This window comes from Methylobacterium sp. CM6246 (assembly GCF_054818005.1).
Genome location: NZ_JBTXKY010000003.1, coordinates 56,541 through 167,595, shown reverse-complemented (window position 1 = coordinate 167,595; position 111,055 = coordinate 56,541). Strand labels below are relative to the sequence as shown.

At 64.6% G+C, this 111,055-nt stretch carries 111 protein-coding genes and 10 pseudogenes (2 of these 121 only partly in view); 52 read left to right on the top strand and 69 right to left on the bottom strand.

Annotation, left to right across the window (positions count from 1 at the left end):
• The 4 genes from ACYQPG_RS30985 to ACYQPG_RS30970 form a co-directional block, all read left to right on the top strand.
• On the top strand, window positions 1–236 hold the 3' portion of the coding sequence (locus ACYQPG_RS30985; RefSeq protein ID WP_461232755.1) for a hypothetical protein. The gene continues 76 nt to the left of window position 1, outside the view; only the last 236 of its 312 coding nucleotides appear in the window; the start codon falls outside the window, past its left edge; the stop codon is at window positions 234–236.
• Between the two features lie 9 nt (window positions 237–245).
• Window positions 246–506, top strand: coding sequence for a hypothetical protein (locus ACYQPG_RS30980; RefSeq protein ID WP_461232754.1), 261 nt, complete (start codon window positions 246–248; stop codon window positions 504–506).
• A 312-nt stretch (window positions 507–818) separates the two neighbouring features.
• The gene (locus tag ACYQPG_RS30975) at window positions 819–1,025 is read left to right on the top strand and encodes a hypothetical protein (RefSeq protein ID WP_461232753.1); all 207 of its coding nucleotides are present in this window, start codon (window positions 819–821) and stop codon (window positions 1,023–1,025) included.
• A gap of 96 nt (window positions 1,026–1,121) precedes the next feature.
• Window positions 1,122–1,373: a 3',5'-cyclic-nucleotide phosphodiesterase gene (locus ACYQPG_RS30970; RefSeq protein WP_461232752.1), complete on the top strand. Its 252-nt coding sequence runs from the start codon at window positions 1,122–1,124 to the stop codon at window positions 1,371–1,373.
• Between the two features lie 431 nt (window positions 1,374–1,804).
• On the opposite strand, the gene ACYQPG_RS30965 is transcribed toward ACYQPG_RS30970, so the two are convergent.
• Window positions 1,805–1,987 (bottom strand): ribosome modulation factor, encoded by a 183-nt coding sequence (locus ACYQPG_RS30965; RefSeq protein ID WP_461232751.1) that lies wholly within the window; start codon window positions 1,985–1,987, stop codon window positions 1,805–1,807.
• A 341-nt stretch (window positions 1,988–2,328) separates the two neighbouring features.
• On the opposite strand from ACYQPG_RS30965, the gene ACYQPG_RS30960 reads away from it, so the two are divergent.
• Window positions 2,329–2,571, top strand: coding sequence for a DUF6894 family protein (locus tag ACYQPG_RS30960; RefSeq protein WP_461232750.1), 243 nt, complete (start codon window positions 2,329–2,331; stop codon window positions 2,569–2,571).
• 97 nt (window positions 2,572–2,668) lie between these two features.
• On the opposite strand, the gene ACYQPG_RS30955 is transcribed toward ACYQPG_RS30960, so the two are convergent.
• Window positions 2,669–2,929, bottom strand: a complete 261-nt coding sequence (locus tag ACYQPG_RS30955; protein WP_461232749.1) for a hypothetical protein — start codon at window positions 2,927–2,929, stop codon at window positions 2,669–2,671.
• Window positions 2,930–3,012: 83 nt separating this feature from the next.
• Here ACYQPG_RS30955 and ACYQPG_RS30950 point away from each other — a divergent pair, with 83 nt between their 5' ends.
• Entirely contained in the window at window positions 3,013–3,414 is a 402-nt protein-coding gene (locus ACYQPG_RS30950; RefSeq protein WP_461232748.1) for a hypothetical protein, read from the top strand.
• 52 nt (window positions 3,415–3,466) lie between these two features.
• Here ACYQPG_RS30950 and ACYQPG_RS30945 read toward each other — a convergent pair whose 3' ends face one another.
• Window positions 3,467–3,655, bottom strand: a complete 189-nt coding sequence (locus tag ACYQPG_RS30945) for a hypothetical protein (protein WP_461232747.1) — start codon at window positions 3,653–3,655, stop codon at window positions 3,467–3,469.
• Window positions 3,656–3,956: 301 nt separating this feature from the next.
• Here ACYQPG_RS30945 and ACYQPG_RS30940 point away from each other — a divergent pair, with 301 nt between their 5' ends.
• From ACYQPG_RS30940 to ACYQPG_RS30925, 4 genes are read left to right on the top strand one after another with little or no spacing between them, the layout of a single operon-like run.
• Entirely contained in the window at window positions 3,957–4,145 is a 189-nt protein-coding gene (locus ACYQPG_RS30940) for a hypothetical protein (protein ID WP_461232746.1), read from the top strand.
• Between the two features lie 42 nt (window positions 4,146–4,187).
• Entirely contained in the window at window positions 4,188–4,427 is a 240-nt protein-coding gene (locus ACYQPG_RS30935; protein WP_461232745.1) for a hypothetical protein, read from the top strand.
• A gap of 4 nt (window positions 4,428–4,431) precedes the next feature.
• On the top strand, window positions 4,432–5,307 hold the full coding sequence (locus tag ACYQPG_RS30930) for a tyrosine-type recombinase/integrase (protein ID WP_461232744.1): 876 nt from the start codon (window positions 4,432–4,434) through the stop codon (window positions 5,305–5,307).
• A 46-nt stretch (window positions 5,308–5,353) separates the two neighbouring features.
• The gene (locus tag ACYQPG_RS30925; protein ID WP_461232743.1) at window positions 5,354–5,650 is read left to right on the top strand and encodes a hypothetical protein; all 297 of its coding nucleotides are present in this window, start codon (window positions 5,354–5,356) and stop codon (window positions 5,648–5,650) included.
• A 350-nt stretch (window positions 5,651–6,000) separates the two neighbouring features.
• Here ACYQPG_RS30925 and ACYQPG_RS30920 read toward each other — a convergent pair whose 3' ends face one another.
• A complete protein-coding gene (locus tag ACYQPG_RS30920; protein WP_461232742.1) occupies window positions 6,001–6,834 on the bottom strand; it encodes an outer membrane protein in 834 nt (277 codons plus the stop codon).
• Between the two features lie 122 nt (window positions 6,835–6,956).
• Window positions 6,957–7,460 (bottom strand): Ros/MucR family transcriptional regulator, encoded by a 504-nt coding sequence (locus ACYQPG_RS30915; RefSeq protein WP_461232915.1) that lies wholly within the window; start codon window positions 7,458–7,460, stop codon window positions 6,957–6,959.
• 190 nt (window positions 7,461–7,650) lie between these two features.
• On the opposite strand from ACYQPG_RS30915, the gene ACYQPG_RS30910 reads away from it, so the two are divergent.
• Both ACYQPG_RS30910 and ACYQPG_RS30905 read left to right on the top strand, forming a co-directional pair.
• Window positions 7,651–7,965 carry a hypothetical protein gene (locus ACYQPG_RS30910; RefSeq protein ID WP_461232741.1) on the top strand — a complete coding sequence of 105 codons (315 nt, stop codon included), beginning with the start codon at window positions 7,651–7,653 and terminating at the stop codon, window positions 7,963–7,965.
• A 13-nt stretch (window positions 7,966–7,978) separates the two neighbouring features.
• Complete coding sequence (locus tag ACYQPG_RS30905; RefSeq protein WP_461232740.1) at window positions 7,979–8,185, top strand: hypothetical protein; 207 nt, start codon at window positions 7,979–7,981, stop codon at window positions 8,183–8,185.
• 54 nt (window positions 8,186–8,239) lie between these two features.
• Here the strand turns inward: ACYQPG_RS30905 and ACYQPG_RS30900 are convergent, their stop codons facing one another.
• The 4 genes from ACYQPG_RS30900 to ACYQPG_RS30885 form a co-directional block, all read right to left on the bottom strand.
• Window positions 8,240–8,974: a DUF4198 domain-containing protein gene (locus tag ACYQPG_RS30900; protein WP_461232739.1), complete on the bottom strand. Its 735-nt coding sequence runs from the start codon at window positions 8,972–8,974 to the stop codon at window positions 8,240–8,242.
• Between the two features lie 106 nt (window positions 8,975–9,080).
• Window positions 9,081–9,500: a hypothetical protein gene (locus tag ACYQPG_RS30895; protein ID WP_461232738.1), complete on the bottom strand. Its 420-nt coding sequence runs from the start codon at window positions 9,498–9,500 to the stop codon at window positions 9,081–9,083.
• Between the two features lie 238 nt (window positions 9,501–9,738).
• On the bottom strand, window positions 9,739–10,218 hold the full coding sequence (locus tag ACYQPG_RS30890) for a DUF5681 domain-containing protein (RefSeq protein ID WP_461232914.1): 480 nt from the start codon (window positions 10,216–10,218) through the stop codon (window positions 9,739–9,741).
• 9 nt (window positions 10,219–10,227) lie between these two features.
• Window positions 10,228–10,479, bottom strand: a complete 252-nt coding sequence (locus tag ACYQPG_RS30885; protein WP_461232737.1) for a hypothetical protein — start codon at window positions 10,477–10,479, stop codon at window positions 10,228–10,230.
• A gap of 199 nt (window positions 10,480–10,678) precedes the next feature.
• Between ACYQPG_RS30885 and ACYQPG_RS30880 the strand changes: the two genes are divergently transcribed.
• Entirely contained in the window at window positions 10,679–10,888 is a 210-nt protein-coding gene (locus ACYQPG_RS30880; RefSeq protein WP_461232736.1) for a hypothetical protein, read from the top strand.
• A 17-nt stretch (window positions 10,889–10,905) separates the two neighbouring features.
• Window positions 10,906–11,283, top strand: coding sequence for a PilZ domain-containing protein (locus ACYQPG_RS30875; RefSeq protein ID WP_461232735.1), 378 nt, complete (start codon window positions 10,906–10,908; stop codon window positions 11,281–11,283).
• 3 nt (window positions 11,284–11,286) lie between these two features.
• Here the strand turns inward: ACYQPG_RS30875 and ACYQPG_RS30870 are convergent, their stop codons facing one another.
• The 3 genes from ACYQPG_RS30870 to ACYQPG_RS30860 all read right to left on the bottom strand — a co-directional run bounded on the left by ACYQPG_RS30870 (window position 11,287) and on the right by ACYQPG_RS30860 (window position 13,152).
• Window positions 11,287–11,775 (bottom strand): hypothetical protein, encoded by a 489-nt coding sequence (locus ACYQPG_RS30870; RefSeq protein ID WP_461232734.1) that lies wholly within the window; start codon window positions 11,773–11,775, stop codon window positions 11,287–11,289.
• 136 nt (window positions 11,776–11,911) lie between these two features.
• A complete protein-coding gene (locus ACYQPG_RS30865) occupies window positions 11,912–12,490 on the bottom strand; it encodes a hypothetical protein (protein ID WP_461232733.1) in 579 nt (192 codons plus the stop codon).
• A gap of 194 nt (window positions 12,491–12,684) precedes the next feature.
• Window positions 12,685–13,152 carry a DUF3597 domain-containing protein gene (locus ACYQPG_RS30860; protein ID WP_461232913.1) on the bottom strand — a complete coding sequence of 156 codons (468 nt, stop codon included), beginning with the start codon at window positions 13,150–13,152 and terminating at the stop codon, window positions 12,685–12,687.
• A gap of 135 nt (window positions 13,153–13,287) precedes the next feature.
• On the opposite strand from ACYQPG_RS30860, the gene ACYQPG_RS30855 reads away from it, so the two are divergent.
• Together ACYQPG_RS30855 and ACYQPG_RS30850 are read left to right on the top strand one after the other, a co-directional pair.
• Complete coding sequence (locus ACYQPG_RS30855; protein WP_461232921.1) at window positions 13,288–13,554, top strand: hypothetical protein; 267 nt, start codon at window positions 13,288–13,290, stop codon at window positions 13,552–13,554.
• A gap of 218 nt (window positions 13,555–13,772) precedes the next feature.
• A complete protein-coding gene (locus ACYQPG_RS30850) occupies window positions 13,773–13,916 on the top strand; it encodes a hypothetical protein (protein ID WP_461232732.1) in 144 nt (47 codons plus the stop codon).
• Window positions 13,917–14,909: 993 nt separating this feature from the next.
• On the opposite strand, the gene ACYQPG_RS30845 is transcribed toward ACYQPG_RS30850, so the two are convergent.
• Window positions 14,910–15,743, bottom strand: coding sequence for an outer membrane protein (locus tag ACYQPG_RS30845; protein ID WP_147957816.1), 834 nt, complete (start codon window positions 15,741–15,743; stop codon window positions 14,910–14,912).
• Window positions 15,744–16,422: 679 nt separating this feature from the next.
• Between ACYQPG_RS30845 and ACYQPG_RS30840 the strand changes: the two genes are divergently transcribed.
• Both ACYQPG_RS30840 and ACYQPG_RS30835 read left to right on the top strand, forming a co-directional pair.
• Entirely contained in the window at window positions 16,423–17,082 is a 660-nt protein-coding gene (locus ACYQPG_RS30840; RefSeq protein ID WP_461232731.1) for a LuxR C-terminal-related transcriptional regulator, read from the top strand.
• Window positions 17,083–17,385: 303 nt separating this feature from the next.
• Window positions 17,386–17,811 carry a hypothetical protein gene (locus ACYQPG_RS30835; RefSeq protein ID WP_461232912.1) on the top strand — a complete coding sequence of 142 codons (426 nt, stop codon included), beginning with the start codon at window positions 17,386–17,388 and terminating at the stop codon, window positions 17,809–17,811.
• A gap of 1,785 nt (window positions 17,812–19,596) precedes the next feature.
• On the opposite strand, the gene ACYQPG_RS30830 is transcribed toward ACYQPG_RS30835, so the two are convergent.
• Complete coding sequence (locus ACYQPG_RS30830; RefSeq protein WP_461232730.1) at window positions 19,597–19,839, bottom strand: hypothetical protein; 243 nt, start codon at window positions 19,837–19,839, stop codon at window positions 19,597–19,599.
• A gap of 1,125 nt (window positions 19,840–20,964) precedes the next feature.
• On the opposite strand from ACYQPG_RS30830, the gene ACYQPG_RS30825 reads away from it, so the two are divergent.
• Entirely contained in the window at window positions 20,965–21,312 is a 348-nt protein-coding gene (locus ACYQPG_RS30825; protein WP_461232729.1) for a metallophosphoesterase family protein, read from the top strand.
• A 280-nt stretch (window positions 21,313–21,592) separates the two neighbouring features.
• Here the strand turns inward: ACYQPG_RS30825 and ACYQPG_RS30820 are convergent, their stop codons facing one another.
• Window positions 21,593–21,895 (bottom strand): thermonuclease family protein, encoded by a 303-nt coding sequence (locus ACYQPG_RS30820; protein WP_461232911.1) that lies wholly within the window; start codon window positions 21,893–21,895, stop codon window positions 21,593–21,595.
• A 499-nt stretch (window positions 21,896–22,394) separates the two neighbouring features.
• Here ACYQPG_RS30820 and repA point away from each other — a divergent pair, with 499 nt between their 5' ends.
• The 3 genes from repA to repC all read left to right on the top strand — a co-directional run bounded on the left by repA (window position 22,395) and on the right by repC (window position 25,939).
• Window positions 22,395–23,597 (top strand): plasmid partitioning protein RepA, encoded by a 1,203-nt coding sequence (repA, locus tag ACYQPG_RS30815; RefSeq protein WP_461232728.1) that lies wholly within the window; start codon window positions 22,395–22,397, stop codon window positions 23,595–23,597.
• Complete coding sequence (repB, locus tag ACYQPG_RS30810) at window positions 23,594–24,598, top strand: plasmid partitioning protein RepB (RefSeq protein WP_461232727.1); 1,005 nt, start codon at window positions 23,594–23,596, stop codon at window positions 24,596–24,598. The genes repA and repB overlap by 4 nt, the downstream gene beginning before the upstream one ends.
• Window positions 24,599–24,778: 180 nt before the next feature.
• Window positions 24,779–25,939, top strand: a complete 1,161-nt coding sequence (repC, locus tag ACYQPG_RS30805; protein ID WP_461232726.1) for a plasmid replication protein RepC — start codon at window positions 24,779–24,781, stop codon at window positions 25,937–25,939.
• 235 nt (window positions 25,940–26,174) lie between these two features.
• Here repC and ACYQPG_RS30800 read toward each other — a convergent pair whose 3' ends face one another.
• A complete protein-coding gene (locus tag ACYQPG_RS30800) occupies window positions 26,175–26,405 on the bottom strand; it encodes a hypothetical protein (RefSeq protein ID WP_461232725.1) in 231 nt (76 codons plus the stop codon).
• A 310-nt stretch (window positions 26,406–26,715) separates the two neighbouring features.
• On the opposite strand from ACYQPG_RS30800, the gene ACYQPG_RS30795 reads away from it, so the two are divergent.
• The 3 genes from ACYQPG_RS30795 (at window position 26,716) to ACYQPG_RS30785 (ending at window position 29,497) form a co-directional block, all read left to right on the top strand.
• On the top strand, window positions 26,716–27,606 hold the full coding sequence (locus ACYQPG_RS30795; protein WP_461232724.1) for a hypothetical protein: 891 nt from the start codon (window positions 26,716–26,718) through the stop codon (window positions 27,604–27,606).
• A 263-nt stretch (window positions 27,607–27,869) separates the two neighbouring features.
• Window positions 27,870–28,823, top strand: a complete 954-nt coding sequence (locus ACYQPG_RS30790; protein ID WP_461232723.1) for a tyrosine-type recombinase/integrase — start codon at window positions 27,870–27,872, stop codon at window positions 28,821–28,823.
• A 332-nt stretch (window positions 28,824–29,155) separates the two neighbouring features.
• Window positions 29,156–29,497 carry a VOC family protein gene (locus ACYQPG_RS30785; RefSeq protein ID WP_461232722.1) on the top strand — a complete coding sequence of 114 codons (342 nt, stop codon included), beginning with the start codon at window positions 29,156–29,158 and terminating at the stop codon, window positions 29,495–29,497.
• A 347-nt stretch (window positions 29,498–29,844) separates the two neighbouring features.
• On the opposite strand, the gene ACYQPG_RS30780 is transcribed toward ACYQPG_RS30785, so the two are convergent.
• From ACYQPG_RS30780 to ACYQPG_RS30755, 6 genes are all read right to left on the bottom strand, one after another.
• Entirely contained in the window at window positions 29,845–31,467 is a 1,623-nt protein-coding gene (locus ACYQPG_RS30780; protein WP_461232721.1) for a Na+/H+ antiporter, read from the bottom strand.
• Between the two features lie 358 nt (window positions 31,468–31,825).
• A complete protein-coding gene (locus ACYQPG_RS30775; protein ID WP_461232720.1) occupies window positions 31,826–31,978 on the bottom strand; it encodes an FAD-dependent oxidoreductase in 153 nt (50 codons plus the stop codon).
• Between the two features lie 650 nt (window positions 31,979–32,628).
• The gene (locus ACYQPG_RS30770) at window positions 32,629–35,229 is read right to left on the bottom strand and encodes a CheR family methyltransferase (RefSeq protein ID WP_461232719.1); all 2,601 of its coding nucleotides are present in this window, start codon (window positions 35,227–35,229) and stop codon (window positions 32,629–32,631) included.
• 5 nt (window positions 35,230–35,234) lie between these two features.
• A complete protein-coding gene (locus tag ACYQPG_RS30765; protein WP_461232718.1) occupies window positions 35,235–35,486 on the bottom strand; it encodes a hypothetical protein in 252 nt (83 codons plus the stop codon).
• A 51-nt stretch (window positions 35,487–35,537) separates the two neighbouring features.
• Window positions 35,538–35,858, bottom strand: coding sequence for a hypothetical protein (locus ACYQPG_RS30760; RefSeq protein ID WP_447673601.1), 321 nt, complete (start codon window positions 35,856–35,858; stop codon window positions 35,538–35,540).
• Window positions 35,859–36,301: 443 nt separating this feature from the next.
• On the bottom strand, window positions 36,302–37,060 hold the full coding sequence (locus tag ACYQPG_RS30755) for a Crp/Fnr family transcriptional regulator (protein ID WP_461232717.1): 759 nt from the start codon (window positions 37,058–37,060) through the stop codon (window positions 36,302–36,304).
• 197 nt (window positions 37,061–37,257) lie between these two features.
• Here ACYQPG_RS30755 and ACYQPG_RS30750 point away from each other — a divergent pair, with 197 nt between their 5' ends.
• Window positions 37,258–37,539 (top strand): DUF6894 family protein, encoded by a 282-nt coding sequence (locus tag ACYQPG_RS30750; RefSeq protein WP_461232716.1) that lies wholly within the window; start codon window positions 37,258–37,260, stop codon window positions 37,537–37,539.
• Window positions 37,540–38,248: 709 nt separating this feature from the next.
• Here ACYQPG_RS30750 and ACYQPG_RS30745 read toward each other — a convergent pair.
• Both ACYQPG_RS30745 and ACYQPG_RS30740 read right to left on the bottom strand, forming a co-directional pair.
• Entirely contained in the window at window positions 38,249–41,692 is a 3,444-nt protein-coding gene (locus ACYQPG_RS30745; RefSeq protein WP_461232715.1) for a GAF domain-containing protein, read from the bottom strand.
• A gap of 6 nt (window positions 41,693–41,698) precedes the next feature.
• A complete protein-coding gene (locus tag ACYQPG_RS30740) occupies window positions 41,699–41,899 on the bottom strand; it encodes a type II toxin-antitoxin system ParD family antitoxin (protein WP_461232714.1) in 201 nt (66 codons plus the stop codon).
• 306 nt (window positions 41,900–42,205) lie between these two features.
• Between ACYQPG_RS30740 and ACYQPG_RS30735 the strand changes: the two genes are divergently transcribed.
• Window positions 42,206–42,373, top strand: coding sequence for a hypothetical protein (locus ACYQPG_RS30735; protein ID WP_461232713.1), 168 nt, complete (start codon window positions 42,206–42,208; stop codon window positions 42,371–42,373).
• Between the two features lie 81 nt (window positions 42,374–42,454).
• On the opposite strand, the gene ACYQPG_RS30730 is transcribed toward ACYQPG_RS30735, so the two are convergent.
• Both ACYQPG_RS30730 and ACYQPG_RS30725 read right to left on the bottom strand, forming a co-directional pair.
• Window positions 42,455–42,808, bottom strand: a complete 354-nt coding sequence (locus ACYQPG_RS30730; RefSeq protein ID WP_461232712.1) for a hypothetical protein — start codon at window positions 42,806–42,808, stop codon at window positions 42,455–42,457.
• A gap of 642 nt (window positions 42,809–43,450) precedes the next feature.
• Window positions 43,451–44,399: pseudogene (locus ACYQPG_RS30725) on the bottom strand (IS110 family RNA-guided transposase).
• A 139-nt stretch (window positions 44,400–44,538) separates the two neighbouring features.
• Here ACYQPG_RS30725 and ACYQPG_RS30720 point away from each other — a divergent pair.
• Both ACYQPG_RS30720 and ACYQPG_RS30715 read left to right on the top strand, forming a co-directional pair.
• Window positions 44,539–45,486 carry an IS481 family transposase gene (locus tag ACYQPG_RS30720; protein WP_147899421.1) on the top strand — a complete coding sequence of 316 codons (948 nt, stop codon included), beginning with the start codon at window positions 44,539–44,541 and terminating at the stop codon, window positions 45,484–45,486.
• A gap of 89 nt (window positions 45,487–45,575) precedes the next feature.
• Window positions 45,576–46,166, top strand: a complete 591-nt coding sequence (locus ACYQPG_RS30715; protein WP_461232711.1) for a chemotaxis protein CheB — start codon at window positions 45,576–45,578, stop codon at window positions 46,164–46,166.
• Window positions 46,167–46,398: 232 nt separating this feature from the next.
• Here the strand turns inward: ACYQPG_RS30715 and ACYQPG_RS30710 are convergent, their stop codons facing one another.
• From ACYQPG_RS30710 to ACYQPG_RS30700, 3 genes and pseudogenes are all read right to left on the bottom strand, one after another.
• Entirely contained in the window at window positions 46,399–46,641 is a 243-nt protein-coding gene (locus ACYQPG_RS30710; RefSeq protein WP_461232710.1) for a hypothetical protein, read from the bottom strand.
• The gene (locus tag ACYQPG_RS30705; RefSeq protein ID WP_461232709.1) at window positions 46,641–47,252 is read right to left on the bottom strand and encodes a recombinase family protein; all 612 of its coding nucleotides are present in this window, start codon (window positions 47,250–47,252) and stop codon (window positions 46,641–46,643) included. The genes ACYQPG_RS30710 and ACYQPG_RS30705 overlap by 1 nt, the downstream gene beginning before the upstream one ends.
• Before the next feature lie 264 nt (window positions 47,253–47,516).
• Window positions 47,517–48,422: pseudogene (locus tag ACYQPG_RS30700) on the bottom strand (hemolysin family protein); the annotation flags it as partial.
• A gap of 86 nt (window positions 48,423–48,508) precedes the next feature.
• Here ACYQPG_RS30700 and ACYQPG_RS30695 point away from each other — a divergent pair.
• Entirely contained in the window at window positions 48,509–50,062 is a 1,554-nt protein-coding gene (locus tag ACYQPG_RS30695) for an ISL3 family transposase (protein ID WP_461232708.1), read from the top strand.
• 136 nt (window positions 50,063–50,198) lie between these two features.
• Here ACYQPG_RS30695 and ACYQPG_RS30690 read toward each other — a convergent pair whose 3' ends face one another.
• From ACYQPG_RS30690 to ACYQPG_RS30680, 3 genes and pseudogenes are all read right to left on the bottom strand, one after another.
• Window positions 50,199–52,649 (bottom strand): PAS domain-containing protein, encoded by a 2,451-nt coding sequence (locus ACYQPG_RS30690; RefSeq protein ID WP_461232707.1) that lies wholly within the window; start codon window positions 52,647–52,649, stop codon window positions 50,199–50,201.
• Window positions 52,650–52,988: 339 nt separating this feature from the next.
• Window positions 52,989–55,985, bottom strand: a pseudogene (locus ACYQPG_RS30685) (PAS domain S-box protein).
• Between the two features lie 222 nt (window positions 55,986–56,207).
• Entirely contained in the window at window positions 56,208–57,212 is a 1,005-nt protein-coding gene (locus tag ACYQPG_RS30680; RefSeq protein WP_461232706.1) for an HWE histidine kinase domain-containing protein, read from the bottom strand.
• 365 nt (window positions 57,213–57,577) lie between these two features.
• Here ACYQPG_RS30680 and ACYQPG_RS30675 point away from each other — a divergent pair, with 365 nt between their 5' ends.
• A complete protein-coding gene (locus ACYQPG_RS30675; RefSeq protein ID WP_461232705.1) occupies window positions 57,578–58,072 on the top strand; it encodes a hypothetical protein in 495 nt (164 codons plus the stop codon).
• 132 nt (window positions 58,073–58,204) lie between these two features.
• Here ACYQPG_RS30675 and ACYQPG_RS30670 read toward each other — a convergent pair.
• From ACYQPG_RS30670 to ACYQPG_RS30585, 18 genes and pseudogenes are all read right to left on the bottom strand, one after another.
• Window positions 58,205–60,862: pseudogene (locus ACYQPG_RS30670) on the bottom strand (hybrid sensor histidine kinase/response regulator).
• 216 nt (window positions 60,863–61,078) lie between these two features.
• Entirely contained in the window at window positions 61,079–61,315 is a 237-nt protein-coding gene (locus ACYQPG_RS30665) for a hypothetical protein (RefSeq protein ID WP_461232704.1), read from the bottom strand.
• Window positions 61,316–61,343: 28 nt separating this feature from the next.
• The gene (locus tag ACYQPG_RS30660) at window positions 61,344–61,724 is read right to left on the bottom strand and encodes a response regulator (RefSeq protein ID WP_461232703.1); all 381 of its coding nucleotides are present in this window, start codon (window positions 61,722–61,724) and stop codon (window positions 61,344–61,346) included.
• Between the two features lie 311 nt (window positions 61,725–62,035).
• Window positions 62,036–62,620: a sensor histidine kinase gene (locus ACYQPG_RS30655; protein ID WP_461232702.1), complete on the bottom strand. Its 585-nt coding sequence runs from the start codon at window positions 62,618–62,620 to the stop codon at window positions 62,036–62,038.
• A 17-nt stretch (window positions 62,621–62,637) separates the two neighbouring features.
• A protein-coding gene (locus ACYQPG_RS30650) for an IS5 family transposase (RefSeq protein WP_147942043.1) occupies window positions 62,638–63,443 on the bottom strand; the annotation gives its coding sequence in 2 pieces (ribosomal slippage) (window positions 62,638–63,107 and window positions 63,107–63,443; 807 coding nt in all).
• 113 nt (window positions 63,444–63,556) lie between these two features.
• Window positions 63,557–65,593 (bottom strand): annotated as a pseudogene (locus tag ACYQPG_RS30645) (PAS domain-containing protein); the annotation flags it as partial.
• A 214-nt stretch (window positions 65,594–65,807) separates the two neighbouring features.
• Entirely contained in the window at window positions 65,808–67,550 is a 1,743-nt protein-coding gene (locus ACYQPG_RS30640; protein ID WP_461232701.1) for an HWE histidine kinase domain-containing protein, read from the bottom strand.
• 1,097 nt (window positions 67,551–68,647) lie between these two features.
• Window positions 68,648–69,040, bottom strand: coding sequence for a CopM family metallochaperone (copM, locus tag ACYQPG_RS30635; protein WP_461232700.1), 393 nt, complete (start codon window positions 69,038–69,040; stop codon window positions 68,648–68,650).
• A gap of 329 nt (window positions 69,041–69,369) precedes the next feature.
• Entirely contained in the window at window positions 69,370–69,897 is a 528-nt protein-coding gene (locus tag ACYQPG_RS30630) for a cytochrome P460 family protein (protein WP_461232699.1), read from the bottom strand.
• 105 nt (window positions 69,898–70,002) lie between these two features.
• Entirely contained in the window at window positions 70,003–70,431 is a 429-nt protein-coding gene (locus ACYQPG_RS30625) for a DUF302 domain-containing protein (protein WP_461232698.1), read from the bottom strand.
• The gene (locus ACYQPG_RS30620) at window positions 70,428–70,766 is read right to left on the bottom strand and encodes an SH3-like domain-containing protein (RefSeq protein WP_147898821.1); all 339 of its coding nucleotides are present in this window, start codon (window positions 70,764–70,766) and stop codon (window positions 70,428–70,430) included. The genes ACYQPG_RS30625 and ACYQPG_RS30620 overlap by 4 nt, the downstream gene beginning before the upstream one ends.
• A complete protein-coding gene (locus tag ACYQPG_RS30615) occupies window positions 70,763–71,428 on the bottom strand; it encodes a nitrile hydratase subunit alpha (protein WP_461232697.1) in 666 nt (221 codons plus the stop codon). The genes ACYQPG_RS30620 and ACYQPG_RS30615 overlap by 4 nt, the downstream gene beginning before the upstream one ends.
• A complete protein-coding gene (locus ACYQPG_RS30610; RefSeq protein ID WP_147852767.1) occupies window positions 71,425–71,763 on the bottom strand; it encodes an SH3-like domain-containing protein in 339 nt (112 codons plus the stop codon). The genes ACYQPG_RS30615 and ACYQPG_RS30610 overlap by 4 nt, the downstream gene beginning before the upstream one ends.
• On the bottom strand, window positions 71,750–72,499 hold the full coding sequence (locus tag ACYQPG_RS30605; RefSeq protein ID WP_461232696.1) for an MBL fold metallo-hydrolase: 750 nt from the start codon (window positions 72,497–72,499) through the stop codon (window positions 71,750–71,752). Before ACYQPG_RS30605 ends, ACYQPG_RS30610 begins: the two co-directional genes overlap by 14 nt.
• 203 nt (window positions 72,500–72,702) lie before the next feature.
• Window positions 72,703–73,362: a pyridoxamine 5'-phosphate oxidase family protein gene (locus tag ACYQPG_RS30600; RefSeq protein ID WP_461232695.1), complete on the bottom strand. Its 660-nt coding sequence runs from the start codon at window positions 73,360–73,362 to the stop codon at window positions 72,703–72,705.
• Window positions 73,363–73,444: 82 nt separating this feature from the next.
• A complete protein-coding gene (locus ACYQPG_RS30595; RefSeq protein ID WP_461232694.1) occupies window positions 73,445–74,413 on the bottom strand; it encodes an MBL fold metallo-hydrolase in 969 nt (322 codons plus the stop codon).
• Between the two features lie 30 nt (window positions 74,414–74,443).
• Window positions 74,444–75,265 carry an alpha/beta fold hydrolase gene (locus tag ACYQPG_RS30590; protein ID WP_461232693.1) on the bottom strand — a complete coding sequence of 274 codons (822 nt, stop codon included), beginning with the start codon at window positions 75,263–75,265 and terminating at the stop codon, window positions 74,444–74,446.
• Between the two features lie 29 nt (window positions 75,266–75,294).
• Window positions 75,295–76,182 carry an alpha/beta fold hydrolase gene (locus ACYQPG_RS30585; protein ID WP_461232692.1) on the bottom strand — a complete coding sequence of 296 codons (888 nt, stop codon included), beginning with the start codon at window positions 76,180–76,182 and terminating at the stop codon, window positions 75,295–75,297.
• A gap of 100 nt (window positions 76,183–76,282) precedes the next feature.
• On the opposite strand from ACYQPG_RS30585, the gene ACYQPG_RS30580 reads away from it, so the two are divergent.
• A complete protein-coding gene (locus tag ACYQPG_RS30580) occupies window positions 76,283–77,305 on the top strand; it encodes a LysR family transcriptional regulator (RefSeq protein ID WP_461232910.1) in 1,023 nt (340 codons plus the stop codon).
• 36 nt (window positions 77,306–77,341) lie between these two features.
• On the opposite strand, the gene ACYQPG_RS30575 is transcribed toward ACYQPG_RS30580, so the two are convergent.
• Complete coding sequence (locus tag ACYQPG_RS30575) at window positions 77,342–78,928, bottom strand: aldehyde dehydrogenase family protein (protein ID WP_461232691.1); 1,587 nt, start codon at window positions 78,926–78,928, stop codon at window positions 77,342–77,344.
• Between the two features lie 130 nt (window positions 78,929–79,058).
• Complete coding sequence (locus ACYQPG_RS30570) at window positions 79,059–79,718, bottom strand: TetR/AcrR family transcriptional regulator (protein ID WP_461232690.1); 660 nt, start codon at window positions 79,716–79,718, stop codon at window positions 79,059–79,061.
• 135 nt (window positions 79,719–79,853) lie between these two features.
• Here ACYQPG_RS30570 and ACYQPG_RS30565 point away from each other — a divergent pair, with 135 nt between their 5' ends.
• On the top strand, window positions 79,854–80,822 hold the full coding sequence (locus tag ACYQPG_RS30565; RefSeq protein ID WP_461232689.1) for an SDR family NAD(P)-dependent oxidoreductase: 969 nt from the start codon (window positions 79,854–79,856) through the stop codon (window positions 80,820–80,822).
• Window positions 80,823–81,213: 391 nt separating this feature from the next.
• On the opposite strand, the gene ACYQPG_RS30560 is transcribed toward ACYQPG_RS30565, so the two are convergent.
• The 4 genes and pseudogenes from ACYQPG_RS30560 to ACYQPG_RS30545 all read right to left on the bottom strand — a co-directional run bounded on the left by ACYQPG_RS30560 (window position 81,214) and on the right by ACYQPG_RS30545 (window position 85,673).
• Entirely contained in the window at window positions 81,214–82,422 is a 1,209-nt protein-coding gene (locus ACYQPG_RS30560; protein ID WP_461232688.1) for an IS91 family transposase, read from the bottom strand.
• A 4-nt stretch (window positions 82,423–82,426) separates the two neighbouring features.
• Window positions 82,427–83,330 (bottom strand): annotated as a pseudogene (locus tag ACYQPG_RS30555) (tyrosine-type recombinase/integrase).
• A gap of 379 nt (window positions 83,331–83,709) precedes the next feature.
• The gene (locus ACYQPG_RS30550) at window positions 83,710–84,624 is read right to left on the bottom strand and encodes an alpha/beta fold hydrolase (RefSeq protein WP_461232687.1); all 915 of its coding nucleotides are present in this window, start codon (window positions 84,622–84,624) and stop codon (window positions 83,710–83,712) included.
• Window positions 84,625–84,752: 128 nt separating this feature from the next.
• Window positions 84,753–85,673: a LysR substrate-binding domain-containing protein gene (locus ACYQPG_RS30545; RefSeq protein ID WP_461232686.1), complete on the bottom strand. Its 921-nt coding sequence runs from the start codon at window positions 85,671–85,673 to the stop codon at window positions 84,753–84,755.
• A gap of 102 nt (window positions 85,674–85,775) precedes the next feature.
• Here ACYQPG_RS30545 and ACYQPG_RS30540 point away from each other — a divergent pair, with 102 nt between their 5' ends.
• Complete coding sequence (locus ACYQPG_RS30540; protein ID WP_461232685.1) at window positions 85,776–86,222, top strand: cupin domain-containing protein; 447 nt, start codon at window positions 85,776–85,778, stop codon at window positions 86,220–86,222.
• A gap of 430 nt (window positions 86,223–86,652) precedes the next feature.
• Here the strand turns inward: ACYQPG_RS30540 and ACYQPG_RS30535 are convergent, their stop codons facing one another.
• Together ACYQPG_RS30535 and ACYQPG_RS30530 are read right to left on the bottom strand one after the other, a co-directional pair.
• Complete coding sequence (locus ACYQPG_RS30535) at window positions 86,653–87,762, bottom strand: AI-2E family transporter (RefSeq protein WP_461232684.1); 1,110 nt, start codon at window positions 87,760–87,762, stop codon at window positions 86,653–86,655.
• A 272-nt stretch (window positions 87,763–88,034) separates the two neighbouring features.
• Entirely contained in the window at window positions 88,035–89,663 is a 1,629-nt protein-coding gene (locus ACYQPG_RS30530) for an alpha-amylase family protein (protein ID WP_461232683.1), read from the bottom strand.
• An 875-nt stretch (window positions 89,664–90,538) separates the two neighbouring features.
• Here ACYQPG_RS30530 and ACYQPG_RS30525 point away from each other — a divergent pair.
• Window positions 90,539–90,991, top strand: a complete 453-nt coding sequence (locus ACYQPG_RS30525) for a hypothetical protein (protein WP_461232682.1) — start codon at window positions 90,539–90,541, stop codon at window positions 90,989–90,991.
• 16 nt (window positions 90,992–91,007) lie between these two features.
• On the opposite strand, the gene ACYQPG_RS30520 is transcribed toward ACYQPG_RS30525, so the two are convergent.
• The 5 genes from ACYQPG_RS30520 to ACYQPG_RS30500 all read right to left on the bottom strand — a co-directional run bounded on the left by ACYQPG_RS30520 (window position 91,008) and on the right by ACYQPG_RS30500 (window position 96,353).
• On the bottom strand, window positions 91,008–92,105 hold the full coding sequence (locus ACYQPG_RS30520) for an NADH:flavin oxidoreductase (RefSeq protein ID WP_461232681.1): 1,098 nt from the start codon (window positions 92,103–92,105) through the stop codon (window positions 91,008–91,010).
• Between the two features lie 82 nt (window positions 92,106–92,187).
• Complete coding sequence (locus ACYQPG_RS30515) at window positions 92,188–95,076, bottom strand: ATP-dependent Clp protease ATP-binding subunit (RefSeq protein ID WP_461232680.1); 2,889 nt, start codon at window positions 95,074–95,076, stop codon at window positions 92,188–92,190.
• A gap of 170 nt (window positions 95,077–95,246) precedes the next feature.
• Window positions 95,247–95,546, bottom strand: coding sequence for a DUF2171 domain-containing protein (locus tag ACYQPG_RS30510; protein ID WP_461232679.1), 300 nt, complete (start codon window positions 95,544–95,546; stop codon window positions 95,247–95,249).
• A gap of 41 nt (window positions 95,547–95,587) precedes the next feature.
• Window positions 95,588–95,878 carry a hypothetical protein gene (locus ACYQPG_RS30505; protein ID WP_461232678.1) on the bottom strand — a complete coding sequence of 97 codons (291 nt, stop codon included), beginning with the start codon at window positions 95,876–95,878 and terminating at the stop codon, window positions 95,588–95,590.
• A 250-nt stretch (window positions 95,879–96,128) separates the two neighbouring features.
• Window positions 96,129–96,353 carry a hypothetical protein gene (locus tag ACYQPG_RS30500; protein WP_461232677.1) on the bottom strand — a complete coding sequence of 75 codons (225 nt, stop codon included), beginning with the start codon at window positions 96,351–96,353 and terminating at the stop codon, window positions 96,129–96,131.
• Between the two features lie 185 nt (window positions 96,354–96,538).
• On the opposite strand from ACYQPG_RS30500, the gene ACYQPG_RS30495 reads away from it, so the two are divergent.
• The gene (locus tag ACYQPG_RS30495; RefSeq protein ID WP_461232676.1) at window positions 96,539–96,844 is read left to right on the top strand and encodes a hypothetical protein; all 306 of its coding nucleotides are present in this window, start codon (window positions 96,539–96,541) and stop codon (window positions 96,842–96,844) included.
• A 20-nt stretch (window positions 96,845–96,864) separates the two neighbouring features.
• Here ACYQPG_RS30495 and ACYQPG_RS30490 read toward each other — a convergent pair whose 3' ends face one another.
• Together ACYQPG_RS30490 and ACYQPG_RS30485 are read right to left on the bottom strand one after the other, a co-directional pair.
• Entirely contained in the window at window positions 96,865–99,048 is a 2,184-nt protein-coding gene (locus ACYQPG_RS30490) for a PAS domain S-box protein (RefSeq protein ID WP_461232675.1), read from the bottom strand.
• 762 nt (window positions 99,049–99,810) lie between these two features.
• Window positions 99,811–100,365, bottom strand: a complete 555-nt coding sequence (locus tag ACYQPG_RS30485) for a PAS domain-containing protein (RefSeq protein ID WP_461232674.1) — start codon at window positions 100,363–100,365, stop codon at window positions 99,811–99,813.
• Window positions 100,366–100,485: 120 nt separating this feature from the next.
• On the opposite strand from ACYQPG_RS30485, the gene ACYQPG_RS30480 reads away from it, so the two are divergent.
• The 6 genes from ACYQPG_RS30480 (at window position 100,486) to ACYQPG_RS30455 (ending at window position 103,226) form a co-directional block, all read left to right on the top strand.
• On the top strand, window positions 100,486–100,701 hold the full coding sequence (locus tag ACYQPG_RS30480) for a hypothetical protein (protein WP_461232673.1): 216 nt from the start codon (window positions 100,486–100,488) through the stop codon (window positions 100,699–100,701).
• A 60-nt stretch (window positions 100,702–100,761) separates the two neighbouring features.
• Window positions 100,762–101,025 (top strand): hypothetical protein, encoded by a 264-nt coding sequence (locus ACYQPG_RS30475; RefSeq protein ID WP_461232672.1) that lies wholly within the window; start codon window positions 100,762–100,764, stop codon window positions 101,023–101,025.
• A 3-nt stretch (window positions 101,026–101,028) separates the two neighbouring features.
• Window positions 101,029–101,229, top strand: a complete 201-nt coding sequence (locus ACYQPG_RS30470) for a hypothetical protein (RefSeq protein WP_461232671.1) — start codon at window positions 101,029–101,031, stop codon at window positions 101,227–101,229.
• A gap of 478 nt (window positions 101,230–101,707) precedes the next feature.
• Entirely contained in the window at window positions 101,708–102,265 is a 558-nt protein-coding gene (locus ACYQPG_RS30465; protein ID WP_419828505.1) for a PAS domain-containing protein, read from the top strand.
• Between the two features lie 57 nt (window positions 102,266–102,322).
• A complete protein-coding gene (locus ACYQPG_RS30460; protein WP_419828504.1) occupies window positions 102,323–102,565 on the top strand; it encodes a hypothetical protein in 243 nt (80 codons plus the stop codon).
• A 100-nt stretch (window positions 102,566–102,665) separates the two neighbouring features.
• On the top strand, window positions 102,666–103,226 hold the full coding sequence (locus tag ACYQPG_RS30455; RefSeq protein WP_461232670.1) for a chemotaxis protein CheB: 561 nt from the start codon (window positions 102,666–102,668) through the stop codon (window positions 103,224–103,226).
• Window positions 103,227–103,241: 15 nt separating this feature from the next.
• On the opposite strand, the gene ACYQPG_RS30450 is transcribed toward ACYQPG_RS30455, so the two are convergent.
• Together ACYQPG_RS30450 and ACYQPG_RS30445 are read right to left on the bottom strand one after the other, a co-directional pair.
• Entirely contained in the window at window positions 103,242–103,379 is a 138-nt protein-coding gene (locus ACYQPG_RS30450) for a hypothetical protein (RefSeq protein ID WP_461232669.1), read from the bottom strand.
• Window positions 103,379–103,633, bottom strand: coding sequence for a hypothetical protein (locus tag ACYQPG_RS30445; RefSeq protein ID WP_461232668.1), 255 nt, complete (start codon window positions 103,631–103,633; stop codon window positions 103,379–103,381). Before ACYQPG_RS30445 ends, ACYQPG_RS30450 begins: the two co-directional genes overlap by 1 nt.
• A 741-nt stretch (window positions 103,634–104,374) precedes the next feature.
• On the opposite strand from ACYQPG_RS30445, the gene ACYQPG_RS30440 reads away from it, so the two are divergent.
• From ACYQPG_RS30440 to ACYQPG_RS30395, 10 genes and pseudogenes are all read left to right on the top strand, one after another.
• Complete coding sequence (locus ACYQPG_RS30440) at window positions 104,375–104,875, top strand: PAS domain-containing protein (RefSeq protein WP_461232667.1); 501 nt, start codon at window positions 104,375–104,377, stop codon at window positions 104,873–104,875.
• A 161-nt stretch (window positions 104,876–105,036) separates the two neighbouring features.
• Window positions 105,037–105,507, top strand: coding sequence for a Ros/MucR family transcriptional regulator (locus ACYQPG_RS30435; RefSeq protein WP_461232666.1), 471 nt, complete (start codon window positions 105,037–105,039; stop codon window positions 105,505–105,507).
• A 189-nt stretch (window positions 105,508–105,696) separates the two neighbouring features.
• On the top strand, window positions 105,697–106,017 hold the full coding sequence (locus tag ACYQPG_RS30430) for a hypothetical protein (RefSeq protein WP_461232665.1): 321 nt from the start codon (window positions 105,697–105,699) through the stop codon (window positions 106,015–106,017).
• Between the two features lie 64 nt (window positions 106,018–106,081).
• Window positions 106,082–106,435, top strand: a complete 354-nt coding sequence (locus tag ACYQPG_RS30425; RefSeq protein WP_461232909.1) for an SDR family NAD(P)-dependent oxidoreductase — start codon at window positions 106,082–106,084, stop codon at window positions 106,433–106,435.
• An 11-nt stretch (window positions 106,436–106,446) separates the two neighbouring features.
• Window positions 106,447–107,235 (top strand): SDR family oxidoreductase, encoded by a 789-nt coding sequence (locus ACYQPG_RS30420; protein WP_461232664.1) that lies wholly within the window; start codon window positions 106,447–106,449, stop codon window positions 107,233–107,235.
• 21 nt (window positions 107,236–107,256) lie between these two features.
• Entirely contained in the window at window positions 107,257–108,132 is an 876-nt protein-coding gene (locus tag ACYQPG_RS30415) for an IS256 family transposase (RefSeq protein WP_461232663.1), read from the top strand.
• Window positions 108,095–109,132, top strand: a complete 1,038-nt coding sequence (locus tag ACYQPG_RS30410) for an IS110 family RNA-guided transposase (RefSeq protein ID WP_461232662.1) — start codon at window positions 108,095–108,097, stop codon at window positions 109,130–109,132. The genes ACYQPG_RS30415 and ACYQPG_RS30410 overlap by 38 nt, the downstream gene beginning before the upstream one ends.
• A gap of 265 nt (window positions 109,133–109,397) precedes the next feature.
• Window positions 109,398–109,868, top strand: a pseudogene (locus tag ACYQPG_RS30405) (transposase); the annotation flags it as partial.
• Window positions 109,868–110,209 (top strand): annotated as a pseudogene (locus ACYQPG_RS30400) (alpha/beta fold hydrolase); the annotation flags it as partial. The pseudogenes ACYQPG_RS30405 and ACYQPG_RS30400, both read left to right, overlap by 1 nt.
• Before the next feature lie 122 nt (window positions 110,210–110,331).
• A pseudogene (locus tag ACYQPG_RS30395) lies at window positions 110,332–110,451 on the top strand (IS630 family transposase); the annotation flags it as partial.
• Between the two features lie 13 nt (window positions 110,452–110,464).
• Here ACYQPG_RS30395 and ACYQPG_RS30390 read toward each other — a convergent pair.
• Window positions 110,465–110,785: pseudogene (locus ACYQPG_RS30390) on the bottom strand (IS701 family transposase); the annotation flags it as partial.
• 266 nt (window positions 110,786–111,051) lie between these two features.
• Window positions 111,052–111,055, bottom strand: the final stretch of a protein-coding gene (locus tag ACYQPG_RS30385) for an acyltransferase family protein (RefSeq protein WP_461232661.1). Its footprint extends 1,067 nt past the window's final position; the window shows 4 of its 1,071 coding nt (coding positions 1,068–1,071); its start codon lies off the right edge, out of view; it ends in the stop codon at window positions 111,052–111,054.

Sequence of the window (111,055 nt, the reverse complement as noted above, 5' to 3'; positions counted from 1 at the left end):
TCGACGCGCAGATGATGGGTCGGACGGTTCCTGCGGACCACGCCGTCGCCTTGGCGAAGGCCGCGCGCTTCCTGCAGGATCAGGGTGTAGAGTGGCCGCCGATGCTGACGCACGTCATGCACGAACTGGCAGACAAGACTGATCGGCCGGCGTCGGAGGCGAGTGATCCAGGCGCTCTCCCGGATGTTGATCTACACGACTTAACCCGTTTCTTCGCCGGCTTCCGAAAAAAGTAAGGAACAGCAGTGACCTACACCGTCGAGCGACTAGCGCCTGGCAGCTACGACGTACTGCTCGACGACGTCGTGGTGGCGGCATTGGTGCGCAGCGTTGATCGCGGCAGCTCAAACGACATGTGGCAGATAGAGTTGCTCGATGAGATGCCTGCAGATCAAAGGCCGGCGCCGTTCACATCCCAGTGGCGCACCTTCGAGTCGCAATCAGCCGCACTGGAATGGCTCGGCGTTTCGCAGCCTGCTGAGGGGGGTGCAGAGGCGCAGCCATGAATGATGGGGGTGTGTTGGAGGCCGGGGTCCGGAGTTGAACCGGACGTGCGAAGCTTTGCGGGCTCCTGGCTGGACGCTCGCCCACCTGGCCATCGCCTTTTGACCATGCCCCCCGTGCAGCCTCAAGATCGCCGCGACGAGGGATCCTCAGATGGCTGCAAAGAAGCTTAGCGAACTCCTATAGACTTTGCCTATTGACCCAGAATTCATCCCGGAGAACGGAGGCGGGGCCAGCATCCGGTTCCGGGATCGAAAGACGCCGTGACACGCATTAGCGATAGCAATCTGCCAGCGCCTCGCCGCCCCAGGGCAATGCCGCACTGGCTGGTGTTCGTGATCAGCGTCCTAGCCCTCAGCGTGCCGGTCGCCGGCCTGTTGTTCATGGTGTGGCTCGCCCTCGCGCGGCCCACGGACTTCATCATCAGCATCGTCGAGATAGCCTACATCGGGGTCGGGACCGTCCTGATCGCCACCGGCGTGGCGTCCTACGTTCATCGAGAGCGACAGGCGCGATCATGAGTAGCAAGGCTCAGATCTCGGTTCGGGGCCGGGAGGGATAGAAGACCGAGCCAGGCCGTTAGCGCATGGACGAATTTCTTGAGCCAGGTATCCAATATGCGCAGCCTGATCCTCGCCTTCAGCCTCATCGTCGTAGCGACCCCCGTTCTTGCAGCTCCTGACGCATCTGCCTCGAAGCGTGGCAACAAGGATCTGAAGACCTATTGCTCGGGTGATGCTGTCACTTTCTGCAGCGGCAATGATCCGGACAGCCCGGAAATGGACGCCTGCTTCAAGACGAACATGGACAAGATCTCGGAGAACTGCCGGCGGGCGATCACGGCCTACAAGAGCGGCGAGGGTAAGTAGCCGACCAGACAGCCTCGTGGCCATAGGAGCAGATGAGGGTTGATCACGGGTCCGCAGCTTCTCGCAGCACGGCTCTCCGTTCGCTGGCCGCCCAGAAATCTGGCTCAGCACGCCAAGGTGCCTATGAGCGTCGTGGCGCGAGCCGAGAGCAGCCCCGGAGAGCCCACAGTCACGATCGCCAAGCTCAACGCCATGATGCAGGCTCTGCGGGCCGCAGGCGTTAGCTTCCCGCCCTCACGGCCTAAAGAGGCCTTTGGGGAGGATCAACCGTGAGCTTGTTTGGGCCAGGCGCAGCGAGCGTCAGCGGTGACGGTGCTGATCCTTACGCCCCACCGGACGCTGCCCGTCGCTCCTCGGCATCGTCCTGAGTTTCGGTGGGCTCGACGCGTGCCCCGGCGACTATCCTGCCGGGACGCGCTACGTCTCGTAGGTTAAGCGATGGCCATCGAGCAGTCCGGCCCATCCTTCCAGGGCGTGGCATCGTAGCCTTCCATCCATGCTCTGCGCTCCAGCGACTTGGCCGGGTACGGGCATGCATCTTTCGGGCGCCTGATCCCGCGGGCGTGCGCCCCTTCCGTGATGATTTTCATGATTGGTGGCTGGCGCGTATCCATGACACCCTCCTTCAAGACGGAGCCCGTCTTGAAGGTAGAACCTGTTGGCAGACTGCGGAGATCCCCTCACGCCTGCCAGTCGTTCGCCGTCACTGCAGAGAAGAGCTGTCTTGGGGTCCATCCGCCTTCGATAGCTGTCGCCCCATGGTTCTTCATGATGTCGCGGAAGAGGCTGCTGGCGTCCGAGGGCGTGACATTCGCCTAGTATGGCCTCATCGAGGTACGTAAGGCGCGCCCCGCAATACGTAGATTAACAATTTATTAACCAGATCTGTTAACAAATCATTATGCGCCAAGAATGGACGCAGGGCAAATCTTTTAGGCAGAGGGGTCGAATTCTCATGCGCTTCTACTTCGATTTCGAGAATGGCGAAGAAGCCGTCCGGGACAATAGCGGCTTTGAAGCGGCTAATCTGAAGCAGGCGCTGGCCAATGCTCTGGATGTAATCCTCGAAGTGGCTGATGAAGTCGCTGCTCGGCGGCCAGATGATCTCTGGACATTGGTCGTGCGGGACCAGACCAGAGCGCCGGTCGCGTTTCTACCAATCCGGCAGGATCCGGTTCAGGACGCATTAGCGGCCTGAAGACGCGCGAACCAGATCCCGGCATCCTACTAGGACGCCGGTAAGATCGACGACCTCCCCCGCCAGCCCGTGATTGGATCCGGCGGTGCTGTTCAACCTACGCAACGTCGATGGGCCGGTGCTTGAGTTCATCCTCGTCAACGAGGGTGCCGATCAGCCGCCAGAGTTCTTGATGCTCAGGCCCGTTGCGTCCGGACGCGAGGAAGGTCGCGAGACTGAAGTCCGTCACATGGCCACCTGAGGCGATGTTGCCGGTATGCCGTACGAAGCTGCGCCCGGTCGTGGGATCAAACAGCAGGTGCCAGCTGTCGCTATTCGGACTGGCGTAGATCAGGCGATTGGGTTCGGAAGGGCCCATGGTCGTCCTCCGTCATGACGACAGGGGCTGGGGTAGCACCGAAGCCACCTCGTCAGCGGTCCCATCACGGCTACATAGCAGAAATGCGCACAGCCTTCGCCGCCCTCGCATTCGTCGTCGCTGCCGGCGGGGCGCAGGCTCAGACGATCGTCTCCGCCCGCCATCTGCTCAAAGACCCGCAGGGATACCAGGGCCGACAAATCGTGGTCCGCGGGATCCGGTGCGTTGATTCAGGCGGCGACGGGTTCGTGTGTGAGGCAGAGCCCGATGGCCAGCGCTTACAGCTGAATGCATCTGGGCTCGGCGCCGGGACGACACATGCGATCGCTGAGAACCTGATCGGCTTGTGCAATGGCGTCGCGGCACTCGCCAAGCCAACCTGCACCTTCGACGTGGCGTTCACGCCGGCCGGCTCGGGCTTCGAGGATGGCGTGACCATCATCAACACGCCCGAGATCGACATGAGCGTGCCGCGGCGCCGCTGATCCGCTCGGCCCCGCCCCGATCTGCTCACGGGGCGAGGCGGAACTCGGCCAATCAAGAGCGGCGCATGTGCTCTCCGAGTTCGAGGCGCATCCCCGCTTTGAAGCCGATGTGCCACCCCCGGACTTCAGCAGGTCGCATGCCGGCTTCCTGATGCCCCTGGGCCACGATGATCCCGACCTGCTCAAGCCGGCGCACGACGCCCTCAACGCTGCCTGTCTCCGGGCTCAGCGTCTTGATCATCTCGCTCGCTGCAAGCCGGCCAGCTTTTTCGCCTCGAGCGGTGGGAGCTAGTGGCTTGCTATGCGGCGGCATGGATCTCGATTGCCTCACCTGTATGAGCCGATACGCAAATTGGCTCAGCGACAGGATGGCGGGCGGCGGTTCCTGACAAGCCGTGAACACAGCGAGCCGCGTTGCTGCCTGACCGCAATTCCAGTTTGCTAGCAAACCGGCTGATCGGCTTGCCGCGGATGGCCAAATCCTTCACAGCTCGAACGCAATACAAGTCCTGTTATCTTGCGTTCGAGCGAAAGAGCCCGCCATGATGGTCTTTGGTCCCAGGCAGACCGCTCCCGGTGAGCCGTGGCAGGCGAGCGTCAAAGGCATCGCCCGCAGTTTCCCGACCTTCGAGGAGGCTGAGGCCTGGATCGCGGCCTGCCGGGAGGCTGGGCATGTCGTCGAAGGCCTCGGCACCCCGATCGCGCGAACGGTGGCTACTGCCTCGTGCTGATCACTGGGCCTTCGGCCCCACAGCTCGCTTTGGAGGATCACCATGGACATCGTCGTGACGCCAACTGGGACCAACGGCACCTCGTGGGGCCTGAAAGACCGTCTTGGCCGGTCGCTCGGCGCGATCGAGCAGGATGTCGGCGGTCTCTTTCAGATCGTGCCCGACCCCAACAGCAACCTGAAAAGCGTAACGCGCACGCACCCTACGCTCAGCGACGCGATGACGGCGATCGCCAGTCGCATGCAGGGCGAGTGCGCACTCGATAGCCAGGACTGGGGCTGAACAAATGTCTGGGCTCCCAGCGATCATCGAGCCGGTCGAAGCCCTGCCACCCGCGCAGGCGGACGACGACGCGCAGATGGTGCGGCTGTGGCTGTCTCGGTCGTCCAGCCCGAACACCCGCCGGAACTACGAGCGTGAGGCGCGGCGCTTCCTGGCGCATGTCGGCAAACCGCTCGGCTCGGTGCGGATGGGTGAGCTGCAGGACTACCTCGCCGGGCTGCCTGGCTCGTCCGCCACGGTAGCGCTCGCGGCCTCGGCGCTGAAGTCGCTGTTCACCTTCGCCCAGGAGGTCGGCTTCCTGCGGTTCAACATCGGTGCGGCCGTGAAGGTACCGCCGATCAAGAACACCCTGGCCGAACGGATCATGTCTGAGTCCGATGCCCTACTGATGATCCGGCAGGAGCCAATCCTGCGAAACCGGGTGCTGCTGACCGTGCTCTACGGCGGCGGCCTGCGCATCTCGGAGGTGTGCGGACTGCGTTGGCGAGATCTCATGACCCGGGATGAGGCCGGACAGGCGACGGTGTTCGGCAAGGGCGGCAAAACCCGGGTGGTGCTGCTGTCGGCCGCAACATGGAAGGTGCTCGCGGCGCTGCGCGGTGAGGCGACGGCCGACGCGCCTGTGTTTCTCTCGCGAAAGGGCGGGGCGCTCGATCCAAGCGCAGTCCATCGGGTGGTGAAGGCAGCCGCAGCGCGTGCTTGCCTGCAAGGAGAGGTCTCGGCGCACTGGCTCCGGCACGCCCACGCCTCGCACAGCCTGGACCGCGGGGCGCCGATCCACCTCGTGCAGGCCACGCTGGGGCACGCCTCGGTGGCGACGACCGGGCGCTACCTGCATGCGCGGCCGAGCGAGAGCAGCGCACGCTTTCTCGGCGTGTAAGCGTTGAAAGCGAAGTACCGCCCGTGAGGTCCCAACGATGCTGAGCATGCGCCTGCCGATCTACACGAGCTCCAACGGCGATCGGTGGTTGCTGTGCCGCGGTGAAAGACTAGCGGAAGTGTTCATCATGCATGAAGCGAACGATCCGTCCGGCGGTGCGGTGTCTCGCATCGAGATCGGACCGTTTCTACTCGAAGCGCCCCAAGGTCCTCAGCATGAGGAGCTTCTAAGCCTTCTTGGCCAGCTAATTGATCGAGATCAGGCTGTTCCACCAAGGGGCGGGGCGTCACCGGAAGTGGGAGCAGCCGCTGCTGAACCGACACCCGGCGAGGAAGGGGTATGATGTGATAGCCGAGCGCGGGGCAGACCTCGTCCGGGTCATGGACCAGTCCGGGCACCGGGATCCGCGGACGGTCGTCGGATACATACGCCGGGCGAACGCCTTCAAGGGGCACTCGGGAAGCGGGTTTCTGTAGAACGCCCTAAACACCGCTACATCGGCACTAGAATAGCAAACGCCCCAGGAGCGGGTGGCTCCTGAGGCGCTGCCGGCCTAAGCGGCCAGTCTGATCGGGCTGGGGATGCTGAGGCCAACCGAATTATAGCATCTTCTGCGGCAGGGGGCGATGAAGAGGACCAGTCCCTCGCCCGCCTGCCGCAGGTCCCGGCTCTGAAACCGGGATCAGCTCGATCTTAGTACGAGCCGAACTTGTAGTTCAGGCCGGCGCGGACGACGGCGAACTCGTCGGAGCGGCGGCCGATGCCGGTGGTGACGACCGGCGTGAGGCTGGCGGCGTCGACGAGCAGAACGCCCTGGTTGCGGGTGCCGCGGTCCAGGTTCACGTACAGGCCTTCCACCTTCAGCGTCACGGCCGAGGACCGGAAGAAGTTCAGGAACGAGTCGGTGGGCAGCGCGTACTCGATGCCGCCGCCGACGGCGTAGCCGGTGCGGAAGCTGTCGTTGCCGCGGAACCCGCCGAAGGAGCGTTCAGCGCTGCCCGAGCCGTAGGCAAAGCCGCCGGTGCCGTACACGAGGGTGCGGTCGAAGGCGTAGCCGAGGCGGCCGCGCACGGTGCCGAAGTAGTCGAGGCTCGACAGGCCGCGCGGGTCGTTGACGATCAGGCCGGGGGCGACAGCGCCGGAGATGAAGGCGTTGTTCCGGTCGCGGCCGAAGTCGAGGTACTGGGCGTCGGCCTCGATGCCGACGACCACGCCCGAGCCCGGGGTGAACTGGACGTTGTAGCCGATCTGCGCGCCGCCGGAGAAGCCGTCCTGGCTGCGGTTGCGGAAGGTGGCGGTGGTGCCCGGGGCGGCATACGGGAAGGGTACGCCGAAGGCCGAGTTGTTCGAGCGGCTGCTGGCGTCGAACGCGTAGCCGGCGTTGATACCGAAGTAGGCGCCGGTCCAGGTGAACACGGGCACCGGGGTGAAGATCGGCGGCGGGGCGGCGCGACGCGGAAGGTCGGCAGCGGCAGCGGCGCCGGTCAGGGCGGTGAAGGCGGCCAACGAGGCCAGAAGCTTTTTCATGACCGTAATTTCCCCAGCTAGATGCCCGATCGGCGGCTAAGGTAGCGGGTTCTCCACAGCTAAGCTGTATCGCGCATGCCACACTTGTGGCGGGAGTAGGGCGCGCGCGAGAAAATCTCGATTTACGCCTCAGCAGCGTCCTTAGCCTTCCGCGGCCGCCCGGCACGCTTCGGCCCGTCAGAGGCAGTCTCCGCCTGCTCAGCCGTCTTCGGAGCACCCTTCTTTCGCTGCTGGCCGAGGCCGAGCGAGCGGGCGAGAGCCGAGCGCTGCTCGGAGTAGTTGGAAGCCGTGGAGGGGTAGTCGCGCGGCAGGCCGTAGCGCTCCCGGTACTGCTCGATCGTCATACCGGCACCGCTAAGGTGCCGCTTCAGAGTCTTGTACCGCTTGCCATCGACGAAGCTGATCAGCGCATCAGGGGTGATCGACTTCCGGATCTGCGCAGGCGTGGGCTTGTCGGCCGCTGGTGCTTGAGCGCTGGTATTGCCAAGCCCAGTCAGTGCAGCGTGCGTGTTGGCGATCAGGGTAGCGATTTCGGCTGGCTGCAGGTGGTTGTTCGAGACGTAGGCTGAGACGAGATCTGCTGTCAGCTCGATATAGACTGCCGCCCCGCGCTTAGTCGTATCCATGGTTTCGTCCACGTATTCAGCTCCGATTTTTGGATCCATATCCGCGCATACCACGGTACGAATGGCAAGCTCGCGTACTGATAAATTTTGTTATCATACAGCAACGAGCCATCCGGCGATGGTGAGCTTTCTCTTGGCCGGCGATATATCTGATTGACCGCTTCGGCCAGCATCTTCGATGGGGATAATCATGACGGGGCTACGATCCGGAAATGTCCTCCTCGGAGCATCGCGCTGCCGCGTCGAGGAGCGCGGAGGGCTGTCGCGCTATGCCGATCAGCAGGGGGCGACCGTGCGGGCGCCTGTGGAGGCTCCGAAGCGTACTGTGGGCGGCGAGCTCGTGCCGGGCGAGGACTTCGCCACCAGGACCCTGCCGGCCATCCTCGACACGCTGGTGAGCCTGGATGCGGTTGCGGCGGACGCCAGCCGCGACCGGCTCGACCTAGCCAAGAACGCGGGCTCGCTCGAACTCGCCCTCGGCACCGCCGACGATCCAGGCCGGTGATGCTCTAGAGCGGATGCTCGCTCATCAGCTCGCGACCACGCACGTCCTCGCGATGAAGGCGGCAGCCGTCATGGGCCAGCAGCTCGATCTCGCAGACCGGACGATGGGCACGACCAAGCAGGCAGCGTGCGTCGAGGCGGCTCGGATGGCGGGCGCGGTGGCCCGGATGAACGGGTCCTTCCAGCCGGAATGCAGACGCTGCAGCGGGTGCGGGCGGTAGGCCGCCCCTCCAAGCCTGGCTGCACGCTACTGCAACTCAGAGGGGCTCCTAAGCTCAGTTCGTCTTCGGGTCAGCGACTGTGAACGCGAAGGTGGCCGAGTAGGTGTCAGCATCGGTCAGCGTGGGCGTCTGCGAAGGGGCGATGCGGTGGCTGACACCAAGCACCTGCGGACCCGCTACTCGAAGCGGCACCGTCGCCTCACCGCCAGGGTCCGTCGCAGCACGAGCCTGATCTGCTTCACTTTTGAAGTTCGCGCCGTCCGTGGCAACGACATCCGCGCCAGAGAGCGGGCGCCCTTCGAACAGGACACGGACCCGGATCGAGCCCTTAGCCAACGCCGGTGCCTCCAGCGGTACGATCTCCAACGGCTGACCAACTACGCGATCCCATGGTGCGGTCGGGCCGACCGCCGCCTTGGCGTATTTGACCGACCACTGGCTCTTCTCGCCCTCCGGCACCATCCGCTTGCTCGCGTTGCGATAGCTACCGTCCGTCAGCCGCACCCAATAGCCGTTGTCATAGGCCGCTGCGACCAAGGCGTCTCCATTGAGGGCAGCGCGTAGAACTGGAACCGGCCCCGTCTCTGCAGCCGCGGTGAGCGCAACCGTCCGGGAGGGCCCATAGGCGATGAGGCTGGTCAGCTTCCGGGCTACTGGCATCTCAGGCTCATGCGGATGTCCGTACTGGACCATCACGCTGCCTGGCGCGGGAGACAGCCACAGGTCATGGGCGGCCACCGGTACCACAAAGGCCAAGGACGCGGTGGCGAGAATGGCGCTGCGCTTCATCGTACAGGTCCTCCGGCGACGTAGGGGCAACCTAACCCGGTATCTGCTCGGCCTTCAAAGGCAAGTGTCAGCAGGTCACCTTCGTCGAATAGCCCGTAGGGTCAGATCAAGCAGCCCGAGATGTGAAGCCGAACTCAGCTACCATCGGGTGACGCTGAAGCCGCTCCGGCATATCAAAAAACAACGCCTCCACCGCAGCGGCGAAGACCGGTCCATCGCAGTCCGGCGTAGCCCCCGTTAGAGCGAGGAGGCGGCGCGTGGCGTCCCGCCACCGAGTGCTGAGATCTTCCGCGGTCGGCGTCCCCGGATCGGCTCGTAGCGCGATCATCGGAGCATGCCCCCTGTCGTAGCCCAGCCCGCGGGCCATCGCCTCCGCGATGCTATCGGTCGGGCCAGCGCTCCCGAGATGGTGCGCGATCAGGACCTGCAACATCGTTAGGAGCGGATCGGACCTCGACGGCGCCAGCATCGAGATTTTCTCGGCCTCCAGCCGTTCGAGGCGCTGGCGCAGGCTGGTGATATTCATCGCGTGGCGTGCTCCCAAGGCGCCGGAGCACCGTTCAGCATCGCCGTGTAGTCCGCAGAGAGTTGATGCAGGCTTGTGGTCGCCCAGTACGCCACGGCGCGCGGGTCTGACGCCTCCGGCTTGTACAGCGACGCCTCGTACCACTGGGCGGCCTCCTAGACCTCCTCGGGCAAAAGCCGAAGGGGTTCTGCAATACGGGCAGCCTCCAGCCGGGCGAGCCGGTCCGCGGGCTTCGAGATCATCGCTTACCTCCTGCGGCCTGCTCCAGCGCGCTCAGGCGCGTCGCGAGATCCACGGCCTCGATCGCCTTCGTGTGGGCGTCCACGAGCTTCGACAGTTCGGCGGCCTCGCTCGGGGTGATCTCGCCGTCCGCCACGCCCTGGAGGAGGGCCTTGGTCGCCTTCGTTAGGTCGGATGCCGTCTCGATCTCTGGCAAGGTGAAGGTGATCGGCCGGTCCTTCCGGACGGGCATCAGCCGATCCATGCACATGCGCAGCGCGACGGTGTCACCCTCCTTGGCCAACTCGATCACCTTGCGGGTCAGAGCCTCGCTCTCGCCGTCGAAGATGGCCTCAAGGGCCTTGGTCGAGCGATTGCGTGACCCCTTTGGGCGACCGTTAGGGTTCCCGCTCCGGCCGGCTCGAACTGAGTGGTTCCACTCGCCATCAGAAGCTCCCCGTGAGGTGGCAACCGTCTGTAGACAACAGCGAAAATACAGGACCGCGGGTTATTGGTAGCACTCCCGCGAGATGTACTTCAGCGGCAGGTCGACCGGCCGTTCTCCCTCGGCGCCGACGACGATCCGGATGATGTTGAGATCTTCGTCCCGCACCTCGTGACCGCACTTCCGAAGGTGCGCGACGGCGGCACCTTCCGGCATGTTGTGCGGCCCCTGAATGGCCCAGAGCACCCGCCTGCGATGCTCAGGGCTGAACGCTGCATCCTCAAGCTTTGCGAGACGGGAATGAAGGCTTTGCATATTTTCTATCCAAAATCATTTCCTGATAGATAGAACCTAACAACGGGATTGGCCTACTCTATCTGCCGTGAGTCGCCGTCCTTCTTGCGCTGCCCTGCTCGAACACCCGCTGAGCAGAGGCGAGCCTCAAAGGTTTTGGCCAGCTATTGGACCCGCGCTGCGCACCACGGCGTTGCTCTGGAAAGACAGAGAGTACTCGATGTCCGACAAGCCGCTGACCGCCAATACGCAGGATCTCGCCAACACCGAGTACGACGCAGAGCGCTGGGCCCGCGTCGGTGCCGAGCAGCAGTCCCTTCCGCCGATCGCCCCTAAGGCGCCTTCGGACCCTGTTGAAAGCCCAGAGGTCGGCTTGACGCAAAAGGGTACCGATGAGGATGCCATCGTAAAGCGCGAGACGGACGTTTAAGAGCAAAAAGCTAAGCGATGGGCTCGCCAGGAGTCGTTTTTATAAAGCTTACCAATAACTATACTCGGCCACACCCTCCGCAACGGCTATTAGGCAACCTTTCAGGCCTATTCTCAGCCTACGCCGCCGCTGCGATTCAACCGATGTCCACAGTTCCTGCACGTCCCCATCGCCAATCCGTGTCCAGATCTGCGGTCATCTCGCACAACGGTTGGATGACCGGGTGCTCCGTCGCCGATATCTCCGTTGGTGGAGCGAGGCTGCTGGTATCTGCCGCTGTGACGGTGCCAGACCAATTTGAGCTTCAGACAACCCTATCCGGGAGCCTGCGCCGGTGCCGAACCGTATGGCGCGAGGAGGGGCAGGTCGGCGTCGAATTTGTCGACTGGGTTTAAGCCTCAATGCTGACGGCGGTGGTCAGCGCCATCTGCCGGACCGCCTCGATCCCGGCGTTGTAGGCAGCGCGCTCCTGGGGCGTCATGCTGCTGCCTTTCGATCTCGGTTGCGCCACGCAGCCCGTGCGGCATGGCACCGAGTGACGACGCTCTCGATCCAGTCGGCGTCGGCGTTGGTGTCGGGCCGAGCCTCTGAACGGCGCGCAGCCGATCCTTGTCGGCCTTCGTGAGCGACTTCCCGCCGAAGGGTTTCGGCAAGGCCCAGTCCATCTGGAGGCAGTACCCGGCGATGACCCACCAGGGCTCGATCTTCTTCACGCCCCAGATCGGCAGGCCACCACGACGAGACGGCGCGTCAGGAGCATCAGAGTCGGGCTTCGGCTCCCGGTGGCGGGCCGGAGCAGCATGATCCGGATCAAAGTCTGCGACCTCGGACCAGTCGAACGGCGCGATTTGAGGGCTGCCCGCCTCCTCGATCACCTTGGCGAGCACGTGCCAGTCGAGACCGGCGCCGGCGAGGATCGGCGCTGGCCGATGAAGCCATGAGGAGCAGAGCGGCCGCGAGGGCGTAGCGCATACTGCACAGGTAGGCATTCGCCCCTGAGGTTGTCGAGAGTCACTGGGTCGCTCAGACGACGTCGGTCGCTTCGAAGGCGACCACGACGGCGGCCGTGATCCGGATCAGCTTGTTGCCGTACCTACTCTCGTTCAGTTCGCCACGCCGGATCAGGTTGCGGATGTGGTTCGAACTGCACTTCCACCGCTCGGCCAGCGTCTCCGGCGTGTAGGCGTTGTGGTAGCCGGGGTACTCTTCCGACATCATCGGCGAGGGTCCCTTGCGGCGGGCGTCCTTCCGGGCCTGGATCACCAGGGCATGTGCGGTGTGGTCGGCTTGCTTCACCGCCTGACGGCCCTGGGGCGGCTCAGGCTGCGCTCGGTCCCAGTCCTCCCATCCGACGACGCTATCTTCTTCCTCGACGCCGCTGAGCACATCGAAGGCGGCATCCAGCTTCCTTAGATCGTAGATGGTTCGCGAGCCGATCCGGAACGGCTGGGGCATATTCCCTTCACGGACGAGCTTGTCGAACGTTGGGGCGCTGATCCCGACGTATCGGGCAGCTTCAACTCGGTTGAGACCACGACGGGGGACTACTTCGACCCGGACGGGGGCGAGGGCGTCGGGATCGTCGGGGCGGCGCCTCGGCATGGGGTCACCTCTTCTTGCCCGGTATGGGCCGTGGCTCCGCCATTATGGTTCGCTTGGGTTCGTCTACTGCGGCCTGTGGGATGCGCAGCGGCCTCCTGCCCAGCTGGAGATGAGATGACCAAGCTGTCCACAGTTGACCAGGTTACGAACGCGCCGGGCGCCTTCTTCAGCGAAAGCGCCCGGCGCTTACCGCCTCAAGTGTGCTGCATATCGGCGGGGACCTTGCCGCCGTTTTCGGCGAGCTTCTGTATCACCTGTTTATGCAACCAAACGTTCATCGTAGCCGAGTCTTCTTTGTCGCCGGTGTAATGCAGCTCGTCGGCTAGCTGCTTACGAGCCGTAAGGCTGCTGTCGAGATCGAGCAGCTTTAGGAGGTCAACTATCGACTGCTTGTAGTTCAGGTTCTCACCCTTCTTGGCCGCCATGTCGCTTAGGACCTGACCGACGTCGACACTGGCCGCCGAGCCTGTAGGCGCGCTGTTGGGCGAGGGAGCACCAGCCATTGAGGGCGCACTCGCGCTGCTGGAACCGCTACCAGCCCCGCCCGCCCCGGTAGCGGTCGACGATAAGCTTGGGGTCTCAGATGCGTGCGGCGCGGAGGCCTGTGCGCTTGCTGCGCCTCCTCCGAAAATCTTCGAGATGATTGATCCGAAAAGGCTCATCGCATCGTCCTCGTTGTTCGCGGGTTCGACCCAGGAAGTCGTCACTAACCCAAAGGAACAATGCAGCGTTCCGTGCTGAAGTGGGCTTAAGGGCTCGTCCCCGCGTACGGAGGTCGCCTCTTTCGGCATGACAACATGGCGCGGATTACGAAAAGCCCCACGCAGGGCTTGGCGAAATCTGTTCCTCGCGGCTACAGCATTCCCATGTCCAATAAGCTCAACGCTCTCCTCGAACGCCTGAAGGCGCACCAGCGCACGCTCATCCTGTCTATGGCCGAACATGATGGCCTGCCGGCTGGAAGCGCTCTCCGTCAGGTCGCCGAGTTGGAGAACGTCATCGCCGCGGTCGAGGCAGTTGCAGCCGAGGAAGCGGATCGAGCTCGGCGGGGCGGCCAGCCCTGAAACGACAACGGCGCAGCGACTTGGAAGGTCACTGCGCCGCTTGATCGGGCCGCCTGAGGGGGCGGAGGGCGGCCTTGAAAAGACGAGTACGCCCGATCCGATCACCGGGGCGTGCGCACCAGCACATCCAACTGCCTGTGGCTCGGATGCGACGGTGCTCGACGACCGGCTGTGGACGGCGCGGAATGCCTCCGATCGGTCAAGGTTCGAAGGCGAGCATGGCGCTCCCATCTGATCTGGCCCGCCTCATGTTCGCCCGACCTCACGCCTTCGCCCTCTATCATCGCGAGCGCTTCGCCGTGCTCCTGTCCTCGGCCCTGTTCCTGGCCGGTGCGATCCCGTTGCTCTGGGCAGTAGGCTGACCCTCCAGGCGCACGAGAAAACACCTCGGCCCCCGTTAGTAGGCGTCAGCCGGCGCCAGGGACGCCGCGGCCCCGGCGGACGAGGCTCGGTGTTCGTCCAGGGCATCGTGCCGTTCGGTCGGCGCGGGATCCTCGCGGCCTTAGTAGGACGTTCCGGACGAGGACCTTTGCAGCCTGCGTCACGCCAAGCGCGGAAGACGCGGCCATAGACACACTCATTCAGGTCATGATCGGCCCGCACGATCATGTCGGCCAGAACGCGACGTGCTTCCGCGGGATCGAACAGCGCATGGTCGAGGGCATTGAGGGTCAACTCACAAAAGGTTTGGAGTGCAGGAGAGTCGGGGGCCTTCGCGAGGGCGGTGAGGAGGGAATGTAGGGCCGCGCGGGCTACGTCGTCCCGGCTAGGCGTCCGCGTCTCACGGCGCTCGGCTTTGCGTCGTGCCTCTACCTGCGCATGAGCCTTTAGATCCTCGCCGCGGGCGCGGGGCATGCCCTTGCGCGACAGGCGGCGCCCCGGGGTCCATTCGGGCTTCTTCGGTCCTTCCTCGGGAGTGTTGTTCGGGTCGGGGTCGTGGTTCGACATGGGCGGCCTCCGTTCGAGAGGACTCCCCGTGATACGACATCGACGAAAAACCCAAACATCAGCGGGTTGGACGATCACCACGTGAGACGCCAGAACAGCCGGTGACGTTCGGTTGGTCAGAACGTGACGCTCGAGGCGTTAGGGATCCAACTCGCCATGACCGTCCGGCGAGTTGCGACGAGGTCATGGTGACCCGCGACCGGACTGGGTCCCGACACGAAAAAACACCCCAGGAGCGGGTGCTCCCAGGGTGTTGCCGACCTCGCGGCCAGATTGATCGGGCTGGGGATCCGGAGGCCGACAAGTTGTCGGCGCCTTCCGCGGCGGGGAGCGAGGAGGAGGACCAACACCTCTCGCCCGCCGGCCGCATCTCCCGGCGTTGAGGCCGGGAGCAGCGCGATCCGATACTAGTACGAGCCGAACTTGTAGTTCAGGCCGGCGCGGACGACGGCGAACTCGTCGTCGCGGCGACCGATGGCGCTGTAGGCCACCGGGACGAGGTTGGCGGCGTTGACGACCAGGGCGCCCTGGTTGCGGTTGCCGCGCTCCAGGTTGACGTACAGACCTTCGATCTTGAACGTCACGGCCGACGAGCGGAAGAAGTTCAGGAACGACTCGGTGGGGAGGGCGAACTCGACACCGCCGCCGACGGCGTAGCCGGTGCGGAAGCTGTCGTTGCCGGCGTAACCGCCGAACGAGCGGTCGGCGCTGCCCGAGCCGTAGGCGAAGCCGCCGGTGCCGTACACGAGGGTGCGGTCGAAGGCGTAGCCGAGTCGGCCGCGCACGGTGCCGAAGTAGTCGAGGCTCGACAGGCCGCGCGGGTCGGTGACGTAGTAGCCCGGGGCGACGGCGCCGTTCACGAAGGCGTTGTTCCGGCTACGGCCGAAGTCGAGGTACTGGGCGTCGGCCTCGATGCCGACGACCACGCCCGAACCCGGGGTGAACTGGACGTTGTAGCCGATCTGCGCGCCGCCGGAGAAGCCGTCCTGGCTGCGGTTGCGGAAGGTGGCGGTGGTGCCGGGAACGGCGAACGGGGCCGGGACGCCGAAGGTGGAGTTGTTCGAGCGGCTGCTGGCGTCGAAGGCGTAGCCGGCGTTGAAACCCGCGTAGAAGCCGGTCCAGGTGAACACCGGCACCGGGGTGAACACGGGCGGCGGGGCGGCGCGACGCGGCAGGTCGGCGGCGGCAGCGGCGCCGGTCAGGGCGGTGAAGGCGGCCAGGGAGGCGAGAAGCTTGGTCATCGTGTTGGGTCCGGGATTTCTATCTGACGGTAAGGCTACCGGCCCATGAGCCAAATAGCTGTAGTTTTACGGATACACCCGTCGCCGACGAGGCAAGACGGTATAGTAAATCATTTATGAAGCTGGCTTGTGGTAGAAAATTACTTCGCAATGCACAGCGCAGCGCGCCGTAACTACAACCCTACAATTTGGTTGCATCATGCAGCGGCGCTGCCCGCAAACTGTGACCCGCAAGCCACAGCCGGGATGGTGAAGCTCCTTGCCAGACGGCATTTCCCTCTAGGCTCCACGCCACATCATGCCGATCCGGCCTGAGCATACGTTCTGCCAAGCTACCGAGTTTTTCGCTTTCATCTCAGCCAACCAGTGCCGGTAGAGCAGCTCGGCTCAAACGCCGGACAACGATACTGAGCTTTGTCCTATACTTGACTATATATTCATTCAGGCAATAATTATTAATATAGAATAACAATATATACATCGATATTTAGATGCATATTCATCTTATATTTCTATTTTAAGAATAAAACGGAAATGCGAGATAGCTTGGTGATTTACATCGAAGCTATTCCAAAATTCGTTGACGAACGCCTGCCGCGACCTCTTGAAACATATCGTCTGAAACTTTCCCCAATTTTGCTGCGTCTGTAGCGAACCGAAAGTCGAGAGGTTCTGAGCTATGAGTGCAGCCATTGGGCTCCTTATCCTAGATGAATTGCAGGGTCTGAACACGAATATCCGCGCCACTTTGGAGCACATGCCGCAGTTCCACACGATTGATGAGGTGGAACTCGATGAGGCTGACATCGAACATGCAATCGTTCTGGCTTTTCTAAACGTCATCCAACTCACAGCCGGGATCGGGCGCATCTCCAAGTTGAAGGAGCGATGGCCGAAGTTTCGCATCCTCGTTGCTTTCGACGCGCTTACGGCTGGCGATCTCCAGGCGCTCCTAGTTGCTGGCGCCAGCGCCTTTGTAGGGCGTTCACAATCGTCGCGCGAAATCTGCACCGCGCTGCTCGCTCTCGCCACGGGAGCGAATTGCCTTGCTCAACCGGAGCAGAAAAACGACTTCGGGCTGACGCCGCGCGAGGCGGAGGTGCTGCGTTTTCTAATTTCTGGGTTCAGCAACAAGGACGTCGCCCGACACTTAGACCTGAGCGTGCGGACCGTAGAGACCCACCGGGTCAACTTGCGCCGCAAAACGCGAACGGGGCGGCTGAGTGATTTGGTATCACTCGCTCGCCAACTCGGGCTGCCGCCAATCACTAATGACGAAATGGGCCGGCACGGCGCCAAACGGTTCGTACCAAGAAGCGGCGACTTTTCTGGGCAGTGATCAAGGCAGCAGACAATTTGGCTCACGCTGGCGGTTCAGGGTTCGGCCAACATGGGATCTTGAGGAAGCATTAACGGTACGTGGCGGTCGCTACTGATGGCGGTAACAGGCGGCATGCGGGTATCCTGCGGCGTCGCTGCGGCTTTTACAGGCGAAGCCGAACGGCAAGCGGGCCGGCCCCTTGAGGGCTCGGCCCGCGCCATTTTGGGGTTGGCACAGACTGGCGTTTGCTTGGTCATGCAGGCTGCATAGCGATCCCTTGCCGCTACGCTTCCTTCACAACTGGTGGCACAGTCCGCCAACATGCCGATCCGGCCCGAGCACCGCTTCTTCTACCCGATCGACTGGCGCGAGCTGTCGATGGCGATCCGCTTCGGCCGGGCGCAGGGCCGCTGCGAGAGCTGTGGGCGACCGCACGGGCAGATGGTCTACCACCTCGGCGATGGGCGTTGGTGGGACGCTGAGGCCAGCCGTTGGCGCGATGGATGGGGGCGCAGGATCCGGATCAGGTCTGGCGTCGATATCCTCGGCCGCGCTCGCCAGACCCATGTCGTCCTGGCAGCCGCCCATCGCGATCACGACACGGCCAACAACGCAGACGCCAACCTCGCAGCCTTCTGCCAGCGCTGCCACATGATCCACGACCGGCCTGAGCATCAGAGGCGGCGTCGAAGAACGTTGTTTAGGCGGAAGGCCATGGGCGACCTGTTCGGCGGTCCCTACACCTAAGTCAGTGGAGCAGGCAGGCCATCCTATTGCGACTTGGTCCTGCCGCGGCTGACAGCGTCGCACAAGCCAGCCGGGGCGATCCTCCAGACGTAAAGCCCCGGATCGGCTCGCCGCGCTGAACGAGTCCCTCCGTGCGAGGTTGAGCATAGGCCAAGCCAATAAACTGGAGGAAACCTTCATGCGACAGCTCAATCTGTTGTGCGGGGCTGCGGCCTTGTCAGCCCTTACGTTCATTCCGGCCGTTGCGTTCGCTCAAGAGGGCGGCCCGTGCTCGGACGACATCGCCAAGCTGCGGCGGGATATGGACACACAGGTCGGAATGGGCGCGCCCACGTCCGAGCCGGATTACGGACAGCGTAAGGGCCCCCAGGATACGGCTGGTCAGCAGCCGGCCAGTACGACTGGCGGCACCACTAAGCCGGTGGGCACGCCAGATACGGATCGGGCGCAGCAGGGCGGAGCCTCGCGCGAGAGCGGTGGCACACCAGGCACCGTCGGCGGTGTATCGGGTCCCGTCGGCGCAGCTACGGGAACTGGGCAGGCGGACAGCATAGCGAGCGGCCGTGTAGCGACCTCACCAGATGATGTCCGCAGACAGTCGGAGAGTCGACCCACCGCCGCCGCGGCAGCTGCGAAGGGTGGGGACGCCGAGGCCTCGCCCGGCCTGTCGTCGGAGGACAAGGTTTCCCAGGCCAAGGCGGCTGTTCAGCGAGCAGTCGATCTCAACGCAAAGGGTGACCAGAGCTGCCGCGATGCTGTGAAGGAAGCGCGCAACCTGCTTCCGCACCAGCAGGGACGATAAAAACGTGAGGCGTTTACACAGGTGAGTTCGTGCGCAGTTCGCACCTGACATGATCAGCGTGCTGACGGTGCAAATCGTCGGCGTGGCCCTGCCTTCGCGTTCCTCCAAGATTGCCTGGGCAGGGCCACTTACATGTTAAGCGCGGTCGCGTATCTCAGGATCAGACGATGCAGCCAGGAGACATAAAGCCCGCTCCGGTGCGGACAAACCGCTACGGCATCATCGCGGCGGCACTTCTGCTTGCAGCGCTCGTAGTATTTGGGATCTATTTCGTCCTCATTCCTTCACCGCTGCCACCACATTGAAAGCATTGTCGGCCCTCTCTCCAGCGGGTGGTGTGCGATCGTAGGAGCAGGTTGTTACGCCGCCAGAAGCTTAACTCAAGCACCGCGGATGCTTGGCTGAGTTGGGTCCTGGGCATCCTGCTCAGTGCCTTAAACGGCAGCAGAGCGTCCCTAGTGGCCCTGACCCGGCGTCTGCAGTGTCCAGTTCCCCGCCGCACCGACTCTCACGCGACTGACCGCCCGAGGCTTCACGGGCGAACTGCAGGGAACTGGCCCGGAGAGCGCCTGCCGTCACGTGCTTGCCCGCCGCACGCCTTGCGGTGTCGCGACCACCTCGGGAGCGTTGACGGGAAGAAGGAAGGTTGTAGCAGAGGCGGTGGGGGTCATTGTCGCCGGTGTACGGGCTCGTTGAAGCCGAAAAGACCAAGCCCCCGCCATCTGCGATACAAAAAAGGCCACTCCCGTAGGAGCGGCCCGAAGTCTTGGGAGGAAACGCCCTTGGGAGGGCTGCAGAACCGCGACGCCATCGCGACCCCACATCATCGACCTACGCACCTGCATCGTAGCGAACAACCGCCTGCAGGTTGTGTCTAGCGCATAAGTAGCGATGCCCGTCGCTCTAGGTGCGCTTCCACACCATGCCTCGCACGGTCGCTGAACGCAGGGGCAACCTCGCCCAGGCCTAGATCTGTCTTCCCCTTAGCGCGCCAAGGCGTCAGCCGGGCCACCGGCGTGCTGACCGGAGTACCGGTAGGCGGGAGCCGCGCGGTAGTGGGTCACCGAGATCTCCGGCAGGAGCTCAGAAACGTTGCCAGCGTAGCCTGAGTAGGCCGAGGCCGGATACGGGCTGTGCTTGCTGTCGATGCCCTGCGCGAGGGCGGGCGTTGCGGCGGCAAGTAGGGCGGCAGCGGCGAGCAGATGCAGCTTCATGACGATCTCCATGCGTGTTCGTTTGACTTCACGGGGAAGCCATCCGGTCAGTCGGGTCGCGTGAGGAAGATCGTCGGCCTGGCGGTCTTGATCGCGGCGGCTGTGCTTGGCCGGCAGTGACCTCTCAACGGCATACTCTGCCAATCGTTCGCCGAGTTTTGTGCGCCGCCGCACAAGGCGAGAAGCTCAAAATTGGACTGTCTGCTCTGACCCGAAACGTCTGCGATAGCGGACGATCTTCGACCTCACTCGATCGAGCTTCATCGTTCGTCATACCGTCCGGCCGCAGACCCTCACCTCATGGCTCGGCCAGCTCCACCACCCGCGCGAATTCTCGTTCGACCTGATCGGCCGAGGTCGCCAGCCGCTTGTCGGCAGCCCTTCTTCGGTTCCATGTCCACAACTTGCCTTTGTGGATCGCCCTTATCCGTGGGGTGCCGGCTTTTGCCCCCTATGCTGCCGAGCAGCGCCCGGGCCGCGGACCGCCCTCCCCTTCGCAGCCACTGCAGCCACTCGCGGCTGATGATGCGGACCATGTACGGGTCGTTCTTCCGACCCTGATGGCGGCGCTCCTGGATGGTCGGCAGCCCGTCGCCCTCCGCCAGCCGGATCGCGACCTGCGCCAACTGCGGACTCACCTCAGCCCGGACGAAGGTGACATAGCCCGAGATCTTGCATAGGACGCGGACCACAAACAAGGTTTATTCTACTCCGGCTTAAAAGCCCTACTTCAGGGCGGACTACTCCCAACGGGGCCGATCAAACTCCGACATTCATTCCGAGTTCTGGCCGGAGAGCCAGGACAAGTCGCGAAGTCTAGCCGCCGTCCGCCTGCCACCGCTCCCGCGCGACGCCGAAACGACCCTGCTGCATTCAAGCGATGTCGGCTCGCATCGACTCCGGAACGTCTGTCGTTGGGTCATCGAGCGTTACGCCGAGCGGTTCGCCGCCATCTTCGACATCCTCGGCAACCATTACGCTTATAGCGGCCCACCGTGGGAGACGTGCGAGTCCCCTGCCCTTCTGCCGAACTATCAGTTCGGCGCGACGATGCAGGATGGGCGGTTAGCCGCGGCAACGCTTTGAGCCGACTTCCAGCGCGGGAATCCGGTAGTCGAGTAGGCATGCGGGACTGGGATGAACGACTTTCGCCAGATCAACGGCGCCACCGTTGAGAAGGTGAAGGAGCAACATCGCGAGCATATCGCGTTTCTGGAGGAGGCGATGCAGCCCGGCGGGATCGTGATGACGCATTTCCCGCCGTTCTGTCAGCCGATCTCTCCGGCCTACGCCACAAGCGAGGTCAACGGCTACTACGCGACCGATCTCGAGGAGATGATCCTGCGGAAGCGGGCCGCCCTATGGGTTCACGGGCATATCCACGCCGCTAGCGATTGCCGGATCAGCGAGACGAGAGTGGTCTGCAATCCCTGCGGATACGGGGGCAGGGACCACGGTCCGCTGCCGCTGCTCGACCTAGGCTAAGCACGGCATTACGTCCAAGAACCCATCTTCATTCTGCATGATCCGCACCACGCGCCCAGCAAGCCCCCTGCCCTTCTGAGTGACGCGAGCCGCTCCATTTTGCTGTTCAGCTAAACGTGTCTGGCACAGCGCGCTAAGGGCAAAGCTGGCGCAGGTGCTGGTCTGGCGATAGGCCGAACCGCACCAGTCGGTGCCGAGCAGCTCCAATCAACGAGTCGCCTCGTCATTCGTCCGACCCGTCTCGATATAGGTGATACCGAACGGCTGCATGTTTGCGCCTTCAGTCCCACGGCGGGATAGCCTGACGGCCATACCATAAGCCCTTACCCTGCCGGCGGGCGACGCTTTCGAGCGCGGAAATGACCGGATCGTTGTTGTAGCAAGCATAGTCCCAGGCGGCGCCTGCCGTCACTATCGCTTCGCTGATGTTTAGACCGCCGACCCTGGTCAGGCCGACTAGAAGTTCATAGCTGCGGCCGCGCGACTCGACGTCGACCTCCCTACCCCATACCATCGCGCGAGTGACGTCTAGCGCTTCGGTGCCGTAAGGCTGATCGATTTCCGGCGCGTCGATCTCGGTTATGCGGAGGCGTCGGCCGTCGCTGATGGTGCAGGTGTTGCCGTCGTAACAAGATTAGACGAACGCCTGGAATGCAGCTGCGGGGAACGGCGGTAGAAACAGGAGGGCGGCGAGTGTGGTTTTTACGGCCAAGGCTACCAGTTCGCCCGCGCATTTATGTCTCGTTCTCGTCCGGCCGTCCGCCCTCGAACGCCTACGCAACGATCCAATCCAATGTTAAGGCAGTCGCGGCCGTGATCAGCGGCTTCTTGGTTTCGATCGTAGTCGCCTCGCCCATGCACACACCTTGGGCCTCGTGGGAGGCGATATCTAAGCCTATCAATTAGCCGCGGCTAACAGCTCGGCGTCCGGTTAGCCGGGGCTAACGCTCAAATTCCTAGGCTGGTCCTACGTTTGCGTCCCCCGGACTCTCTGGCCAACCCCTTGTCAAGCGCCTGAGAATCGCTTCTACAGGGGTAGAAGCGCAAATCACCCGATTCTGCGCCGAAAACCGAGGCTGGCGGTGGCAGACGATACGGCGCGAAAGAGCGATTCCCAGCCGGAACTTAAGACCCTCGTCCAGCAGCATGGAGCGGACCTGTCCGCACAGCTGCTCGCCCATCACCGTAACACCTTCCCACCGGAAGCTGAAAAAACCATTCGCCCGTTCTCGCCTGCCGAGACCGCGAAGCTGCTCGGCATTCACGAATCCTACCTCCGACAGGTCGCAACCGACGCGCAGGCGGCGACAATCAAGAACGGCCGCCGGACATACTCCGTCCAGGACATCGCGGATCTCCGCCGCGCCCTTGACCACGGCCCGCGCAGCGCCCGCCGATACCTGCCGCACCGCTCCAAGAAAGAGCACATGCAGGTCATCACTGTCATGAACTTCAAGGGCGGGTCCGGGAAGACCACGACATCCGCTCATCTTGCTCAGTATCTTGCCCTACACGGTTACCGCGTCCTTGCCGTGGACCTTGACCCGCAGGCGAGCCTTTCTGCGCTGTTCGGCCATCAGCCGGAGACGCATGTCGGGCCGGGCGACACGCTATACGGGGCCATCCGGTACGAGGATCCGAAGCCGATCGCTGAGATCGTGCGCGGGACATACATCCCGGATCTCCATCTCGTGCCGGGCAATCTGGAGCTGATGGAGTTCGAACACGACACGCCGCGCGCGCTGCAAAACCGGAAGGCGGGCGACACCCTGTTCTTCGCCCGCATCGGGCAGGCGCTGGGGCAGGTCCAAAATCTGTACGATGTCGTCGTCATCGATTGCCCGCCGCAGCTGGGATACCTGACGCTGTCCGCGCTGACGGCGGCAACGGCGGTCCTGATCACCGTCCATCCGCAGATGCTCGACGTCATGTCGATGTCCCAGTTTCTCCAGATGACCGGCGACCTCCTCGACGAAGTCTCCCGGCATGGCGCGTCCACCAACTACGACTGGATGCGCTACCTCGTGACCCGGTTCGAGCCCGGCGACGGTCCGCAGAACCAGATGGTCGCGTTCCTGCGGTCCATATTCGGCGAGCACGTCCTGATCCACCCCATGCTGAAAAGCACGGCGATCTCGGATGCTGGTCTCACCAACCAGACCATCTTCGAGGTCGAGCGCAACCAGTTTACGCGTGCGACCTACGACCGAGCATTGGAGTCCGTGAACAACGTGAACGCCGAGATCGAAGCTCAGATCAGGAAGGCATGGGGGAGGGCGGCTTGAGCCGGAAAGCCCTGTTCACATCGCCACCGCCCGCGACGCCGGACGCAGCGAAACCTTCGGTCCCGGCCCAGCCGCCGAGCCGAACGCGCCCGCTCATGGGATCGGCCGGGCTGATCCCTGACGCCCAGCCGGTCGGGGCCGTCGGGAAATCACTCAGTGAGATGTCTGACCGGGCCAAGCGCGCCGAGGAGATCGAGCGCAAGCTGACGACGGGGCAGGTCATCGTCGACCTCGACCCTGACCTGATCGATCCGTCGTTCGTGTCTGACCGCATGGAAATCGCGCCGGAGGCTTTGCAGAGCCTGCGGGAGAAGATCGAGGCCCACGGCCAGCTCAACCCGATCATGGTCCGGCCGCACCCCGACGCGCCGGGCCGGTACCAGGTAGCGTTCGGGCATCGCCGTCTCCGTGCCGTGAAGGAAATCGGTCGGCAGGTCCGCGCCGTCGTCCGTGAGATGACGGACGAGGAACTGGTCATCGCGCAGGGCCAGGAGAACCACGAGCGCGAGGACTTGTCGTACATCGAGAAGTGCGTGTTCGCGTCCCGTTTGGAACAGCGCGGGTTCAGCCGGGCGACGATCATGTCTGCGCTCTCGGTCTACAAGAGCGACCTCTCGAACATGCTTTCCGTCGCGAAGATCCCCGAGGGGATCGTCGAGGCGATAGGTCCGGCTCCCGGCACAGGCCGGCGCGGGTGGATCGAATTGGCCAGTCTTGTCGACGACCACACCGTCGCGATCAACCGTGCCATCCAGAATGCCGACTTCGCTACCATGGACAGTGACAGCCGCTTCAAGGCCGTCCTGACCGCGACCAAGGCCGCGCCCGACAAGGCGAGCACCGAGGTCTGGATGTCGAAGGGCAAACCGCTCGCCAAGGTCACCTTTGGCGGGAACAAGGTCGCGCTGTCGATCGACCGGAAGAAGTCCCCTGAGTTCGCTGACTTCGTCCTGACGCGGCTGCGCGATCTTTACCAGGAGTTCGAGGCCACCCGGTCTTGATCGCCACCAACACCTAACGCGGAGCAACCGGCAAAAGAAAAAGGCCCCCAGAACGTCACCGTCCCGGAAGCCCTTCTCTGTCTTTGGCGAGCTGAGAAATCGCACTTCCGCACATCGCTGTCAATGCTCGGACGCCGTTTTGGCGAGCGGATTTCCTTTGCCCTGACGAAGGCAGGGAACATGGATCACATAACGACGCCCTTTGGGCGGCGAACACTGTCGCTTGACATAGTGGCAGCGCAGGTCGGCGCGCGCGCCGCCGAGGGCAAGGTCGCGCATAAATGGAAGACCTTCCGCGCGATTGCGGAGGCGAAGGAGGCGCTGGGCCTATCGGACCGGTCGCTGGTGGTGTTGAACGCGCTGCTGACGTGCCTGCCGGAGACGGCCATGACGGCGGGCGAGCTTGTCGTCTTCCCTTCGAACCGGGCGCTGTCGCTGCGCGCGCACGGCATGGCGGAGACAACGCTGCGGCGGCATCTCGGTGCGCTGGTTCACGCCGGGATCATCCTTCGGCGGGACAGCCCGAACGGGAAGCGGTACGCGATCAGGGGAGGGGAGGGGTTCGAGGACGCCTACGGCTTCGATCTGTCTCCCGTCCTTGCCCGCGCCAAGGAGTTCGAACGGCTGGCCGCCGAGGCCGCCGCAGACCGGCGTTCGTCCGCGCTCGCCCGGGGCCGCGTAACGATATACCGTCGCGATATCGCGGCCATGATCGCGGCCATTACTGCGGCTGGTGGCGATTGTCGGGATTATCGGGACCGCTTCGCCGACCTCTGCTACCGGCTCCCGCGCCGCGTGACGCTCGGCAGTGTCGCCCCGCTGGCGGATGCCCTTCGGCATCTAGCCGAGGATGTTGGCAAGGTGTTGGAAAGCCTCATCGAAACACAAAATCAGGACGGCAATGCCAGCCATTTCGGCGCGCATATCGAGAATTCAAAATCAGATGCTACTGTTCAACTTGAACCCGCTCCCGAGGATCAGGGTCGGGGGAGGGCGGTTAAAGACCTGCCACTGGCGCTGGTGCGACAGGCCTGTCCCGATATCCTGCTCTATGATCGGGGCGGCGTGGCGACCTGGCGCGACATGATCACGACGGCGGGGCTGGTGCGCGGGATGCTGGGGGTCAGCCCGTCGGCATGGGAGGACGCCAAGAACGCCATGGGCCCGGAGAACGCGGCGGCCGTCGTCGCCGGAATCCTGCAGCGCGCTGAGGCGATCAAAAGCCCCGGCGGCTACCTGCGCGGCCTGACGGAGAAGAGCAGGGCAGGGCAGTTCTCGCCCTGGCCCATGATGCTGGCGCTACTGCGTCAGTCGTCGCCGTCCAGTTCCCCAGGTGCATGATGCCGTAATTCGACGACATGTAGTCGCGCACCGTGCCTGCGCCCTTGCTGTAGAATTTTAAAGGCAGGGGGGCAGGCCGTCGATGAGGCAGGTACGGATACGATCAATCGCCTTGGCAAAATTGTCGCCGTCAGCCAGTTTAGCGGGATCTCGAAAGGTCGGCGAGGCGAAGACTCGCTTCGGCTTCTGCTCAATGCGGCAGCTTCAGCGGAACGGGCATCGGGACAGCCGACGATCAGCGGCCGTGCAGGAAAGCGATGAAGTCCGTCGAGGACATATCGGTGACGTTGGTCCAGCCGCGCCCCGTATCAGCTTCCCTGGCACCGGCGATCAGGTGCTTCGCCAGTTGCACGCTTTTGCGCGCGACGGCGCACTGCTTTGGCGTCGGCAGAGCGAGCTTCGCCTTCCGCTCCTGATGGACAGGGCGGGGCGTCGTGTGATCCTGTCTCGCGGTCGTGTGCTGCATGGCCATCACCCGAACATGGGACGCAGGCGCCCACAACTCTAGGATGGAGAGCTTCAGCAGCTGGGCGAGGCATGGCACGCCATATTGAGCGAGCGGAGCAGCTCGACCTTCGGCCAACCAAAAGCCGTCGTCGAAGGGGCGCTCAATGAACGTTCACTTGAACCCACGCCGTCAGAAGTCACACCCGCTGCTAAACATCATTACGGATGAGCGCGATGCGGGATCAGCATCCACAATCGAAGCTGCTCGGCCTTTGACCTTTTCACGTATCCGGGTGATCTGAAGAAGGGTCCCAGTGCGGAGACCCCATATGCCTGCCTGCTACGCCAGCCATCTAGAAGCGCCTCTAGGCATCGTTCGGCCAACGCTGCGCGATGCAGCCTTACGGATTCTTGCCGCGCATGGTCGCGACATTTCCTCCAAACCTTATCCGGTGCGCTACGCGGGCGTGGCCGGGTTCAAGGTCTTCTACTTCACGAGCGAACCCGGCGTGATCGCTCGCCGAGGACAGGGCAATTGGAGTACGCCATCAGGTCCCACACCGGACCTGATGCAGCACCTCATCGACATCGATGCTGGCGCGCACGTGCTGGGAATCGGCTGGCGCGGCGATGGCACAGTCCTCCACGACCGCTTCATCCGCGGCCCGTGGGAGTACGAGTTCCTACGTGCAGCCGGCATGACGGAAGGCATTCCGCAGATGAAACGTGTTGCACCAGCCTACCCCGGTCGCTACAGCCGGATGACATGGCCGATCGAAGAGATTGTTGGCAGTCGCCGAGGCCGGCTACACTATCCGATCACCTTCAACGTGGTGGGATACTGGACTTGCATGCCGGAGATAGCGCCAGCAGGCTCAAGCTTCGCCGATCTCGTCGCCATGGTAACGGAATGCTACGATGCGTCTCGTGCAGCGGACGGCGATGCGGATAGCAGTGTTGGCATGACTGGCTTTGGGTTCAAGGCTTGGTTAGGCGAACGCCCATTCAAAGCTGGCGCACCAACGGGTAAACCGGACATCCGCTACTGGATTGCTCCGCACGGAGGCGCGCAAGCGGCTGCAGCTCTAATGCTCCTACTGTCGAATTCGGCACGTACATCCGACCATCGTCTTTCTGGATCCGCACTAAGCCAGATTAGAAGCGTGGTACGCCTCTCATCTCGAGCGACGCTGAACATGCCGCCTGCGTCCCGGAGGTAGGAGATACCACGGCCCTTGCGGCGTTCGGGCCTGAGCAGGATGAACGGGCGGACCCGCACGTTGCTCCAGACAAGGCTGCCGGAGCGCCGCAAGATATCCGCTGGCCGGTCGGCGAATACGACACCGTACCAGGGGAGTACCCGAAGCGAAGTGGGCGGGACGGCCTACGATAGGTCGCCGCGGGCTTCATCGAGACCCAGGGTCGGATAAGGGTCCATTATCAGGCTCTGGCGCATTTTAGGGCTCTCACGTAGGAGACGCCCATGGCCGGAACGCTGATCGACCCCGCCGCCGAGGCCTACGAGGCCGCCGATGCCTTCGCCCGGCAGTCGCTATCGAAGGCGACCTTGCGCGCCTATCGCGCGGATTGGCAGCACTTCCTGGCATGGTGCCGCAGCAAGCGCCTCGCCAGTCTGCCGGCGGAGCCGCAAACGTTGGCCGCCTATCTCGCCTCCCAAGTGACCACGCACAGCAGGTCTACCATCGAGCGGCGCATCGTGGCGATCGGGCAGGCGCACAAGATCGCCGGGCACGATTGGCGCCCATCGCATCCGATCGTCCGCGCGACGCTCAAGGGTATGTTCCGGACCCACGGCCGGCCGCAGATGAAGGCCGCGGCCCTGGGACGCGAGGAGGTCGTGGCGCTTCTCTCCGCGTGCACGGGCTCGTTCGCCGCACGCCGGGACAGGACGATGTTCCTGCTCGCGTTCGCCGGCGCGCTCCGGCGCTCCGAGCTTGCCGCGATCCGCGTCGAGGACCTGCGCTTCACCCGCGAAGGCCTGCGCTTGTTCCTGCCACGCTCCAAGACCGACGGCGAGAACCGCGGCGCCGAGATCGGAATTGCACCGGGCCGAAACCCGCAGACTTGCCCTGTGGCTGCGCTCAACGCGTGGCTGAACGCGGCAGCGATCGATGCCGGTCCGGTGTTCCGGGCGATCCGTGCCGACGGCGCCTTGTCCGACACTGCGATCACACCGGACTCGATCGGCCGCATCCTGCGACGGCGCGCGGCGGCGGCCGGCCTCGACGCCGACGCCTACGAGCGGATCACGCCGCACGGCTTCCGTGCGGGCTTCATCACGGACGCCTACCGCGCCGGCGCTCGAGACGAGCACATCATGGGGCACTCGCGCCACAAAAGCCTGAAGACGATGCACGGCTACATCCGCCGGGCCAAACTGATGAGCGACAGCCCATCGAAGCTGCTGGGTCTATAGCGCGACCACGCGGCTGTGCCGCTATTGCAATCCCCTGGGATGTATCCACCCAGGATCGTGCAACACTCCCTTGTTCACACCCGTCTGGACCAGCCAGCTAACAGAAGTACCCACTAACGCGGCGAGGGCTGGCCGAAAGTCGCTCGTCTGCTTCAGAAAAGGTCCGTCAGTAAAGCGGATGGCCTACTACCGACCCACCCCGGCCGTTCGGATCGCCGCGGGCACTTCCCATAAGCTGCCGTCCAGCAACTTCGCCCTTAGGTGGAAAGCCCAAACGGGACGATTGCTTCATTGCCTACTAGCGCCCGGCCTTTCGCCTGTTAGGTTATGGAATGTCGCTGAATGCCCCGCCCGTTGTGCCTGAGTTCGACGTTTCCGATCTGGATCGATCCTTATCGTTTTACGTCGAAGCCTTGGGTTTCGAACGGCTTTTTGATCGACCCGAGGAGCGATTTGCCTACCTCGTGCGAGGTCCGGTGCATTTGATGCTCGAAGAGGCAGGTGGACCTGGGCGTCGGTTCCGGCCCGCCCCATTAGAATACCCTTACGGCAGAGGGATCAATCTTCAGATCAACGTTCCGGACGTTGACGATCTGTACGAGAGAGCAGAGCGAGCGGGCGCAGAATCTTATTTGCCACTTGAAGATCAATGGTATCGGATAAACAATAAATAGGGCGGCAACCGTCAGTTTGTCGTATCTGACCCTGATGGCTGTCTTCTCCGCTTTTTCACAGGTCTTTACAGGAGAGCCGCAGTGGCGGCGACAAAGTGATTAAAATCGCTATCCTATCATTTGCCTCGGATCGCGAACGGGTGCAACGGCGATGTCAGCTTCCCTAGATTATTACCCGGAAGCAGACTGACGCAGATCCACCCCAAGGGCTATCGGCGCCGGCGGGACATGGCCGTTTGCTGAATGGCAGCTTTGGAGTAGGCCCCTCATAGAAGCGGATGAGCTAACAGCGCGCTACCAGGATCATCGGGCATTTCTCGGCGAACCCGGATTTTGCGGCTCGGCGGTTATATCACCAGCCGCGCTTCGATCAGGTCGATTTCCCGGACGAGCCGGCGCAGGAGTACGTCGTCGATGATATGCGAGCGCCGCAGGCGGTAAAGCGCTTGACGCTCGGCCTCGATGCCCGCGAGGCGCAAACGCTTCTCCGTATTCGCAAGCTGCTGAGCGCGGCTGACATCCTGCCGCCGCTCCGAGGTGGGCGCCTCAACCCCCTCGTACCGATCCATGGCTCGGGCGCCAGCCTCGACGGCTAGGGATGCATCCGCCTGCTCCTCGACCAGGCGATGCTGCAGCGCCTCGATGGCCTTCACGGCGTCGTCACGCGCAGCGGCGCGGGCTGCGTCTTCCTCGGCATCTTGGCTGGGCTCCGGGGGCAGATGGAGCCCACGGAGCAGAGGCGGCAGGACCGTGCTCGCCAGGAGAAGGGAAGTCAGGATCACCCCCATCGCCAGCAGGATCGCGAGATCCCGAGCCGGGAACGGAGTACCGTCCTTGAGGGTCAGCGGCAAAGTGAGAATGCCTGCGAGGGTTATGGCGCCCTTCACGCCAGCCAATGTCGTGGCGGCCACGAGGCGCCAGGTCGGCCCTTCACGTTTCTCACCACGCCGCCGCGCCTTCACGAGCGTGAGTTGGAGGGAGACCCAGACCCAGACGAACCGGATCGCCATCAGTCCCAAAGTGATGACTAAGGTCCAAGTGACGAGCCAGCCCGCCCCCTGCACATCAGCCTGCTTCACCGCATGACCAAACACGTCCGGCAGCTGCTCGCCCAGGAGGACGAAGATTGAGCCGTTGGCAGCGAGCGCGACGGTGTCCCACACGGCTGTGCGGCGGACGCGGGTAGTGCCTAGGCTGCGCCCCTGGATCTCGACATAGGTCATAGCGATGCCCGCGGCGACGGCCGCCAGGATGCCGGATGCATGCAAATGCTCGGCTGCAAGATACGCACCGAACGGAGTGAGCAAGCTGAATAGGATCTGCAAGCCCGGATCTTCACCCGTGCGCCGCCGTAGGAAGTCTTGAGCCCCCATCAGTACGAACGTCGTCAGGGCACCGATGCCGAGGCCTCCGAGGGCCAGCCAGACGAAAGTTGTCGCGGCCTCAGGGAGCGAGAAGGTTCCTGTGAGAGCGGCGGCGATAGCAAAGCGCAGGCAGACGAGACCGGTTGCGTCGTTCAGGAGCGCCTCGCCTTCGAGGATATGCATCAGGCGCCGCGGTACGGGGGCCTGAGCCGCGACCGATGAGACCGCAATCGGATCGGTCGGCGACAGGACCGCCGCCAGCGCGAACGCAACCGCGAGCGGGATACCGGGGATCATGCTGTGGATCAGCGCTCCAATGCCGAACACCGTCAGGGCGACGAGACCGAGTGCTAGCGCCAGCACAGCCTTGCCATCACGGAACAGGTCGCGCTTCGGAATGCGCCATCCGTCTAGAAACAGGAGCGGCGGCAGGAAGACCAGGAAGAAGATTTCTGGATCCAGCGATGTGCTGGGCAACGGACCGAGAGCGAGCGCCACGCCAATGGCGATCTGCATCAAAGGAAGCGGCAGAGGAAGCAGGCGACCGAGGGCACCACTCACCAGAACGGACAGCAGCAAGGCCAGAACGACAGTTACGCTTTCCATTTCTCTCTTTCGGTTGGGTCGGCCCACCAGGGCTGAGGCCAGCGGCAGCCCACACGCACAGTTCGGTGCACCGATCGCCGAGCGGCAAGTGCAAGTTACGACTCGTTGAGGCATCGTCGTAGGCCAGGTCGCCAGTGGCGGAGATATCCTCCGGCCCGACGCCGCTTATGAAGCCGGCACTGGCTCGCACGTAGGCGTTCCACGTGCCGCCGGGCTCAAGGGCATCGCTCGCCCGATCGCTGCCCGCCGCGACGGCTCGGAGCCGCTTCTCCCAGTCACCGCACGCCTCCTGCGCCGCGTCCTCGTCGTCCTCGAGCTGGACGATGCCGGGATGCGCCTTCGACCACGGCAGATCGCCTCAGTCCACCGGGAAGCCCGACGCCTCGGCGATCTCGACCCAGGCGTTGCGGTCGCCCGGGTGGAACCACTCGCAGCCGAGATCGAGCGGATAGCCCCCGAGGTCCTGGGTGTGGGCGCGGCCGCCGAGACGCGGCGACGCCTCAAGCAGCAAGGTCGACGAGCCCTGAGCTGCAAGTCGCCGCGCGGTGCCGATGCCCGCGGTGCCTCCTATACAATGATAACGTCGAAGGTGTTGTCCATGGAGCCAAAGTAAAGCCAACAATGGGCTGGGACAAGCGCCGACGCTCGCGGAGAGCGGCGGCGTTCGTGCCAGTTCAACTCCATTCGGACTTACGCTCTGGGCGACTGGAGCGTCCCTTACGGGATGTCGTCACAGCCCACTGAATGACCGGGATGGGCGCAAAGCCGAACGACCGCTTTGGCGCGGGTCGGCGATCCGGCATGGCGTAGTCTGGCCGAAAGTGGCCGGTCCGCTTCCGAGACGATCTGGTGCAAAAGCTGACGATCCCCTTACGACCCCAACTCGGTCACGCGGACAGCTAACGGCACTTCCCGAAAGCGGTCATTCATCGACCGTCCCGCAACTTCGGCTCGGAGTTGCAATCGGACGTTGGCCTTCTGGCAGGAAGTTGACGCTCGACCTTCGGCCTAGGTTGGCGACACGGTCCGTTCTCTCCCAAGATCTGAGGAGGCCAATCTGCAAAAGCATTCCGAAGCTCGCCGTCCGCGCGCAGGCAGCCGTGTCCGTGTCACGCTAAGGCGTGGCTGCCGAGGTTTCATACGCGGCGCGCGACCGGTCGATCACCCCGGCTCGACCAAGTTGGTGAAGCTCGCGATGATCCCTGGCATCCGGCTGCCCGTGCGGGAGGCGGCCATCAGCCGGACCCGGTAGCGGGCGCCGTCCGCCCCCTCGACAGTCCTCTCGGAGGGCCCGCTCGCCGCCAGCACCGCCGGGATCTCGTTTTGCAGCCAGGCCAGGGGGATCGGCGCCGAGAAGTTGCGCAGGGACCGGCCGACATCGCTCGGCTGCAGGCCGAAGATCTGCGCCGCGGCGCCGGTAAACATGCGGATATGGAGGTCCGGCGTCAGCAGCACGCTGGCGACGTTTATGCCCTCGAACAGCGTGGCTTGGTCGTCGCTCAGCTGGTCGATCGCCTCGATCTTCGACGTAAGTTCGGAATTGACCGTCTGCAGCTCCTCGTTCAGGGACTGCGTCTCCTCCTTCGAAGCCTCGAGCTCCTCGTGGGCGGCCTGCATTTCCTCGTTGACCGAGGACAGCTCCTCGTTCGAGGATTTGAGCTCCTCCAGCGAGGTCTCGTATTCCTCGATCACGGCCTGGAGCCGTTCGCGCGTCACGTTCAGCTCGCGCTCCAGACCCTGGAGCGCCGTGTCCCGCTCGTTCGCCTCCAGGGCCTGCTGCCTCTCCTTCTCGACTGGCGCGGCGGCCTCCTTGAAAACGACCAGGAACAGGGGCTCGCTCGCGCCGGGCGTGGTCAGCGGCTTGACCACCAGAGAGATCGACTGGAGACGGCCGTCCGATAGCGCGACGCCGATGCCGTCGCGCACGACCAAGGTATTGCCCTCGATCGCCTCGCGCAGGGCCGTCCGGAGGTCCAGCCGCAGGCCCTTGCGCGCCATCGCGGCCAGCTCCCGGGTCGGCTGGCCGGGCACCACCTCTAGGTGATCGCCGATCCGCGACGAATAGTGCACGGCCTCGCCCGTCCGCGTCACGACCGCATGGGGCGGCGTGAACTCAGACAACATCTGGCTCTCCACCGCGTGCCGCAGGGCCGCATGCGTCGTCACGTTGCGCCTGTGTGGCTGGCCAGTACTCGCGAAGATCGGCGAGTCCGCCCCGGACATCGGCCGCAACCGGACCGGCGGGATCGCATCGCGGGCCTGGAAGATCCGGTACTGTTTGTTGATCGTCTCGAACAGGTCCTCGAACCGCGTTACGTTCTCGGCCATCCCGATGAACAGGTAACCGCGCGGGCGCAGGGCGTAGTGCAGCACTGGTATCAGCTGCTGCTGGGCCTCGACGCCGAGGTAGATCATCAGGTTGCGGCAGGAGACCAGATCAAGGCGGGAGAACGGCGGGTCGCGCAGCACGCTGTGGGGCGCGAAGGTGCAAAGGTCGCGCACGGCCCTAGCGACCACCGCGCTATCTCCCTCGACGACGAAATGCTGCGCGATCCGCTCGGGCGAGATGGCGGACAGGTAGGCCGTCGGGTAGCGGCCGGTCCGCGCCACAGTGAGCGCGCGCTCGTCGATGTCGGTGGCGAAGATCTGCACGCGCGGCGGATCCGCCAGGGTGAGCATGTGCTCGCGCACCAGGATGGCCAGGGAATAGACCTCCTCGCCAGTCGAGCAGGCCGGCACCCAGATCCGCACGCCATCGGTCGCCGCGCGCACCTCGAATAGTTTCGGGATAATTTGGGTGGCCAGCGCCTCGAAAGCGGCGGTGTCGCGGAAGAAGTTCGTCACGCCGATCAGCAGGTCCCGAAACAGAACCCCGACCTCGGCCGGGTCGGCCCGCAGCAGCTTAAGGTAGGCGTCCGGCCCGGCCGCGCCGACGACGCTGATGCGCCGCTGGAGGCGGCGCACGAAGGTGCTGGGCTTGTACCCCGAGAAGTCGTGGCCGACCTGGCGGCGGAGGATGGCGAAGATCTCGGTGAGCAGCTCCGCGTCAGGCTCCCGCGCGACCGCGTCGACCTGCGCATCCGGCGCCCCGGCGAGGTACGCCGCGACGTGCGCCGCGATCCGGCCGCCCATCAGTTCGGCAGTCTCGCCAAAATCGACGAAGCCGGTCCGCAACGAGCTGAGCGGCATGTCGGCGGTCTCGGGGCCGTCGCCATCCGCGGTCTGGGCCAGAGTCAGGCCGCCGTGCTCCTTGATCGCCTTGACGCCGATGGCGCCGTCGCCGTCGCCGCCGGACAGGATCACCCCTACCGCGCGCTCGCCCTGGTCGAGGGCAAGCGCGGTCAGGAAGATGTCTATCGGCTTGGTCTCGCGGCTCTCCGGCCCAAGCGGCGTCAACGTCAGCCGGCCGCCCGCGATGCCCACGACGGACCCGGACGGCATGACGTAGACGCGGCCCGGCCGGACCTGCACGCCATCGGTGGCGGCCTCGACCCCAAACGGCGTGAACCGGGCCAGCACGTCCGGGAGCAAGCTCTTGTGCTCCCGGCTGAGATGCGTGACCACGACGAAGGCCGCCTCCAGCGTCTCCGGCACCCCGCGGAAGAAGCCACGCATCGCCTCGATGCCGCCCGCGGACGCGCCGATGCCGACGATCGGAAAGTGGTCTTGGTCCATCACCGCGTTCTGAGCCTTTGGATCGATGCCGTGCCGTTCGCCGGATTCCAGCATCATGCGTTCGCGCCCGATGTCGAGGACGGTCACGCGGATCAGCCGTCGCGCGTGACTTCCTGCACAACGTAGGCGAGGCAGCGAGCCCGGGCCTCGGGGCTCTTCAGCCGCACGAATAGGCGCAGCAGCGCCACCACTTCGCTGGGATGATCCAGACCCTCCACGGTGGTCGCGGCATCAGGTATTCCGGCTGGGAAGGTAGTCAGGAAGGTCGCGACGGGGACGCCCAGCGTTCGGGCAATGCGGACCAGCACAGCCAGGTTGTGGTCCTGCGGATCGTCACCGTTCATTCGGGCCTCTCCGCCGATCCTTGCGCCAAGCCCATCTTTGCGCCACGACCCTCAATGCACGGCGATCCCGGCCGCCCGCGGTCCCATCACGCCGGCGATGCGACGCCCAACATGATGGAGCACGTGGCCCAGCAGGAGGCGGGTCTGGAGGTCGGGCTCGACCTCCGCGGCCTCATAGGCGTCGATGAGAGACGTCACCAGCTGTTGTGAGGGGCCGGGGTCGCTGCCGGAGGCCGGTGCCCCGGCGGCCTGCTCGCGGGAGCGCCGAACGAGGTCGCGCGAGGCCTGAAGCGTCCGCCGCGTTTCCTCGGCCGCTGCGCGCAACTCACGGGCGACTTCAAGGCACCGATCTGCGCGGGGGCGGTCCAACATGGGCACTCCAAGCTGCACTGAATGCCCACACGTACATCACTTCCGAGCGGACAATGGCATCGTGCGCTCAATTTCTAGGTGCAGCAATCCCGATGTCGAATTTGATGGCGATTGAGCGGATCAAACGTCGGCATCTGCAGCTAATGCGAACGGACGCGAGTGTACCCGTTGAGTTCCGGGGTCTTCATCCAATAAGATGCCGGGAAGCGGACCATTCGGCCTTCTGCAATGGGTCGTGAGTGAAAGCCGCGGCTATGTCCACTTTGATGCATCTACCGTCCGGAAACGGACGGGCTGAAAACCACCCATCTCGGACATTTGTCCTATTGTGCTATGAGTGGGGTACGCCCGCTGCCAAACCCATGCTTCGACGCGGCGTGGCTAGGGTGAAGAGGGTTGTTGCCTTAATCGCTCCGGCAGGGCCTAGCGCGGTCGCGCGCGATTTATGGCTCGTCCTGACTACTCAGATGCAGGTAAGTTGAGTCGAACTCCGCGACCGCCAGCAGCCCATCCCAATCGTGAACCGTCAACCGTCTGCTGCGCAGCGTGGCAAGTCCAGCGCCCTTCAGATCGCGGAGGGTGCGGTTGACGTGGACCGACGTGATCCCAAGCGCGTCCGCAAGCTCGAGCTGCGTCATTGGCAGGGAACAGGTGTGATCCGGTGCAAGCCCAACCTGCTCTAGACGCGTGATCAGCTCGCAGAAAAGATGAGCCGTGCGGACATAGGCTTCGCGCCGACCGACGTTCAGCAACCACTCCCGGACAAGCGCCGCATCGATCAACGTACAGCGCCACAACACTGCCTCAAGACGCGGATGTAAACGCAGTACCTGTCGCATTGCGTCGTGCTGAATGAAACCGATCCTGCACGGACCGACCGCAGAGATGCTGTTGTCGAGCATCTTCAGATGCAAGCTCTGGAGGTCGGGCACGTCCCCTGGAACGTGGAACGCCATAACCTGACGCTTGCCGGTCTGCGTGGTCTTATAGACGGCGACGAAGCCTTCGAGAACCGCGAAGCACTGCGAGGGGCGGTCGCCCTCGCGCACGATGTCTTGGCCTGGCTCGAATGACGTCACGTGCACAGGGAGGGCGAGCAGCACCGCCTTCTCATCCTCGGATAAAGCAAAAAGGGCGATGCTCTCTACTTTGCGGAGGATCGAGTGAGTGTCAGTTTGATGAGCTGGTCCAGTCAGCGCCATCCCACCACCTTTCGTGACCAGAACCGGATAGTCTCAGGCCACCGATTTCTAGGACCATATACCAATTCCGGCAATCGCACACCGTATTAACGGCGGACATTTAGCCGCCAATTTATGTTGTGACTGTGGGTGCGGATCCATGCAACACTGGACCACCGCTGACAAATCCTAAGGAGATCAGCGGCTGAGAGATTTTCGTGCTCTCCCTTTTTGAGGGCGGCATGGCTTGCTATTATTTCGATATCTACGACCCTGATCTCGTGCATGACGACGTGGGAGTGGAATGCGCTGATCTAGAAGCCGTCCGTCTGCAAGCCAAGCGTACGCTTCCTGAGATAGCCAGAGACCTCCTGCCGAAAGACGGCGATCACCATTTCATCTCCGTCGTGGTGCGCGATGAGTGGAACCAGACGGTCTACACGGCAACGCTTGCTTTTAGCGGTCTGATCGTAGGCCCGCCGTCACAAGCAAGGAGCTAAGGGTCATCTGATGTCAATGACAAGAGCCGACATCATGCGCGCAACTGTGTCTATACAGTATTATCGACAGATTTTGACTTGTTCATTCGTAAATTCGGCCACGCCGATTAGCCCGTAAGAGGAGGTTATAAGCTTCCACAAGGGGCTCTAAGCAGAGCGAGACAGCAGTTCCTGCTTTTGTCAACACACGCCCGGAAGCAGATCGCCGCAAATCAACCCTTCTCAGACGCTCATACAGTCCATCTTGAACGGCGGTATCTGGCCGAAAGCGGGCTGGCTGGTTTCGGCTTCGCCATGTCCTTAAGCGGACATCGCAGCAGTCTCGCTTCTCGTATCCAAAGAAGACGTTTTGCCGACGTTTGAATAGCCGACATGGTTGCCCGACAGGATTTTAGTCGCGCTGACCAGTCTATCATATACGGCCCACGACCGTCGGGAAAACGATCGGATTTCCGACAGAGACAACTTATGCGGCCGGCGCAGAGCTACCAGTCGTGCCGCTGAAAGCGTCCGCTGTGTTGATATCCGTATAGAACGTTGTCCGTTGGCTGGAATCGACGGCTGCGGACGCTTTTTCCGCCCATCCCTGCTGTCCGCTACAGCATGCCCTAATGGACGGCCGGAATACCGAACGGACCTTGAAGTACCGCGTCTACGATCGGCGTGGGTGGCGAGTGGGCGTTGATGGCAAGTCTTGAAGCGGACGTGCTCACTGCGAGGTGATGAGTTCTTTGATCCGCGAGGCGAGCGCCTCCATGGCGAATGGCTTGGTCAAGACCTGCATGCCGGGAGCGAGGTGCCCGTTGCCGACCGCCGCGTTCTCCGCGTAGCCGGTGATGAACAGCACCTTGAGGTTTGGCCGTCGCTCGCGACCCGCGTCAGCCATCTGCCGCCCGTTCATTCCCCCTGGCAGGCCCACGTCGGTGACCAGCAAGTCGATGCGCACGTCCGACTGGAGGGCTTTCAGCCCCGCTACACTGTCGCCTGCCTCGATGGCCGTGTAGCCGAGATCCTCCAGAACCTCCGTCACCAGCATGCGCACGGACGGCTCGTCGTCGACGATGAGCACCGTCTCGCCCTGTCCGGCGCGCTCTGCCTCGGTTAGCCGGACGATGGCATCGTCTTCCTCGGTCTCGCCGTAGTGACGCGGCAGATAGAGGCACACCGTCGTGCCCTCCCCGACCTCCGAGTAGATCCGTACCTGTCCGCCCGATTGCCGGGCGAAGCCGTAGACCATCGACAGGCCGAGCCCCGTGCCTTGACCCATGGGCTTGGTCGTGAAGAACGGCTCGAATACCCGCGCAATCACCTCCGGGGTCATGCCGCACCCGGTGTCGGTCACGCAGAGCGACAGGTACTGCCCCTCGGGGATCTCGTGCTGGATTGCCGCCGGCCGATCCAGCCACTTGTTGGCGGTCTCGATGACGATGCGGCCGCCGTCCGGCATCACGTCACGGGCGTTGATGCACAGGTTGAGCAGGGCGTTTTCAAGCTGGCCAGGGTCGATCAGCGTGGGCCATAGACTCGCCGAGCCGACGGTCTCCAACGCAATCTCCGGCCCTATGGTGCGCCGGATCAACTCCTCCATATCCGCGACGAGGCGGTTCACGTTGGTCGGCTTGGGGTCGAGCGTCTGGCGGCGCGAGAAGGCGAGGAGGCGATGCGTGAGCGCGGCCGCGCGCTTGGTCGCCCCCTGCGCGACGCTCATGTAGCGGTCGAGGTCGCCCAGGCGGCCCTGGCCCATGCGCGTCTGCATCAGTTCCAGCGACCCCGAGATGCCGGCGAGCAAGTTGTTGAAGTCGTGCGCCAGGCCGCCGGTTAGCTGGCCCACCGCCTCCATTTTCTGTGACTGGCGCAGGGACTCTTCGGCTTGGCGCTGCTCGGTGATGTCTGTCGCCTCGGGCATAATCTCGATGACCCGGCCGGTCTCGTTCAGCACCGGGTTCATCAGGAAATCGTAGATGCGCGTTCCACCGTCGGGCATGACGAGCGGCAGTTCCGCCCGCATCCGTTCTCCCCGATTGACGGCCTCCAGGGCGCCGGCGACGACCTCGGCCATGCCAGGCGTGCCCGTGAACCACGGTGTTTGCGGGAAGGGTTGCCCGACGACGTCCGCGAGTTCGGCGCCGATCGCGTTCAACGCGGCATGGTTGGCGTCGAGCAACGAACCGTCGAGATCGACCCGCCCCATCAACTGCCGAGTCGAGTCGAAGATCACGCGCTGACGGGCGGCGTAGGCGCGGACCTCTTCTGTCCGCTCCTCAATGCGCTGCTCCAGCGTCGCGTTAAGGTCGCGCAGCGCCGCCGCTACACGGTCGCGCTCGGCCTCGATAGCCCGCCGTTCCTCCACGTCGATGAGCACGCCCGGGAAGCTCAGGGGTGTGCCGTCCGGCGCATGCTCGACCCGGCCGTTCGCCTCCAGCCAGTAGTAGTTCCCGTCCGCGCGCCGCGTGCGGTACTGATGCGCATAGGCGCCGCCGCGGACGATGACCTCGCCGATGGCGTCCGAAAGCCCAGCTTGATCGTCGGGATGCACGGTCGCGACGATTTTGGCGAGCGGGATGCCGTCTCGGCCGAGCGCCGGATCAAGGCCAAAAGCGGTGGCGAACGCCTCGTCGACAGTGAACCTGTCGCTGGGCAAGTCCCAGTGCCAGGTGCCGATGATTGCGCCTGCCGCGAGGGCCAGCTGGACGCGCTCTGCGTTCTTGCGAGCCAGCCCCTCGCTGACGCGCAGGGCCTCCTGAGTTTCGTAGCGGTCGGTTATGTCCTGCACGGTGCCAAACATCCGCACCACCCTGCCGGCCTCGTCGCATACGAAGCTGCCACGGCGCGCAATCCAACGCAGTTCGTCATCGTCCGCCCGGTGGATGCGGTACTCGACGTCTCGTGCGGCAGTGCCAGCTCGCCGGGTCTCGTCGTTCGACAGAATGCCGCGATCCTCCAGCACGACCAGCGCCTCAAATCGCTCTGTCGAGTAGAGATCGGCCGGTGGCACGCCGTAGATGCGGGCAAACTCTGGCGATACGCTCATCAGGCCGGTGTCGACGGCGACCTCAAACGTGCCGACATGGCCTGCTTCCTGGGCAAGGCGGGAGCGCGTGTCGCTCTCGCGCAAGGCCTTCTCGCTGTCCAAGCGCTCGTAGACCGCTGACATCAGACGGGCGAGCGTCTCGAAGAAGGCGAGCGCGTCCGTGTCGAACATGGGCGTCTGGGTCGAGGCGAAGGAAATCACGCCGCGTAGGCTGCCACGGCTCATGATCGGGAAGCCGGCGTAGGCGTTTAATCCAATGCTCCGGGCGGTCTGGTAGGCGGGTTCCTCGCTATGCTGGACATCGGTGAGCATCAACGGCTGACGCTGTTCGGCAACGATGCCGCAGAGCGGCGCGCCATAGGGCATCCGATGCAGAAAAGCCTGTACCTCGTCGGTCGCGTTGAGCGAGTGAGTGAGGCGCAGATGTCCGCCGTCCTGCCAGATGTCGTAGGTGTAGCTACGATCGAACCCGAGGGCGCCCGCACTCTCGGACAGGATCGGATCAAGCACCGCGGCGGGATCGGTGGCAGTCAACAGGGCTTGTGAGGCCTTGGCCAGGACCTCAATGCGCCGGGCTTGCCGCAGCTCGAACCGCTGCTGTTCCAGGACTTGATCGCGGCCCTCGACGGCGCGGCGCATCTCCAGCAAGCTCGCCACCTGCCGTCCGAGTGCCCTGAGGTCGTCTGCCTGCTCTGGCGTCAGTCCCTTGGCCCGGGGCGCAGTGTCGATGACGCACAGCGAGCCCAGCACCTGTCCTTCGAGAGATCGAAGGGGCGCGCCCGCATAGAAGCGGATGTACGGCTCACCCGTGACCAGGGGGTTGGCCATGGTCCGCGGGTCGGCGGTCAGATCCGGAATGACGAGGAGGTCGGGCTCCACGAGGGCGAACTTGCAGACCGAGCTGTCGAGGTCAGTCTCGCAGTGCGGGAAGCCGACGCGAGCCTTGAACCACTGCCTGTCGATCGCCACCAGACTGACGAGGGCGACCGGCGTCGCACATAGGCGGGTCGCGAGACGTACGACATCGTCGAAGCCCTGCTCGGGCAGGGTGTCGAGAATGTCGTAAGCGGCGAGCGCGGCGAGGCGGGCCGGATCGGTTACCGCGTACGGAATGGTGGTCATGTCGCGTCAGGCCGACGGGCGCCCGGTCTTCAAGCTCCCTCGCCTGGATCGAGGTGCGAGAATGGGGGCCTCGCGGTCGATCATGAGGCGGAGGGCCGATCGGATGACTTCGCTGACGCTGGCGTAACGCCCTGAGGCGACCTGTGCCTGGAGGTAGGCCTCCAACTCCTTGGTCAGGGCGATGCAACGGATCGGCGTGCTTGACATAGGTTGCCCTTGCACGACCGGCCCGGGCTATCAATCCTTATGCGCTCAGCGACCACCGGGACTTAAAGCAAAGCTGCGAGATCGCCCGAACCAGAACTCCTTGAAGCAGACATCTCGACTTACTGGAAAGGGTCGAAGGCAGCCCCTGCCCATAGATAACTGGGTGAGCAGAAACGCAGACCTCAGGCCCGACCTAACCCCATCCATGCATCCAGCACACGCCTGATATCTGGCATTTGGTATGCCAGGGAACGCCGTTCGGTGTCATAAATGCTGCACCGCAAACGCCTAACCGGACTGTCCGCAATGACTGCTCTGCTCCTCTCCGCTCTCGTCGCCGCCGTTGCTGCCAACGTCGCGCTGGTCCCCTTCGCGGCGGACCGTTTGAGCTCGAAGAGCAGCACCCCGGTCGAGGCTCGTGGGCTGCTCGCCAGCAACGAGAACCGTCTCGCTGTGACGAAGATCGCTGCCTGATCGCCTTACATCGCGCTGCACTGCGAATGGATCAGCCCCGCCCAGCTCGTGCTCGGCGGGGCTTTCTATGTCTGCGCTCCGTCAGTAGCTGCGCTCACTGCTGGCGCTCATCCGCCTCGGGATGTAATCGCCCGAGCGGGATTGCTGACCAAAGACCAGCCAGCCGAGACCGAAGCCGACCGCACCCGCGATGAACAAGCCCGTCATCGTGCCGCTGTCCATGTTGCCAACAGCACGACTGCCCTGCCGGTAATGGCGAGAACCGTACTCCGAGGCGTTGTCCCACGCGTCCGACGCCTTGCTGCTGGCATCCCGCAGCGTCTCCTGCGCCCGATCCACGACCCCGGCACCGCCGTCAGATGAACGGCCAGTCTGGCTTGAGCCGGGACGGCCATCAGATCGTCCGAGCGGATCGTTTGCGCGAATATCTGCCATGGTTATCGCTCCTCCTGCGCTCTGGGCTGCGCATGAGATGGGAACCGCTCAGGGGCGGAAGGTATCCCCGGAGACAACCCGTAACCGCCTGTATTGATTTATGATGCAGAGCCGCACGACGGTCAGCAGCACCAGCCAGGTAAGAGACTCGGAGGGAAGGTCGGCGCCTCCCTCTCAGCCCTAGCGACGCTTCCAGGCCCGGGACGGGCTCGACGCTTCCCAGCTGGGCGTCACCGCATCTACCCAGCTCACACCCTGCCATCGTCTGTTCTCTGAGCTTGGCCAGAGTATTAGAACGAACACGGAACATCGCGAGGTGACAGCCCTGTGTCACTGCCATTCGTGAACAAAGCGGGCCTCGGTAACGGCTTGTTAACCGTGCTGGCGCAGGATGGCCGCAGCGACCCGCCTTGGGGCTGAGCGTCGGAGGAGCAGCACCGGGCCGTTACACGGTCGGTCACGGTGCGACTTAGCCGATGTGGTTGCTCTAGGCCCGCCTCAGTCCCCCTGGGCGGGCCTTGCTCGTTCTAGGTGTTTGATCCCGCGGTGTGGTGGTACGGTTGACCACCATGCTGCGAGGGATGCGCTATGGGCCAGGTTCTCCATGGAAGCGCCACCACGACGGAGCGGCTGTGTTGAAGGTCAAGCGGTGATCGACCGCCAGGGCGTGCGGTCGCGAACGATGGCGTTGAGCGTCACCAGGAGCTTTCGCATCACGGCGACGAGGGCGACCTTCTTCGGCCGACCTCGCTGGGTCAGCTGCTCGTAGAAGGACCGAAAAGGAGAGCCTCGCCGGATCGCGGTCAGAGCGGCCATGTAGAGCACGCCCCGCACCGAGGTTCGTCCACCCGCGATGGATCTTCGACCTCGCATCAGACCGGAGTCGCGGTTGATGGGAGCGATGCCGACGAGCGCCGCAATTTGGTGGCGCCCGATGGTGCCGAGCTCGGGCAACTGGGCCAGAAGCGTGCGTGCGGTCACGTCACCGATCCCGGGCACGGACTTGAGCAGCGCCTCGGTCTCGCACCAGACCGGAGAGGCCTTGATGGCTTGTCCAATGTCGCTGTCGAGTTCTGCGAGTTCTTTCTCCAGGAAGCCGATGTGTCGGTCGAGCCGCCGGGTCAGCTGCTTGTCCACGGCTTGATCGCGACGGTTGGTCTCCATGCAGATCATCCCGATGATCTGCCGCCGCCGGCTCACGAACTCGGCGAAGTGCCGTCTCTCCGGCTCCGGCAAGGGCCTGGCCGGTGGTCTGATGCGTTCGGCGAAGAGGGCAATGACCTCGGCGTCGAGCGTGTCGGTCTTCGCCAACCGGCCCATCGCTCTGGCGAAGTCGCGGATCTGACGCGGGTTGACGATACAAAGCGGCAGCCCGACAGCGGCCAGTGCTGCAGCGACGCTCGCCTCGAAGCCACCGGTAGCCTCCAGGACGATGAGGGCCACAGGTAAGCCACTGAGCCGACGCGCGAGAGCATCCAGCTCTTTAGGTGTTACGCGGGACATGGAATGCCTCGTCCGACGGTCTGAGGTGAACGTCGAGACGATCCTTCGACACGTCGATGCCGACGAAGATGGTGGGTTGTTCGTCCATGACCCTACCTTGCAAATGCGGGCTCTGGCCCGAGCGGCTGTCCGGGTTCGGGACTGTGGCGGTGAGGGCCGCACCTTGCTCTGTCGCGGGCTTAGAAAACCCTAGGCAAACACGGGCTGACCCTCACCTTGTAGCCTCACTGGCTTCACTCCAGCGGGCAACTCAAAGATACAAGGCAGTCCGTCGCGCGATCCAGCTACGTGAAGAGAGCGTAAGGTCGCTGGCCAAGCGCTACGGCGTCAGTCCGACGACGGTGCAGAAGTGGCGTAAACGGACGAGCACAGCGGATGCCCGGATGGGACCCAAGGAACCGCGCTCCACCGTGCTCACCGTTGAGGAGGAAGCGATCATTGTCGCTTTCCGCCGGCACACCCTGCTGCCGCTTGACGACTGCCTTTACGGCTTGCAGCCGACGATCCCGCACCTGACGCGATCCTCGCTGCATCGCTGCCTGGAACGGCATGGCATCAGCCGACTACCCGAGATCGACGGCAACAAACCCAAGAAGCAGCGCTTTGCGACCTACGCCATCGGCTATGTGCACGTCGACATCGCTGAGGTGAGCACGGCCGAAGGTAAGCTCAGGCTGTTCGTAGCCATTGATCGAACCAGCAAGTTTGCCTTCGTTCGGCTCGTGGAGAGCGCCGGCAAGATGGAGGCGGCGCAGTTCCTGCGCGATTTCATCGAGGCGGTGCCTTACCGCATCCACACCGTGCTCACAGACAACGGCGTTCAGTTCACATCACGCCGACAGGACATCTACGATAGCCAGCACATCTTCGACCGCGTCTGCAACGAGCACGACATCGAGCATCGGCTTACCAAGGTGAACCATCCTTGGACCAACGGACAGGTCGAGCGGATGAACCGCACGATCAAGGAGGCGACGGTCAAGCGCTACCACTACGACAGCCACGACCAGCTTCGAACGCATCTGCACCTGTTCGTCGATGCCTACAATCATGCTCGCAGGCTCAAGACCCTGCGGGGCCTGACACCAACTGAGTTCATCTTGAACGCCTGGACGAAAGAACCCAATCGCTTCAGGATCGACCCGTCACACCTCATCCCGGGACCATACACCTAGTGGGCGAAATCAGACGCTTGATACCTGGCTCTGGGCCCATGGCCGCTAACCAACGGCTCGCGAGACATAATCTGTGTTAAGCCCCTCCGATGTCGGACGGGGTCGGCCAATCCTGGTTTGTGGCCATCGGCGCCTCTGGCGCTGACGGCCTCGACGACATCAGGGTGATACTGCGCGAGTTGCCGCCCTCGCTGAACGCCGTCGTGCTGATCGTCCTGCACAGGCTCTGGGACAAACCTAGCCATCTCGCCGCTGTGCTTGGGCGAGTGGCCCACATGCCAGTCTGTGTGGCTTTAGACGGTGATCGGTACACCCCGGGCACGGCCTACATCGGCGAGCCGGCGGATCACCTCACGCTGGCAGCCAACAGCTTTGGGAGATTGGTGGACGATCCGAACCGGACGCAGCGCAACCGAACCGTAGACCTACTGTTTCGATCCGTTGCGGCGCATGGCGGCTCGCGCATCATCGGGGTAGTTCTGTCCGGATCCCTCGATGACGGGTCGCGTGGGCTGGCGGCCATCAACGAGATCGGCGGCCTCACGATGGTCGTCACACCTGCGCGGCCGCCGGAGCAGGGCATGCCGGAGAACGCCATTTCGTATGACGGTCCTATCGACCTGATCGGAAGCCCGTCTGAGATCGCCCAGGCCATCTGTGCTGCCGTCCAGCAGCCGTGAAGCTACCCACATCGGAGGGCAGCCGTTTCCAGACGGTACCAAGCGCCGGACTTGGTCCACTAGGGCTTTGACCAACGAGCCGATGCACGGCACCATGGCGCGTCCTCACGAGGGACACCCATCGGCCCGGTCCGCATATCTTACCCCCGAGTGTGGATTGGACCGGTGGGCCTTGGCGCTGGACGGCGGGCTGCCCCGTGATCGGGGAGGGTAGCTCGCCGGCGCTCTCGATCTACAGCTTCAAAGGGAACCGGGCGGCGTATTCTTCGCGCAGGGCAGCGAGACGCCCCTGTAGTTCAAGCACCTTCACCCGCTTCCCCACCGCAATGTCCCGTATCGCTTCAACCTCTGGTTGATCAGACAGGGCTTCTGCCGCTCGCGTAAGCTCATTTGCCATCGACTCGGTGTTTGAGATGTCTCGCGAGAGGACGTCCATCAGCTTCAGCATAGCCTGTTGCAGGTCCAAGGCGTTCATCAGGCGGCCCGCTTAGCGACTTTGGCCACCGTCGCGCGGCTGCACCCCGTGGCAGCCTGCACCTGGGACCAGCTCATCCCGCGGGCGAGCATGTCCGCGATACCGGCGTTGCGCTTGGTGTCCTCCGGGCGGCCCTTGTAGAGGCCGGCAGCCTTTGCCTTGGCCTGGCCCTCGGCCTGCCGGCGACGGCGATCCTCGAAATCCTTCCGGACGACTGCGGTGAGCATATCGAGCATCATGCCGTTGATCGCCTCGAACATCCGGGCGGTGAAGGCGTCCTCGTTAGCCGTTGCCATCATCCACGACGTCGGCAGGTCCAGGGCAACGACGCGCACCTGACGGGCGGCCAGCTCGGTCTTGAGCTTGTCCCAGTCGGCGGCCGTGAGGCGCGACAGCCGGTCCACTTGTTCAACGAGAAGGACGTCGCCTGGCCGTGAGTCCTTCAGCAGCCGGAACAGCTCCGGGCGGGCGAGTGTCGATCCGGACTCGTTCTCGACATACCACGAAGCGATCCGCAGGCCCCGTTCGTCGGAGAAGGCTTCTAGCGCCTCGCGAGCGCGGCTGGCGTCCTGCTCGTTGGTAGATGCGCGAAGGTAGGCCCGGACGAACATCAGAACAGCTATCGGTCTGGTTTGAATAGTTCATTGATAGGTAGTCTGTTTTGAACAGTCAAACGGTATTTTATGAACTAGCCTCAAGCCGGTGCGCTGAGGACATACCCAAACCGCACCGGCTCGACCCGCTGCTTTGGATGGTAAGCGAACCTGAACCCTTCTCCTTGAAGCCGACGCGTCGCCTCCGACCCATTACGGCTGGAAAATTCCTGACCCGTCACCCAACCAGGTCAGCTCCGCGCTCGGCCCTCGTCCCAATGATCAGGCTGTCCTAACTGCCAGGACCTTGTCGATCCGACGTCCGTCCATGTCGACGACCTCAAAGCGCCAGCCGCCGGCCTCGAAGGCGTCTCCAGCGGCTGGTATACGACCCAGTTGAAAGATCACGTAGCCGGCCAGCGTATTGAAGTCGTCTGAAGTCGGGTCCTCGGACAGCTCGAGCCGTTCGAGCGCCTCGCGGGCCGGCATCATGCCGTCGATCAGCAGCGAGCCGTCCGGGCGCTCAACCACGTCCGGTTCGTCGCCGGCCTCCGGGATGTCGCCGGCGATAGCCTCCAGCAGGTCCGTCTGGGTGACGATGCCCTCAAGGCTGCCGTACTCGTCCACGACCACAGCCATGCGCATCGGTTGGCTCTGGAAAGTCTCCAGCACCGCAAGGATGGTCATGCTCTCGTGCACGACAATGGGCGGCTGTGTGGCCGCCAGAACGTCGATGTCCTTGCCGTCGAGCACCTGGTCGAGCAGATCTTGCTTGCGCACGATCCCGACGATCTCGTCGACGTCGCCACGGCTGACGACGACCTGAGCGTGATCGCATTCGCGCACAGCCTTCAGCACGACGTCCCGTGGGTCGTCGGCATCGATCCAGAAGACCTCGTGGCGCGGGGTCATGATGTCCCGGACCTTGCGCTCGCCGATGGCGAAAATGCGCTCCACCGCCTCCTGTTGGACCTCACGGATCAGGCCGGCTTCCTGGCTCGCTTGGATGAGCAGGTTGAGCTCAGCGGTCGAATGCAGCGAGCCCTCGCCGTGACCGGCCTGGAGGTCGAAGAGCCGAAGCACGCCGTTGCCGAGGCCGTTGAGCAACAGGATCGCCGGGCGGAAGACGAGCAGGAACAGGCCGAGCGGACGGACGACGGCCAGCGCCGTGCGCTCGCTGCGCTGGATGTGTTTCGGCGTGCAACTTTGGGTCTGACTCACTTTCGGTGCAGGGGAGTTGATGGATCTCGGCTTTGGTCGTCGGAGATCCTGCCATGCCTCGCAGCCTGCATCCCAACTCGGTAATTCCGCGCGGACTCGTCATCGATCATGTCGAGATCGGCTCTGGCCTGACCATCACCGCCCGGCCTGTCGCCACCCTGGCCCGGTGTCCAAGCTGCGATCGGCCTTCGTCTCGAATCCATAGCCGCTACACGCGTACCCTGTCCGATCTGCCTGTCGCCGGGAGACCCGTCGTCATCGATGTCAGCGTCCGCCGCTTCCGCTGCGTCGGGATAGACTGCCGGACCAGGATCTTCGCCGAGCGGCTCGGGCCGGATCTCGCCGCTACCTACGCCCGGCGTACGGCCCGGCTCGACTGCATCGTGCGTCATCTGGGCCTTGCCCTTGGCGGCAGGCCCGCTGCCTGCTTCGCGCGTCGTCTTATGGTCCCTGCCAGTCGGGATACGATGCTCCGAACCGTGCGCCGCCGTGCCGTCCGTCCGGTGGAGCGTCCGAGCGTGATCGGCATCGACGACTGGGCCTTCCGTCGGGGACAGCGCTACGGCACGCTGGTCTGCGACCTGGAACGGCGACGTGTCATCGCCCTGCTACCGGATCGAGAGAGTAGCACGGTCGAGACATGGCTCGCCGCTCACCCCGAGATCACCATCGTCGCCCGTGACCGCGGCGGTGGGTATGGGGAAGCGACAGCGCGGGCTCTACCCCATGCCCTTCAAGTCGCCGATCGCTGGCATCTGATGGAGAATGCCAGCGCTGCCTTCCTCGACGCAGTGCGCAAGTCGATGGCCGCCATCCGCATCGCGGTGGGAGCCGCGACGGTCGATCCCGAACGTCTGACCTGCGCCGAGCGCCTGCAGTACGACGGCTATCTTCGGAGGGAGGCGACGGGCGAGGCGATCCTGGCTCTGTCGCGACAGGGCATGCCGATCAAGAAGATTGCCCGGACGACCGGGCACAGTCGCAAGCTCGTGCGCGACGTGCTTCGCGGTCTGACCGGCGACGTCTTCCGCGCCCGCCAGAGCAGCCTGGATGCCCATCTGCCCCGGCTCGATGCCGAATGGGCGGCCGGCTGTCGCAACGGGGCTGAACTCTGGCGTCGGCTTCGCGCGAACGGGTTCACCGGCAGCTTGCGGGTGGTCGGGGAATGGGCGACGCGGAGGCGACGCAGTGAGCGGGCGCCGGAGGGCGCGCCCAGCACGGTGCCGTCAGCGCGGATCCTCTCCCGGCTGATGACGACGGGGCGGGACAGCCTGACGAAGGCCGAAGCCGTCCTTGTGGCGACGATCGAGGGGGAGGTGCCGAGGCTCGACGAGGCAAGGGCCCTGTTGTCGCGCTTCCAAACTATGATCCGCGAACGGCGTCGATCCGATCTCGACACCTGGATCGAGGCTGCGGCCCGCAGCCTTCTGGCGTCCTTCGCCGGCGGCCTGCTCAAGGACAAGGCGGCTGCCGCTGCAGCTCTCACGCAACCATGGTCGAACCGCCAGACCGAAGGGCAGATTACCCGCCTGAAGCTCGTGAAGCGACAGATGTTCGGCCGCGCCAAACTCGACCTGCTCGAAGCTCGGCTGATCGGTACACCATGAGCCCCCCTGCATCGAGATTGCGCCAGACCCAATGTTCAACGCTGTTTGACAACGACATGTGACAACACCCTTCGGCGGCCGGGTGTTTCCTATCCACCACCTGCGACCAGATGCGCAGGGCGACGGCAGGATCGGTCTACTCGGTTCGCCGCGGGATGAGCTTGCCCAGGATGCGCGCCAACTGATCGGCCGAGTATGGCTTATGCAGCAGCTCGAAGCCGTCCAATCCGTCCTGGGCGAGGACGTGGCTGTATCCGGACGCCAACAGTACCGGCAGGTCCGGGAAGCGCCGTTGCAGCAGCCTCGCCAGCTCGATCCCGCCCATGCCGGGCATCACCACGTCCGAGAACACCGCGTCGAACCCGGCACCGTCCGGGCCGAGCGTGTCCAAGGCGGCCTCGGCGTTGGTCGCCCACGTGGTCCGGTAGCCGCAATCCTCCAGGATTTGGGTGGCGAAGCGCCCGACCTCGATGTTGTCCTCAACGACCAGCACGCATTGGCCGTCGCCCCCGAGAATTGCCTCGTTGTCGCGTGAGACGACGGGCGCAACGAACGCGGGGCTGTCGATCTCGGGCAGGTAGAGGGTGAAGGTAGTCCCCTGGCCCAGCGTGCTCTCAACGTCGATGTCGCCGCCCGATTGCTTGGCGAAGCCGAACACCTGGGACAGGCCGAGGCCCGTGCCCTTGCCGACTTCCTTGGTGGTGAAGAACGGCTCGAAGATGCGTGCGAGCTGGTCGAGGGCGATGCCGCTTCCCGTGTCGGTGAGCGACACCGCAGCGAATGGACTGGCAGCCCCAGCATGACCCCGTATAGCGGGAAGCCTGACGGCGCAGACGAGGCGTAACGTCAACGTTCCCTCGCCGTCCATCGCGTCCCGCGCATTGACCGCCATGTTGATGAGGGCGGTCTCGAACTGACTGAGGTCGGCCTTCACGAAGCAGGGCTCGTCCGGCAACTCGGTGACGACGCTGATGCGGGCCCCGGTGACCGTGTCGAGCATGTCGGCCACGGCCGCCGCCTGCTTTCCGACGTCGAAAATCTGGGGTTTGAGCGTTTGGCGCCTGGCGAAAGCGAGAAGTTGGCCGGTCAGCTTCGCGGCCCGGTCGACGGTGTCGGAAACCGCATCCATGTACCGGATACGGCGCTCCTCGGAGAGATCCGGGCGGCGGAGGAAGTCGACCGACGAGCGGATGATGGTCAGCAGGTTGTTGAAGTCGTGCGCGACGCCCCCCGTCAATTGCCCAACCGCCTCCAGCTTCTGTGACTGCCTCAGGGACTCCTCGGCCGAGGAAAGCCGTTCCTGGTACCGCCGCCGCTCGGTGACGTCCTGTACGTACTGGAAGGCGCCGATCATCTGCCCCTCGGTGTCCCGCAGGGTCGTGAACTTGAGCTCGTAGTAGGGACGCTTCCTGTCCGGACTTCCGAACTCCTGGACCAGCGTGAACTCCTCGCCGGCCAACGCCCTTCCCCAAGTCTCCCGAACCTGGGCGAGCATGTCGGGGAGGTGCGACAGCAGGTCGAGGATACGGTCACCAACCTTGGGACGAACCCCAAAAACCGCCTCGAATTCCTCGATCCAGGTGCGGTTGGCGGCCAGGAGCCGGAAGTCCATGTCGAGGGCCCCGACGAGGGCGTCGGTGGTCTCGAACACCTCGGCCCAGAGCTTGCGCTGCAGGAGCGCCTCCTCGACGCGCCGCTCCAGCGTCGCGTTCATCTCGCGCAGGCTGGCCTCGGCGAGCTTCTTGTCGTGGACGTCCTCGACCACCCCGTACCATCGCACGATGGCGCCGCCTTCGTTCCGGCGTGGCCGGGCACGGGCACGCATCCAGCGATGCTCCCCGGTTGCTGCCATGCGTACGCGATAGTCCACGTCCACGGGCTCGCCCGATGCCAGCGAGGCCGAGAACACGGCGAGGGTCTCCGGGAGGTCGTCCGGGTGCAGCGCCTTGAGCCAGCCAGTCCCGTCCGGCTCCCCCGGTTCCTGTCCTGTCAGTTCGAGCCATCGTTTAGAGTACGAGGTGATGTTACCGGCTGGGTCGCAGGTCCAAGGTACCTGCGGATTGAGCTCGACCGTCTGCCGGTAGTGCTCCTCGCTCTCGCGCAGGGCACGGTCGCCCAGCACCCGGCCGGTGGTCTCGTTTGTGAAGATGAAAAGACCCGCGACGCAGCCGGCGCCGTCGAGCACGCGCGAGTAGGAGAACGAGAACCAGGTCTCGGCCTCGCCACGGTCGGTATCGAGCTTCCATAATAGGTCGTCGAAACGGCGGCTGCGTCCGGCGAAGGCGTCCTCGATGATTGGCTTCGCCTGCGCCCAGGCATCGGCCCACACCACGTCGAAGCGCTCGCCCATCGCCCATTCCAGGCGGGGACCGAGCAGCGGGAAGTAGGTGTCATTGAAGAAGAAGTGGAGGTCCGGCCCCCAGGTCAGAATCATCGACTCCGGCGAGTTAAGCACGAGGCTGAGCGCCGTGCGGAAACCTTCAGACCAGGTCTCGGGCGATCCGAGGGGATGGCCCGTCCAGTCACGCTGGCGGATCATGCGGGCGGCCTCGCCGCCGCCAGCCAGGAAGGCCAGGGGGTCGATCACCTTGTCAGGACCCGCAGGCGAGAAGCGGCAACCACGGCGCCGGCCTTGGTTCGGTTCTGTATGACGTCGCAGTGGTCATGCGGGCCTTGGTGGATCGGTTCGTGAACCTGCAACGTGCCACTCCCCGACAAGGCTGCCTGAGATCGACGGAATGCCTCACGGCTTCGCGAGTAACGAGGCAGGCAGTCACGCATGTACAGGCGTGCCGTCAATGCACGTCGCCGTCGCGGACGTGCCACCGGGTTTCGTAGCGAAGGTTACCACCAAGCGGTCCAAGCCCGGACGAGCTGAATGCGAAGTTGCTGGGGTCTGCGCAGACGCTTGGCTTGACCCCAGACTTCAGGCCGCAGCCTCGTCGCTCGCTTCCTGCATAGAGGCAAGCGACGCCTCCAGGCGGCAAGTAAGGCCAGTCGGCGCGTAGGTGAGCTTGACCTCGCCGCCGACCTCGGCCGCGAAGCTCCGCTCGATCAGGCGCGATCCGAAGCCGCGGCGCGTCGGTTGCGCCAGGATGGGCGGTCCACCTTGCTCGGACCAAGTTAGGCAGAAGCGGAGCGCACCGCCCTCGTGGATGACATGCCAGCGCAAATCGACCGTGCCGGAGTCGTTCGACAGGGCCCCGTACTTTGCCGCGTTGGTGGCGAGTTCGTGTAGGGCGAGCGCCAACGCGAGGGCCGCCTTGGCGGATAGGGGAACGTTGGGGCCGCTGGCCCGGATGCGGGATGCCGCCTCCCCCCGGTGCACGGTCAAGGCGCCGTCCACGACGTCGGCGATGGGGGCCTGGGTCCAGCTGGATTGGGTGAGGATGTCGTGGGCACGCCCGAGCGAGATAAGGCGGGCCGAGAACGCCTCCCGGGCTCCCTCCAGATCCGCGGCATTGCGGAAGGTCTGGCTGGCAATCGCCTGGACCATGGCGAGGGTGTTCTTGACCCGGTGCTGCAACTCGCCGGTAAGCAGGCGCTGGTGCTCCTCGGAGCGTTTCCGCTCGCTGATGTCGAGCATCGCCCCGATCATGCGCACAGCCCGGCCTTGCTCGTCACGGATGACGTAGCCGCGGTCGAGAATGTCGGCGTAGGAGCCGTCGGCCCTACGGAAGCGGTACTCGTCGGTCCAGGTCGTACCGGTTCGGTCAATGACCGCATGGATGGAGGCGTCGATGCGGGGCCGGTCGTCGTGGTGGATATGGCCGATCCACCAGTCGCCCGTGGCCTCGACGGTCTCCGGCCAGTACCCGTAGGCCGCTTGGAGCGCCTCGTTCCATAGGACGTGGTTGGTAGTCAGGTCCCAGTCCCAGATCGCGTCGTTGGTGGCGCGCGCGGCGAGGCGGTAGCGCTCCTCTGTCTCCCGCAACACCTGTTCCGCCCTACGGGCTTCGGTGACGTCGCGCGCCGTGCCGATGAGGCGCATCGGACGGTCCCCCTCGAACAGCGTTTTGCCCTTGGCCGATACCCACCGCTCGGTCCCGTTTCTCGGGTCGATGGTGCGATAGGTGATGTCGTAGGTGCCGCCCCTGGTCGGATCGAGCGCAGCGCTGACCGCATGGTCGGCCCGTTCGCGGTCGTCCGGATGCAAACGCGCGAGGTAGACCTCAAGGTTCACCGGATCGTCCGGCATCAGGCCGAAGAAGGCCCGGGTGCGGGTGTCCCAATTGAGCACGTCACCGACCAGATCATAGTCGAAGATGCCGGTCCCCGTCGCATCGACGGCCAAGCGCAGTTGTTCCCGCGCCTCGCGCAGGTCCTCGTCGACTCGCCTACGATCATGGATGTCGCTGTTGCTGCCGAGCCAGCCCACCACCTGTCCGCTGCCGTCGCGCCTCGGCTCGGCTCGGATCAGGAACCAGCGGTAGGCCCCGTCGTGCCGGCGCAGGCGTGCCTCCGTGTCGTAGGTGACCTCGTTCGTGCGCGCGTGGTCCCAGACGTTGAGCAGGCCAGGCAGGTCGTCAGGATGGATCGCATTCCCCCATCCGAGCGGCAGTGCCTGCTCGGGCGTCTGGCCGGTGTAGGCGTACCAGCGGTCGTTGAGATAGCTGAGGCTGCCGTCCGGGTTGCCGAACCAGATGACGGCCGGTGCCAGTTCCGTGAGGGCCTGAAAGCGCTCCTCGGCAACCTTGCGCTCGTGGATGTCGAGCGAGGTTCCGATCCAGCTGCGAAGCGTTCCATCGGCATCGCGCACTGGCTGGGCCCGGGACAGGAACCAGCGGTACTCGCCATCAGCCCGACGAAGCGGGAATTCTACCTCGTAGGGTTGGCCGCCCAGCGCCGCCAAGAGCCATGCCGCGCGGGTCGCCTCGCGATGGTCCGGATGGATCACCCCCATCCAGCTCGCCTCGCCGGTCTGTTCGGCCGGCAAGCCCGTGTAATCGTACCAGTACGCGTTGCAGTAGGTGACGTTGCCATCCGCATCACCGAACCAGACGACCTAAGGGCTCACCTCGACAAGGGACCGGTAGCGCAACTCACTGGCTTGTAGGGCGGCCCCCGCCTTGCGCTCCCCGGTGCGGTCGCGCAAAATCTTGACGAAGCCGAGAACCTCGCCGCCCTCCGATCTTAGGGGCATCATCTCGCCGCTGGCCCAGAACCGGCTGCCATCCCTACGTAGGTGCTAGCGCTCATCGGGGGCGCTGTCGTTCTCCGTCGCCAGACGCATCTCAGTTTCGGGCCGCTCGTTGGCACGGTCCTCCGGCGTGAAGAACGCATCGACCGGCCGCCCCAACATCTCCGCCTGCGTCCATCCGAGGATGCGCTCGGCGCCGGTGTTCCAGCGCGTGACGCGCCCCTCCGGGTCGGTTGCGACGATGGCGTAGTCCGTGGCGCTGTCGAGGATGCGCTCGTGGAGCAGGCGTTGCTCGGCTTGTTCACGCAGCGCGCGGCGCAACTCCATGTGGGCCATGGTCTGCCGGGCGAGCCGCATCAGGCCCTTGCGCTGTCGTTCGGTCAGATCGTGAGGCTTGGTGTCGAGTACGCAGACCGTGCCGATGGGCTGGCCTTCCGCGGTCTTCAGCAAGGCGCCCGCGTAGAAGCGCAGGCCGGGATCGCCCGTGACCAGCGGATTGCCCTCGAAACGCCGGTCGCGGCGCGCGTCCGGGATGCAGAGGAAGTCTTCCTGGAGGAGGGCTTGGCGGCAGAACGACGTCTCCAGCGGCGTCTCACGCACGCCCAGGCCGACCTCGGCCTTGAAGAACTGGCGACCGTCACCGACGAGATTGACCACCGCGATGGGCGTATCGCACAGCTCAGCCGCGGCTTCGGCGACCTCGTCGAAGTCCTGCTCGCGAGGCGTGTCCAGCAGTCGGTAGCGGTCGAGGGCGCGAAGTCGTTCGACCTCCTCGTCGCTCATCGTGGCGCGATCCATGGGCATGTTAGGCTCAAGCGGCCTGAATCGTTCCGATCCGTGATGATTCCGACTTTGGCGACAATCACATGCACGCAACCCTGCTCGATGTTTTGCCGGACCATGCACGGATTTGTCGCCCGCGTCCCAACCACGACCGCGCGACGTAGCATCTCGCCTCTACTGTTGGCCGACGCCTGACCCACCCGCCTTTCGGGCAACGGGCCATCAACGCTGCGGGAGTGGAACTTCGATGCTGATCCGCAGACCGTCGGCGTCTGAGGCGATATCGACCTTGGCTCCGGTCTGTGCGGCAAGGATCCGGTTGATCAGCCGCATGCCAAAGCCTTCCCTGGTAGGGAGCGCCGGCGGTGGCCCGTCATGCTCGTTCCAGACGAAGGCCAGGTGAGGGGCCTGCGTCTCGTAATCAACCGCCCACGTCACGGTGACCCGGCCATCGGGATGCCCCAACGCCCCGTGTCGAAGGGCGTTGCTGGTGAGTTCGTGCAGGGCCATGCCCATAGGCACCGCGAGTACGGACGGGAGTGTCACGGCCGGCCCCCGAAGCGTGATGCGGTCGTGTTCGTTGTAGGGGTCAAGCTCGGCCCTGAGCAGGCCCTCGAACGAGGCGATCTGCGCCTTGTCTTCTGTGATGAGCGCGTGGGTCCGGGCCAGGGACACGATGCGCCCCGTGAAGGCCCGGCCGAACTCCGCCATCGTCACGGACGACCGCATCGTCGCGTTCAGGACAGCCTGGACAGTCGCCAGGGTGTTCTTCACGCGATGATGAAGCTCGCGGACCATCAGGGCCTGCCGCTCCTCGTAGGCCCGGCGGTCGGTGACATCCCGCTGGGCCGAAACCCAATGCGTGATCCGGCCGTCGGCCTCCCTGACGGGGGTGATCAGCCACTCGACCATGTAGGTCGAACCATCCTTGCGGTAGTTCAGCGCCTCGCCCTGGAAGGCTTCTTCCTTCTCAAGCAATGACCGGGCGCGGTCGAGCTCGGCGCGTTCCGTCCTCGGCCCCTGCAGGAAGCGCGGGCTTCGGCCGATCACCTCGTCCAACGGGTAGCCGGACAGGCGCACGAAGGCGGCGTTGGCGTATTCGATGCGCGGCCCAGGCTCGTCGAGCTCTGCCGTGGTGATCAGGATGGCCTCGCCGGTCGCCTCGACGGCGGCCTTCAGCAGCCTAAGGTCGATCCCGCCCGGCTCACTCTCTTCTCGCACCGACACCGCAACTCTCTTTCGATGTCGCGGGGGGGGAAGTCGCCCCTCATCCGGGACGAGCGCCGGTCCCTATCCCATCGACCAGGACATAACTTGCGTTAAGCGAGCGGGTTGCCCGGCGCACCAAGTGTCGTGCTCCTTCGGGGCAGAACGGACCGCCTCCGGAATAAGGAGGATCTCAGCGGGGATCCCGGAACTGACATCTCTGGCCTTGGGCAGTCGCGATTGAAGCGGCGCGAAGAGAGGCATTCCCGCCCGATCACCACCGGGATGCGGCAGCCACCTTCGAGGCGCCCGGCCTGGCCGGGCTGGAACAGCCTAAGGCGCCGCCGTCTTGCCTTTGGTGAGGCAGGTCTCGTGCGGAAGGCAGGATGCAGGGCTACGTAACTTCTTTCGGTTTGGGCCTCGTTGCGGGGATGCGCAACATGACCGGGTGCGCTGCCTTGGCTTGGGCCGCCTCCGAGGGTCGTACGCGCGGAAACCTCATCCCTGTCGGTCCCGGCGCCCGCATGCTCGCCACGGGGGCGGCAATGGCGGAGATGGCCGGGGACAAGATGCCATTCGCTCCGGATCGGCGCATACCACCATCCTTCGCGTTACGGCTCGCCGTTGGTGCGTTCGGGGGATGGGCTTTGGCCGGGCGCCGCTCGTCCCCCGAAATCGGTGCAATGGCCGGCGTTGCCGGTGCGGTCGCCGGGACGCTCCTCGGACGCGCTGCCCGGGGGCCCGACTCACGCACGGCGCCCGGCCGCGCCAACGGCCTCGCCGAGGATGCCGTCGCCGTCGGCCTCGCCGTCCTGGTGATCTCCTCAGCCGAGCGCCAACCCCATACGACAGATGGGATCTTCCGAACCCGCAGCACATAGGACCACCGTGCCTTGCGTGATGGCGCATGCCCCTCATCGTGTAGGGACCGTAATCGGACTGGATCGGGACATGCCGGTGCCACCGGCGGGAGCCAGTCCACAGGGGCCGAGACACGAGCCGGAAGGCTTGGATCAGGCGGAGCCCTCGATCAGGCCTCGGATGCGGGTCGCGAGGGTCTCCAGCATGAACGGCTTGGTCAGGACCTGCATCCCGGGTCGGAGGTGTCCGTTCCCCAGGACGGCGTTCTCTGCATAGCCGGTGATGAAGAGCACCTTCAGGTCGGGGCGCCGCTCATGCGCGGCGTCCGCCATCTGACGGCCGTTCATCCCGCCCGGGAGGCCGACGTCCGTCACAAGCAGATCGATGCGGACGTCGGACTGCAGCACCTTCAGGCCGGACACGCTGTCAGCGGCCTCGATGGCGGTGTAACCCAGATCCTCAAGAACCTCGGTGACCAGCATCCGAACCGAGGGCTCGTCGTCGACGATCAGCACGGTCTCGCCCTGGCCGGCACGGCCGACCTCGGCAAGCCGTCGGGCGACATCGGCTTCGTCGGCGTCGCCGTAGTGGCGCGGTAGGTAGAGGCAGACGGTCGTGCCCTCGCCGACCTCAGAATAGATCCGGACCTGCCCCCCGGACTGGCGCGCGAACCCGTACACCATCGACAGGCCCAACCCCGTGCCCTCGCCGAGGGGCTTGGTCGTGAAGAACGGTTCGAGCACTTTCGTCAGGAGGTCGGCCGACATCCCGGTCCCTGTGTCGCTGACGCAAAGGCTGAGGTACTGGCCGGGCGGCATGTCATGCTGCCGGGCGCCGGCCTCGTCCATCCACTTGTTGGCGGTCTCGATGGTGATGCGACCGCCGTCTGGCATGGCGTCGCGCGCGTTGATGCACAGGTTCAACAATGCGTTCTCAAGCTGGCCGGGATCGATCAGGGCCGGCCAGATCCCGGCGAGGCCGACCACCTCAAGGTGGATGGCCGGACCGACGGTACGCCGGACGAGTTCCTCCATTCCCGTGACGAGGCGGTTCACGTCCGTCGGCTTGGGGTCGAGGGTCTGGCGGCGGGAGAATGCCAGCAGGCGATGCGTCAGGGCCGCGGCGCGTTTGGCCGCGCCCTGAGCCACCGTCATGTAGCGGTCGATCTCGGTGAGGCGCCCTTGCGTCATCCGGGTCTGCATCAGCTCCAGCGAGCCCGAGATGCCGGCGAGTAGGTTGTTGAAATCATGTGCCAGGCCGCCGGTGAGCTGGCCGACGGCCTCCATCTTCTGGCTCTGGCGCAGGGCCTCCTCGGTCCTGGCGAGGGTCTCGGCCTGCCGCTTGGCCTCCGTCACGTTCCGGACGGAGGCGTAGATTAAGCCGTCGCGCGGCACGGCATTCCAGGACAGCCAGACGTCGCTGCCGTCCTTGTGCCGGTAGCGGTTCTCGAAGGTGATCTGCGGCTCGCCGCGCGCCAAGCCGGTCGCGGCCACCAGGGTCGAGGCGACGTCGTCGGGATGCACGAAGTCGAGGAAAGGCTGTGCCCTCATCTCGGCCTCGGTCCATCCCAGCGTTCTGGGCCAAGCTGGATTGAGGCTGACGAAGTAGCCATCGAAATTAGCCACGCAGAGCAGATCCGAGGAAGCCTACCAGACCTGGTCGCGTTCGGCCGTCCGCGCCGCGACCTGCCCGGCGAGGTTGGCTTCCGTCCGCTTGCGTGCCGTGACGTCGTGAACGAACACGTGGAAGCCATCGACGGCTCCATCCCCGGTGCGACGGGGCAGGTAGCGGACCTCTGCCACCCGGTCGTGTCCGTCACGACGGGGCCAATCGAGCTCGAAGGTGACCGCCTCGCCCGTCAGCGCGCGATCCATGTACGGCCTGCGTGCGGCGTAGTTCTCCACGCCCAAAAGGTCTCTGACATCACGGCCTACGACTTCTTCGGCCGGCATTGAGAACCAGTCGTCGTAGGCCTTGTTGGCGAAACGATAGACGTAGTCGGCGCCGATGAAGGAGATCAGGACCGGCAGCGCGTCCGTGATGAGACGGAGCTCGCGCTCGCTGGCCTCGACCCGCTTCTCGATGGTCCTCCGCTCGGTGATGTCCGAGAAGAAGACGGCCACACGGTGCGCATCCGGGTCGCCGGTCCGCAGGGCCCGTACGTCGAACCAGCGTCCGAACACATCCGCGTAGTGCTCGAAGTGAGCGGGCTCCCCGGTGAGCGCAACGCGTCCGTAGGTATCGAACCAATACCGTTCGAGGTTAGGAGCAAACTCGCTCACCCACCGGCCGGCCACGTCGGCACCGGTCTGCCGTACGAATGCGGGATTGGCCTCGACGATCCGGTAATCGACGGCACGCTCGCCCTCGAACCGCATCTCGATGATGCAGAAGCCGACCTCGATGCTTTCGAACAGGGTACGAAAGCGCGCCTCGTTCACCCGTAAGGCGGCCTCGCCGAGCGTGCGTTCGGTGACGTCGTGACCCTCGACGAAGATGCCGCTGACGGCCCCACGGGCGTCAGTGATGGGCTGGTAGACGAAGTCGAGATAGCGCTCGTTGACCGTTCCGCCGGGCACGGCCTGGACGTCGAATCGGGCACCCATCGCCCTGTGGGCCTGCCCCGAGCGAAAGACCGCGTCGAGCAGCTCGACATAGCCTTGGGCGGCCGCATCCGGCAACGCCTCGGCCACGGTGCTGCCGATCACGTCGCGATGGTCGATGGCGCGCTGGTAGGCGGCGTTCGTCAGGGCGAAGCGGTGCTCCGGGCCAGTCAGCAGGGCGATGAAGCTGGGCGCCTGCTCGAACATCTGTGCGAGCGACGCCGACTGGGCGCGCAAACGGCGCACCTCGACTTCGAGTTGCTCACGGGGCAGCGTCGAGGGATCTGAGGGATCGGCAGCCTGCATGCCAGGCGGGTTAGGGTTGAATTGTGTTGGACGCGAGGACGTTGAGCCCTGTCCGTTCTATCGCCGCGCCGGCATCTACCGGACGTCCGTGGCAGGAAGCCCCCGGAGGAGAATCGGTTAGGATCGGTCCTTGTCCGACGCATTCTCGATGCATCGAAGCGCCGCGAGATTGGCACGCCCTTCCAGTGCCCTGATGCGGTGATGGCGGCTCAGGCGCAGCATGGCGTCAGCGGAGGCATGGTGGCCGTCATCGCGGAGGGTGTCGGCGATCGTCGCGAAGTCACGCGCCGCATCCTCGTCGGTGACGAAGCGGCGTGCCAACGCGTTCACCAAGTCTGCGACGGCTTGGGTCATGCGCTCGCACCGTCCTCGTACGGGGACATCAGATCGCCTCGCGGATTGCGAGCACAAGGTCCTTGGGACGATAGGGTTTGCCGAGGAAGTGACCGGAATCCGGCACCTCGCAGTCGGCCAGTCTCCTACCGCCGGACGTCACGACCAACCCGATATGGGGCCAGGCATCCGCCACGCGTTCCGCGAGGACGAACCCATTCATCGAACCCGGCATGTCGATGTCCGTGAACAGCACCCGGATGTCGGCTTGGCGCTTCTCCAGGATAGTCCAGGCCGCATCGGCGTGGGGCGCCTCGGTCACCACGAAGCCGGCTTCCTCCAGCATGTCGACCACCATCATGCGGATCAAACCCTCGTCCTCGACGACAAGGACGTGGTGCGACGAACGTGATGCATCTTGGGTTGGCATGGACTGACTCGATCACCTTGTCACGGATCGAAACTAACCCATGATAGAGGTAAGCGCCTTGGCTGAACTTCGTTTCAGCGTGGCCGTGCGATTCCCCCGCCGCGTATATCCGGCCGCTTGCATGCGCCCAGTCCCTCCACCAACCGCAGTGCGATGCCTCCGCCGCCCCGTCACCTGAAGCGGCGCGCCGCGGAACGACCGATCCGCGCCTCGAATGCCGGACAAGGGGAAGGCAGGTGCGGCTTGGGCCTGGACGAGGTGATCCGTAGCGTCCCGGACGGCTTCACCGTGGCTCCACCCGAGCCGTAGGATCAGCGCCTAAGCGGCGGGGCGTCCTCGGCCTGAAGGCCGCTGAGGGGAGCGTCGATCATGCAGACGACGCCATCCACCGGATAGGAAAGGTCCACCTCACCGCCGAAGCTTCCTGCAAGGCCGCGCCCGATCAACCGTGTACCGAACCCCGTCCGCGTCGGCTTTGCGACGGGAGGACCGCCATGCTCGGACCATCGCAGGGCGCAGTAAGGCTCGCCGTCCTTCGTGCGGACATCCCAGTCCACGGAAACCTTCCCCTGCGCGGTGGACAGAGCCCCGTACTTGGCGGCGTTGGTGGCCAGTTCGTGCAGGATCAACGACAGGGACATCGCCGCCTTCGACCCGACCTTGAACGTCGGGCCTTCCAGGACGAAGCGGCCTGAATTGTCCTCGTGGCTGCGCAGGGCGCTCTCGATGAGAACCTTGATCGGTGCCGCACCCAACTCGCCGCCGAGGAGCAGGTCGTGGGAATTGCCCAGCGCGATCAGGCGTCCGGCGAGCACGTCCTTGGCCGTGTTCAGGTCGGTCGCAGTTCGCATGGTCTGGGTGGCGATGGATTGGACCATCGCCAGCATGTTCTTCATGCGATGGCTAAGAGCGCCTAACAGAACCGTCTGATCTGGTTGAGAGTGATGAGGCTGGCGGCGAGGCTCGTGAAGGCCTCGTAGATGTCTGCGCGTCGCTCGTAGCGGATGGGCAATCGACGGAATCGGTTGAACCAAGCGTGGGTGCGCTCCACGACCCAACGATGACGACCGAGTTTCTCGCTGCTCTCGATGCCCCTACGTGCGATGCGCGGCACGATCCCCCGCACCCGGCACTCCTGGCGGCGGGGTCTGGCATCGTAAGCCTTGTCAGCGTGCAGCTTGTCTGGACGACGTCGCGGTCGTCCGCGCCGACCGCTCCGCACAGACGGGATGGCATCGAGGGTGGCCGCCATCATGACGGTGTCGTGCCGGTTGGCACCGCTCAGGCAGAAGCCGAGCGGCGTGCCGCGCGCGTCGGTGACGAGATGGCGCTTCGTGCCCGGCTTGCCCCGATCCGTCGGGTTCGGGCCGGTGGCAGGCCCCCCTTTTTGGCCGGGACAGACGCGCTGTCCAGGCAAGCCCGGCTCCAGTCGATCTCCCCTGCTGCGTGCAGGCGCTCCAGCAACAAGTCATGCAGACGGCTCCAAACGCCCGCCGCCTGCCAATCCCGCAGTCGCCGCCAACAACTCATGCCGGAGCCGCAGCCCATCTCGGCCGGCAGCATTTCCCACGGCAGCCCCGAGCGCAGCACGAACAGGATGCCCGTGAGTGCGGCCCGGTTCTCAATTGGACGACGCCCGCCCTTCGGACGCGGCCGAGGCGGCGGGAGGAGCGGCGCGATCTCATCCCAGAGATCATCGGGGAGAAGCAGTCTGGCCATGCCAAACCAACGCTGAAAACCAAGCTCGGTGCCGTTCTGTTAGGCGTTCTAAGTTCGAGGTTCAGAGTCCGCTGCCGCTCCTCCGCCTCGATCCGGGCCAGCGCGGCGCGGGTCCGGTCCGCGATGTTGTTGGCGAAGCTGATCTCCTCGGGCTTCCAGGCGTACGGGGCGTCCTTGAGGGCGTAGAGCAGGGACACGAACCGTCCGTGCTCCATCAGCGGAAGGTTGAGCAGCGACCGCACGTGGATGGCCGCCAGGGCACCGGCATCCGAGGCGGTTCGAGGGTCGTCCGTGACATCGTCGATGATCACGGCATGGCCGTTCTTCAGGCTCTCGATGTACGTGCCGTAGTCCCGGAACCCGTGCACGCCTCCGACGCTCGGGATACCCGGCACCGTCCAACCTTCGCCTATGACGATGGTCTCCCGGTCGTGGTCCACCGCGCCGTATCCGGCATGGGACAGCCTAAGCGTCCGGCCCAGGATCTCGGACGCCACGCGCGCGATCTCCGCCTTGTCGTTCGTGTTTCGCAACCGGTCGCCGAGTTCCGCCAGCGCCGCGCGCCGGGCCTCAGCCTGCTTGCGTTCCGAGACGTCGATGAACATCGCTGCGAAGCGCTGACCCGCCTCGCGATAGGCGCGCACCTCGAAGGCCCGACCCAATTCCGGCACCGCGATGTCGAAAACCTCCGGAGTGCCGGTGTCGACGACGCGTGCGTAGGTCTCGATCACCCAGTCAGGAATGTCCGGAATGGCCTCTCGGATCGTGCGGCCCACGGTTTCGACGGGCAGGCCGGATTGCGCGGCGAAGGCCGGGTTGATCTCCACGAGCCGGCAATCGATGGCCCGGCCCTCCGCGTCGCGGATGATCTGGCCACTGAAGAAGCCTTCCTGCATGCCCTCGAAGAGGCCCCGCCAACGCTTCTCGCTGTCGGCGATGAGCTGCTCGGAAGCGCGTTGCCGGGTGATGTCGCGCGAGACGACGAGGAGTCTCTCCGGCTGACCGTCGGCCCCCCGGATCGGGGTGACCTGCACGTCCCACCACTTCGGCGTGCCCTTGAGCGTATCGGCCGGAGCCTGGAAATGTCCCGTGCCGCCGGCCAGCGCCGCCCAGAACGCCGACTTGGCGTCGGCCCGGGCCTGCCCGTGCCAGAAGTCCGTCCAATCGCGGCCCCTGACCTGATCGAGGTCGTCGGCCTCCATCACGGTCAATCCGCCCTCGTTCATGAAGGTCAGCCTGGCGTCGGGATCGAGCACCTTGATGCAATCGGCCGACGAGGACAGCACGCCACGCATGAACGCCGCGTCGGCCTGCTCTTTGGCCGCGGCGTTTCGCTGGGTCGTGCGGTCGCGAAGGATCTTGAGGAAGCCCTCGTGCCGGCCGTCGTCGTCACGGAGCGGCACCATTTCTCCGTTGGCCCAGAACAGGCTGCCGTCCTTGCGCAGGTGCCAACGCTCGTCGTTCCCGCGCCCGTGCAGCAGGGCCGATGCCATCTCCTGCTCGGGAATGCCCGTCGCGACATCCTCATCGGTGAAAAAGACGTCGGCGGGATTACCGCGCATCTCTGTCTCGTCCCAGCCTAGGATGCGTTCAGCGCCCGGGGACCAGCTCGTCACCATGCCCTTCAGGTCCATGGAGACGATGGCGTAGTCGACCGCACTCTCCAGGATCGCCTTGTTGCGGCGGTCGCTCTCCTTGCGCAGCCGGAGCGAGCGGCGCAGTTCCAGTGTGGTCACGACCTGATGGGCAAGCGTGCGCAAGACGAACGCCTGCGAAGGCGTGAGTTTGTTCGGCTTGGTGTCCATGACGCAAAGCGCACCCAGGGCGACGCCGTCCGGCGTCCTCAGCGGTGCACCGGCATAGAAGCGGACCCTGGGTCTGCCGGTCACATGAGCGTTGTTCGAGGTGCGGGAGTCCTGCGTCAGGTCCCCGATCTCGAAGACGTCGTCCTGCTGCACGGCATAGGAGCAGATTGACTGGGACAGGGGCGTCTCGCTCTGCCCGAAGCCGGTCTCAGCCTTGAACCATTGGCGTTCGCCATCGAGGAGCGAGATCAGCGACACCGGCATGCCGCAGACCTCGGACGCCACCTTCACGATATCGTCGAACTCGGACTCGGCCGGCGTATCAAGGATGGCGTAGCTGGCCATCTCGGCCTGTCTGCGATGTTCGACCTGCTCCCCTTCACCGAACATTCGCCCGCCCATCGTTCCCTTCGATGCCATTCCGGATACGTGGCCGGCCCGGCGAGGTTTGCCCGCATTTGTCTGGGGCTTCAATGGCATGCCTTGCAGCCGGTCCTGCCGGATCCCCGGTGATGCGCTCGACGGCACGACGCGGTCCGGTGGTGAGACCTTCCGGCACTCAGGCCATGCCGACCGGCCGCACGCCGGTGCCATCGCTGAACGAGGTGAACCGGTCCGGCTCGTCCAAGGGAACGTCGAGGGTGCAGCGTAAGCCTCCCGCGGCGAACTCCAGCCGGACCATGCCGCCGAGTTCCCGGCTGACCCCGCCCGTGATCAGGCGGGTTCCGAAACCGCGCTTGCCCGGCTCCTGCACCGGCGGTCCCCCGCTCTCTCGCCACTCCATGGCGAGACGCCTCGTGCCACCCTCGCCGACGACGACGTTCCAGATGACATCGACGCGCCCGGTCTCGGTCGAGAGCGCACCGTACTTGGCGGCGTTGGTCGTGAGTTCGTGCACCGTCATGCCGAGCGCCAGGACGTAGCGCGGCGCCAGGTCGAGGTCGGTCCCCTTCAGGCCGAAACGGTGGTCCTGATCGTCCCGGAAGGGGGAAAGTTCGTTCTCCAGCACCGTGCGCAGCGACGCGCCGCCCCAGTCGTCCCGCGAGAGCAGGTCATGGGTCTTCGATAGGGAGAGGATACGCCTCTCCAGCCGCACGCCCTTGTCGTCGTCGCGGCGGGTCTGCCGGGCGAGGGATTGTACTGTGGTCAGGGTATTGCGGACGCGATGGTTCAACTCGTGCAGCATCATGGTTTGCCGCTCCTGCAGGACGTGGCTGCGAGCGACCTCGTCGCGCAACTCGCCCTCGTGCCGCTGCAGCGAGGCCGCCATGGCGTCGAACGCCTCCCCAAGCTGCCCAAACTCGCCGCTACCGGAGATCCCGGTCCGTGCCCCCAACTCGCCGGCACGCCAAGCGCTGGCCGCCGCGAGCAGGCGCCGCACCGGCCGGCGGATGAAGGCGCGGCCCGCCATGAGAGCCGCCGCGACTGCCAGGGCCGCCCCGAGGCCGATCAGCACCACCCCGCGTCGGGTCGCGGCGTCGATGTCGGCGAAGGCCGTGGCTGGCGACAGACCCACCGCCACCGTCAGGGAGTCGAGATCCTCCGGCGAGGCTGCGGCCACCGCCGTGATGCGGGTGTCGCCGAGCAGGCCAGGCAGGTCGGCGACACTGCCTCGGTGATCGGTCAGCGCCTTCCATAAGCTCGTGGGAAGCGGCTTGCCCGCCCAAGCCTCGTGATCAGGAAGGCGAGCCAGGATCGTGCCTTTCCGGTCCGCAACAGTGAGCGTGGCGTCCGGCGGCAGCCCGGCAGTGGCCTGTCGCGCCGCGAGATAGGAGAGGTCGATGCTCGTGATCACGACGCCGTCCGGGCGACCGTCGCCGTCATCGTCGACGATAGCCTGCGCGAACTGGATGGTCGGACGGTGGGTAACCCTGCCCATCACGACTTCCCCGACGGCGAACCCACCGGAACGCATCGCATCCTGAAAGTACGCACGGTCAGCGACCGAGTACGACCCAGCTGGCGACGAGATCGTGTTGCATCGGATGCGTCCGTCCGCATCGACGACGCCGAAGAAGAAGGACCCGGGCACCTGCCCAACGACCGTAGCGAGGTACGCCGTGCAAGCCCGTGCGTCCTTGCCGCGGATCTCGGGGAGGCCGGCCAGGATGCCGAGCACCTGCCGCGCGCCGCGGCCGAACTGACCGAGGTCGGCGGCGACGCCCCGGGCCGTCCGCATCGCTTCGTTGCGGACGGCCTCGGCGCGGGCAGCACGCAGCGCGTACTCGTTGTACCCCTGGACGGCCAAAGCCGGCACGAGCGCCAGAACGACCAGGCCCACGATCCGTTTCGTCAATGACATCGAGGGCTTCAACCTGGATCTGGGTACCCCCGGTCGCGCGTCTCGGGATTTTACCAACCAACTAGGTCGGGTTTTTCAAACCGCCATTGCGGCACGCAGGTAGCTTCCCCGACATCGGTGCGCTCGTACCCCGACTGCTTCCCGGATGTCAGGTCGGCTCTCGCCACCGCGACCAGTGGCGTGGAGGATGCTCGGACGGCCTTTGGGCTCGCCGACCGTCGTTCTCAGACTGGTTCAGACCTACTGTGCAACGAAAAAGGCCGCCCAGTTTCCATTGGACGGCCCAATAATCTAGGCTGCTTCAGCGCGGAACTTAGATGTTTTAAGACGTGTCTTAGGGTCGGCTATCAAAAGTGGGCGTATCAGCACTGCAGTAGTGCAGGACCACCATGGTGTTGGTGATATTGATCGCCGGGTTCGCGACATGTGTAGGAGCGCCCTGGCATAGGTTGCTAGTTCCGGCAGCGTCGTAGCATTCTCGGCTTTGACGATGAGAGCAGCTGAGCGGAGGGGTAAGCATCTATCGATAGGACGCATATCCGCTTGACCCCAATACGCCACCGGAGGCAGCCAGACCGCTACCCACCCAACCCAGTCGCAGATCTCTGCTGGGTCTACAGCCGGGAAGCGGACCCTCTCAGGGCACACATTGGCTCGCAGGCGGCCGCGAAGCGTCACCGCGCGCCTGGTTCCGTAGCGCGCCCTTATGCGAACGGTCCATCCAAGTTGGTAACGTCCGCTTACGGGATGCCGTTACAGCTCGATGAATGACCGGGATGGGCGCCAAGCCAACGGCCGGTTTTACAGACATCGGCGACTCGGCAAGACATCATCTGGCCGAAAGCCGCCGGTCCGCTTCTGAGGTCAGCCGCCGGAAAAGCGGACCAACTCCTATCGACCCAAGCCGGTCGGGCAGGCTCGTGTGACAGCCGCCGGAAAGCGGACCGCGGTATCTTTCGCCACGGATGGCAGCGATTGTGCCCATGCGATAGAGGGTGCTTTTGCAGGCGGCTTGCATTTTGGTCCCCTGGGCGGACGAGAACTTCATCGGGGAGGCGTGCTCGAACCGCCTCGGCTGGCTGTCTTGGCTTCGGCGGTCACTTGCCATGCCTCTTCAGCCACGCTTCCATGTCGGAGATCTCCGTGACCTGGTCGGCAATGATTTTCTTGGCCATCGCCCTGGTGGCGGGATCCCTGGCATGCTTCAGGGCGACCCTCGCCATGGCGACCGCGCCTTTGTGATGCGGGATCATGTGGGCGTAGAAGTCGACGTCGGGGTCGCCGATATAGGGAATGTCCATATCCTTCATCATCGCCGTGTCGGCGGCCTTGAATTCTCTGGTCGAGGCGTCGTCTTTCGCGTCTGACTTCGTCGAGCCCATCTCCATGCCGACCATTGAGCCGTGACCGTTCACGCCCTGCGCGAGGACTGGGCTAGCCACCCCGGTCCACAGCAGAGCGACAGCGAGAAGTGCGGGGTTGTGGGTCATGAGTTTTCCTATCCGGGGTAGGAGCCACTCGAACTTACCGCTGTTGGTCGCGCCTTCCGGGCTGGCGAGTTGCACCGCGTCGTTCGAGCTGTCGCCAAGTGCGGGGCATCGCCGGTTGCGTGGCTACCGTCGGCCGGGTCCAGGGGCGCTTGAATGGGCCTGCCTCGTATTTCGAAGATGGGGCGTCTTGACGTCGGTCGTCGCAAACGGCTTCCAATCCTCAATTAACAAAAGCGATGATTTCGAATTGCAGAGTTTTATCGATCCTGTCCGTATTAGAAGCAAGATGCTGAAAAACTGGATTTTAATTGCCGGACCAAAGCTGGTTCTCAAGGTGCGTAGCGCGTAAAGACAAAATCATTGTCTGACGATACGCGAGCATGGCATGGCGCGCAGGTAATCATTAGCTCTTCGCTCCGGTTGGGCTTGCCACCTTCGAATTGGCCGTACCCCCATCCGCCCGTATCGGCGAATTTTTTAGAGTCCTTGACGCTGAATTGCACGTTCGTCGGGGAGCCGGGAACAAACGATTGCGTTTGGCCGAAAACCGCGTCGTTTTCGTCGGACGACACATACTCCCACGCCAACCGCGCGATAATGGCGCCATCCGGGAATGGGCGCGTCCCTTCCCGATATGCCTTGACCGCGATGTCGTTTCCAAGAACGGCACGAATGTCGTTGAGCTTACCCGCTTCGTGCGCCACGCTGATCAATTGCCAATCGCGGTACCCTGCAGGAAGTCTGATGCCGAAGATCGGAGCAGCATCGTCATCAGCACTTCCAGCCGCCAATGGAAGAAGGACCATGATGCAGCCGCCCATGATGTATGCACCGAGGCGAAGAGATGCCGTTCTCATGGTGTTCTCCCCCTGAACCCTATGCTGAACTATTTCTCGATTGACGCCGCTCCGGCGGTTGACGTCAGATCCGTGTGGCGGAGTCTTGAGGCCGCCATGCTCGACCTAAAGCGCTCCACGTGGTTTCGCCGGGTCGGTTCCGGAAGCCTGAAGCACGCAGGCCTCCACCAGCCGCGAGAGAGCCTCCGCGGCACGCCTCGGATTGCCGTCGGTCAAGCCGTGACGCTCCGCCAGCCACAGGGGGTCGTCGTAACCGACCCAAGTCCGATCCGCCGGATCACACCACACGAGGGCGCGTAAAGGCAGGTCAACGCCGATGGTTTGGTTTGCCTGCATCAGAGGCGTTCCGCCTTCCGCCCTGCCGAACACCAGCAATTGCGTCGGCCGCAGATCGAGCCCCGCCTGGACCGCCGCGGCCGCATGATCCAGTCGGAGGAACACCGTCAGGCCGCGCTCCGCCACGGCGCCGACAAGGTTGTCCATGGTCTCGCCGGGCTGGAACCGGCTCTCATGCTCGATAAAACCGGCCGTCATGGGCGAGGCTCCCTGTCCCAGCGGGCCGCCACCTCGTCCATTTTGGCGGCCAGCTCGCTTGGGGTCAGGATGCCCTTCGCGAACAAAATATTGGCGAACGCGGCGATCCACCGCTCGTAGTAGCTGAGCGCACCGACCATCTCGGCTCCAAGCGCCTCGACCCCCCTACGCTTCTCCTCGGTGTTGAGAATCTTGTAGAAGTCGAGCACGTCGGCGAGGGCGTGACACCGCTTCTCCCAAGGCTCAAGTTCGTGTTCGACCCGCTGGATGTGCCCACCGTCCAGGCCTCCGATGTCGTTCGGCAGCCGCTTCAGCAGCATCTCGGTCTGGGTCATCGGTCGGCTCCAGCAATTGGAAGCTTGACGGGCGCGACGCCGATCATCGTGTCGCGCGTGACAAGGGCAGCCAGTTCCTCCTCGCCCCAGCCTTCCGTTTCTGCCGGCCGCCGCGGCAGGACGAGGTAGCGGACCATCGCGGTCGAGTCGCTCACCCGGATCTCGACGTCGTCAGGGATGATGGTGCCGAACTCTGCCAAAACCGCGCGCGGCTCGCTTACGGCACGGGACCGGAAAGGTTTCAGCTTGTACCAGTCGGGCGGAAGTCCAAGAACGGGCCGAGGATAGCACGAACACAGCGTGCAGACGATCAGGTTATGCACCTGGTCGGTGTTCTCCAGCGCGATAAGCCCGGTGTCGTCGTAGAAGCTGATTCCGAGCTCCTCGCAGGCGGCTCGGCCGTCGGCGAGGTGACGTTCCTTGAAGTCGGGGTCGACCCAGGCCCGCGCGACAACCTTGGCGCCGAGAGCGGGGGTGCGCGAGTCCAGGACTTCGATCTGTCTCCGGATCTCGTCCGCGCCGATGAGGCGATGCTCGATCAGGAGTTCCCGCACCGCGGTCTCCATAATCTCGTAGTAGCCGGGTCGTCCCGTGTGGACGATCTCCGAATGGGGGTGATCATGCCCGTGATGATCAACGTTCGGATCCCCGCGCGCGCTCATTCCCCCATCCTCTCAAGCCAGGTCTCGAACACTTCGATGTGCAGGCTGTCGCGCGACGAAGCCGCATAATCGGGCCAGAGCTGCGCCATCGCGAAGGCGACGCGGTAGTAGTGCAGCCTCGAACCGGCGTTGCGCCCGTACGCTTCCTCCTCGTTGTCGATGCCGGCCGGTTCGATGACCTTCTCGATCACACCTTCACGACCACGCAGGTACAGCGGCACGCGATAGTGCCCGACCGGAGAGCGCTTCGCGATCCTGACACCCTCGCCAACCTTGAAGCTGGGCGTCTCACCCAAAGCCCATACGATGCTCTGGTCCCGCTCAGTAGCTGTCATCCCTGGCGTCCGCTCGGTCGGCATCTTCTGAAAGGTAGCGGTAGCCAGCGCCGTCCCGCTCGGCGAAACCCACGCCGGGATAGGGCCAGTGATAGCCGAGAAGCATCGTGTGCTCGCTCGCCGCGCGGTCCAGCAGGCATTCGCGGCTGGCGATGGCCTGCCCGTCGTCGGCGTCGAAGCCGAACGTCCACCTGGGATTTGGGAAGAACACGGATGGCGTCGTGACGACGTCGCCGGCGATTATCAGCCCGTCTCCTCCGGCCACCTCGAAGGAGAGGTGGCCCGGCGTGTGACCCGGGGTCGCCATGGCTCGGATCCCGGAAATCACCTCGTCTCCGGGGCGCACCATCGTAACCCGGTCGCGTACGGCTGCGTACTGGCGACGGGCCCCGATCGCGAACGGCCGCTGAGCGTCAGGCAGCTTCGTCCAGACGTCGTCGTGGTTCCAGAAGTCCCACTCGGTCGCGCCGGCATAGTAGGTGGCATTGGGGAAGCGCAGAGCACCGTCTGCCAGGACGGTCCCCCAGATGTGATCCGGGTGACCGTGGGTGAGGACCACCTTCGTAATGCTGCCGGCGTCGATGCCCGAGGCCGCGAGGTGCCGAGAGAGTTGCCCGAGACCCGGCTGGAACCCCACTCCGCCGGTATCGAACAGGATCAGCTCCTCACCGGTGCGGACTAGGGGGATGTTGGCCGCCGGCTCGTAGATTTCCGAGCGGATACCGGCGCCCTCCAATGCCGCGCTTCGGTCTGCCGCCGGCGCTTCAGGGGCCAGCAGTGTCGTAGGCAGTACCAGATGCCCATCGCTGAGGACCGTGACTTCGTAGGAGCCATGCCTGAAACGATAAGGCGCTCGCCTCGCCACTTCCGAGTGAGCGCGCTGTTCGGGAGTAACTGCGGAGTGCACGGACCGGCCGTCCGTAGTGTCCTCCTTCCCAGTCATATCGCGGTCCCCGATCCCGGGCCACGAACGTGGCTGACGCTGGCTCCGGGCGATCCAAGCTGCCTCATTCGCCCCTGCGCCTCGGCACAGATCCGGTCGCGGAGCTCCGGGTCGTCGGCAATCTCAGCGCTGGTAAAGCGCGGCGTGATGTGTTGCTGGCAGTTCCAATCGAACGCCTCGACCCTGATCAGAAATGCACGTTCGATCACGGCCCGATAGCCAGGCGGAGCGAGACGGTCGACCTGTTCGGAAGCGTCGCTCCTCTCGACGCCCCGCATGCGGCCGAACAGCTTCAGGCGGCCCCGGCTTGGATAGTCCATCAGGAACAGCGAGACACAGTCGTCGACGGCGACGTTTCCGGTCGTCACGTACTGCCGATTGCCACGGTAATCGGCGAACCCCAGGTCAGCCTCGCCTATGACCCTCCGGAAGCCTGCAGGACCGCCGCGGAACTGCACGTAAGGCCAGACGGTCTGCGAGACCGTCGCGATGTAGAAGCCGTCGCGTGCCGCGATGAACGCGCGCTCGCCCGGACCGAGCCGCGCGCCGGGCTCATCGAGCGCGTCGTACCGCGCGTAGAGATTCCGGCTTCCCTGCGCCTCTTGAACCGCCCTCACCGACTGCGTGAAGGCGATATCCGAGTACCTGCGGCCCATATTGCCTCCTCCCCGTCAAATCGTCCTCGCTTGGATCCTCCGGCGCAGTCGCCGACTCCGATTTCCATTTGGCCGTACTCGCTCAGACACCTTCGTGAACTAGGCGGGTGAACAGCGCTGGCGTGATGACGAACTGGCCCCAGACTTCGTCGAAGGGTGCCGTGGGTCTCGCCGCCACGATCTCTTCTAGTGATCTTCCCTGCGCCTTCAGCGCGGCGACCTTGTCCCGCACCGTGACGAGCATCTCGTGGAACCGCTGCAGCCCCACGCGGTCGCTGACGGGAAAGCCGTGGCCGGGGATGACGACAGTTTTCTCGTTCGCTTGGGCGAGATTGACTTCCGCGGCGCGGATGCTCCCGTCGATGCTACCGCCGGTCGAATAGTCGATGAAGGGGTAGACGCCGTTCCAGTACGTGTCGGCGACATGCAGGACGTCAGGCTCCTCGAAGTGAACCGAGATGTCGCTGTCCGTGTGGGCGGGCCCATAGTAGCGCAACGCCAGGTTCGCGCCGTCGAGGCTCAGGCGGTGCTCTGTTGCGAAGACCTCGGTCGGCAACGCCGCTTCCGGAAGCGGCACGAAGTCGAAATCCCAGTCCTCGACGCGCTGCGTGGCCGAGAGGTGCCGGCGCGTGTTCTCATGGGCGATGATTCTCGGAGACAGCTCGTGCAGCCAAGCGTTCCCGTCGGCGTGATCGAAGTGCCAATGCGTGTTGATCAGGTGCGTGACCGGTTCGGGGCCGAGCGTCGCGAGCGCTGAGGCGACCTGCGGGCGCGACACGGCGATGCCGGTGTCGACGAGGACCTTGCCGGCGCGGCCCGCGAGAACCGCGATGTTGCCGCCAGATCCTTCCAAGACCGCGATGTTGCCGTGGAGATGGTGGACCTTGATGGCAGCCTTCGCCGCCTCGAACTTGATCGTCTCGACGATACCGCGCGCTTTAGCGAAGGATTGCCTCGGGGAGAGCCACGTTCCATTCGCCCCGAATGTCGTATCCGGCATGCCACAGAGGCAGAGGCCGCTATGGGAGAGCTGAAACTGAGATGACGGCATCACCCGGCTCTCCTTCTCGCGGGCGCGCCGCTATGACGCCGACAGGTAGTCGCGGAGATCGACGTTCACGCGGTCCTTCAGCGTGGTGCACAATCCGTGGGGAGCGCCTTCGTAGACCAGGAGCTTTGCGTCCTTGATCATCTTCGCGGACCGCCTCGCCGAGGCTTTGATCGGCACGATTTGGTCGTCGCCGTGGAGCACCAGCGTCGGGACGTCGAAGCGTGCGAGATCTTGCGTCAGGTCGGTCTCAGAGAATGCCTTGATGCAGAAATACGACGCGGGATAGCCCGCCATCATGCCCTGCAGCCAGAAGGCCTCGCGTACGCCCTCGGAAATAGCTGCACCGGGTCGGTTGTAGCCGTAGAACGGCAGGCTCAGATCCTTCCAGAATTGCGACCGGTCAGCCTGCACGGAGGAGCGGAGAGCGTCGAACGCCTCGATGGGTGTCCCATCCGGATTATCGACGCTTCTAAGCATCAGCGGTGGGATTGCGCCGATCAGAACGGCCTTCGCGACCCGCTCCGTGCCGTGCCTGCCGATGTAGCGGGCGACTTCGCCACCTCCCGTCGAGTGGCCGACATGCACGACCTGTCGTAGGTCGAGAGCCCGGACCAGCGCGGCCAGGTCGTCCGCGTAGGTATCGAGGTCGTTGCCGGCCCAGGGCTGGCTGGAGCGGCCATGACCACGTCTGTCATGCGCGATGCAGTGGTACCCCTGGCTGGCGAGGAAGAACATCTGATCCTCGAAGGCGTCGGCGCTGAGAGGCCAGCCGTGGCTGAAGACCACGGGTTGCCCCTCGCCCCAGTCCTTGAAGTAGATCTCGGTGCCGTCCTCGACCTTGATCGTGCCCATGCGCCGTCCCCTCGCGTGCCATCCGCACCTCAGTGGCCGCCTACCTCACGGTCGAGGAACTTTCTGATCATGGGCGCCATGACGTCGAGCTTGTCTTCAAGGGCGAAGTGCCCGGTATCGAGCAGATGCAGCTCAGCTTCGGGCAGGTCCCTCAGGTACGGATGTGCGCCATCGGCTGGGAAGATGGTGTCGTTCCGGCCCCAGACGATCAGCGTCGGCGGCTTGCGCTCGCGGAAGAAGGCCTGGAATTGCGGGTAGAGCGGTACGTTGGTGCCGTAGTCGCGGAAGAGATCGAGCTGGATATCCCTGTTGCCCGGCCTGTCGAGCAGCACCTGGTCGTGCAGCCAGTTGTCCGGATCAATCCGGGAGATATCGGCTACGCCGTCGAGGTACTGGAACTTCGTCGTTTCCGGCGCCACGAGGAAGGCGAGAGCGTCACGCCGTTCCGCGGTATCCTCGCGCCAGTAGGCCTTAATGGGATCCCAGAACTCCTTCAGGCCTTCCTCGTAGGCGTTGCCGTTCTGGACGACCAGCGCGCTGACACGTTCGGGATGCTTGAGGGCGAGCCGATAGCCGACCGGGGCACCGTAATCCATCACGTACATCGCGTAACGGCCCGCCCCCAGTTGGGAGAGAAGCCCATCGACGAGGTCGGCGTAGTGCGCGAACGTGTATGCGAACGTCCGATGATCAGGAGCATCGCTGCCGCCGAAGCCCGGATAGTCTGGTGCGATGACGCGGTAGCGGTTCGCGAGGAGCGGGATCAGGTTGCGAAACATGTGTGACGAGGTCGGGAAGCCGTGCAACAGCAACACGACCGGTGCGCCCGCCGGGCCGGCTTCTCGGTAGAAGACGTTCACGTCCTCGACCTTGGCGGTGCGGTAATGGGTGACCGGAATGCTGGCTGGATCAGTCACGTAGCCACCTTCGCATCGAACCACTCAATCGAAGTTAGCGTATTGTGATCGACCGCAGAATGCCTAAGCTGCGGAATCCTTGATTTCGCGGGGCGGAACAATGATTGACCGTCTCGATGCAATGCGGGTGTTCGTCACCGCCCTGGACGACGGCAGCCTCGCCTCCGCCGGCCGACGCCTCAATCGCTCACCCGCCGCCGTGACGCGGGCCATCGCCGCCCTTGAGAGTCACGTTGGAGTTCAGCTCCTGCACCGGACGACCCGACGGCTGCAGTTGACCGAGGCTGGCAAGCAGTACGCTGCCGTCTGCCGCAGGGTGCTGACGGACTTAGGTGAAGCCGACCTCGCCGTTGCCGGACATCGGGCTGCCCCGCAGGGCGTCCTGACCGTCACCGCCCCCGTGATGTTCGGGACACGTGTCCTGCGCCCGGTCGTGGGTGAGTTCCTAAAAGCATATCCCGCGATGCAGGTCCGATACCTGCTGCTCAATCGGATGACGAGCCTCCTCGACGAGGGCATCGACGTCGCGCTCCGGATCGCCCCGCTGCAGGATTCCAACTTGATAGCGATACGCATCGGCGAGGTGCGCCGCGTTCTGTGTGCATCGCCCGACTACCTGGCTGGCCGGCCGCCGATCATGTCCCTGTCCGATCTGGCGCAGCACGACTTCATCGGCATCGAGCCCACGAGCCCGGAGGATATATGGAGCTTCCCCCCCTTGGATGGAGGCAGGGTTTCCCGCACGGTCCGGGTCAAGCCGCGCCTGATGGTCAACACCGACGAGGCCGCCGTCAGCGCGGCGGTCGACGGTGAGGGCATCGCCCGGATCTTCTCCTACAAGATCCAGCAGGAAGTCTTCGGCGGCAGCTTGGTCGTCCTACTTCCCGAGGACGAGCCGCCTCCCGTGCCCGTACATCTGGTCACGCTACCTGATCGGCTGTCGCTCGCTAAAGTGCGGACCTTCATGGACTTCGCCGCCGTTCGCCTTAGGGCCGACTTCGACCGCACCCCGCCGCAACCCGAGGACCGACGTTCCTCCCGGGAACGGCTCGACGCCGAGGTCTCGCGCCAGCGATTGACGCCGAACCGGAATGGCGCCGGCCGGCTATCGGGAAGTCCGTGACCGGTCGATGCGTGGATTTCGCGGCGTGCCGCCCATTCACCGCCTCAATCGCGGGTCGTCCTGATTGACGCGGCTGCGCAGCGTGAAGACCCCGCTTCCGGACAGGATGGCACTCCGGGCGAGGAGACGGCCGCTCTGCCAGTTCGACAGCCCGAGCTCGGGGTGGTTCAGGGCATATTGCCCGTCGACCCATCGGGTGAACCCGTCGCTTACGAAGGGCGCGTTCACCGTGTCGTAGAAGCGCCGATGCGCCTCCGGGTCCCGACTGATCAACGATGCGGCGAAACGCGGGCTGTGGCGATTAAACAGCGCGACCGCGTGATCGAGATCATCCACGATCTTCAGGCTGACCTCGGGCGTGTCTTCCCATTCCCACTCGTGGCCGAGATCATCCTCGGACTGGATCTCCGTCAGTGGCTCGGTGCGTTCGCCCTCGGCGCGCCGGACGCGGACGGCGGCGGTGCGCCAAGCCTCCGGCAGGACGGTCTCGTCGCCTGCCGCCACGTGAAGTTTGCATCCGAAGCCGCGTGCGCGGCCGGCGGCGTCCAGGGCCGACAGGAAAACCGGCACCAGATCCGCCACCCGGGCGCGATGGATGCAGCACACATTCAGCGTGTTGCAGACCTTTCGGTCCAACGAGGCTTCGACAGCCGCAGAGAAGCGCTCCGCGTCCGCATCGCGGTCGGCCACCATCCACGCACCACCGGTTCCGTGCAGGCTGACCGCCGTGCCGGCCTGCCGGGCGACGCTCCCGAGCTGCGCTACGGCCCGACCCGAGCCGCGCGCCACCGCCAGCGAGAGCCGGCGGTCCGCAAAGAGCGCCCAACCGGTCGACCGTTCCGGGCTCTCGACGAGCGAGATGGCTCCGGGTGGTAAGCCGGCCTCATCGAGCGCGGGCACGAGGGCGTGCCGCATGATGGCCTGTGCGGTGCCGAGTGCGTCGCTGCCGATGCGGAAGACGGCCGTGTTGCCGCTGCGCAGGACGCCCGCTGCATCGGCGAGCACGTTCGGGCGTCCCTCGAAGACGAAGCCGACTACCCCGAGCGGTGCCGCCACCTGCTCGATGGTCCAGCCGGTATGGACGATGCGTTCGACGACCCGACCGCGCAGCGTCTCGCTGTCACGCCACGCTCGCAGGCCCGCGATCATGTCCTGCCGCATCCGGTCGGTGGCGACGAGCCGGGTCGTCGAACGGCCACCGCCCTGGGCGCGCTCGACATCCTGCCGGTTCGGCTCGGCGATGGCAGTCCAAGCCGAAGGGTCTTCGAGGAGCGCGGCGAAACGGTCGAAGAACCGCTCGATTGCCTTGTCCGGTATGGCCGACATCGCCATGAAGGCGGCATGCGCACGGTCCACTGCGGCGGCGGCCACTGCGATCTGAGCCGCGGGGATATGCAGGAGGTCTCCGGTCTCCTGCAGGACCAGCAGATGGTCGCCGGGCTGAAAGGCAGCCGCAAGCTCCGGCGTGACCACGGTCACGCGGTCCCCGCCGAAAGGCACAGGCGTTCCCGATACGAGGCGCTCGATGGTGGTCGTCATGGGAGCGGGCATAGGGCGATCTCGGTGTGGAAACCAAGCCGTGCCGTCGTGGAAAACGACCACCCAATAGAGCGGTGTGGCCACGGTGGGCGCGCCAAGGGCCTCTTTTCCGATCCGAGGGGATCCGGCCGACGGGATGAGCACGGCGCCGGCCTCACCTTCCCTGGAAGGCGGTGACCCAACTGCAGCAAACGTCTCGCCGAGACCCGCGCGCTCATGGCTTTGACCGGCGAGATTGCTGACGGGACGCGCCTTTGGCGCGAGCCGCAATCGAGCGTCCCGCTTCGTCGCGACCGGACTGTTCGAGACCCGTGATCAGGATATCGACTAGACGCATGGCCGACTGCCTCCGGTCCGGGCCAGAGCTGATGTTGGCTACGCTGGCCACCGCCCGCAGCAGGTCGAGCGGCTCCATGCCGAGTTGGATCTCGCCCGCGGCGACCGCGCGGTCGCACAACATGGCCATCGACTGCTTAATCTGGGCGCCGGACGCGGCATACAGGCCGGCCGGTCCGTCCGTCATCGCATTGAGGGCCTCCGACATGCCTTGCTTGGTCGCCATGTAGTCGACGAACACCAGCATCCATTCCCGCAAGGCCTCAGTCGGGGAACGGGTGGCTGTGAGCCGCTCCGCGGCCTCGGCGAGATGGGCTGTCTCATTCCTGTAGACCGCCTCGATCAGGGCGTCGCGGGTCGGGAAGTGGCGGTAGAGCGTGCCGACTCCCACGCCTGCCGCGCGCGCGATCTCCTCCAGGCCTGCGGACGCGCCCTTCTCGGCGAAGGTCGCCTTGGCCGTGTCGAGTAGCCGGGCGCGATTGCGCTGGGCGTCGGCACGCGGGCTGCGGGCTGGCGGACGAGGCTCCTCTTCGTCCACGGGCGAACCCCTCTTGCTAAACGGAGGATCCCTCCGTATTTAAACGGAGGCAACCTCCTCTTACCGATTTAAATGCCGGCGAACAATGGCTTCGCGGGCGACGGGCGAGGTGTGTCCACCGGCAAGGAGAGCAACATGGCCGCATCATTCGGGGCGACCTCGACCACCGACGAGGTGCTCGCGGGCGTCGAACTCAACGGAAAGCGCGTGCTCGTCACCGGCGTGTCGGCGGGGCTTGGCGTGGAGACGGCCCGCGCCCTCGCCGCGCACGGGGCGCAGGTCGTCGGTACGGCGCGGGATCTCGCCAAGGCCGAGGCGGCGACTGCCATAGTCCGCGATCAGGCAGCGCATGGCGGAAGTCTCGAACTGGTCGCGCTCGACCTCGCCTCGCTGGCGAGCGTGCGTGCCTGCGCCGACGCGCTGCTGGCGGACGGCAGACCGTTCGACGTCGTCATCGCCAACGCTGGCGTCATGGCCACGCCGCTGGGTCGAACGGCCGACGGTTTCGAGACGCAGTTCGGCACGAACCATCTCGGCCACTTCGTCCTCGTGAACCGGATCGCGTCCTCGATCCAGGACGGCGGTCGGCTGGTCATGGTCGCCTCGGCCGGTCATCGCTACGCGGAGCCGGATCTCGACGACCCGGGCTTCGAGCACGCGCCCTACGACCCGATGGTCGCGTACGGGCGCTCGAAGACGGCCAACATCCAGTTCGCCGTGGAGTTCGACCGGCGGTACAGGACGCGCGGCGTGCGGGCGACGGCCCTGCACCCCGGCGGCATCCAGACCGAGCTCGGCCGGCATATAGGCCAGGGCGCCGTCGCCCAGTCGGTCGAGCGGATCAACGCCGACCTCGCTGCGGCCGGCAAGCCGGCTTTTGCGTGGAAGACCATCCCCCAAGGGGCTGCCACGTCGGTTTGGGCGGCCTTCGTGGCGTCGGCGGAGGCAGTCGGCGGCCGCTATTGCGAGAACTGCCACGTGTCCGAGATCACCGACGGGCTGATCACCCCCGTCAGCGAGGGCGTGCGCTCCTACGCGCTGGATCCCGAACGCTCGCGCGCGCTCTGGGCGAGGAGCGAGGACTTGGTGGACGAGCGTTTCTGACATTGCAACTAGGCAACTTCGAGCCAGACCTAGCCGAAGATCGGATGTCCGCATTGCTGCGCTTACCGCTTAAAAGCAGACCGTCTTAAATCCTGAAGAGTTTCGGGCGCCGTCAGGCGTACGAAAGTCGTGGAAGAACGAACCCGCGGGATGGCGGGCGCAGAGTTATGGGGATTTTGGCAGACCGTCGTCCCCAGCGAGGGACGGAAGGCGCGTGATTACCAGCGCCTGGGTGCCTGAGCGCTCCTGGATTGCTCGGTCTCCGGTGTTTGCCGGAGCGCGACAGGTCGGGCGACAGGGTTTGTGAAGACCATTCTGGCGTTCGGCACGCGGAGAGGCGTGCCCCGAGATGCGCCTCCTCGGATGTGTGGTGGTGCCAGGCCATGCCGGGTCATGGCGTACACGCCCGGTTCGGCGCGGGGCTGAACGGCGGCCCACGCGGCTGGTACCAGCCTGCGAAGGAGCCGACGGTTCTCATGGGACCGCCGCAGCGGGGGCAAGGCGGTCGAGCGTCGGTCGCAGCGTCTCGGGTGTCCGGTTCAGGGTCGGTGGATCGCGGCGGGGCCGGTGTGCCGAGGATCGTGCGGATGTGGGCCAGAGCGTCCTTCCGGTTCGAGCCGGCGAGGAAGCCGTAGTGCCGGATGCGGTGGAAGCCGCGCGGCAGGACATGGAGGAGGAAGCGCCGGATGAACTCCGTGGCGGACAGGGTCATGACCCGCGCCTGCCCGGCCTCGGGGCGGCGGTAGTCCTTGACGCGGAGGCTGACGTTTTGCCCATCGAAGGCAAGGATGCGCCGGCCGGAGATGGCCACGCGGTGGGTGTAGCGCGACAGATAGGCGAGGACGGCCTTCGGTCCGGCGAAGGGCGGTTTGGCGTAGACGACCCAACGCTTCCTGCGCACCGGGGCGAGCGCGCGGACGAAGGCCTTGGCGTCGGAGAGTGGGGCCAGGGTGCCGAAGAAGACGAGCGTTCCGGCCTCGTGGAGGGCGGCGAGCCCTTCGAGGAACAGGCGGCGGAACAGCATGCCCAGCACCCGTACCGGCAGGAGGAAGGCAGGGCGTGACGAGACCCAGCGGGTCCCGTCCGACGAGCGGCCGCCGCCGGGCACGATCATGTGGAGATGGGGATGGTGGGTCATGGCCGAGCCCCAGGTGTGGAGCACAGCGGTGAAGCCGATGCGGGCACCGAGGTGCTTCGGGTCGGCGGCGATCCGCGTCAGGGTCGCGCTCGCGGCCCGGAACAGCAGATCGTAGACGGCGGCCTTGTTCTGGAAGGCGATGGCAGCGATCTCGGCCGGCAGGGTAAAGACGACATGGAAGTAGCCGACCGGGAGAAGGTCGGCCTCGCGCGCGGCGAGCCAGTCGCGCGCCGCCGCGCCCTGGCAGCGTGGGCAGTGCCGGTTGCGGCAGGAGTTGTAGGCGACGCGCAGGTGGCCGCACGCGTCGCAGCCCTCGACATGGCCGCCGAGGCTGGCCGTGCGGCACTGCTCGATCGCCGCCATCACCTTCAGCGCGGCCAGGTCCAGGTGCCCGGCGCCAGCGGCGCGATAGGCGGGACCGGCGGCACGAAAGACGTCGGCCAGCTCGATCGCGGCGGGCATCGCCTCAACCCGGTGCGGGTCCCTCCCCATGGAACAGGGCGAGCCTGTCGAGGGGGCTCGTCACGGCCCGCACCGTCCGGGTGGCGACCTTGGCGTAGAGCGCCGTCGTGTCGAGCCGGGCGTGTCCCAGCAGCACCTGGATGACGCGGATGTCGCCACCGTCCTCCAGGAGGTGGGTGGCGAAGGAGTGGCGCAGGGTATGGGGACCGACACGCTTGGGGATCCCAGCCGACCGGGCCGCCTCCACCACGATGCGGTGAAGCTGGCGCGTGCTGATCGGCCGTTCCCAGTCCTGTCCGGGAAACAGCCAACCCTCGCGATGCAGGACGCCCTGCCGGTGTCCCTCGGTCCACCAGCGCCGCAGGAGACCCAGGAGATCGGCGGACAGCGTTGCGGTCGCGGCCGCCTTTGCCGCGCTCGACCCGCAGGAGCATGCGCGTCGAATCGACGTCCGCGATCTTGAGCGCCGCGACTTCGGCCACCCGCAGTCCCGCGCCATAGGCCACCGACAGGGCCGCCAGATGCTTGAGGCAGACCGTGGCGCCGAGCAGCCGGCGCACCTCGTCGGCGGAGAGGACGTCGGGCAGCGGGCGCGGATGGTTGAGGCGGACCAGCCTGCGGGCGAGATCGGGCCGCTCGATCGTATGGACGAAGAAGAACCGCAGGGCCGAGACGATGGCATTCATCGTCGGCACCCCGAGGCCGACCTCCTGCTGCGCGATCTGGAAGCGGCGCAGGTCGTCGACGGTCGCCGTGTCGGGCGAGCGCCGCAGGAACGTCGCCAGACGCCCGACGTCGCGGAGATAGTTGCGCTGCGTCTCACGGGAGAACCGACGCAGGGTCATGTCGTCGACCAGGCGCTGTCGCAGCGAGCCGACGGCAGCGGCGGGAACGGTAAGGATGGTCATGGGATGGCTCCACTCGGATGAAGGGAGCCACGATCGTCCGCCCAGGCCAGGCGACGCTCAATCAGCGCAGGGCGCTCGTCTCAATCTGCAAACCTCGAAGCTGCCACCCATCCCGCGTAAGCGGGTTCGTTCATCCAGCCATCTGAGACGTTCAGGCGGGCGCTTCGTGGTGGCAGTTGCTGGCCGAAAGCCGCCTGTCCGCTTCGGAGAAAGTCGTTCGAAAAAGCGGCCATCCTGCTTACGACCCAACCTTGCCATTCAGATAAAATTCCGCTTGGTCCGTAAGCGGCCGTTGATGCTTCTGTCTTGGTCTTCCCCGTCTGCACATGCCCTATTCGATTTAAGGTGCATGCCAAGCGCACTGATCGAAGCTCGGCCTTTAAGTGGCAGGGGCGTCCCTCTCTATTTTGACGTCAAGGCTACCTAGAAAGGTAATGATGCTATCGGCTGCCGCTTGAGGAGCCTCCCGGGCTGGGAAATGGCCGACACCGTCTAAAACCACCCGCTGGTAGCCGTTCGCGAAGTAACGCTCTTGGTCTTCCGACTCCCCCGGGGGGTCGCATCGATCCGCACCGCCTTGGATCATCAGCGTGGGCACATGGAGAAGTTCCATCGCGTCGACTGCGTCGCGCAGGGACGTGTAGCGCGGGTCCAGTTCCTCCGGCTTCCAGCGGCTCCGATAGCCATGGAGCGTGATTGCAGCCCAGTCCGGATTTCGGAAGCTGCCCGCCACGGCCGCGAACACCGCTTCGTCGAACCAATCCGTCGGTCCCCAAGTGTCCCACTGGATGCGCGCGAAGCTCTCCGGATCGTTCCGTACCGCCGCCGCGCCGGCGTCGGTCGTCATGAACCACTGGTACCACCAGCGTCGGCTCTGCTCGAACGACGGCGTGGCGAAGCGCCCACGCGGCGCATAACCGATCGCAAGCGATGTGATCGAGGATACCCGCTCCGGCGCGAGCGCCGCCAGGATGTAGGCCGCCCGGCCGCCCCAGTCGTGGCCGACAACCGCGCAGCGGTTCCAGCCGAGTGCGTCCATGAGATCGAGAGCGTCCTGGGCAATCGCCACGCCGGTCCCATCGCGGGGGGTCTGGTCAGCAAGAAAGCGTGTCGGCCCGAAGCCGCGAAGCCAGGGGGCGACCCAGCGATAGCCGTTCTCCTCCAAGAGCGGTGCGATGCCTCGCCAGCCGGTGGCGTCGTCCGGCCATCCGTGCAGGAGCAGAACCGGTCGACCATCTCGAGGGCCTCCGCTCTCGAAAGCGATGTCGAGAAGTTCGGTCTGGATATGGTCCACCGCAGTGCTCCGTCTTCCGCCTCAGTGAATTGCCCCGGCGGCGGCCAACCGCCGGAAGCAGACATCGTCAAGGCATCCTGCGGATCAGAGATGCGAGAGACCTCCGTCGACGACGATCTCCGTGCCAATCATCCCGGTGTGCCGCCGAGGTCGGGATGACCGGCGAAGGCGGCCGCCAGCAGGGTCACAAAGCTGCGCACCTTGCTGGCGATGTTGCGGTTGGCGGGATAGGCGGCGTGCACTGGTATGACCGGCAGACGCCAGTCTGTCAGAATCGGCACGAGCGTGCCCGCGCGGATTGCCGGACCGAGCACGAAGGCGGGCTCCAGCGCGATACCTGCCCCGGCAAGGGCGGCGGCCAGCAGCGTTGGGCCGTTGTTGCATTCCAGAAGGGGCAGAATCGACACGTCGGCCACCTCACCGTCCCGCTCGAACCGCCACTTGCGGCCCCAGCGCAGCTCGGAGAAATGAAGGCAGGCATGCGCCGCGAGGTCCTGCGGGGTCGCCGGCCGGCCACGGCAGGCGAGGTAGGCTGGAGATGCGCAGGCGATCAACGGGGACGCACCGATCTGCCGCGTGACCAGCGTCGGCTCGACCGTAAGCGCACCGCGGATCGCTAGGTCGAAACCCTCCCCGATCAGGTCCACGGCATCGGTGGAAAGCTGAAGGTCGATCGACACGGCCGGGTTCTCGGCGAGGAAGCGCGCGATCACCGGGGCGACGTGATCAGGTCCGAGGTCCGGAGGCGCTGCGATCCGCAGACGGCCGACCGCCTCGGTCTGGAAGGCCGTTGCGGCTTGCCCGGCATCCCGCACACGATCTTGGATGTCGGCGAGAGCCGCTCTGTAGGCCGACCCGGCTTCCGTCAGCCGTACGGCGCGCGTGGAGCGCTGCAGCAGTTGAACGCCCAGCCGCGCCTCCAAGGCACGGATCTGCGCACCGACGGCGGAACGCCCCATTTCGAGGTCTTCGGCTGCCGCCGTGAAGCTTGCCCGCTCGGCGACGGCGAGGAACGCCATGATGCCGGCCAGTGGATCGGTCGTCTTCATGTGGCCGCGGATCCGCCAAGCGATGCACGATCATCGATCTTATCGCGGCGGATCGCAATCGGTAGCTCTTGGGAGCCACAATCATACCGACAGGACGTTCACATGGCCGATGCCCTCTGGTTTACCACCGCCCGCCTGACCATCCATCTGTCGCAGAAAGACAATGCCGATGGGCTCACGCTGATCGAGCACCACATGGCGGAAGGCTTTGCCGTGCCGCTGCATGTCCATCACGACGAGGATGAAAACTTCTACATCTTGCAGGGCGAAGTACGCATGCAGGTTGACGATCAGGTTCGTCGGCTGACACCGGGCGACGCGATAACGGTGTCGGGTGGGACACCGCACGCGTTCCGTGTCGTATCGCCTGAAGCCAGGTTCCTTTCGATGACGACGGGTCAGTTCGAAGAGATGATCCGCAGCCTAGCCCGACCGGCAGAAAACGAAGGCCTACCGCCCCAAGCCGAACCGACCGACGAAGAGGTCGCGGCTCTGGTTACGGCGTGCGCTGCGCACGGCATCGAGTTCCAGGGACCTGCAGTCTCTTGAAGCGCAGGGTGGCAGCTTTTGCAAATCGCCCTTCCAAAAGTCGCCAGTCCGGAAGCTACCCCAATCAGCCATTCGGTTCCCAACCCAACCCGTCAGCTTGGATCGCTATGGACGCTTTTCATAAGCGGTTACTTGTCGGCCGTCTGGCAACATCGGCTCGGGGTGGGAAGTGGGCACTGACCTTTCGCCCTATAGCGGACGTACCGGTTTCGGGTCGATAGAAGGCCGTCCGCTTTTCCTGCGTACCTTCTCGAAAGCAGCCATTCCGCTTTCGGCCAGACTACGTCATGCCGAATCGCCAGTGCGCGCAATACCGGACGTTCGGCTTTGCGCCCATTACGGTCGTTTAAGGGGAAGAGCCGGCGTCGCGGAAGCGGACACTCCAAGCCGAGGGCCAAACAGGTCCGCATGTTGGCAATGCCGGGGGGCATCAGCACCGTTCCCCCCCATGGACACCTGTAGCCACAGGCTTCGTCCAATCTCGGTAGATTGAGTAGAGCGCCGCCATCACGACCGGCCCAACGAAGAGCCCGACAAGCCCAAAGGTCTCGAGCCCACCCAGGATCCCGATCAGGGTCCAGACAAGCGGCAGCCGTGCGGCGCCTCCGATGAGGGCTGGTTGAACGAAGTTGTCGCCTGCCAGCATGACGGCGCCGCCCCAACCGAACACGCCGACCGCGCCGAACCATGATCCATGCTGGATCACGAGCATCAGGGCCGCGGTCGCGAAGGCAATCCAAGCTCCGAGGGGCAACATCGCAAACGCGACGGTGAGCAGGGTGAACAGCACGGCCTGCGGCAGCCCGGCAACCCAATACCCGGCACCGATGAGCAATCCTTCTCCGATGGCGACCAGAACCGTTCCGTTCACCACCCCCCTGATCGCAAGCACCAGTTTTTCGAACAGCCGCTCGCCCGGGTGCCCCAGCCATGCCTCAGCAAGGCAGAGCACGTGCGTCCCGATCTTCTCCCCATCCCGGAGGAGCACGAAAAGCGTCAGGAAGGTGATAAAAGCCAGGAGCATGCGATAGGCGATCTCTCCGCCGAAGCTGCGCATCCAGGCCGCCCACGCTTCGAGGTTCACCCCGGCGAAGAGGGTCCGTAATCCTGCCGGGTCGCTGAGGTGGGAGCGCCACCAGCGATCCGCGTGCTCGCCGAGAATGGGGATGTGCGTCAGCCAATCCGGCACTTCGATGCCGCCCTGCTGGACGCGCCCGGCCCATTCGAGAACGGCCTGTCCTTCCCGTCCAAGTTCGGCAGCGGCCAGCAACAACGGCGTCATCAGCACGGCCGCGCTCAGGAGGGTGGCCAGAGCGGGGGCGAGCCAATCGCGGGATGTCCCGACTCGCTGCGCCCGCCGGTAAAGGGGCCAGATCGCAATGGCGATGATGATGGCCCAGACAAGCGCGGCCAAATACGAGCGCGCCGTCCACAGCGCGATAAGAAGCACGGCGGCCGCGAAATACGCCCTGCGCCTGCGGCGCAACGGGGCTTCTGGTGCGTAAGTCTCGATTGAGTGCGTCGGCGCCTGAACGTCCAAATCGTTCCTCCTGACTATCTAGGTGAGCCTGTGACCTGAGCCTCAGTCGCAAATAAAAGCCGAGATCGGCTGCGCAGCACTCCCGCGGCTCCGTTAGGGTTTGTCGCTGGACCTTCGATGCCGACGTCATGGTTTGCGTGGCGCTTTTTCAGATCAGCTTGCGCCTCGAACTGGAGAATATCGTCAAGGCTTGCTGTGCGACGGCCGATCGGTCCTCCGTTATCAAAATAATGGTCTGCCTACGGGCGATGACCGTCAGATAAACCTGCAGCCTAGTATGGATCGACCCTGAACCAGCGATATCCGTACGGATCGAGACTCATGACACGACTTTCTATCTTACTGTCATCGTAGATCTTGTTTCCGAAGAGCTCCACGAACTCGCATTTTGCGCAATCGTCTAATTCTAGATCGAACTGGCGCTGCTCGTCGTCAAGATTCTGTGCAATGATGATTGATTTGCCGTCATGCCGGTAGCAAACCGCGAAAATTGCAGGATCATCGCTCTCGATGATGCTCATCTCGCCCCAACCGATCTCGGGGCAGGAGCGCCGAATGCCGCAAAGCCGCTTCATCCAAGCCAGCAGTGAGGTCGGATCGCGCTGTTGCGCCACGGCGTTCACGGCACCAAGCCCGAATGGACCCGCTTCAATGATGGGGTGAGGCAGCGTGTTCGCGGACGCATCGGAGAAGCCACCGCAGGGCTTGTCGCGCCACTGCATGCAGGTCCGCACCGCCCAGCGCTCCGGCTGCGAAAGGTCATCGCCCATGCCGATCTCGTCGCCATAGAAGATCACGGGGCTTCCCGGCAGCGCAAACATCCTGCTGTAGGCCAATTCGATGCGCCGGCGGTCGTTGCCGAGCATCGGCGCGAGCCGTCGGCGGATGCCCCGGCTGTAAAGGCCCATGCCGGGCTCGGGCGCGAAGGCGGCGTGCACCTCGGCTCGCTCGTCCGGGTTAAGGCGTCCGAGATCGAGCTCATCGTGGTTGCGCAGGAACTGCGCCCATTGCCCAAGCTTCGGCAGTGCCGGCACGAGAGACAGGCCGCGCCGGAGCGGCTCTGCCCGGCGCCGCGCGAGGGCAAGGAACAGGTATTGGTTGATCAGGAACGCGAAGGTCATGTGCATGCGGCCGTGATGACCGACGAAATGCGGGATCTCATCGGGCGAGACGTTCGCCTCCGCCAGCATGATGGCATCGCCGCGCCGCCAGGACAGGAAGTCGCGCAGCTCGTCCAAGATGTCGTAATTCCGGAAAATTGTGCCGTCCGGCTGGAACTGGTCGATCAGGAATGGCGCCGCATCGACTCGGAACCCGGATACGCCGAGCTCCAGCCAGAAGCCCATGATGCGCTCGATCTCGTCGCGAACGGCCGGATTGGTGATGTTGAGATCCGGCTGATGCTCGTAGAAGCGGTGAAAGTACCACGCGCCAGCAACTGCGTCCCGCGTCCACACGCTCGTCTGGAAGCCCGGGAAGACCACGCCCTCGGCGGCATTGGCTGGCTCGCAGTCGGACCAGACATAGTAGTCACGGAACGGCGATGTCGGATCCGCACGTGCGGCCTGGAACCAGGGGTGCTGGTCGGAAGTGTGGTTGAGGGGCAGGTCGATGATCAGGCGCAGACCGCGCAGGCGCGCCTCCCGGCTGAACTCGACGAAATCACCGAGCGTCCCGTATTCTGGGGCAACATTGTAATAATCAGTTACATCGAATCCGTAATCGAGCTGAGGGCTTGGAAAAAACGGCAGCAGCCAGAGACAGTTGACGCCGAGTTCTGCGATGTATTCCAGGCGCGCCGTCAGCCCTCTGAAATCGCCGACGCCATCGCCATTGCCATCCATGTAGGCTCCGACATTCAGGCTATAGATCGTGGCCGTCTTGTACCAGAGATCGAGCACCAGCCTGGTTCTGCGAGTGAGGCCCCCCTGCGGCGGCCTCGAAGACGGAGGCCGCTGTCGCGGTTCGCGTGGCTGTCCGGGCGAGCGGAGCTGCGGCGCTCCAGCCCTGAGGAGAATGCCGGCGTGAGCCGCACTAACCGCCGAAAGCCGTCGATATCCGGCCTTATCGAGATGCAGATCCGGCGATCAACTTTTCGCGCTCGAATTTGGATTGCGCTTGTCGGCGTGGGTGATCGGTCCCTTGGAGCCCTTCGAGCCGCCGCCCCATTTCTGGGCCTTCCGGATCTGGTCGCCTCCGGCGTGATCGGGGCTTAGGCCCTTGTCGCTTCCACTCGCGCGCTTTCCGGATGTGTCGTCTGAATTGGTTGCCATCAGATCTTGCCCTTCACCGTTGCGATGGTTCGCGCATGCCCCGCAACCCGGGGCGGAGACGCTATGCCGGGCGGATCGGAGGCCCGGGCCTCAAGGCTCCGCCCCCCCCCGCCTTCCGGTATATCGGGGTGGCTCGACGGGCGCCTATAAGGTTTCGCCCTAAGGACTGACCCAGGTGCCGGTCGGGTGTCAGGGTGCTAAAGGGTGATCATCGGCGCGAGAGCGCGACGATCCTTCGGTGAACGCACGCAGAGCCGGAGCAAATCTTTCGGCTTGGTGTCGTGGTTCTTTACTGGCCAGCCGGCGCCTATCTCCCGATGCGGACCATGGGGCCTCCGACCAGGGCGTCGGCGTCAGGGGAAATGATTGGCCTCAAGCTGACCGTGAGGCGAAACTTCGCCGGGTAAGCTCGTGTTTTACGGAAAGCGGAAACAGGCCATCCTGCCTTCAGCCGATCAGGTCACGCCACTTGTCGCGACGGAAAGATCAAGGTCGGGTGTACGATGACAGATGCCGGAGACACTGATCGAGGGCGCAGGAGTGAGAAAGAGGACATTGCAGAACGAGAAGATTTTCTCAACTACAATTATCGAGAGCCCATTGAGCTGGCGAAGCAATCGATTGGCATAATAAGCGGCATCCTTCTGTTCTCAGTGAATTTTTCCGACAAGCTTGGAGGCATACAAAACTCTCCGCCATCTTACAAATATGTCCTGCTTGCATCATGGGCATTTTTGCTTTTGTCGATTACACTCTGCGGCGTGTCGATGGCTTTGAGTTGGAATTCCGCGCGTCACATGCTTTGGGGACAAAATGGAGTGCGGCCGCCCCGGAAGTCGAGGCGGCTGAGCAGGTTCGCCGCCAATGCCTTGACAAGCGCAGGGATCTTCTTCGTCCTGGGGCTGGCGCTGATGATCGCAGGCGGCTTCATGTCGTCGGTCGTTCGGCCGGCATGATCGCAAAACCCGATGCTCAGGAGAGCGTGGCGAGAGCTTCCCGGGTAAAATCCTTCAGCTGCTCGTGCCGTCCCTCGCGGATCTTGCTGACCCAATGGGGGTCGGACAGCATGGCCCGGCCGACGGCCACGAGGTCGAAGTCGCCGCGCGTGAGGCGGCGGATGAGTTCGTCGAGCGGATCGGGACGCGAGCTCTCGCCCTGGAAGGCGGCGATGAACTCGCCCGAAAGTCCGACCGAGCCGACCGTGATCGTGGGCTTGCCCGTCAGCTTCTTCGCCCAGCCTGCGAAGTTCAGGTCCGAGCCTTCGAATTCCGGCTGCCAGAAACGCCGCTGCGAGCAGTGGAAGATATCGACGCCGGCTTCGGCGAACGGGTTCAGCCACGCCGCCATCTCGTCGGGTGTGCGGGCAAGTTTCACCGCGAAATCCTGCTGCTTCCACTGCGAGAGGCGCAGGATCACGGCAAAGTCCTCGCCGACCGCAGAGCGAACCGCGCGCACGACCTCGACGGCGAAGTGACTCCGCTCGGGCAGGGTCGCGCCGCCGTAGCGGTCCTGGCGCCTGTTCACGCCGGCCCAGAAGAACTGATCGATCAGGTAGCCATGCGCGCCGTGGATCTCGACCGCATCGAAGCCCAGCCGCTTGGTCTCCGCGGCGGCACGGCCGAATGCCGCGATGGTATCGGCTATATCGCTCTCGGACATCGCGACGCCGCCCACCTCGCCAGGGACGACGAACCCGGACGGGCCTTCCATGGAGGTGGGCGGCTTCCATCCCGACGCGTGGGGCGCCACGATGCCCATGTGCCAGATCTGCGGCGCCATCGCGCCACCGTCGGCATGCACGGCGTCGATGACGTGCTTCCATCCTGCGAGCGCCTGTTCGCCATGGAAATGAGGAATGGCGGGATCGTTCGACGATGCCGGCCGGTCGATGACGGTGCCTTCCGAGATGATGAGCCCCACCTCGGGGGCACGGCGGCTGTAATAGCTGGCCACGTCGGGCGTCGGAACGCCACCGGGAGAGAACGAGCGCGTCATCGGCGCCATGACGATCCGATTCTTCAACCGGAGCGACTTGTACGCGAAGGGACGGAACAAGGTGTCGAGGCTCATGGCACGCTCCAGGATCGGCGCGTTCGTCCCGGACGATCATCAAGGACGAAAAGCATTGCGCGGCGCCGTGCGACGCGGGCCGCTATTCAGCCGCAGCCGGTCTTTCGTCCGGCGTGGCCGGGGTCTGTCCCGCCCCGGTTCCGCTGCGCTGACGGTGTGAGTGCCTGCCGGCGGGATCGGATTCATCCTGGGCTGCACGGGGTTGCGGCTCCAGCACCACCGTCTGCCGGCTGTCGTCCCAGCGGGCCAGGACGCGGTCCCCCTCGTGCACCGTGTCGGCCAACATCGCGCGGGCCAGCTGCGTCTCAAGCTCCGTACGGATCAGGCGCCGCAACTCGCGCGCGCCGAACTCCGGACGGAACCCCGCCGCCGCGAGATGGTCGACGAGGCTCTGGTCGGTGACGAGCTCGACACCCTGCCCCTGTGCCCTGCGTCGGACACGCTCCAGCTGCAGCTCGACGATAGAGCGGATCTCGCTCTGCCCCAACGCATGGAAGACGATGATCTCGTCGATGCGGTTGATGAATTCCGGCCGGAAGTGCCCCCGCAGCACGTCCATCAATTCGCGCTTGAGCCGCACCGGGTCGTCGGATTCCGTGCCCCGCGCCCGCAGGTTGCGCTGGATGATGTCGGCGCCGAGGTTCGACGTCGCGATCAGCATGGTGTTGGTGAAGTCCGTCACCCGGCCCTTTCCGTCCGTGAGCCGGCCGTCGTCGAAGACCTGCAGCAGCGTGTTGTAGACGTCCGGGTGCGCCTTCTCGATCTCGTCGAGCAGCACCACCGCGTAGGGCCGCCGCCGCACGCGCTCGGTGAGCTGGCCACCCTCCTCGTAGCCGACATAGCCCGGAGGCGCGCCGATCAGGCGCGAGACGGCGTGCCGCTCCATGTACTCGGACATGTCGAGCCGGATCAGCGCGTCCTCATCGCCGAACACGGTCTCGGCCAGGGCTTTGGCAAGCTCCGTCTTGCCCACACCCGTCGGGCCGAGGAACAGGAAGGTCGCGATCGGCCGCCGGCCCTCGCGCAGGCCCGCACGGGCGAGGCGAACGGCGTCGCTCACGGCCTTGACCGCCTCGTCCTGGCCGATGACGCGTTTGTGCAGCCGCTCCTCCATGGCGACCAGCCGCTGGCGCTCTTCCGTGGTCAGTTCGTTGACCGGCACGCCGGTGAGCTTCGAGACGACCTGTGCGACCTGCTCGGTGGTGACCTCGGCCGATCCCGAGCCGCGTTCGCGCCGCCAGCGCTCGCTCGCCTCGCCGAGCGCCTTGTCCTTGGCGGCGTGCTGTGCCTGGATCTCCTGCGCGCGGTCGAATTGCTTGCGCGAGGCCGCGTAGTCCTGCTCGCGCTTGAGCTGGCGGACCTCCGCCTCGAGTTCCTGGACATCAACAGGCCGCGCGGTCGCGGAGATCTTCACTCGCGCCGCCGCCTGGTCGATCAGGTCGATGGCCTTGTCGGGCAGGAAGCGGCCGCTGATGTAGCGGTCGGACAGCTCGGCGGCGGCGATCACCGCCTCGTCCGTGATGGTGACCTTGTGGTGGGCCTCCAGCGTGTCGCGCAGGCCGCGCAGGATCATGATGGTCTGCGCCACCGTGGGCTCCGGCACGAACACGGGCTGGAAGCGCCGCTCCAAGGCCGCATCCTTCTCGATGTGCCGCTGGTACTCGTTGAGCGTGGTCGCGCCGATCAGGTTCAACTCGCCCCGGGCGAGCGCGGGCTTGAACACGTTCGCGATGTCGAGGCCGCCCTCGCCGCCGCCCTGGCCGGCCCCCACGATGGTGTGGATCTCGTCGATGAACAGGATCAGGCTGTCCTGCGCGGCCTCGACCTCCTTCAGGATCTCCTGAACGCGCTCCTCGAACTCGCCTCGGTACTTGGATCCCGCCACCATGGAGTTGATCGAGAGCTCGACCAGACGCTTGTCGCGCAGGCTTTCCGGCACCTCGCCGGCGACGATACGCTGGGCGAGCCCCTCCACGATGGCGGTCTTGCCCACGCCGGGCTCGCCGATCAGGACGGGATTGTTCTTCTTGCGCCGGGCGAGCACCTCGACCGTGGTCTCGATCTCGCGGGCGCGGCCGATCACCGGGTCGAGCTTGCCGTCACGGCCGAGATGGGTGAGGTCGCGTGCGTATTTGTCGAGGTTGGGCGTATTGGTGGGCGCGCTGACGCGACCCTCCTCGGCCCCGCGCCCGACGACCTTCGTGACCTGCTGCCGAATCGCCTGCGGCGTGAGCCCGTAGCGGCGCAGCACGTCGGCGGCGATGCCCTCGCCCTCCTCGGCCAGGCCGATCAGCAGATGCTCCGGGCCGACATAGGAATGACCGAACTCGCGCGAGGCCTGATAGGCGCGGGACAGGGCGTCCTTGATCCGGGGCGAGATACTGATCGCCGTCTCGTCTGTGCCGGACCTGGACGCCGCCGCTTCGCCGTCCGTGATCCGTCCGTCCTGGTCGAGTTGCCGGCGCAGGTCATCGACCCCAACCTTGAACTGGTCGAAGATGGTGCGCACGACGTCGTTGTCGGCCAGGGCGTACAGGAGATGCTCGGTGTCGACCTCGCGCCGGTTCAGGTCCTGAACGCGCCGCGCGGCGCCCTGCAGGATCTCCTCGGCGTGAGCGGACAAGCGCTCGGCGATGCCGCCCGCGGCTCGACCGCGCGAGGCACCGCGGCCGGACCTGGGCGGTGCGGGCCTCGTGCCCGCCTCTTCGTCAATTGCGTCGGCGTCGGATGCGTCCCGTCCGGCCAGGGGCCCGCGGCCGAAGAAGTCCCCACCGAAAAAGTCGTCGAACAGGCTGCCGCCCGCGCCGCCGAACAGCGATTCGAGGGGGGAGCTGGAGCGACCCTGCTGGCGGGCGAGACGCCGATAATCGACGTCGCACAATTCCATGGTCTGGCGCTGGCCATTGCTGACCACCTGAGCCCGTACGGTGGCCGGCCGCGCCCCACAGATGTCGCAGATTCCGTCGCTCATGCTGGGCTCCCTGAAGATTGGGCCGGAGCTCGATGGATCAGCCAGGATCTGATCCGCGTCGCCCAGCCGCGTTGGCAGATCGGGCGTGGTCCGGCTCGCCCTGAACCGTCAGCCTCCTTGGAGAGCTCGAGGGCACGCCCGTGCCGGCAAAACGCTGCGCGACGCCCGTTTCAGCTCGCGCGCTCAAGATGGTGGCGCTTCGCGTAAGGCTCGCTCGCCCAGAGGCGTTTTGCCTCGTCGAATGTCCGGTTCAGTGTGACCCGGTCATCCACGGCAGCGATCCAATCCGGAGTGACGTATTGGTGCTGGTTTCGAGGCTTCTGGTCGACACGAGAGATCTTGAGGTGACCACCTTCGACCTTGGCGACAGTTCCAATCCGAGTTCCGTCGCTATCGACGACCTCCATGTCCCTGTTGATCAGAGCGAGCAGTGGACGACCTCCAGCGCCATCCTGTCCATTCATCGTCATGTTGTGCTCTCCCGTTGCATGAACGATTGCTAGCGCTCAGATCAGAAGTGGTTGCTCAGCAGCGCCTCGTATCCACGCGGGGTCAGTTCGACCGTGTCGGCGTCGGGCGTGGCGACATATCCGGTGCGCGCGAGTTCCGAGACCGCTGCCGCGACGGCGGGATCGGTCCCAAACCGTTCATCCAGCGTCGTGATGCGCAGGCGTGCCCCGGGCAGCCGGTGCGTACTGCGCAAGTATGCCAGGATGTCACGTGCTATCTCCGACTGCATCGATAAGTTCTCCGGCTTGTCATCCAGACCGTCCGCAGGATCGATTTTTGAATGGCAATCCAAGTCCGCGGAAGTCACCTCTTCGGTTTTGATGCGCCCTGCCGCGACACTGATGTTTCACAGCAAGTCGAGCGATGTAGTGGGATTCTCTATCGCCGGACAGAGGACAATTGAAATGATCCGCTGTCGCGCCTGTCGCTAGTCAAGATGCCGTTCGGCTCTGTGCGTGCCCCTGACCTGCACCCGAACCGGCCTCACGAAGCCATCTAGGGGGCCGACCTTTGTGGCCCTGACGCATGTGCCCCGGCGCAGGTCACCGATCGTGAGAGGCGCCGCCTATGCGGAGCGGGCGCTGCGCGCCGAGATGAGCCGCGAGCGCCAGCGATTTAGGATCACGCACCGTCCACAGCCCGGCTCCCAGCACAGGCCACACCGCCTGTTGGCCGAGCTCGATCGCCTCGTGCCGCTTCCGGTCGGCCAGCCGCATCCGTGTCGCATGTGATGTCTTGTCGAACGCATCCAGGCCATTCGCACCCATGCTGCGCCTCCCTGCCTTCGCATCGAAATCAGATGGGATCCTCGCGCCGCCGCGGCATCCGGATCGATCCTAAGTGAAATGCCGGACGGGCAAGTCGTTCAGGGGCTTGACCTAGGAGCTGTCCGAATTGCCGGCGGCAGCACTATGCTCAATTCAGGGAGAACACGACATCTGCGGGGTACGACATGGACGGATCTCAAGCTCCCTTCACGCCCGATGACCTTGGCACCTGTGCCGCCGCCGCAATGGCCGAGATCCGGATCTCCCTGAGCCGCCTGACGCCCGCCGAGCGCGCCGCCTTCTGGCATGCTGTGGATCTTCTCTATCGCGCACCTTCCGAATCTCCGATGAGCATGACTGAGTCTCGGCCGATCCAGTACGGCGTCGCGCAGGGTCTCCAAGCCGTGTTTCCGCCGGTATGGGAGCATGCTCGTGACGCTGAGGGCTATGCCAGCTTTCCGGAGGTGCAGGCTTACGGCACGACAGGCTGATCTCGCTGCCCGGTTCCCTCCTAGGTGCCGGGCTGCACGACCGAGTCATCGTCGTGCTGGGCGGGACGCACACCGGCGGCCGTCGCGATGAGAACGGCCTCGGGCAAGGTGCGGACACCCAGCGCCTCCATGACCCGGGCCCGGTGGATCTCCACTGTGCGTGGGCTCAGGCCCAGCGTACGCGCGATGGTCTTGTTGGTCCCGCCAGCGAGCAATCCCTCCAGCACCGCGCGCTCGCGTGGGGAAAGCGCCACGATCCGGCTGCGAGCTTCGTTGCTCCCGCGCACCCGATCCGCCTCAGCGTGGATCTCGGCGAGCGCCGTCTTGACGGCGAACAGCAGCGCCTCCGGTGACCAGGGGGCTTCGAGGAAATCAACCGCTCCCGCCTTCATGACGCGGACCCCGAGGCCGACATCGCCCCTGCTCGCGCCAACTGCCACCACCGGCAAGTGCGCGCGCGCCGACTTCAATGCGCCAGCGACGAGAAAGCCCCCATCATCCAGATCAAGAACGACGCAGCCCGGCATCAGCGAGCCCGCCATCTTGAGGAGGGCCAGACCACTGTCGAAGGCTCGCACCTCGTACCCACCGGACTGCAAGGCATCGCCGAGGCTGCGCCGGGTGTCGTCACCGGACGCAATCACGTAGGCGCGCAGGCCGGTGTCGGTGGTGATGTCCTGTGCGATCCCGCCCGCCGACCGGATGTGCCCGCCGATGCCCGGGATAGGGAAGATCGTGTCGCGGATGCGGCGCACCGCTTGGTCTGACGCGCGCAGGATGCGGTACTCGAACACGAGCGCCTCGCCACCCTTAACCCGATCCATCGCTTGTGCTGCAGCGTCGCGGTCCTCCGGGTGGACGCTATCGAGCCAACTCGCGAGGTCCGGCCTGTCCCCGACGGGTTTGCCCCAGACGCGCGCGAAGGCCGGGCTGCGGTAGTCGATCGTTCCACTGTGTAAGTCGGCGACCCAGAGCACGTTAGCCGAATGCGCGGCGAAGCGCCGGAAGCGTTCTTCGCTCTCGCGTAAGGCCGCCTCGGCCCGTTTTTCCCGATCGACGTCCTGCACGACCAGGATGGCACCGATGATCTCGTCATCGACGTTGTGAAACGGAGCGGCGCTTACGCGCGTCCAGCACTCCCGGCCAGCCGGCATGGTGAAGATGAAGTCGATGCCGGGGACGACGGTTTCGCCTCGAAGGGCCCGCGCCCCGGGGTACTCCGTCGGGTTCAGCCTTCGTCCGTCGGGTGCGAAGGCCCGCCAGCGCTCACGCGACGGATCGGCCGAGGGTATCCATTCGAGCGCGTAGTGCCCGAGCGCTTGGTTGGCCAACGTGATCCTGCCGTCCCGATTGGCAAGGCCGACCCCGATCGGCAGCTGCGCCAGCGTCGCTGAGAGCCGATGCTCGCTCTCGCGCACAGCGGCCTCGGCGCGCATCTGAGCCGTGACCTCCACCACTACGCCGATGAACGATACTGGTCGATTGCCCTCGAAGCCGGTCCGGCCGTGGGTCGAAACCCAGCGCTCCACACCGTCGCGAATGCCGATCACGCGGTACTGTATGTGATAGACGCCGTCGCCAGCAGGGTCGGTGCAGCGCTCCACCGCCGCCGCGACCCGCGGGCGATCCTCCGGGTGGATGGCCGACAGCCAAACATCTTTGCCGACCGGCGCGTCGGGGGGCAGGCCCCACAAGGCTTTCAGGCGTACGTCCCAATCGAGCGCGCCGGTTTGCGGATCCCATGAGTAGGGTGAGAGACCGACGAGGTCGATCGCCGCCTTCAGCCGGGCCTCGCTCTCTCGGAGCCGTGCCTCGGCGTGCTTGCGGGCTGATATGTCCGTGGTGATCGTCGCGATACCGATCAATCCGCCAGTTTCGTCGTAGAGCGTGAACGCGCTCCACCGGACGATCATCTCGGCGCCGCCACCGAAATGCCGAATGCGCAGCTCGCCCTCCCAGCGGCCATCCCGCAGCAGCGTCGGTAACGCGACGTCGCGGATGAGGGCCTGATCGTTCGGGTGGAAGAAGTCCGCGATTGGGATGGCCGAGACGTCGTCGTCAGGGCCGAGCCCGACCATTTTGCGTCCGGCCGCATTCACGAACACCGGCCTGAAGTTTGGGTCGGCTATGCCGATGAACTCCTGCGACTGCTGGACGACAGCCGCGAGCAGTTTATCGAGCGGAGGCGGTTGCGTCGTTTCCACACGCGTTCGTAGGTTGGCTAAGCCTGAGATGCGTCGAGACGGCCCGTCATCATCCATGGGCAAGCTATCGCGAAGCACTCGAAATGACGCTCCTTTCAGTGACGGCGGAGCGCCACCTCAAAAGGCTTGGAAGGCGCGACGACCTCGACCTGCAACCAACCATCATCCGTTCATCTAATAGGGCACTCTCCGGAAAAAAATAAATTATATTAGTAGGTTGCTCATGAACTTATTGCCATAGATCAGGTTCGTGCCGCTTTGATTGTGTTCGTCCGCAAGTCGTTCCAGGCCGCAGTTGCTGGACGGCGGACGAACGGCCGCTTTGTAGAAGGACAACCGGCGGTCTGGGCGGCTGGGTTGGGTCGATCGCAGGCCGTCCGCTTCTCCGGCAGACCTCCTCTGAAGCGGACAGACGGCTTTCGGCCAGACTACGTCATGCCGGATCGCCAGTGCGCGCAATACCGGACGTTCGGCTTTGCGCCCATCCCGGCCATTCAGATGGCGCTGACGACGTTCCGTACGCGGACCTACCGGCTGCGATCGGCCATTCGCATAAGGGTGGCTTATGGCACGAAACGCCGGTCCAATCGGTCCTTCAACCGGATGAAACACTGGTCCGCGAGAGCACTGGGGATACAGCGCGGCTTCCCCGCGGTCGCGCTCGCGCCTATCTCAGGATCACCCCCTGCTGTCGAGGTCGGGATCAGCGCGATGCCGGGCGAGCCGTAATGATATGGCCGCCCGGCCGGTGTGGTCCGTCCTTCAGTGGAAACGACCTTCCGGGTCGGTCGAGGTCATGTTCCGCGCCAGCAGGCTGCCGGCCACCATCAGCGCCTGCCTCAGCACCGGCAGCATTTCCTTGGCGTGGTCCTGCTCAATGAGCCCGTGCGCCATCAGGAGATGGTCTGCGACGAGTTCGAGGGTCGAGCCCGGTGGCGTCGTCGGGCTCATGGGTGGCGGTACAAAGCGGTTGAGCGTGCCGTAGGCGGTCAGCCGTTCCAAGCCGCTGACGGCGATCTCTGTCAGTGAGCCGAGATAGCCGAGGAAGGTGTGGTCTGGCGGCCCGTAGGACGGGACGGCCCCGATCATCACCCAGGCGAAGCTGCCATCGGCACGGCGCAGGCGTAGGCGCAGGCTGTACTCGCTCTGCTGATCACGGGCGCTGCGCAGGAAAGTGACGGCGCTCTCGTGATCTTCCGGATGCACGCACTGAAACCACCCGTGCCCAACGGCCTCGTCGGCGGCTTGCCCGGTGAAGGCGGTCCACTCGGGACTGACATAACTCAGGCCGCCTTCCGCCTTCGTGACGAAGATCATCCGCAGTGCTCCTTAAATTCCCTTCGGTATCAGCTTTAGAGGTGAGCACCTACTACCGGCGGCGAAGGCGTATCTGAATGGTGTGGAACCACTTTTCGTAGGCCCGGTTTCGAGATTATCATGGCCAAATCCGACGACCCCAAGCGGGCGATCCTGCACAACATAGCGGATGTGCTCGGCGTGCCCGTCGAACAGTTCTACGGCGGTGACCCGGCTCTGAAGGCGAGCGCGGGTGAAGACGATTGCTTGCGCTTGTGGCGCAAGATCGGATCGGACAAAGGCCGGGCACGAGCTCTGACAGCTCTCCAAGCAATTGCGGACGAAGAGGCGAACTAGCGATCCGCATCCTGCTGCCCGCTGGTGGACGCCCCCGGCACGCTGCAGTAGCTCTCCGGCATGGCCAGCAACCCGACCGTGTCCGACCTCCTGAAATCGAGAGAGGTCACCGATGCGCAAGTGAGCGCTGCGGTCGACGCGGTGCTCGCCAATGCCAAGATCGGCCCGTTCGAGCTGGCTTCCGGCTGGGTCTTGGACGTCACCGCGGCCGTTAAGGCGGACCGGCACGCAACGGCCACCCTGAAGGAGCCGACAGCCAGACCAGGCGGCAAGCGAGCTGCGGTCAAATCTGCAATCCTACTCGCGCACCCGGTGAAGGGCTGAGCCTTGAAAGACGAACTCGACCCAGATCACGAGATCGTCGTCGAGCGTCTGGTGCTGGGCCTGCGGGGCTTCGCGCGTGGGCTTGGCCTGGATGAGAAGGTTGTCCGGCACATCGTGAACCGCGTCATCATCGATATGCCGCTAACTCCGGATGAGGAGCGTATGGCGGAGGCCCAAGACTGGATGCTGATCGCGTCCGCGTAGGCGAACGGACGAAGGCTCCAACCCGGGGACTATCCTCAGGCCCTCTTGGCACGCTGTGCTGCTTCCCGGACATATGCGAGGCACGATTGCCTGACCTCAGGATCCGAAATTATTGAGAACAGGTTCAGAAGTTCTACCGCCTGCACATTTACGGGGGCGCCGCTTAAGTCCAGCGTATAGCTGGTTTGATCATCAAATATATCGCTGGAGACGCCAAGGGCCTGAGCTACTCGTTGCAGTGTGAACTGAGCGCGATCGTCGTCCATTTTTGATACCAGCGATCTTCAAAAACTAATTCTACAGATTGCCATTTTGATAACAGAATTTTCCATATCAGTAAATGAGAGGGGAAGAAAACTAGCAATTGCAACATTCAATCGTGCAATCAGTCCGCCTCAGATCCAAGTTTGTAACTGTGCGAAACTTTTGCACCTGAGCATTCGTAAGAAGCTCAGACATAGGAGGAGGGGGCAGTTGAATGGTATCTCTTACCGCAACGGTTCCAGCTTTGCAGGCAGCAGGGCTGATCGGTATCTGGAATACGGACGTCGCCGCAGGTCGCTCTGTCCTTGATGAAGGCGCAGCTGCCGTGCTGGCTGGCAATGCCAGCCTCGCCGGCGAGCCTCTGCCCCTCGAAGCCGCCCTCGGACGCACACATCCGGACGATCGGGACTGGTTGTTCGCACAGATCCGCCAGGCTCGCCGGACCGGCGGTCCGTTCTCGGCTGAGTTCCGGGTCCTGACCGAGTCGGGCGAGGTGCGCTGGATCCTTAACCGAGGCACCCTTTCGCACAACGAGAGCGGCGTGATGCAAGGCCTTGGTGCCTACATCGAGACTACGGACAGTCACCGCGGCTCCGCCATTTCGGCTGCCTTACTCACCCCCGATATCGAGGATCCGCTGCTTGTGGCTGCCGATCGCTGCATTGAAGCGCATACGGCGCTTAAGCAGGGTGCTCATGCCGATCTCGGCAGCCTGTCGCAGGTGCTGCTGACAGGTATCGGTCACGCCATCGCCCGGCGTCGGCAGGGCTGAGGTGCTGAGGGTCAGTCGTGGGATGGCCCTGGCCCCCGTCTCACGGTAGCTCGGCCCATGCCCACCGAGATCCGTATCCCTCATCGCGGGCTTCAGCTTCAAGGCCTTCGCGCCTGCGCCTTGTACCCGCAGGGCATGCGGCACGGGGCGCATCCGAGCGTCATGCCGGTGCTTCAGGATCTTGGTCCGGTCGAGGAGATGCCGGTACGAGGGCCGTCCGGACGGAAGCTGTGGTTCCTGACGCAGGCCGGGCGCGAGTTGCTGACCGAGATCGGGATGAGCGAGCCGCGGGAGTCTTAGCGGTCGAGGCTGTGGCTCGACCCGATCGCCGACGGTCTACTCCGAACATTCCGCTGGGCGCGGACGAACCGGAACCTGCCGCGGTGATTGCCACAGCGAAATGGGTGTCATCATCGTCATCGCCGCCTCTGCTGGTGGCCTCGGTCTGCTCATGCAGATCATCGCTGCGCTGCCACCCACCTGCCGCGCCTCCGTGTTCGTCGTCCAGCACATCGGGGCGAACGAGAGCATCCTCCCTGACATCCTCGCTCGGCGCGGCCATCTCCCGGCAGCCTTCGCGCAGCACGGCGAGGTGATCGAGCACGGCCGGATCTACGTGGCGCCGCCTGACCACCATATGCGGCTGCGCGCTGGCGCGATCTGGCTGGATCAAGGCTCAAAGGTCCACTTCGCCCGTCCGGCCGCCGACCCCTTGTTCATCTCGGCCGCCGAAATCTACGGCACGCGCGTCGTCGGGATCGTGCTCAGCGGCGCTAACAGCGATGGGGCCGCGGGCATTCTAGCGATCACGGCGCGCGGTGGCCTGGGCTTGGTGCAGAACCTGGACGAGGCCAAGTTCCCCGAGATGCCCCTAGCGGCGCTGAAGCTCGATCACCCTGAAGCTCCCCTTACTGCCAAGAGCCTCGCAGAGCGGGTCGCTGCGCATTGCGCTAGCTTCTGAGCCAAGTCGGTCTGCTTACTTGCCGCCGCCCCTCGCCGCGAACTCCCAGATCGGCGGCCCCCATACCTTGCCCGGGGTATTCTGGTAGCCGGAGGTCCGCTCGAACAGGATCCGCTCCGCCTCGACCGCCAGCGCTTTCTTGCCGGCGATCATCAGCCCCCGCAGTACTCGACCCGCAGCGTGCCGTGCTCGGGGTGGACGCCGAAGGGCTGCGACGCCGTCCAGCCTCGTCCGTGGGCGTCGGCGCCGAAGCGGATGCAGAAATCGAGCGCCGACTCCCGCATCGTCGCCCATTGCGCCGGGGTCATGTACCGGCAGGGCGAGGCGTGCGGGGAGATGTTCTCGATCTCGCCGTGCCAGATCGCGACGGGGTTCGGGAGGAGGGTAGGGGCTGGGCTGGCTGACATCCGGCCGAGCTACGGGAAGCGATACTGACAGACCATGCGGCCAGAAGCGGGGTTAATCTCAACATGGGTTAGAGCGGCGCCACTGCTCAGATTGGTGAGGAGATCGCAGCCGTCGCTGCGGTTCAGATCGGCTCCCCCGCTTCTTGCGCAAGGATCAGAAGGCGGCGGCGCATCTCCGGGTCGCGAATGCGGCGGTAGGCGTTTAGCATCGCTGCGCAATCACCGTCGAGTTGGACAACTGTGGCCGTCACGCCTGCGACTGGCGCTGTCGGTGGGCCTTCTCGGTTCGGTACTTCATACAGCACCTCTGATGACACCCCCAGTGCATCGGCGATGCGCCCTACAAGCCGCCTCGTCCCCCGAGGTGGCGATGGCGGCGAACCGGGGGCATCGATGTCTTCCCATGCCTCGTCCTCCACGGACGCGAACGGGGGCGGTATCCTCTGGCCCATCGCTTTTCCCCCCACGGGGGCGTGAAACGCCTCTCGGAAATGTTCCTAGCATAGGTTGCAATCGAATCGGTAGGGGGTACACTTTATAGTTGATGGCGCCGCTTCGTCTGCCAATTTGTGCAGCGCATTCAAACAAGACTATAGAAAATAATTCAGTTTTACGACGATGGCAGGGGTTGTGGTGCCGAAGCTCAAGCTCCTTGATGGTAGAACTTGCCCAACGGCGTTTCAACGGGCGCTTGATACTTTAGAGGTAGCTGGATCATGGGATTGGGATATTACCTCGGACTTGGTTCGCGCCGATACGTTCGTAGCATTGCTGTTCAACGTCGAGCCGGGGGAGGCCAGCGTGGGGCTTCCCCTATCGGCCTACATCGACGGCATGCATCCAGACGACCGGGAGCACGTCCACGCCCTGATCCGTCGCTGCATCGACGAGGATAGCCCCTTCGTTGCAGAGTACCGAGTGCTCTCAGCCGATGGTGTCATGCGGTGGGTACTCGACCGTGGCTACATCATCCGCGACTCAGCGGGGCGACCTGTGCGAGGGCGCGGTATCATCGTCGATATCACGCGGTCCCGGACTGGCAGGCTTACCTCCACGGCCGATGCGCCCGATCCTTTCTTGCCATCCCTGGAGCGGGTCGCCGACCTCGTTATGGACGCGCAGCAATTGATCACCGAGTTGAAGGACCCAACGCTGAAGGCCCAGGTAAATGCGCTCCTGCTGACGCTGGGACGTAGGCTGGCCCAGCAGGAGGTTCAGGAGCGGCGGCAATCCATGAACTGACCGCACGATGCGTATCGGCGGACGTGCCAATATCCCGGCAGATGTGCACATGTGCCCCGGAGCTCTCACTCGATGGGGTCTTGATTTCGTCGAGTAAATCCTGTTGTGCCTGCGATCCTCGGTATGATCGCTTGAGCGACTAGACGTAAGCAGGGATTAAAGTGGCGGACGAAAACGTTGGGCGTGGCCCAAACTATGCCGAACTCGCTGGTGAACTTGTTGCCGCGTATGTCTCGAACAACCCAGTTCCCTCATCTGAGCTTCCGAAGCTGATCCAGACTGTGCACAGTGCGGGGATCGGGTTGGTCTCCGGTGCTGGGTCCAGCGCAACCACCAAGGCCGACGACGCCGAGAAGCTGACCGCGGCTCAGATCCGCAAGTCAGTCCGGGACGACGGCATCGTCAGCTTCATCGACGGTAAAAGCTACAAGACACTCAAGCGCCACCTGAGCAGCCACGGGCTCGACCCGCGCAGCTATCGCGACCGCTATGGCCTGCCCGCTGACTACCCGATGGTGGCCCCGAGCTACGCCGCGCAGCGCTCCGCTCTCGCCAGGGCTGTCGGCCTCGGCCGCCCAGGCGCTATGGATGAAGCCGCTTCGAAGGGCCGCCGCAAGGCCGCCAGATCCTGAAGCCGCCGGGCCGGCTCGGCCCCGTCGCCCGATCTGATCACGGGCTGACGGGGGAGGTCGTCTATCTCACCTGCGTCCCCGTAGATTGCCAGGGTCTGGTTAGCGCGCCGTGACCCGCGCTGGCTCGGCACTGTGTCGGAATAGGCCCCGTAGGAGCCGGAAGGGCAGCCGTAGCAACCGGTAGACGGCGTGGGCGGTCATGACGGCGATAACGGCCAACAGGGCCAGCAGAGTGTTCCGCATGCGGGGGACTCCTGGCGGCGTGATAACCGCGACGCCGCCCAGGCCATCGAAAGCGCGATCCGGTACGAGGCTCGCGGCAAGGACGCATTCCTCATTACCAACGATGAGACGGTGATGCGCACGCCCACCTCGGAACTCCTCGACCGCCACTACCCGCAGGCCGAGCGGCGCAAGGCATTCGTCGGCAATGAGGTGATCCTCTCCAACGAGAAGGCCAAGCGCGTCCTGGGCTTCAGGCCCGCCCACCGCTGGACCGAGGGCGTCTGAGATATGCCCCTGGATAGTCGCATGAGGCCATACGTCATCTGCCACATGATGGGTCTCGGCCACTCTGCCGACGCCCTACGAGACCGTGTATGGCCCCTCGAAGGCATTCGGCTTCATGTTCGCCGAGAGCCTGCGGGAGGAGCTTCGCGAGACCGGCGTCACGGTGACGGCCCTGCTTCCCGGCGCCACGGACAGCCAGTTCCACAAGAACGCCGGCATGGGCACTAGCGCCATCGACGGCGGCAAGAAGAACGACAAGACCGAGGTTGCCCGGCAGGGCTTCGAGGCCTTGATGAACGACGTCGACCACGTCGTCGGCGGCGATGCGGAGACCAAGCAGCAAGTCGTCGACAACCGTCGGACGCCGGAGCCGGAGAAGGCGGCGCGCCACGCCAAGCTCACCCGTCTGCAGGGTTGAGGACCAGCACCATGATCAACCTCATCAACGCGGTGACCATCGTCACCGGAGCCTCCTCCGGTATCGGCGCAGCCATCGCCAAGCGGCTTGCGGCCTCGGGGGCCCGGGTCGTCCTGGCCGCCCGCAACGAGGACAAGCTGAAGGACCTCGTCTCGGACATCACGGAGGCCGGCGGCACGGCGACCCATCGGGTCACCGATGTCACCGACCCGGACGACCTGAAGGCACTCGTCGGACTCGCGGAGAAGACCTACGGCCCGGTCGACATCCTGGTGAACAACGCCGGGCTGATGCTCTTTTCCGAGTGGAAGGACACAGCGGTCGATGACTGGGACAGGATGATCGACACGAACCTGCGGGGCTACCTTCACGCCATCGCGGCGGTGCTGCCCTCCATGCTGGAGCGCAAGTCCGGCCGCATCCTGAACATGAGCCCCGTCGCCGGCATTCATGTCGGCGACGGGGCCGGGGTGTACGGCGCGACCAAGTTCTTCATCTGGGGCATCACGGAAAGCCTTCGCCAGGAGGTCGGCGTCGGGAGCGGTATCCAGGTCTCGATGGTGAGCCCGGGCGTGATCGACACGGGCTGGGCGGACAAGGTCTCGAACGCCAAGGGACGGAAGGCAGCCCAGGCCCTCAACGAGGGTGCGATCCCACCCGAGGTCGTCGCCGACGCGGTGGCCTACCCGGAGACGTCCTATGCCTGGCGTCGAGTACTTCCACTCCTCGTCCGCCAGGGCGTGCGCGTGATCGTGCCGGACTACGGGACTGTCAGGAATTTCGTGTGCGGGCGGCCATAGTGGATCCGATGGAGGTTCCCGATGGCACGACGCAAAGCACCCCGTATTCCTGACACGCTCCTGGATCAGCTTCTGGCCGGGGCCGATCCGAAGACGGCCTTCGAGGCCGACGGCCTGCTGAACGAGCTGAAGAAAGCCCTGGCCGAGCGAGCGCTCAATGCCGAGATGGACCACCATCTGGCGGGCGAGGATGCTGGCAACACGCGCAACGGCTATGGCCGCAAGACAGTCACGACCGAGACTGGCCGGATCGAGCTGGCGATCCCGCGCGACCGGCAGGCGACGTTCGATCCGCAACTGATCGCCCGGTATCAGCGCCGCTTTCCCGGCTTCGACGACAAGATCGTGTCGATGTACGCCCGCGGCATGAGCACCCGGGAGATCGTCGGGCACCTGCGCGAGCTCTACGGGATCGAGGTCTCGCCCGACCTGATCAGCGCAGTGACCGACGCGGTGCTGGAGGAGGTCGCCGCCTGGCAGGCCCGGCCGCTGGAGCCGGTCTATCCGATCGTGTTCTTCGACGCCCTGCGGATCAAGGTGCGCGATGAGGGTGTGGTCCGGAACAAGGCGGTCCATATCGCGCTCGGCGTGCGCGCCGACGGATCCAAGGAGATCCTCGGCCTGTGGCTGGAGCAGAACGAGGGCGCCAAGTTCTGGTTGCGGGTCATGAACGAGCTCAGGAACCGCGGCGTCGAGGACGTGCTCCTGGCCGTGGTCGATGGCCTGAAGGGCTTCCCCGATGCGATCCGGGCGGTGTTCCCCGAGGCGCTGGTCCAGACCTGTTGGTGTGGACGGTCTCTCAACGGCATCAGGATGTGCCACGATGAGGTTGTTGAAAACCAGATGAAGGAGACCGTCCGTGGAAAAGCCTATCCGGATTGGGATCGACACGTCTAAGCACGTCTTTCAGCTTCACGGGGTAGACGCCGCCGAGAAGCCGGTGCTTCGCAGGCAGTTGCGGCGAGCGGACATGCTGATGTTCTTCGAGAGGCTGCCGCCGACCAGCGTCGCGCTCGAGGCCTGTGGGGCGTCCCACAACTTGGCACGGCTGCTGACCTCTTATGGCCATGAGGTCAAACTGATCGCGCCGCAATTGGTCAAACCTTATGTGAAGCGCGGAAAGAACGATGCTGCGGATGCGGAGGCCATTTGTGAGGCGATGAGCCGGCCAACGATGAGGTTCGTACCGATAAAGACGCCACAACAGCAGGCAGCGTTGATGCTGATCGGTGTACGCGAACGTCTGATCCAAATGCGAACGCAGGTGGCAAATTCCATCCGCGGCTACGCAGCCGAGTTCGGGCTCATAGCCGCGAAGGGCATCTGCAGGGTCGAACAACTTCTCGACCGGATCGCTCTGGATCGCTCCGTCCCTGCGCTTGCCCGGACGCTGTTCGCAACGCAGGGAAAAATCTATCGGCAATTGGAAGAAGAGATCGCCGAGACCGAAGCGCAACTCGCCCAGTGGCACCGCGCGGACGAACGCGCGCGCCGTTTAGCTGGAATACCAGGTGTCGGCCCGATCGGCGCTTCGCTTCTCACCATGAAGTCGCCCGCTCCCGAGCTGTTCGCATCAGCGCGGCAGTTCGCAGCCTGGATAGGGCTCACACCAAAAGATCACTCGACAGGCGGCAAAACGCGAACCGGGAAGATCACGCGAGCCGGCGACGAGGCCTTAAGAAGCGTGCTCGTCGCAGGCGCTACGGCGCTGTTACGGCATGCTCGCGCCGGACGTAGCAAGCATGGGAGCCCCTGGCTCCTGGATATGCTGAAGCGGAAGCCGCCCAAACTGGTTGCCGTGGCCGTCGCCAACAAAATTGCCCGCATCGCGTGGAAATTGATGGTCTCGGGAGAGCGGTACCACTCGCGCAGCACCAATCAACCCGTGACGGCATAATGTAATGAAATCCGCCCAAAGCACATAGGACAGGTGCTGCTGGGCTGGAAGCGAACTTGCAAGACCACGGTAGATGGATTTGATCGATCCGGGCTCACGGCGAACCATACGATGCAATGGCACTTAAATGCCGCAGACTTGTTTGGACCCTGAGTAGCGGAAACCATCTTGGCCAGCGATCAATCGCGATCGCACCTCAAAGGCCGGACATATGAAGGCAAGCGATCAGTCCCAATCTGCCTGAATGTCTTGTAAGCGGGAGACCGTCCACATATGCATCGTTCACCTGCTGCGCCACAGCCTCGACTTTGTCTCCTACAAGGACCGCAAGCTCGTGGCGGCCGCGCTGAAGGACATCTACCGCGCGCTCGATGCCACAGCTGGCGAGGCGGCCTTGGCGGCCTTCGAGGAAGGTGAGTGGGGCCGGAAGTACCCGGCCATCGCTCAGAGTTGGCGACGGGCCTGGGGCGAAGTCATCCCTCTCTCAGCGTTCCCGGGCGAGGTCCGGCGAATCCTGTACACCACGAACGCCATCGAGGCCCTGAACGCCACGCTGCGCCGGGCTGTGCGCACCCGGGGCCACTTCCCGACCGACGAGGCCGCGCTGAAGCTGCTCTACCTGGTCTTGAACCGCTCCGAGAAGGCGTGGAAGATGGGCCCGCGTGAGTGGGTCATGGCCAAGGCGCAGTTCGCCGTCATCTTCGGCGAGCGCTTCACCCGGGCCATGGCGGCCTGATGTTCAACACGCCGCCCGCACACGAAATTCCTGACAGTCCCCCGGACTACCGCGGCGCCGGCGGCTCCTCGAAGCCTCCGGGGGGCTACGACAAGCACACGATGGCGGGTGACCTCCACGCCCTCCTCTACGACCACCTCGGGCTCACCGGCCCGGTGACGATGGTCGGGCACGACATCGGCATGATGGTCGCCTACGCCTTCGCCAGACGCTTCCCAGACCGAACCGAGCGACTCGTCGTGATGGAGGCGCCGCTTCCCGGCACCGACGCCTACGACACGGCACTAGGCGATACCGACCGCCTCTGGCACTTCCAGTTCCACCGTGCGCCGGACGTGCCCGAATTGCTCACCGCAGGTCGGGAGCAGCTCTACCTGGAGCGCTTCTACCAGGACCTCGCCTTCGACATCGGGGCCATCGGTCTCGACGCCATCGAGCACTACGTCCGGGACTTCTCCCGACCCGCACAGTCAGCGATCTCTGGGCGGCGATCCACAAAGCCTTCATGTGCTTCTCGCCCGAAGAATGCCGCACCTACTTCACAGCTGTCGGCTACGAGGACGACGCTTGTGCTTCAAACTGATTGGGCCGCGCTCTAGAACCGCGTCCGGGTCAGCCAGGGTCTCCAGGGCATAATCCCGCACCACGTCGCGCAGAGCATCCGCATCCCAGCGTCCGCGACCGAGCACCGCTTGCTGACGCCAGGGCCCGGGATAGCCCGCGGCTTCCGCCCGCATCCGACCCGTCTTGCGCCGCTCCGCGCCGAGCAGCCCGTCCAGGAATGCCCCGGCCGAGGCCGCGACCCGCTCCTGCGTAAACGGCGGGCGCAAGCGTCCCTTCACTTCCCGCCGCGACGAGGCCCACAACTCCAACGTCGCCTTGATCGAGGTCCCCGATGTCCATGGCGCGCGAATCATGGTCACGCAGAGATTCAGAACCTCGCAGAAAATGCAAATGCAATGCTAATATCTCAACAGTTGTGCACACATACCGTAGCACGCTCGTTGGGGTCTTGATTCCGTCGAGCAAATCCTGCCGGGCCCGCAATCCTCAGTCTAATCGTGCCGGCAAAAAAAACGTAGACAGGGATCAAAGTGGCGGAAGAAGAGGTTAGGCGTGCCCCAAAATTTATCAAAATCGTCGGCAAAATTGTAGCTGCGTATGCCCCGATTTATCATTTATTCTAC

Bases quoted from the DNA above. Each gene is read 5' to 3' on its own strand.
- ACYQPG_RS30865 (WP_461232733.1), bottom strand. From the start codon at position 12,490: ATGCCGAGGCGCCGCCCCGACGATCCCGACGCCCTCGCCCCCGTCCGG.
- ACYQPG_RS30925 (WP_461232743.1), top strand. From the start codon at position 5,354: ATGCGCCTGCCGATCTACACGAGCTCCAACGGCGATCGGTGGTTGCTG.
- ACYQPG_RS30760 (WP_447673601.1), bottom strand. From the start codon at position 35,858: ATGTTGGACCGCCCCCGCGCAGATCGGTGCCTTGAAGTCGCCCGTGAG.
- ACYQPG_RS30565 (WP_461232689.1), top strand. From the start codon at position 79,854: ATGGCCGCATCATTCGGGGCGACCTCGACCACCGACGAGGTGCTCGCG.
- ACYQPG_RS30795 (WP_461232724.1), top strand. From the start codon at position 26,716: ATGCCTGCCTGCTACGCCAGCCATCTAGAAGCGCCTCTAGGCATCGTT.
- ACYQPG_RS30935 (WP_461232745.1), top strand. From the start codon at position 4,188: ATGGACATCGTCGTGACGCCAACTGGGACCAACGGCACCTCGTGGGGC.
- ACYQPG_RS30920 (WP_461232742.1), bottom strand. From the start codon at position 6,834: ATGAAAAAGCTTCTGGCCTCGTTGGCCGCCTTCACCGCCCTGACCGGC.
- ACYQPG_RS30930 (WP_461232744.1), top strand. From the start codon at position 4,432: ATGTCTGGGCTCCCAGCGATCATCGAGCCGGTCGAAGCCCTGCCACCC.
- ACYQPG_RS30465 (WP_419828505.1), top strand. From the start codon at position 101,708: ATGGTATCTCTTACCGCAACGGTTCCAGCTTTGCAGGCAGCAGGGCTG.
- ACYQPG_RS30855 (WP_461232921.1), top strand. From the start codon at position 13,288: ATGGCGCGGATTACGAAAAGCCCCACGCAGGGCTTGGCGAAATCTGTT.
- ACYQPG_RS30735 (WP_461232713.1), top strand. From the start codon at position 42,206: ATGACTGCTCTGCTCCTCTCCGCTCTCGTCGCCGCCGTTGCTGCCAAC.
- ACYQPG_RS30560 (WP_461232688.1), bottom strand. From the start codon at position 82,422: ATGCCCGCCGCGATCGAGCTGGCCGACGTCTTTCGTGCCGCCGGTCCC.
- ACYQPG_RS30480 (WP_461232673.1), top strand. From the start codon at position 100,486: ATGGCCAAATCCGACGACCCCAAGCGGGCGATCCTGCACAACATAGCG.
- ACYQPG_RS30915 (WP_461232915.1), bottom strand. From the start codon at position 7,460: ATGGATACGACTAAGCGCGGGGCGGCAGTCTATATCGAGCTGACAGCA.
- ACYQPG_RS30840 (WP_461232731.1), top strand. From the start codon at position 16,423: ATGAGTGCAGCCATTGGGCTCCTTATCCTAGATGAATTGCAGGGTCTG.
- ACYQPG_RS30895 (WP_461232738.1), bottom strand. From the start codon at position 9,500: ATGAATATCACCAGCCTGCGCCAGCGCCTCGAACGGCTGGAGGCCGAG.
- ACYQPG_RS30705 (WP_461232709.1), bottom strand. From the start codon at position 47,252: ATGTTCGTCCGGGCCTACCTTCGCGCATCTACCAACGAGCAGGACGCC.
- repC (WP_461232726.1), top strand. From the start codon at position 24,779: ATGGATCACATAACGACGCCCTTTGGGCGGCGAACACTGTCGCTTGAC.
- ACYQPG_RS30515 (WP_461232680.1), bottom strand. From the start codon at position 95,076: ATGAGCGACGGAATCTGCGACATCTGTGGGGCGCGGCCGGCCACCGTA.
- ACYQPG_RS30500 (WP_461232677.1), bottom strand. From the start codon at position 96,353: ATGGGTGCGAATGGCCTGGATGCGTTCGACAAGACATCACATGCGACA.
- ACYQPG_RS30460 (WP_419828504.1), top strand. From the start codon at position 102,323: ATGCCCACCGAGATCCGTATCCCTCATCGCGGGCTTCAGCTTCAAGGC.
- ACYQPG_RS30955 (WP_461232749.1), bottom strand. From the start codon at position 2,929: ATGGGCCCTTCCGAACCCAATCGCCTGATCTACGCCAGTCCGAATAGC.
- ACYQPG_RS30905 (WP_461232740.1), top strand. From the start codon at position 7,979: ATGCTCGCTCATCAGCTCGCGACCACGCACGTCCTCGCGATGAAGGCG.
- ACYQPG_RS30415 (WP_461232663.1), top strand. From the start codon at position 107,257: ATGGCACGACGCAAAGCACCCCGTATTCCTGACACGCTCCTGGATCAG.
- copM (WP_461232700.1), bottom strand. From the start codon at position 69,040: ATGACCCACAACCCCGCACTTCTCGCTGTCGCTCTGCTGTGGACCGGG.
- ACYQPG_RS30625 (WP_461232698.1), bottom strand. From the start codon at position 70,431: ATGACGGCCGGTTTTATCGAGCATGAGAGCCGGTTCCAGCCCGGCGAG.
- ACYQPG_RS30420 (WP_461232664.1), top strand. From the start codon at position 106,447: ATGATCAACCTCATCAACGCGGTGACCATCGTCACCGGAGCCTCCTCC.
- ACYQPG_RS30495 (WP_461232676.1), top strand. From the start codon at position 96,539: ATGGACGGATCTCAAGCTCCCTTCACGCCCGATGACCTTGGCACCTGT.
- ACYQPG_RS30540 (WP_461232685.1), top strand. From the start codon at position 85,776: ATGGCCGATGCCCTCTGGTTTACCACCGCCCGCCTGACCATCCATCTG.
- ACYQPG_RS30765 (WP_461232718.1), bottom strand. From the start codon at position 35,486: ATGAACGGTGACGATCCGCAGGACCACAACCTGGCTGTGCTGGTCCGC.
- ACYQPG_RS30450 (WP_461232669.1), bottom strand. From the start codon at position 103,379: ATGATCGCCGGCAAGAAAGCGCTGGCGGTCGAGGCGGAGCGGATCCTG.
- ACYQPG_RS30600 (WP_461232695.1), bottom strand. From the start codon at position 73,362: ATGGGCCGCAGGTACTCGGATATCGCCTTCACGCAGTCGGTGAGGGCG.
- ACYQPG_RS30595 (WP_461232694.1), bottom strand. From the start codon at position 74,413: ATGCCGTCATCTCAGTTTCAGCTCTCCCATAGCGGCCTCTGCCTCTGT.
- ACYQPG_RS30675 (WP_461232705.1), top strand. From the start codon at position 57,578: ATGCAGGGCTACGTAACTTCTTTCGGTTTGGGCCTCGTTGCGGGGATG.
- ACYQPG_RS30730 (WP_461232712.1), bottom strand. From the start codon at position 42,808: ATGGCAGATATTCGCGCAAACGATCCGCTCGGACGATCTGATGGCCGT.
- ACYQPG_RS30510 (WP_461232679.1), bottom strand. From the start codon at position 95,546: ATGACGATGAATGGACAGGATGGCGCTGGAGGTCGTCCACTGCTCGCT.
- ACYQPG_RS30830 (WP_461232730.1), bottom strand. From the start codon at position 19,839: ATGGAGATCGTCATGAAGCTGCATCTGCTCGCCGCTGCCGCCCTACTT.
- ACYQPG_RS30455 (WP_461232670.1), top strand. From the start codon at position 102,666: ATGGGTGTCATCATCGTCATCGCCGCCTCTGCTGGTGGCCTCGGTCTG.
- ACYQPG_RS30655 (WP_461232702.1), bottom strand. From the start codon at position 62,620: ATGAAGAACATGCTGGCGATGGTCCAATCCATCGCCACCCAGACCATG.
- ACYQPG_RS30445 (WP_461232668.1), bottom strand. From the start codon at position 103,633: ATGTCAGCCAGCCCAGCCCCTACCCTCCTCCCGAACCCCGTCGCGATC.
- ACYQPG_RS30695 (WP_461232708.1), top strand. From the start codon at position 48,509: ATGCCTCGCAGCCTGCATCCCAACTCGGTAATTCCGCGCGGACTCGTC.
- ACYQPG_RS30880 (WP_461232736.1), top strand. From the start codon at position 10,679: ATGTCCGACAAGCCGCTGACCGCCAATACGCAGGATCTCGCCAACACC.
- ACYQPG_RS30950 (WP_461232748.1), top strand. From the start codon at position 3,013: ATGCGCACAGCCTTCGCCGCCCTCGCATTCGTCGTCGCTGCCGGCGGG.
- ACYQPG_RS30875 (WP_461232735.1), top strand. From the start codon at position 10,906: ATGGGCTCGCCAGGAGTCGTTTTTATAAAGCTTACCAATAACTATACT.
- ACYQPG_RS30520 (WP_461232681.1), bottom strand. From the start codon at position 92,105: ATGAGCCTCGACACCTTGTTCCGTCCCTTCGCGTACAAGTCGCTCCGG.
- ACYQPG_RS30910 (WP_461232741.1), top strand. From the start codon at position 7,651: ATGACGGGGCTACGATCCGGAAATGTCCTCCTCGGAGCATCGCGCTGC.
- ACYQPG_RS30610 (WP_147852767.1), bottom strand. From the start codon at position 71,763: ATGACAGCTACTGAGCGGGACCAGAGCATCGTATGGGCTTTGGGTGAG.
- ACYQPG_RS30780 (WP_461232721.1), bottom strand. From the start codon at position 31,467: ATGGAAAGCGTAACTGTCGTTCTGGCCTTGCTGCTGTCCGTTCTGGTG.
- ACYQPG_RS30885 (WP_461232737.1), bottom strand. From the start codon at position 10,479: ATGCAAAGCCTTCATTCCCGTCTCGCAAAGCTTGAGGATGCAGCGTTC.
- ACYQPG_RS30845 (WP_147957816.1), bottom strand. From the start codon at position 15,743: ATGACCAAGCTTCTCGCCTCCCTGGCCGCCTTCACCGCCCTGACCGGC.
- ACYQPG_RS30940 (WP_461232746.1), top strand. From the start codon at position 3,957: ATGATGGTCTTTGGTCCCAGGCAGACCGCTCCCGGTGAGCCGTGGCAG.
- ACYQPG_RS30665 (WP_461232704.1), bottom strand. From the start codon at position 61,315: ATGACCCAAGCCGTCGCAGACTTGGTGAACGCGTTGGCACGCCGCTTC.
- ACYQPG_RS30710 (WP_461232710.1), bottom strand. From the start codon at position 46,641: ATGAACGCCTTGGACCTGCAACAGGCTATGCTGAAGCTGATGGACGTC.
- ACYQPG_RS30580 (WP_461232910.1), top strand. From the start codon at position 76,283: ATGATTGACCGTCTCGATGCAATGCGGGTGTTCGTCACCGCCCTGGAC.
- ACYQPG_RS30630 (WP_461232699.1), bottom strand. From the start codon at position 69,897: ATGAGAACGGCATCTCTTCGCCTCGGTGCATACATCATGGGCGGCTGC.
- ACYQPG_RS30965 (WP_461232751.1), bottom strand. From the start codon at position 1,987: ATGGATACGCGCCAGCCACCAATCATGAAAATCATCACGGAAGGGGCG.
- ACYQPG_RS30475 (WP_461232672.1), top strand. From the start codon at position 100,762: ATGGCCAGCAACCCGACCGTGTCCGACCTCCTGAAATCGAGAGAGGTC.
- ACYQPG_RS30525 (WP_461232682.1), top strand. From the start codon at position 90,539: ATGACAGATGCCGGAGACACTGATCGAGGGCGCAGGAGTGAGAAAGAG.
- ACYQPG_RS30790 (WP_461232723.1), top strand. From the start codon at position 27,870: ATGGCCGGAACGCTGATCGACCCCGCCGCCGAGGCCTACGAGGCCGCC.
- ACYQPG_RS30960 (WP_461232750.1), top strand. From the start codon at position 2,329: ATGCGCTTCTACTTCGATTTCGAGAATGGCGAAGAAGCCGTCCGGGAC.
- ACYQPG_RS30900 (WP_461232739.1), bottom strand. From the start codon at position 8,974: ATGAAGCGCAGCGCCATTCTCGCCACCGCGTCCTTGGCCTTTGTGGTA.
- ACYQPG_RS30850 (WP_461232732.1), top strand. From the start codon at position 13,773: ATGGCGCTCCCATCTGATCTGGCCCGCCTCATGTTCGCCCGACCTCAC.
- ACYQPG_RS30785 (WP_461232722.1), top strand. From the start codon at position 29,156: ATGTCGCTGAATGCCCCGCCCGTTGTGCCTGAGTTCGACGTTTCCGAT.
- ACYQPG_RS30620 (WP_147898821.1), bottom strand. From the start codon at position 70,766: ATGACCCAGACCGAGATGCTGCTGAAGCGGCTGCCGAACGACATCGGA.
- ACYQPG_RS30835 (WP_461232912.1), top strand. From the start codon at position 17,386: ATGCCGATCCGGCCCGAGCACCGCTTCTTCTACCCGATCGACTGGCGC.
- ACYQPG_RS30945 (WP_461232747.1), bottom strand. From the start codon at position 3,655: ATGATCAAGACGCTGAGCCCGGAGACAGGCAGCGTTGAGGGCGTCGTG.
- ACYQPG_RS30590 (WP_461232693.1), bottom strand. From the start codon at position 75,265: ATGGGCACGATCAAGGTCGAGGACGGCACCGAGATCTACTTCAAGGAC.
- ACYQPG_RS30800 (WP_461232725.1), bottom strand. From the start codon at position 26,405: ATGCAGCACACGACCGCGAGACAGGATCACACGACGCCCCGCCCTGTC.
- ACYQPG_RS30640 (WP_461232701.1), bottom strand. From the start codon at position 67,550: ATGTCATTGACGAAACGGATCGTGGGCCTGGTCGTTCTGGCGCTCGTG.
- ACYQPG_RS30545 (WP_461232686.1), bottom strand. From the start codon at position 85,673: ATGAAGACGACCGATCCACTGGCCGGCATCATGGCGTTCCTCGCCGTC.
- ACYQPG_RS30485 (WP_461232674.1), bottom strand. From the start codon at position 100,365: ATGATCTTCGTCACGAAGGCGGAAGGCGGCCTGAGTTATGTCAGTCCC.
- ACYQPG_RS30970 (WP_461232752.1), top strand. From the start codon at position 1,122: ATGCGCAGCCTGATCCTCGCCTTCAGCCTCATCGTCGTAGCGACCCCC.
- ACYQPG_RS30745 (WP_461232715.1), bottom strand. From the start codon at position 41,692: ATGACCACCATTCCGTACGCGGTAACCGATCCGGCCCGCCTCGCCGCG.
- ACYQPG_RS30975 (WP_461232753.1), top strand. From the start codon at position 819: ATGCCGCACTGGCTGGTGTTCGTGATCAGCGTCCTAGCCCTCAGCGTG.
- ACYQPG_RS30860 (WP_461232913.1), bottom strand. From the start codon at position 13,152: ATGAGCCTTTTCGGATCAATCATCTCGAAGATTTTCGGAGGAGGCGCA.
- ACYQPG_RS30740 (WP_461232714.1), bottom strand. From the start codon at position 41,899: ATGTCAAGCACGCCGATCCGTTGCATCGCCCTGACCAAGGAGTTGGAG.
- ACYQPG_RS30660 (WP_461232703.1), bottom strand. From the start codon at position 61,724: ATGCCAACCCAAGATGCATCACGTTCGTCGCACCACGTCCTTGTCGTC.
- ACYQPG_RS30825 (WP_461232729.1), top strand. From the start codon at position 20,965: ATGAACGACTTTCGCCAGATCAACGGCGCCACCGTTGAGAAGGTGAAG.
- ACYQPG_RS30615 (WP_461232697.1), bottom strand. From the start codon at position 71,428: ATGAGCGCGCGCGGGGATCCGAACGTTGATCATCACGGGCATGATCAC.
- ACYQPG_RS30755 (WP_461232717.1), bottom strand. From the start codon at position 37,060: ATGGCGCTGACTGGACCAGCTCATCAAACTGACACTCACTCGATCCTC.
- ACYQPG_RS30715 (WP_461232711.1), top strand. From the start codon at position 45,576: ATGTCGGACGGGGTCGGCCAATCCTGGTTTGTGGCCATCGGCGCCTCT.